Raw genomic sequence first — 101,736 nt, 5'->3', positions numbered from 1 at the left:
CATCGTCTGACTTCACGACTGCTGCGCAGCCGGACGCAGGCTACGCCAGCTGCTACGGATCGCGGATGACTGGAACGACTTCGGCGTCAGTACCTGGAGCTGCCGCAGGCTGCGATCCTTCAAGGCTCAATCCTCTTCGCTGTCATCCAGCCGCCAGTAACCCACAGCCTTGACGAACTGCTCATTCAGCCCGTGCTCATCGAGCAACACCCGACGAATCTGCCGCGACACCTTGCTCTCGGTCGCGACCCACGCGTACAGGCTGCCGGCCGGCACCTGGATCTGACGCACAGTGCTCAGCAAATGGTCCTTGCCACCTTCGCGCAGCACCCAGATCACGTTGACCTCGGCAGCGCTTTCCAGCACTTGCTGTTCCTTGCCGTTTTCCACTTCCACGATCACCAGGGCACGCCGATTGGCCGCCAGCCCTTCCAGGCGTCGGGCGATGGCGGGCAGGGCGGTTTCGTCGCCGATCAGCAAGTAGCTGTCGAAGATGTCCGGCACGATCATCGAGCCCCTTGGCCCGCCGATGTGCAGGAACTGTCCGGGTTGGGCCTGTTCGGCCCAGGTCGCGGCCGGGCCGTCGCCGTGCAGCACAAAGTCGATGTCCAGTTCCAGCGTGTCGGGGTCATGGCGGCGCGGGGTGTAGTCGCGCATTTCAGGCAACGGACCGTTGGCCTTGCCGGCGCCCAGCACCAGGGTTTCCAGCGTTGCCGCTTGCTCGGCGTTCTGCGGGAACAGCAACTTGACGTGGTCGTCCGTACCCAGGCTGACGAAGTCAGCCAGCTCAGGCCCGCCCAGGGTAATCCGGCGCATGCGCGGGGTCAGGTCGACCACCCGCAGCACTTCCAGGCGACGGCGTTTGATCTCGTGCATGACACGGTGAATGGTTGAGGCGATCACTTCAGTCATTCGGCTCTCTCCTGAACGGCCGGGCCGTCGACGATGGCCTTGGCGGTGTTGTTGAGCAGGTCGCGTACCCGCAGGATTTCGTCCGGGCTCCAGCGCCCATGGTGCATTTGCAGGGCGTGGCGCAGGTTATGCACGGCTTCATGGATTTCTGCCGGGCGATCATGTCCGCGTAGCGAACGTTTGCTGACGTCGATGCGCATCCGCACGCCATCCAGTGCAATGGCTTGCTCTTTCAGGAACAGACGTCCGGCATCGGTCACGCTGTAGCGTTTTTTCCCGCCTTCGGCATCCCCCGCAATCATTTCGCTTTCTTCAAGGAATGTCAGGGTCGGATAAATCACACCGGGGCTGGGGCTGTAGGCGCCGTCGAACATGCCTTCTATCTGGCGAATCAGGTCATAGCCGTGGCACGGCTGTTCGGCGATCAACGCCAACAGCAGCAATTTCAGGTCGCCGGGGGCGAATACCCGTGGCCCGCGTCCGCCGCGTTCGCGGCCGGGGCGCTTCTCGAAGCCATCACGGCCGTCGCCGTGTTCGCGGTGGGGGGAATGATGGTCTCTCATTTTTGCTTTCTCTCGCCGTGTTTAGATACAACGTAAGATATATCTTATGGCCTTCGCAAGGCCCCCCGACCAACGGCGGATCACCACGCCAAGCGAAACCGCCACTGAAAATGGCGCTTTCACCGTCCCCGGAATGGCTTTTAATGGAGGTGAAAAAGTTGAAATTAGTGTTAACTCTCTAAATATTCGATTTGCGCCTTTATTTATTGATTATGTAATATCTCTCCTACAGAAGTTGCTGTGTCTTTGTCGGCTGTTATTAGTCGATCGTTGGCTTCATGTAGTCCGTCTCTTACAGTCGAACAGTGAGTTTTTCTATAATTCAGTATTTTTCTTTCTATGGTTGTGGCACTTTGGCTACGAACTTAATGGAGCTTTCCTGCTTACTTTCCAGAAGAATTGCTTGATCATTCTTCGGCGTTGAAAGTTCGGGAGAACATAAAACTGCTCGTGACGGTTTTTTTGTTTTGTCGGAACTTTCAATGAACCGAAAATTTTATAAAGACAGGTACTGAATGATGTTCAAGAAATTCGCGATTGCTGCTCCACTGGCTGTACTGGCTCTGAGTTCTTCCGCCGTTTTTGCCGCGGGTGAAGCCCGTCACTCCATCAGTCTGGTTGCCCATGTGCCGACCAACGGCTTTTATGTAGTGCCGGTCGATCCGGATCTGGTCACCAAGGACCAGGACATGAGCTACCGGCCTTCCACCGGCACCATGGGTGAAGTCAACGGTTTCTTCGACATGCGCAACAACAACGGTTCGATACACGCCAGCCTTGAAAGCGTGCCGAAGCTGATCTCCGGCGCCACGTCGATCGACCTGCAAGTGGCACTCAACAGTGTAGTCCTGACCACGACGCCGCAAATGGTGGTCGGCGAGACCGAGTCGAACGTCAACTACCGCGCCCCACTCAACATCAAGGCTGTCGGCACTACTTTCGCGCCGGGTGATTACACCGGTGCCGTCACCATGATGTTCGACGCTGTAACTCCTGTTGCTCTTTGAAGTTGAAAGAGTCGTAAGCGCTTACTTGCTTGAGTAACGTGACCGGCCGGCAAGTTTCAACTTGTCGGTCGGGTTCAACTTCTTCGTAATTAGAGTACTCGTTCATGTTCCCGATGACGCCCATCGCGGCAGCGCTTGCGTTGCTGTTATGTAGCAGTGCATTTGCGGCGCCCACTTCAATTGATAATACGCCCAGAAGTTTGCTGGCTCAGGCCAAAGGCTTGCCGGCGGATTTCGAGGAGCACTTTTTCGATGTGCCGCTGGCGGTTCGGGTTGAGCTCGATCAACAGCCACTCGGCGAGGCGATGATTGTGTTGTCCCGCGATGACCAGACGACGTTGCTCGAATTCACCGATACCGGCGACAGCCGTTTCGGCGCCAGTGAGCGCCAGACCTGGGTCGACATCCTCAAACCCGGCGTGGCACTGGGTGCCTGCTCGGGGCAGTGCCCGGAGCAGATGCTGGCGGTGCACTACAACCTTGAAAACTCTTTGCTGTCGATCGTCACCGAAAATGCCGAGCGCGACAGCGAAGCCAGGCGTTTTTACGATCAACCTGAAGGTGGCAGCAGCGGCCTGATGTTGCGTAACCAAATCAATCTCAACGGCGGTCAGGATCAGGACCTGGGCGGACGTTTCGGCCTCGAGGCCAGCGGCAGCCTGGGCAACTGGAGCCAGACCTTCAACATGCAACTGGCCCGTCTTGGTGGCCCGGACAACAAGACATTCCACGCGGTACACGAACTCTTCACCCAGCGTGAACTGGAGGGCAGTTTTTTCCGCCTGGGCTATTTCACCCCCAATTCCGAAGGCCTTACCCGTCAGCCACGCTCGTTCGGGACCAGCCCCGACACTGCCGTGGGCGTGATGTATGGCAGTTCCGACAGCCTGGCAATCGACAGTCCGAAACCCAGTGTTTATCCCATCTATGTCACCGCCAACCGCCAGGCTTCGGTGGAGATCTTTCGTGATGGCTTGCTGATCAACACCCAGTCGGTGCCCGCCGGTTTGCAGACCCTGGACACCCGGCCATTGCCCGGTGGCATTTACGATGTGGAAGTGCGCCTGATCGAAGATGGCCAGATCACCTCGACCACCCAGGAGCTGGTGTACAAGCCCAGCAACTGGCGCAACCTCGACGAGCGTTGGCGCTACAACCTGTTCGCCGGCCAGGAAAGCAAACTGCTCAGCAACTGGGATCAGCAGGCCAGTGGCGATGCGACCTTCGGCGCCTCTGCGAACTACTTGCTGCACCCTCGGGTGGTGCTGGGACTGTCCGCGCGTCAGGAGCGTGAGAAGTTGCAATTCGGCAGCTCCGTCGACTGGTCTCTGGCCAACAGCACCAGCCTGTATGCCAACGTTTATCAAACCCAGGACCATGGCACCGGCCTGGATCTGCAGGGCCTGTACAACTATGGCGCCGGCAGCCTGGTAATCAGCCACAACCGTAGCTGGCTCGATACCACCGACACTTTCGACACGTTGCCCGACGGCACTCGCGTGCGCCAACGCAATGTATTCATCGGTGAGACCAGCAACTCATCCCTGGCGCTGAACCACCGGATCAGCCGCAAGAACTCGCTCAACGCGCGGGTTTCCCACAGCGAAGGCAACGTTGAAGGCGTGGGCGTAGACCTGGGCTGGACGCAGCGCACCGAGTTGTTTGGCAGCGACGCCAACTGGCGGCTGTCGTTGTTCGATCGCCCGGGCAGCTTCAGCAGTGGCGATGCACGCAATCGCGGGGTCGACCTGAGCCTCAACGTGGCGCTCGGCGGCAAGGGCCAACAGGTATCCGGCAGTATCGGCTCGCGCACCGCCCGCGATGGCAGCCGCGACACCAATGCCTCGCTCGGCTATCGCAAGGACTGGCAAGACCACGTCTTGCAGAGTGTCTCGGTGACCGCCCTGAGCGACACCTACGGCATGGGCCTGTCGAGCCTGGCTAACTTTCGCACCGATGCGGTCAACGGCGACGGTTTTCTCCAGCGCTCGTCTTTCAACAACAACTTCACTGGCGGCCTGAACCTCGACAGCACCCTGGTGGTGGGTGCCCAGCACATGGCGTTGACCAGCCAGCATCAAGGACGCGGCGCCGGGATGATCGTCGATGTCGAGTCCGACATCGACGGCATTGCCTTGCGCGCCGATGACCTGAGCGGCGGCAGCTCGGTGTTGCGCCCGGGCCGCAATTTCATACCGCTGACGGCCTACAGAAACAGCTCGGTGAGTTTCGACTTCGAAGGCAATCACGTTCCGGCAGCAAACATCGCACCGGCACGCACCCGTTATCACCTGAACAAGGGCGGCGTGGAATACCGCCAGATCCGGGTGATGAAAACCCTGACCGTGCTCGGGCGACTGCTCGATCCACAGGGCCAGCCACTCAAGGGCCATCACGTGATCAACCACGCCAGTCGCGGCGTGAGTGAAGTCGACGGCTTCTTCTCCATGGAAATGAACGCCGGCTCACCGACGCTCGAAGTGCGGCATGCCGACCGCTTGCTGTGTCAGTTCCGTCTCGATGTCGATAAGCATCGCCTTGAGAACAACGTGCTGATGATCGGGGATCTGCGGTGCAGCCCGGACACCCTGGCCGATGCCACCAACAACCAGCGCAAGGCTGGGTAAACGGCCCGGGCCGATTTTGCGGAGATTGCAATGATGAATAGAAAAATGGACCTGCCGAGACGGTGGTGCCCCGGTCTGTGGTTGGGGTTGCTGGCCACGTTGGCTGTTCCTGCAGCAAGCGCTGCAACCCAGGAAATCAGGGCGCTGTTTACGCCGGATTCGGCTAACCCGCATCGCAACGAATTCGTCAACAAGACACCATCCAGTGGCTACTGCGAGTTCTATCCCGACATCTGCCGCAACAGCAACACCTTCAGTATCAGGCTGATGACGCGTTTGACTTCGAGCAAACCGATGCAAGCCAATTCCGGTCCACGCAACAGTGCCATGTTCAAGGTGCCGGGAGACTGGCGCTCACTGACGGTCACCAATAAGGAGACGGGAGACAATCAAAGGGTCGAAGTGCGTATTGCCGGCGTTGGCTCCAATTATGTTTTGAGCGACACGGCAGCCAATTTGACGGGCGCTCCGAATGCTCGCGAGGGGCACGATGCATTATGGAAGGGGTCGGGCTGGCTGTATGCGACGCCTCCTTGCCAATCCACCGGCGTCGGATTTTTCGGCTCCAACACCTATGCGTTTTTCTGGAAAACACCCAATGCAACCCCCTGCGTGAAAGTCGCCAACTTCATGATCCCTGGCATGTCCTATGGCTACCTCGACTTTGCCTATGAATTGCGTACACCCAACCCTTTGGGAATGGGGTCCGGGATCTATACCGGAAATCTGACTTACCGCCTCGGCCCGGGAGGCGATTTTGATTTCGGTGACGTCATGACCCCGAACGATCCGGTACTGAACCTGGATTTCGTCCTGGACGTGCAACACACCCTTAAAGTGGATATCCCGCCTGGCGGTGAAAGAGTCACGCTGACCCCGGCCGGTGGCTGGCAAAGCTGGCTGCAGGCCGGGCGGCGGCCGGTGAGATTGTTCCGTGACCAGACCTTCAATATCTCGGCTTCTTCACGTTTCAAGATGCAGCTGGAGTGCGAGATCAGTGCATTTCCCTACGACTGCATGCTCGATGACCGGGTTTCGAAACGGTCGGTCGAGCTACGAGTCAGTGTCAGCCTGCCCAATGGTTTAACCGATATGGCCGGCCAACCGGTCAAGCAGCTTCGATTACGGCCCGGACCCGCCAATGCCCAGTATTTCAAGCCTGGTTTTTATGTGGATCGAGCGCCGGGCATCCTGCATTTCGAGGTCCCTCAACAACAGATGGAATTCATGCTGCAACCCGGCGTGGCGTCCACCTACAGAGGCAGTGTCACGGTGATCTGGGATTCGGAAGTCTGATGGGCGTCGTAGCGATGGCGCATGCCTGTGTTGTGTTCAATGTCATGAGGTTCAAGGTATGAAGCGTTTGTGGGCAACACTGATTCTGAGCGGGTTTTCCTTTGGCCTTCAGGCCGGTCCACAGATCAATGTCGGAACGGTCTATGACTATCTGGATGGCGACAAGAGCACCTATCTCAAGCGAGTGTTCAACAGTGGCGATGCCACTGCCTTCGTCAAGGTCAACATCCTGGAAATCATCTACGAGGCCGATGGCACCTCACGCGAAGTGCCGGTCAAGACCCAGGCGGATGCAAGCGGCCGCGATGGCCTGATGGCCAGCCCGGCGCGGTTGATCGTGCCGGCCAACGGCATGCAGGGCACGCGCCTGCTGCTCATGGGCAATCGCGACAGGGAACGTTATTTCCGGGTGCGTTTCGTGCCCGTGGTGCCGGAAAAGGAAGACGAGTTCGCCGTCTCCGGCGATGAACGCGAGGAGTACAAGAAGAACCTTTCGGCCGGCGTCAACGTCATGACCGGCTTCGGCACGGTGTTCTTCGTGCGCCCGAGCGACAGTCGTTTCGACACCGCGATAGAGGACGGACCCGAACGCTACCGTCTGCGTAATAACGGCAACACCGTGGTGGTGATCGATGAGTTTCGCAACTGCTCGTTGAAAAACGAAACCGAGTGCGAGCCGACCACCAAGCATCACGTCCTCGCCGGCAAGAGCTTCGAGTTCGAGAAGAAACCCGGCCGCGAATACCGCTTCAATCTGGTCGAGGGTAGTGAGAAAAAAACGCTGCGCATCGCCAGCCAGCAATGACCGACAGGTAGCCGACATGAACAGGAAAATTTCCAACACCTGGTGCGCTGGCATGCTGATGCTGACCAGCGCATCGACGTTCGCCGCCCGGGAAGAACACACCTTCGAAGTGTCCGTGGATATTCCGGCACTGGGCTTTTACGTGATCCCGGCTGAAACGAACTGGATACACCTCGAACAGCAATTGCCGTGGAATCCCGTTACCTCGACGCTGGGTGGCTTGCGCAAAAACTTCGACGTCAAACACGACACCAGCGCAATCGAGGCCCGTCTGGAGAGCGAGCCGTACTTATCCAATGGCCGGGACGAGCAGAATATTTATTTGCGTGTCAGTTTCAACGGCCAAGAGTTGAGCCACGAGGCACAACCCCGGCAAGTGGTGACCGAAGAACAGGCGCGCGCCGGTGGGCGCTTTGCGCTGGACATCCAGCCGAGAGTTCCCGCAGGCGGTTACAGACCCGGTAACTACTACGGCAATGTCCATCTGGTTTTCAACGCCGCAGCGCCCTGAGTCCACCCCCGTCTGAACAAACCTTCATAGGGCACGATCATGAATCTCAAGACTTGGCTCCAGGGATGGCTACGCGGTGGCCGCTCGTTGGCACTGTTGGTTTTCGTCACGCCCTCGGCAGCGGCGGTAACCCAGGAAATCAGGGCGCTGTTCATTCCTGATTCGGCCTATCCACAGCGCAATACGTTTACCAACACGACCCCGGTCAGTGGCTATTGCGAGCACTACCCTGGCGTGTGTCGGGACAACAACATCTTCAGCATTCGCCTGCCCATTCGTTTCGAGTCGGTCAAGGCCATGCAACCCAATGCCGATGCGCGAAACAGTGCGATGTTCAAGCTGCCGACTCAATGGCGCAGTTTGACGGTAACCAACGTCGACACGAAAGAGTCGGAGCAGGTCGAGGTACGTGTTGCCGGCTTCGGTTCCACTCACGTACTGAGCGACAACACGATGAATCTGACGGGGGCGCCGACCATACGAGAGGGGCATGATCTGTTGTGGGTTGGCGCCGGCTGGGTTTTTCCCGCACCGCCATGCCAGTACAGCGGGATGGCCTTGTATACCAGCAACACCTACAGTTTTTTCTGGAAAACGCCGACCGAGGGCGCTTGTGTCAAAGTTGCCAGTTTTCCGATCCCGGGAATGTCCTATAACTATCTGGATTTTGCCTACGAATTGCGCACACCCAACCCTATGAGCATGTCATCGGGCCTCTATACCGGCAGTCTGAGTTATAGCGTCGGCCAAGGTGGGGACTTCGACATGGGGGATGTCATGCTGCCGAACGACAATCAACTGACCCTGGATTTCGTGCTCGATGTTCAGCACATGCTCAAAGTCGAGATTCCGCCCGGTGGTGAAAAAGTCCGGCTGGTTCCCGACGGTGGCTGGCAAAGCTGGCTGCAGGCCGGGCGCAGACCGGTGCGGCTGTTTCGTGATCAGACGTTCCACATTTCAGCGTCGTCGCGGTTCAAGATCGAGCTGGACTGTGTGATCGACGGCTTCGACTGCACGATCAGGGATGCGGTTTCCAATCGTTCGGTCAAATTGAAGACTTATGTCAGCCTGCCCTCGGGAATGACCGGCATTGCCGGGAATCCGGTCAGGCACGAATTGTTGCGGGCCGGGCCGTCATACGCGAAACGTTTCCAGACCGGACACTATGTGCACCGAGGTCCCGGTGTATTGCACTTCGAGATTGCATCCCACGAGATGGCGCAGATGCTGCAACCCGGTGTAGCCAGCCGCTATGTCGGAAACGTCACGGTCATTTGGGATTCCGACGTTTGAAGGGCAGTGAACCTGACGGCAGGAACGGCTGTCAGGTTCACTGCCTGGCCTTACTGTCCGGCCTGGCGCAATGCAGCTCGGGTCAACTGTCTCGACAGTTCCTTTTCCGCCTTCCCCAGGTCGTCCAGAAGCTGATCGAATGTATCGTCGCTGATTGGTTCATCTGCGAAAACCACAGTGTCCGACACCGGCAGATCGTTCATGAGTACCTGCAGACGGTCGCGCAATTCGGCTTTTTCGACATCCAGAGTTGATTCGATCCATTCCCGCTGAGTGGCGCGAAGTGTTTCGAGTTGCTCCAACTTGTTCTGAAACCGCAGCGTGTTGCTCTCCATGCGTACTGGCCATGTGTTGCGCAGGTAGTCTTCCCAGAAGGCCTGCCTGAGCATCGTGTCGACCAGACCATCGCCTTCGCCCCTGGCCAGCACCGTGTCATGGGCTTGATCGATCATGGCGTCGGTGACGCCGGACACGGGCCTGAACAACATGCCACGGGACTGCCACGGCAGGTCCAACCGATCTGCCAGGCCGGTCTGGTAAGCCAGGTAGACTTCGACTTCGTCAGGGTTGCCGCCGCGGCTGTGGACATCTGCCCGGGCGATGTCGTTGACTTGCTCCAGCCGCGCCGCGCCTTTGGCCAGGGTGACCAGTTTTTTCTCCAGCTCTGACGCATCGGTGGAGTACGAATAGGCCTCGGACGCCAGCACATTGATACCCATGTTGTTGAACAGCTGAGCACCGGCATCGGCGCAATCGACCGGTGCGATTGCCATGGTGAACAGCTTTTCGCGTAACGGGGTGTCGATGAAGACGGCATCGAGCATGCGCCACACCCGTTGCAGCAATTGTTCCTTAGCCACGCCGCCAGCACGGAAGTCGGCGCTGTACTGGGTATCGAGCAATACCTGCAGGAATCGTTGGCCCTGGGGTTCGTCAGCCAGTTCCGACCAGATGTTCGCCCGCTCGACACCCCAGCCTGGCACCTCGTTCCAGTGCTCCACGGAGGCATTCGAATTGACCACCAACTCTTGCTGAGTGTTCGAAGGCCATACAGGTTCCGGTGGCAGCGCCAATGAGCGCCGGTATTCCTGATAGCGCAGTTGGTTCCGTGGCGAAAGATTGCCGACATCCAGCCGGGTTCGTGCAACCACCCAGGCTTGGGGCGAGCCGGCAACCACTTCGGGAATCTGGTCGATAGGGTTGTCACGCAGGTCCAGTACAAAGCCGCGAGGCCTGGGCTTGGCGAACACGCCCAGTGGCCAGGCAGTGATCACGGTGTCCTTCAACCCCAGCACTTTCAGGCGTGGCATGTGCCCGATGTCTATCAGCCTGCCCAATGGGTTCTCGTCGAGCCTGAGGATTTCCAGGCCGGTCAGGTGCTTGATCCGTTCAACGGCGGGAGCATCGAGCACGATCTCGTTTTCACTCAGGCGCAGGCGTTCGAGCTTGTGCATGGCACCGATGCTCGCAGGCAGTTTCGTCAGTTCGCAATCCCTGGCGCTGAGCTCGCGTAGATGAGGGAAATCCTTCAGCAAGCCATTTGGCTGGCTCGAAAAGCGTGTATTGTCGAGTTTCAGCACAGTGATCCGGTCCAGAAATGTTCTCAGTTCGGGGAGTTGTGACCACCAGGTATCCAGGTTGACACACAAGGACAGGTCGAGGGCGTAACTGTCCGGGTCGGTTCGGTTGCCAAGCCCGCTGTTTTTTCGTTCGAAGCAGTCGATCAGGCGCTCGGCAATGCGCTTGCCACCGCCATTCAAAAAGCCTTCGTTGTCTGGTCCCCAGCCTTCGGGCTGCTGGTACTCCCAGCGATTCAGAATCACGCGCAGTTCATCAAGATCGTTTTCATGTTGTTCGATCACCTGCAACGGTTGACCTTTTTCAATCAGGGCGTTGGCAAATGCATCGACTTCGTTTTCGCTGAAATGCGGGTGCAGGTCTTGAATACGCTCGTGCAGGGTGACACCGCCCCTGCTCAGGGCGCCGCCACGCACCAAAAGCATCGTTTCATGCTCGGCAACAGAGCGAACGGGCGGGGTGGCGAGCACGGTCCGGCGTTCGCTGGGCGGGGCCGATTTGGCCATGACCCATTGCCTGAAAAACTCACCGTCACCCGGCTTGTAACCCAGGCTGTTTTGTCCAGTCACCTGCGTGGCCTGCAGGACGGCTTCGAAAAAGTCCTCGGCTTCATGGATCAGCTGTTCGTCACCATCACGCACCTGATACTGCCCGGCATCGTCGCGAATCAGTACCCGCACCCGCGTTGCGTCATCGGGCCCGACGCTGCAACGTAGCTCACCATCGAAAGTGCCCTGGCGGATTTCCAGACGCAAGTCGCCGAAAGTATCGGTGTTAAAGCGCAAAGTGCCTAGCACCAGGCGCTCGGTGTCGGGAGTGATTGAGGCGCTCGGGTACAAACCCTGGGCCGCTCGCACCGTTTGCGTTTCGAACTGAAGCTCGCGCGCCTGGGTCCTCAGGCGCAGGGGCAGGCGGCTTTCTTGCGTTATCCGCTGACGTTCCGCCGCGCTGGCGCGGGCATGGATTTGTTCCGCGACGGTGACCGGTAGCTCGGGGAAATCGCCGAACAGCGGCGCGATCTCAGGGGATAACGCCGCGGGTGCAATGGCCGGTGAAGCCAGGCGTTGCAGGGTATCGGTCAGCAGAGGCGGCGGCGGTGTGTTCTCGACATGCATCCTGCGCAATACGGATTCGTCGGTGCCGCTGATCTGACGAATCTGCTCCAGTTGTTCATCGCTGAAGCCATCGGTGCTGTGACCCAGACGACGCATCAATGTCGAGCCTTCCCACTCTCGCGGGTTTTCCGTTTCGCCGACCCAGGCGCCGTGACCGTTGTGGCGCAGGCTCGGCGCATAGGCATTCGGTCGTTGTGGATGCTTGATCCGGTGCTGCCCGGTGACCGCATCCTGCGTCACTTCGAAGTGCTGTTCGTCCAGGCGCACGAAGCGGCGGCCTTGATCCTGGTAGATGCCCGACGCGTCGGGCCTGGCATTGGTTGCTGACGCCGGCCCCGGTTGTTCATAGGGTGCAAGGTCCGGGTTCCACAAACGCGCCCGGCCATCGGCCAATTGCACCGGTTTGAGCCCTTCGAAAAATGGCGAGAGTTTTGCCCCGGCGACATTACCCAGTGCCCCTGCCGCTGCAAACACACCCAATTGGACGACATTTTCCAGCACGCCGAGGATCTGCTCACCGGCCTCGGCCAAGCGGCCTTCGGCCAGATCGACGATGCCCTCGACCACTTCATCGGTCAGCTGATACGCGGTATACGCCAGCATCAATTCGCCAAGGCCCGGGACAAACGGCGTCACCACCATCAGAGCGGCATTGAGGATGTCCGAGAGCATTTTTTCCAGGTTGTCCCACCACGCCCAGCGCGCCATGCGGTCGGCGTATTCAGTGGAAATCGCGATTTCTCGGGAGTCGTTGAGGATTTTGTTCAGCTTCTGTCGATAGAAATAGTCCCAGAAACTGCCGTTGAACGATGTACCGCGATCGTCTCGGACATTCAACAGCCTGAACTGCAGATCAGGGTTTGCCACAGGGGTTTCACGCCAGGAAGGCAAGTTGGAACCTGGGGGCGCCGGTTGCCATTGCACTTTGCTCAAGCGCTCATTCAATCCGGAAAAAAAATGGCCGCGTTGTTGATGTCCCACGAACTGGCTGAAGAAGCGTTGATACGTTGCCTCAGGGGTGACATCGCGTAGTTGTCGAGTCAGCTCAGCCATGAATTCGAGCGACGACGGGTATTGTTTGAGTGGATGCAGCGGATCACCAGGCACATACACCATCACGGGCACCGGTACGGATGCGGCAGCAGCATCTGCGGTGATCAGGATGATCCCGGTCAGTTGTGCATCCATCATCACGAGGTTGTGATAACTGACGGGCTGGCCGTTCCAGCGCAGATCCGGCCGATCCCGGAGTATCGACTGGACCACGTCATAGGCTTGCTGGTCGATGTCGTTTTTCATCAAAGCCATTTGCGCGGCAACGTAGAGTGCGCTCTTCTGGCTGAGCTTGACACCGTGATGCAGAACGTCTTTGGTGACCGTGTTGGCCGGCAGCAAAAAGTCGTTCAAGTGTCGTTGATATCGGGCGCCGATATCCAGTTCACGACACAACGACTTGAACTGGTCGATGCTGATACTGCGCTTGAGCGATTTCACCGCAAAGTGCCCACGGGCGTCGGGGCGGGAGATGAATTCGGAGCCGTCGCCAAACACCTCGTCCTCGGAAAAATTGTGCAGGGCAGCATCGAGCAGCGAGACAGTCCGGCTGGTGGTGCCACCGGAAAAATCATGCACCCACCATGACGATTTGACCGGGGCATACAGGCGCAACCAGGTTTGTTCGACGTCGTCTTCAATGCCGTAGCGTTCTTTCAATGCCTGTTGCAGCAGAGGTTTGGCAAAGGCATGGACATCCTGCAAGTTGCTCAGGAACCGGTCGACTTCGTTTTGCGCCGACCAGTTGAGCTCAATGGCATCTTTCAGTTTTTGATGGGCCGATGACGGAGCTTTTTTGTACCAGTCGGGGAGTGTCACCTCGACATCTTTCAGCTCGCTGACGCGAGCAACTGACGCCTTGCGCAACCATTCGGGTATGGCTTTGCCGACCAGGTCGTAATGGATGCTTTTATCGGCAGGGGCGATGACAGGTGGGCTCGCCTGGTGAATCGTGCTCAGTGAATTGGGCATTGCTTGATCGTCCATTGATCAGGAGTGGAGCGATCAGGATAGGTACGCGGAAAGGGCGAAAAAAAGCGCAAAAATACGTTGGGAAAAACCTCGCCGGGGCCTCAACCCTTTTGAAATTGAAGACGGAAAAACAACTATGTACCGCCATGCTTGCATCTAGCGTGTGACGGTTGTCTCGGTTTTGAGGCATTGCGTGTGGGTGCCCGGTTGCAAATACGGCGTCAGGATCGGCGCCATGCCCTTGAGCACCTGCACCGGCAACGCCGAGGTGAAGGTGAAGCTCTCCGCCGAGCGGCCCGGCACGAACGCCGTCAGTGTGCCGAAATGGTGATCGCCGATGTAGAACACGAACGTGGCCGTGCGGTTGAGCGATTTGGAACTCAGGATCCGCCCGCCCGAACCGATGGCCTCGATGCGGTTGTCACCGGTGCCGGTCTTGCCGCCCATCGCCAGCGGGCTGCCGTCGGCCAGTTTGAAACTGCCGGCCACGCGTTTGGCCGTACCGGCGTCCACCACTTGCGAGAGGGCTTCGCGCATGGCCGTGGCGACCTCGGATGGCATCACCCGTTTGCCGACGTCCGGGTCATTGATCAGTTGGGTTTCATAGGGCGTGTTCGCGGCGAAATGCAGGCTGTCGATGCGCAGGGTCGGCATGCGCACGCCATCGTTGAGGATGGTGCCGATCAATTCGGCCAGGGCTGCGGGACGGTCGCCGGAGCTGCCGATGGCGGTGGCCAGCGACGGCACCAGATGGTCGAACGGATAGCCGACTTTCTGCCAGCGCTGGTGGATGTCGAGGAACGCTTCGATCTCCAGCATGGTGCGGATACGACTGTCGCGGGCGCCCTTGTGTCGGCTTTTGAACAGCCAGCTGTAGACCTCCTGGCGTTCGAAATGGCTGGCTTTGACGATGTCGCCCCACTTGGCGTCGGGGTGATTGAGCAGATAGCCCATCAGCCACAGGTCCAGGGGGTGAACCTTGGCGATGAAACCCTGGTCCGGCAAGTCGTAGGAGCCTGGACCGTAGGCCTCGTAGAGTCGCACAAGACGTTCGTCGGTGAGTTTTTCCGTGAGCTTGGCGCCCTTGAGGTGCGAGCGCACGAAGGCGTTGAAGCTTTCCTGGCTGGCCTGCGGCAGCAGGTAGCGGTGCACGGCGGCCATGCGGATCGGAGTCGGGCGCATGCTGTCGAGGAAGGTGTCGAGGCGGTCCTGGGTGTCCTTGTTCTTGTACTTCTTCCAGAACTTGAGCAGGAACGAAGTGCCCTCGCGGTCGGCGAATTCGGCCAGGTACTCCTGACGCCGCGGGTCGCGGTCATCCTTGAGCAATTCGGCACTGCTGTTGGGGCCGGAGTAAATGGTGTAGCGCACCAGGTCTCGCATCAGGCGAATGAACGGCAGGTTGATCGATTCGCGCAGGGCATCGCGCAGGGGCGGTATCCGGGCGTTGTCTTCCTTGCGGAAGTTGTTGAACACGTGCAGGCCACCACCGGTGAAAAACGCCTCGCCGGGGCTGGCGGAGTATTTGCGGTCCAGGGCGGCGCCGAGCATTTTTTTCAGGTCGCGGTCCTTGTTCTCGATCAGGTAATCGACCGCCCAGCGGCTCAGGCGGTCCTGATCCGGTACGTCGACCTTCTTCAGTTCCGGAACGGTCATGCCGGCGTATTTGTCGTGCAGCTCGGCGATGATTTGCAGGTAGGTGGTCAGCACGCGCATTTTCGCGGTGGAGCCCAGTTCCAGTTTGCTGCCTTCGTTGATGTCGAAGGGCTGGTCGGTGCTGTCGGTCTGTACCCGAACCCGCGAGCCGTCCGGTGTCAGTTCGAACAAGGTGAAGCTGTAGCGTACCTGGGTGGTGCTGGTGGGGGTCAACAAGCGTTCGCCCATCAGGCCGATTTCCGCTGCATAGGCCGGGTCGGCGAGTTTTTTCAGGTACGCGGTGGCCTCGCTTTGCAGCTCGCCTTGCAGGGTGCTGGTGGCGGAGAGATCAAGGCGGTCGAGGTCATACAGCGGGCGATTGAGCATGCCGGCCAGACGGCTGCGCGCCACACTGATGCCCTTGTTGGTTTCAATCGGTTGGATGGTCGGCTGGGTGGCCCAGTCGCGGTAGGTCACTTTGCTGGCAAGGGCGGCGGCGGCGAACTCGGCGTCGATCACATGGTTTTGCGCCAGCAGGCGAATATGGCTGTCGGTGAGGTCGGCCAGTTCATCATGACCCTTGGTCAGGTAATGCGACGGGCGGCGCTGGGCAATCATCAACGACAGCATCTCACGCAGGGCCAGGCCTTTTTCCGCCATGGTCTTTGGATCCGTCGCGGTGCTGGACAGCGCTTCGTTGGCCTGATTGAAATCGGAGCCGTACCAGACGCGCAACCCTTCAGCCATGCCATGCACTTCACCGTGACCCGGTACGGCCGACAGCGGCACGCTGTTGAGGTAGTCGCGAACCACGTTCTGCCGGGCTTCGAGGGTTTGTGGCCCGGCCTGATAGGCGCGCACGGTGGCGGAAATCATCTGGCGAATCTTTTCCGCGCCATTGACCGTCAAGCCATCGGGGGAATGCCGGTACTTCTCCAGTTGCGTGGCCAGGGTACTGCCACCGGCGGATTGGCCGGGCACGTGCAACATCTTGGCCAGCTGGGACCACGCCGCCATGCCGAACCGTGGCCAGTCCACCGCCGGGTTGGCCAGTGGTTGCCTGGGGTCGAGCAGGAAGCGGTTCTCGATGAACAGCAGGCTGTTGACCACCACCGGCGGGATCGAGGCAAAGGTCGAGTAAAGCTGCTGTGGATAGTTGTACCGGTACAGCGGCGCAGCACGACAATCGGTGATCGACAGCCCAGCCTGGATTTTCTCGGCATAGGGCACGAACAGGCCCTTGTCGCTGTACTTCAACAGCGCCGGGGAAAAGCGGGTTTGCGCCTCGACGACGAAATCGCGCTTGATCAGGCGCGGCAGGAATTCATCCAGCGAGCTGTAGCCCAGGCGCCGATCGAACGGACCGTCCCCCGGATAGCGAATCGCATCGCTGGGGCCGGGTTTGAGCTCATAGCTCAAGGATGCGGCGTATTTGCTGACCTCCCGGGCCTGGAACTTCGAGGTGCGCATCTCCCTCGCGGCGGCAAGCCCCACGACAACCGCGATGATCAACAGCAATAGCCAGAACGCTCCCCATCCGTGCCTGGAACGACGGGGTTTTTCAGGTATAGGCGCTTCATCCTCACATTCATTCGGAACCACGGTTTTACTCGAATCGGTTTGCCACAAAGCGCCCATAGTCGACTGATCCATTCACGCAGATTGATCGGACTTGAATGAAGCTTAGACGGTGGTTGGCGGGGGGGAAGAAAATGTGAAGGGCAAAATGATGCACGGACGCGCCGATAATCAGGCTGATTGAAGCACTTGTGGCGAGGGGGCTTGCCTGCTGTGGTCGAGAATCCGGTATTGGCAGTGTGTCTGACGTAGCGGTGTAGATCGGATCAAGGGGGCGGTTTCCAAGTCAAACAGGCACTTCGGCAATCCGACATCTCCCTCGCCCCGGCTGGCTTGGTGGGGGAACCTTGAAGTTGCCTGTAATGGCTGTAATAGAGCCATTTCGAAAGTGAGTACGGCTTTCGTAGGGGCATGACGACGCACCAATGCTGTGCAATACTCCGCGCCCTTTAAATGGCGAAAATTCCTACATAATCTAGGTGATGCCCCTCCGCAAGTCGGGTTTTTGCCGGGATTTATGGCTGAATTTTGTGGTTTATAGAGTGAATATCTCTGTCGTCAGCTTTTTATACTGCACGACCCGCTGATCTTGCAGGTTTTGTCCTGCAGGACGGTTCTGCTTACAAAGCAGGCCCGGTTACACGAAGCCATCGGCCTATCGGTCGGTGACTTCAACGCTCGGTGGCCATATCCAACAACAAGATGAGGTGCCCCTTATGCCCGTAGGCAATCACCAGCCCAACGGCGAGACCGCTCAGGGCGGTCCGCTTAAACGTGAACTCGGCGAGCGGCATATTCGCCTGATGGCACTCGGTGCCTGTATCGGCGTCGGTCTGTTCCTCGGTTCAGCCAAGGCCATCCAAATGGCCGGCCCCGCCATCATGCTGTCCTACATCATCGGCGGTCTGGCGATCCTGGTGATCATGCGTGCCCTTGGCGAAATGGCCGTGCACAACCCGGTCGCCGGCTCGTTCAGCCGTTACGCCCAAGACTACCTCGGCCCGCTGGCGGGCTTCCTGACCGGCTGGAACTACTGGTTCCTGTGGCTGGTGACCTGCGTCGCGGAAATCACTGCCGTTGCGGTGTACATGGGCATCTGGTTCCCCGATGTGCCGCGCTGGATCTGGGCGCTCGCGGCGCTGATCAGCATGGGCTCGATCAACCTGATCGCGGTCAAGGCCTTCGGTGAATTCGAGTTCTGGTTTGCCCTGATCAAGATCGTCACCATTGTTGCCATGGTGTTAGGCGGCATCGGCATCATCGCCTTCGGTTTCGGCAACGACGGCGTGGCCCTGGGCATCTCCAACCTGTGGAGCCACGGCGGCTTCATGCCCAACGGTGTAACTGGCGTGCTGATGTCGCTGCAGATGGTGATGTTTGCCTACCTGGGCGTGGAAATGATCGGCCTGACCGCCGGTGAAGCGAAGAACCCGCAGAAAACCATTCCCAATGCGATCGGCTCGGTGTTCTGGCGGATCCTGCTGTTCTACGTCGGCGCGTTGTTCGTGATCCTGTCGATCTACCCGTGGAACGAAATCGGTACCCAGGGCAGCCCGTTCGTGATGACCTTCGAACGTCTGGGCATCAAGACCGCGGCGGGTATCATCAACTTCGTGGTGATCACCGCTGCGTTGTCGTCCTGCAACGGCGGCATCTTCAGTACCGGGCGCATGCTCTACAGCCTGGCGCAGAACGGCCAGGCCCCGGCCGGGTTCGCCAAGACGTCGAGTAATGGTGTGCCGCGGCGTGCGTTGCTGCTGTCGATTGGTGCGTTGCTGCTGGGCGTATTGCTCAACTATCTGGTGCCGGAAAAGGTGTTTGTCTGGGTGACGTCCATCGCCACCTTCGGCGCGATCTGGACCTGGGTGATGATCCTGTTGGCCCAGCTCAAATTCCGCAAAGGCCTGAGCGCAAGCGAAGCGGCCGGCCTGAAATATCGTATGTGGCTGTTCCCGGTCAGCTCTTATCTGGCGCTGGCGTTCCTGGTGCTGGTGGTCGGCCTGATGGCGTACTTCCCGGACACCCGCGTGGCGCTGTATGTGGGGCCTGCGTTTTTGGTGCTGCTGACGGTGTTGTTCTATGTGTTCAAGTTGCAACCGACCAATGTGTCGCAGGGGGCGGTGCGTTCGGTTTCGTAAGTCGTAATGTCTGAAACTGTAGGAGCGAGCTTGCTCGCGATGGACTCGAAATCGCCGCGTTTAGCCAGTAAAGACGCGTAATCGTTAACGACCATCGCGAGCAAGCTCGCTCCTACATAGGGCGGTCCAGTGCGGGCACAGTTTTCAGTGCTCGATTCAAACGCTTGTTGAACTCAAGCCACGCTCCCAGCAACGCCATCAACCCGGCCCCCACCAGCGCCGTGAAAATCTGCATGGCAACAGCATCGTCGGCCAACGCGTTGACCATGTCCGCCAAAGGCGCCAGCAGTACGCCCAGACAGAAAATCTCCAGCGAGAAACGGCCCATGCGGCAACTTTGCTGTGCGAGCCAGTTTTGCGTCCATCCGCTGTCGGGAATCAGTTTCGCCGTGACGTAGGCCAGCGCGAGGAAATGCAGCAGGCGCACGGGGGACAGGTCGGTCTTGCTGATGGGGTACAGGAAGTTCTGCAGGCTCGCCGGCACCACGGCATCGTGTATGCCCGGCCAACGCCACAGCACGGTCAATACACCCGCGACCACGACATACAGCGCCGCACCGACAAACAACGGCTGGCGAATCAATGGACGCGTTTCGGGCAAGCGCGGGCGCTGGCTGTGAATCGCAGCGGCACCGCCGAGCACGAACAGCAACTGCCAGGCGACCGGGTTGAAATACCACACGCCGTCCTTGATGGCCGCCAGGTTCCAGCCGGCCAGCGGCACCATCAGATACAGCGCCAATGACATCGCGACCACCACCCAGGCCTTGCGCACCAGCAGCGGCAGCACCAGGGGCAAGCCAGCCAACAGCACGATGTATAGCGGCAACGGGTCCATCAGGTTCGGCTTGAAGCGCAACAGCAGTTCATCGATCAGGGCCTGTTGCGGGTTGCTGATGAAGTGATGCATGCCCATTTCCTCCACCAGATCCCGTGTTTCCACGTGGCTGTTGGCGAAAAACACAATGCCCATCAGCATCGCCAGCAGGAAGATATGCACCACGTAGAGCACCCACGCCCGGCGCAGGATTTTCACGCAGGCGATCAGAAAGCCCTCGCGCGCCAGGACTTTGCCGTACGCCAGGACGGACGCGAAACCTGCCAGAAACACGAAGACCTCGGCCGCATCGCTGAAACCGAAGTTGCGCAGGGTGATTTGCCCCAATGGGTTGTGGGGCACGTGATCCCAAAAGATGAAGATCAGTGCCAGGCCACGAAAGAAGTCGATCCGGTGATCGCGCGTTAACGTCATGACAGCAGGCTCGTAACAGCGGGAAAAATGGTATTGGCCGCGAGGGCAAAGGCCACGCGACCGATCGGCGGCGCGCAGGGTGGACTGATTCGCGGGCAATTGCAAAACCGGGATATTACCGGATGTCTCTGGCGTTGCTTCAAGGCTCAACCGCTGGTCTGAAAGGTTCAAAAACCTGCGATTTCTGACAGTAGACAGGCTCCAATATTCATGGGAAACCTAACGTTCTAAGACAGGGGCCTCACATGAGACAGTTGTGGAAAGGGTTGCCCAGCTACACGGTGATCGGGGTCGCCAACACCCTGATTCACTGGCAGATCTTTTTCCTGCTGAGCGTTGCAGCCAGCCTCAGCCAGGCACTCAGCAACCTGGCAGCCTTCTGCGTGGCTGCGTCGTTTTCCTTCTACATGAATGCGCAATTTACCTTCGCCGCCAGTGCCTCGGTCGGCGGTTATCTGCTGTTTGTATCGGGCATGGGGGCATTGAGCCTGGGGGTCGGCCATCTGGGCGACGTCTGGCGATTGCATGGTTTGCTCACCGTGGCCCTGTTTTCGGCGTTGAGCCTGGTGTTTGGTTTCCTGTATTCCAAATACGTGGTGTTCCGCGAGCGTGATCAATGAAACTCTCGCTCATTGTCCCGGTGTTCAACGAAGAGCAGTCCATCAACCTGTTTTATCAGGCGGTGCGACGGGAGTTGAAGCTCGGCGACGCCGAAATCGAGATCGTCTTCGTCAACGACGGCAGCTCCGACCGCACGGCCGAACAGGCTACGGCACTGGCTCAGGCTGATGAACAGGTGCTGCTGATCAATTTCTCGCGCAACTTCGGCAAGGAACCGGCCCTGTTTGCCGGCCTGGAACACGCCAGCGGCGATGCCGTTATTCCCATGGATGTCGATCTGCAGGACCCGATCAGTGTCATCCCGTTATTGGTCGAGCAATGGCAGAAGGGCGCCGACGTGGTGCTCGCCAAGCGCCGCAATCGGGACGTCGACGGCTACCTCAGGCGCCACAGTGCGTCGATTTTCTACCACGTGCTCAATCGCATCGCCTACACCCGGATCGAGGAAAACGTCGGGGACTTCCGGCTGATGGATCGCAAGGTGGTCGACGTGATCCGCTCCCTGCCCGAGCACCAGTTGTTCATGAAAGGCGTGCTGTCGTGGGCCGGGTTCAACACCGTGGTGGTGGAGTTCGAGCGGGCCGGGCGGGTAGCGGGGAGCAGCAAGTTCAATGGCTGGAAGCTGTGGAACCTGGCCCTGGAAGGCGTGACCTCGTTCAGCACCGTGCCGCTGCGTTTGTGGACTTACGTCGGTGGCGGCATTTCGATTTTCGCGGTGCTTTACGCGGTGTACATGGTGCTGGACAAGATTTTCTTCGGCAACAGCGTCCCCGGTTATCCGTCGTTGATGACCGCGATCCTGTTTCTCGGTGGCGTGCAACTGATCGGCATCGGTATCCTCGGCGAGTACATCGGTCGCATCTACATCGAGGCCAAGCACCGGCCGCGCTATGTGATCAAGGACATCGTCGGCGGCAAAGACCGGGGCGGGCGTTAGCATGGGCCGGTTCAGCGACTTCTTCGTTCGCGAGCTCAGCCGGCATCAGGTCTGGCGGTTTTTTCTGTTCGCCACCTTTGTGTATGTCCTGCCGTTGATCCTCGCCGATTATCCCTACATCGATGACAACTGGCGCTCGCTGTCAGCGGGCATGGCCTGGGCCGAACAGGGCCGACTCTTCACCCAGCTGTTCTACAACGCGCTGACCTTCAGCCATGCCGCGCCGAACATCTTTCCCTTGCCCTTGCTGATCGCCACGCTGGCCATGGCATCGGCACTGACCAGCCTGACGTTCCACTACTTCCGCCAGCCCAAAGTCGCTTGTTGCCTGGTGCTGTTGCCGCTCTGGTACAACCCGTTCTTCCTGCAGAACCTGTCCTATCAATACGACGGTCCCACCACGACCCTCAGCCTGGTGGCGGTGATCTACGCCATCACCTTTCGTCACCCGTGGCGCAGCGTGCAATGGCTGGTGCCCTCATTTTTGATTGCGCTGGCGCTGGGGTTGTATCAGATCAGCCTGAATGTGTTCCTGGGCCTGTGTTGCCTGGAATTGCTCAGGGCCGCCAACGATAAAACCGCCCCGGTGCCATGGCGCGACCTGCTGGGCTGGAAAGCCGCCCAGGTCATCCTCGGCGGGTTGATCTACAGCGTCAGTGCTGGTCCGTACATGGACTCCAATCGCACATCGTTGCTCGATTGGACGGGGCATCCTTCATTGCAGATCCAGATCAACATTGGCCGGGTCCTGGAAAAAGTCGTGCTGCTGTTCCATGGTGGATGGCTCTGGGTGTTCGGCGGGTTGCTGTTGCTCGCGATAGCCGGGGCAGTGCGGTTGGGACTGAACGTAGCGGCGCGCCATGACAGCGGAGCGAAGAACCTGTTGATCGGCCTGATGTGTTTGCTGACATTGCCTGTGGTGACGCTGCTGGTGTCCGGTGTCGCGCTGTTTTTCCGCGACTTCAACGAAGGCGCCCGCACCTTGATGGGCTTCGCCGTGCTGCTGGTATTGCTGTTCTACCTGGGGCATCTGGCGCTGGCGTCGATCCATGAACGCCTGCCACTGTTGATGATCATTCCGCTGCTGGCGATGCTGTCGCTTTCGTTCGCCTATGGCCGGGTGCTGACCGTGCAGAAAACCTTCGCGTCCACGGCGCTGGCCAGCCTTGATTACGACATTGCCAGCCGTCAGGCACTGCGTGAGGCCAAGCGGATCTACATGTCGGTGAGTTATTCCGACTACTGGTTGCTGGCGGCATCGGGTTCGTTCAAGCAGCTGCCGGTGCTGCACTACCTGCTCAATACCGACTTTTACATGCTGGCCGAGAATCTGCCGAAAGCGGGCATCACCAACGTGGTGGCGGAGCGGGAGCGGCGCAATGCGACGCGGGTGGGTTATCAGGGCTATGCGCCGCTGGTGGACAGCCAGTTCTACCGGATTTACCTGATCGGTGATTACGGTTTCATCGTGATGAAGGAACCGACCCCGAGCAAAACCCTGCGTTGGTGACGCGCGATTTTGATCGGGGGAGGCGAGGTCATGCAGCCGCTATGTCTTGGGGCTCGAAACTGTCGGCCCGGGCCATCTGCCACATCCGCGAGTAGAACTCGCCGTTCACTTCGCCGGTCAGCAACTCGCCCGGTTTGAGGAACACATGCAGCTGCGAGAACAACTTGATCTCGGTCGCCGACATGCGTCGCACCAGATGCTTGGCAGACAACTGCGACGGATGTTCGAGTCCGGCGGCGGCGAGCATTTCCGCCAGGGCCTTGAGGGTGTTGCGGTGGAAGTTGTAAACCCGCTGGGCCTTGTCCGGCACCACCAGCGCGCGCTGGCGCAGGGTGTCCTGGGTGGCGACGCCGGTCGGGCATTTGTTGGTGTGGCAGCTCTGCGACTGGATGCAGCCGAGGGTTATGCCCCCCAAAATTCAACTATTCATCTGAGAGTGAGTGAATGAGCGTAGTCCTAATAGTTGAGTAACTATTTGCAGCGGTGGCTAGGTAGCTGACGTTTTTGGCAAATGGATCGAGCGGTGATGGCATTCTGCATTCAACCTCGTCATTATCAGGCCATCATGCGCATCAGTCTCTCCTCTTCCCGAAGGGGCTTGCGTTGGGCCTTACCAAGGAAAGGAAAAGTGTCGTCATCATCAGGTAGCTCACCTCTCAGTGATGTAATAGATCAACTCTTAGATCAGTCACCCTTGGATGACTTCGTCAGATGTGCTTTGGATTTCCCCCCTCAGCCGCCTGGCCTCCCCCCGAAGATGGCGCTGCTACATGTACGCTTCCAGGAAGACGTTCCAAACACTCTTTCACTTGCCGATTTTTTGAGTAGCCAAGCGGTGAACTATGCCCTGAGCCGTCGGCGACGCGACGCCTACTTGGCGGCTCTGAGGTCAGGTACGAATGGTGACTTGTCATTGACTAGTCAAATCAGCAGAGCAGTGAAGAGCGCATTTATACAGTTTCGAAAGGAATATCCTTCAAGAGCTAGCGAGGTGGGAGAAGTCCTTGCGTATTGCGTTGCTGTTCATCACCTCAACGCTGCGCAGCTTGTTGCCAAGATGTCGCTGAAAACCTCGGCTAACATGCCAGTCCATGGCCTTGATGGCATCCATGCCTCCGTTACGGATGGCAGGCTGAATATTTATTTTCTAGAGTCAAAACTGGCCAAGACTGCCGCAAGCGGTACGGCAGATTACGCGGAGTCAGTTGCTGGCTTTGGTACCAGTCAAAAGCAATACATGCAGGAATATGGGCTTGTTAGAGATTTGGGGAATCTGGATGCGTTGGCAACTGCGGACAAGGAGCTTCTTATGGAGTATTTGGATGTATTTGCAAAGCCTAATACCCCAAGGCGTGAGCGATCTGTAGGCGTTGTCTGCTACTCTGAAACGAATCATTTCGCGAATACGATACCAGTTGATGATGATGGGCCGCTCGACAGGCATGAAAGTCACTTTGGAGCTCTATATGTAAATGATCACGGTCGGCATCACAAAAATGCAAGTGGTCAATTATTGAAGCACGGTGTTGATCAAAGAAAGTGCATGTTATATTTAGTAGCCGTGCCGGATGTAAATGAACTGAGGGAGCAGTTTTACGAGTCCTTGGGGATTCTTGCCGCTCCGGCGGACTCAGTACTCAATGATTCTTCAATATGTGAGGATCAAAAGGATGAGTAGTTTTGCATCTGAGCTGTCGGCGCGTTTGATTGTGAACTCCGAATTTAAAAAATCGCTTGGCGAGCTTCGCGCTTCCGGTGCAGCAAGTACATTGCCAGTTGACGTAGAAAATACAAACTCAGTGCCTGATCATGAAGCTTTGGGAAAGCTTTTGTATTGCGCATCCGTATTTGCTCAATCCCCAGTAGAAGTTCATTTGGGTCTAGCTCAGGCTATTGCGTTCAATGCCATGCTGGTGAGCCAAGACTCTACCATTTTGGAACGATGCTCAGCAATATTGGCCGAGTTAGGAAACTTTCCCGGAATTAAATACGCTGAACAAACTTTCAAATCTAGGTTGACAAGCCTTACTGGCATGATTCAGCGGAACGTGATTGAGTATCTCAATACAATTCATGTTCACGGCCAGAGTATCGCTTTAACCGACTACCAGAAGACAGTTTGGGATTCGTTGGATAGTGGGAATTCTCTTGCGATATCGGCGCCAACATCTGCTGGAAAATCATTTCTCGTTATCGAGCATCTGTGTCGTCGCGCCATTACGATGTCTAATTACGTTTTCGTATACATTGCCCCGACGCGAGCGTTGCTGGCAGAGGTTTTAGTAAAGATCAAAGAACGGCTCGCAACCTGTAGCGATATTCGCGTGACGGACATCCCGACATTTGAGCAGGTTTCAAGACAGATATTCGTTTTGACTCAGGAGCGATTTCAAGCATTACTTTCTACTATGTCTGCAAAGATCGATTTGATAGTGGTGGATGAGGCGCAGAACTTGTCGGATGGCGCGAGGGGCATGATTCTTCAAGACTGCATAGAACAGTGTTTTGAGCGATACTCCCGCACACACGTAGTGATGCTGGCCCCCGGAGCAGATGGGTTCAAAGCAGCACTAGAAAGCCTAGGTTTGCCACAGGTTACGGAGATCGCTACCACCGTCTCTCCCGTTCTTCAAAATCGTATCGTAGTGACTAAAGTCCGAGGCGTTAATCAGCTAGAGTTTAAGCTACTCTCTGCCAACAGTGCCGTATCAATTGGAACCATGGTATGTGAGGTTGGCTTAGAAAGCCCAGAGGCCCGATTAGCCGCCGTTGCGCTTGAGCTCGGCAGTAGCGGAGGCTCGTTGGTCTACGCTAAGACACCTACTGAGGCTGCGAAGCTGGCTGCTTCAATATCTCTTGGTGTTACAGATGCAAATGCAATTGGTAAAAATGATGATCTGATCGCGTTTATAAAAGATCATATTCACCAGGATTATCATTTAATTAATATGGTGCAGAACGGAGTTGCGTTTCACTACGGCCAGATGCCCGCTTTGCTTCGTGATGCGATAGAAACGGCGTTTCGTAAGGGAACTATTAAGTTTCTGGTATGTACTACAACTCTTTTTCAAGGGATCAATCTCCCTGCTCGCAACGTTTTTATTGATACGCCGGCTCGGGGGAGAGGTGATAAGCAAAACCTTGATCCAGCCCTTTTATGGAACTTTGCAGGCCGAGCAGGTCGCATGGCGAAAGACATTGTTGGCAATGTTTTTTTGGTGAATTATGACTCATGGAGCGAACAGCCCATGGATCATTTTTCAAAGTTTACGATCAAGTCTGCGCTAACTGAGGCCATCACTTATGGTGCTGCCGACGTCCTGCATGTACTTGAGAATAAATCACTTTCTAGTAAACCTCGTGATGAAGCTCATAGAAGTTCTGTTGCTTCAGCTGGGATGCTCATCAGCAAAGCCAGGCAGGGCGACATTCACGGATTCCTTAGTCGAGTGGCGCCTGAGTTGGATATTTTGGATTCGTATCGTCTTAGTGAAGCCTCACTCAAGGCGTCGGAGGAAATAGCCCTGCCGTCAACTGTCCTCAGCACTAACTGGACATTGGATTTATTTGCACTCAATGATCTGATGTCTTTTTTGAAGATGAGGGCGGCAGATGGAGCGTTAGATTCTTATATTCCAAAAAATCCATCAGAGCTTGGTAGTCGATCCATTTTGCATTATCGTGATATTTTTAATATCATGTTTAAATTAATAAAGGGATTTGGTGGTAACTTTGGTGGGTATGTTGCACGGATCGCAGTAAGGTGGATGGAAGGTAAGCCTTATCCGGTGATCATTAAGTATGAAATAAAGTCTAAGTCGGATCAGCTGCAGAGGAAGCGCGACATCGAAAGTATGTATGTGCGCACTATTGCTGGCTATAAGTCAAGAAAAATTGCGGATGTTAATCCTAGTAAAGTGATCAAAGATACTTTTGATACTATAGAAGATGTAGTGCGATTCCAGCTGGTTCAGATGGGCAAGGCCTATGTCGATATTCTGACCTATGTCCTCGTAGAGGGAGGACTTAGTCATCGAGTACCAGAGATATTTGATTTTGCTTTAGCGCTAGAGTTAGGTGTCAGCACTCCGACTGGACGAGCATTTCTTGAGTTAGGACTTTCGCGAATCGCAGCATCTGAGCTTCAGAGGCTGGTGCCGGATAGTAATCTTGATGTTACAAGGGCAAGGCAGCTGATAATGGAATTCGATCACACACCCTTTGCTCTAAGTCAAGTCATCGTGGATGAGATAACCAAAATTCGCGTGGCTATGTCTAATTAATCATCAGTATGAGATTACTTTTCTCTGAGCCAGGTTTCCACCGATGAGAACCTGGCCAAGGATCCTCTACTAAATTTCGCAGCCTGAGAATATTAAGTAGACTGGATTGAGATGTTCCGGGGGAGCCTCGAAGCTAATTATTGTTGCCCGTACCGATGCACCTTGGAACTGGCCAATCCAAGCCTCTGCGCCACTTCAGCCTGACTCAATCCTAAAGCCTTCAGCTCTCTCTCTCAGCATCGGCATTCTTGGTATTGCCAGGGCTTACTCGGAGTCCTCTTTTTCATGTTTTTGCCCACAAACTGACTTCGAAGAAACCCCCGCGCCTTATCTCCAGAAATCGTTTCGCTCGGTCGTGCCCCAAGGATTGGCGCAGGATGATCAGGAAAATGGAGGTCTCTGCTCGTATCACGCTGAGCTTCAGCGTGTCGAAGCCCAATTACACACCCTTTCACACCCAATTAACGCCATTAAGTCGGCTTACTCTTAGAGGGCGCCTCTATTAGCAAGTTGTCTCTACGAAAAGTCCTTGTGCCAAAGCCGTCCAACTGTTGATTTTGGCAGTCCCAAAATCTTGATCACCTCAGCTTGGCTGCGTCCTTCTTTTTTAAGCTCCTGGACTGCTTCCCATTTTTTCTCCGCTGCCACGGTTTGCGGATGAGGGAGCTTCTCGGGTTGAGCAGGGAGTGAGGCATCGAGCAGCTCGATAGCGTTCAATTCCTCCATGGTTAATAGAAGAACTTCTCTGGCGGTTTTCTGGTGTTTAGCGGCGTGAACGAGCGCTAGCAATGAAACAGGATGCAGCCTGAGGGCTTCGGCGAGTTCTTCACTGACTTCGAGGGTCGGTGATGTCCTGGCAGCTTCAAGCTGGCTTACGTGTGACGGTGTGACAGTCTTAGCAACGTCGTGCTGCGACAAACCCTGCCGAGTCCTCAGCAACTGTAATACCGCTGCAAACGCATGGCGAAGCAACATCCTGACTCTCCCCAAAGCAGGACGGTATGCCGCGATTGCGCAGGCCCATACAAATCTATATATTTACTTGGATGGGACTTTGCGTTGACGGGTTTTTGTTTCAGCAGCGCGATCCCGCTGAAGGACGTAGTCCTGTCTCAATGAATCGGGGCAAACGGATCTGGACACGACTCGTAGACTCTCAGCCGGAGCCGCTAACTCATACAAACAATAGCTATGTATTGCCAAAATGTTTGAGCTAGATCTCTGTCAACGTCGGTCGATTCGCCGCACCGCAAAACCAGGAAACCTGCACCATGTTTATTTCAGATGAGGCTTGTATGGTCGGCTTACCGGGCTTCCCCGGGCCTGGCCGCACGGCTTGGCGGATGGTCGAGCGACATTCGGAAGATTTTTGGTATCACGTTCGCTTTCGCAATTGTGAAGGAGCGAGGGCTCGGTTCAAAAAATTGATGCCATCAGACCCTTCGATGCTGAAACACCTACTCTCGCAGCGGAGCCCAGAGCACAAGATTGAGGTGGTTCAGGTTGTGACTCCCCCTTGCATGAATGGGAGTTCTTTAGAACGTATGGAAAAGTTGATCAGTGCGATCGTCGGCTACGACGGAAACGGTGAGTGCGTACTGCTTCATAAAGTCGATAGCGGAGCAATCTACAGCAGCTCTCCCGGTGTGACCGACGCAGGTTTGCTCAGCAATATTCGAATGATTTACGACGCCACGACTGCTGCCGGGAAGCATTTCCATAGCACCAACTATCAGACCCCAACAAGAGTGACGCTCTGATAGAGGCAAGTGAACCCTGCCACGACAACACCACCAGATGGTTAATCCATGAAGCTCCAAATCTACTCAGATCTGCACCTCGGTTTCGCTCGATTCGAGCCCGCGCCAAGCGACGCAGACGTAGTCATTCTCGCTGGTGACATTGATATCAAATCGCGCGGCGTGGTTTGGGCGAACGACACATTCCAGTGCCCGGTGATCTACGTTTGCGGAAATCATGAGTACTACGGCGGCCACATTGATCACACGCTGCGGAAGATGAAGGAGGTGGCAGCTCCTCACGTGCACGTACTCGAGAACGAAACGCTGATTCTTGATCACACCCGGTTTTTGGTGACAACGGCGTGGACAGATTACTCGTCTACTGGCGATGTCGTTGCCTCGAAACGCGCTGCATGGGAATGCATGAATGACTTCGCTGTGATCAGAGCCGATGAGGGTTATCGGCGTTTGTACCCGGATGACCTGATCGCTAAATCAAAGGCTGCTTTTGCCTGGCTAACGCAAGAATTGGAAAAGCCCTTTGACGGACAAACTGTTGTCGTTACCCACCATGCACCTTTGTTGGATTACGTAGGTGACACGCTTCGTGAAAACTTGATTGCAGCCTATGCGAACGATTGGCCCGAGCTTTTGGATAAGGCTGACCTTTGGATCTATGGGCATACCCACGTCGCCGCGGATTTCCACAAGAATGGGTGCCGTGTGGTTTCCAATCCTCGCGGCTATCCGAATCAACAAACCGGTTTCAATCCGGATGTTCTGATCGAGATTTGATGAATAGTCGTTCACCAACGAACCTCAGCGAACTGAATTTCGCTGCGTACGAATTCAGGAAAATTACATGGTCACGTTAGAAGAAATCTCGCGTCTGCTTTACGGCGCAGGTGAGGAAATGCCTGGCTGGCAAGGCACCCAGGACGAGCTAATTGCATTGGCCGCTAAAGCGTTCCCGGGAAAGGCATTTTGTGTAGTGCGGCAATGGATTTTGATCGACCTCACGGTTAACTCGGATGAGAAAGAAAAGCTAAGCGGGCTTGGTCTACTTCCAGCGACGCTTTTCGCTCACGAGATAGTCCTGGACAGCAAAGGACGCTTCCAGCCTCAAATGTGGGTTCGCAGCAATTTCGGTGTGTCTTTCACCGAAGGCTACATGTTTGAAACCAACAATACGGTCTACCTCCTTCTAGGGGCAGGGCAGAGAAAAGAGGCTAGCATTGGTGCTGCTTTTTCGATGAAGGCGGGGTAAGCGATGCTCGTCGACAATTTATACAGAGTCGTTTTGGAGCCTGGGTTGGATGTCTGAAATTATCGAAGTCGAATTTCATAGTAAGTATCTCAGTGACTTTCAAATGAGTCGCCTCGTACAAGCGAGTCTCCGAAAATACACAGTGGGCATTACGGCTTTTATCAGTGATGCAGTGATCATTGATGATAGGTGCCTTGGCGTGTCTTTCGATCACCTGCAGCAAGACGACGCGTATCGAACAGCCAATGGCGGAATTGTTCGCACGGAAAGAATTCAGAGAGCATGGAAAGAAGGGCGTTTTTGGCTTCTCGAGACGCGAGAAGGAAATTACCTCATTGGTAGCTTCAAACGTGGGGGTGGGCGACGGAGTTTTCTTGAGTTGCTTCGTTCCGGTGAACGTCTCCAATCTGAGGATTGAATGTTCTGGTGGAGTGGAACTGCATGGCAGCTGATGAACGCTGGACAGTTGCTCGGGCAACGAGAAATTTCGATGAGTTGCTTGAGAAGGTAATCATGACGCGTAAACCGATTTTCATCGATGGTGAGCAAAGGAGCGCTGTGTTGATCTCGATCGGAGAGTGGAACGCCATCCAGGACAACCTCAGACCTCGCGCTCCGTCCGACCTCTGAACAATCGCTTATTAGGCCTCCCACGAATTTAATCAGCAGCGCTCCGAGTTAGCCGTGTGGAGCGCTTCAAACTGCCTCTATCCTGTGATGCTCATTTTGCTGTCGGACGGATTCACCGCTCACCTTGGCTCAGTAACCGTACTCGTTCAGCAGTTTCTGCAAAAACTCTCGCCGCCGTTGGACGATGCTCAAAATAAGATAGTCGCGCTCGGTGTCTCTCGTCGACAAATGCCCAGCGTCCACAAGGCCATGGATGTAGCCCTCGGCCTTACCTCTTGCTTCGAGCAATGCATCGATGGACGTGCTTTTGTATATGTCTTCAGCGATGAGCTGCCACCGCTTTCTCTGGCGGTGCCCAATGGGGTCATCGGAAAATTTCGGTGCGTTGATCAGGTTGTTGAAATCGGCACGTGCGTTTGTTGTGTTCAAGCGAATTCTCGGAACGGTGGTAACTGAGCGGAGGCTATCATGCGCACACTAAGTCGCCTGCTGTTGGCTGGGTTTTGTAGGCGCTGGCGTGAAAAGACGATTTCACTGAGGGTGCTCGCTATCGGTTGCGTCTTTGAATATTGAGGTGCACGCAGGCAGTGCTATTCAGCGATTACATTTCTAGCCTGGAGTTCGATATGGGATACCTCAGCCTAGAGGACATCTACCCCGATGACGTAGAAAAATATGGCCATCTGCGGGTGGGAATGACTGATCTCCATGTAAAGGATAATCACGCCATTTATGGTGTGGTTACGCGTGGCGAATACCGCGAGCTGACCAGTAGGTTACTGCGTGACGAAGCGGTGCAAATGATCATCAGCGCTAAGCTCGCCGCATTGCCCAAGGACTACGATCCGTGGATTCGGCGGATCGAACGCAATCGCGCCTTGCGCGCTAGGTATGGGGACAAACTCGATCCCTGGGGGGACGACTGACGTTGCAAAGGATAAGGCGTTGAAGATATTCCTCGATTGCGAATTTACCCAGCTTAATCCGGACTCGAAGCTGATATCCCTAGCAATGGTTTCGGAGTCAGGCAAAGAGTTTTACGTTGAGCTGACGGATAGCTATACAGTCGAGGAATGCAGTGATTTCGTTATCCAGAACGTTTTACCGCAGCTCGATCCGCTGCGACATGGTCAGTCGCTTGTCGAAGCTCAAGCCTCGCTTCGAAGGTTCCTAGGCTGCTTCGGCGAGGAGCTTGAGGTGTGTTCAGATGCGCCACATTGGGACTGGGATTTTTTCTGTGATCTCGCTTGTGCAGGTCATCAACCATGGCCAGTTCAGGTTGTGAGTCAACCGACCAACCTTACAAGTCTTTTGAATCACGTGAATGCGGAAGCTCTTGAACAGGTAGAGCTGTCTGATCTGCCGCACCATGCGTTGCTAGACGCGCGAATGCTTGCAGAGCTCTTCAAGATCTTGGCCTCCCGGCTTGTTTTGTCACCATAGATGCGCAAGCCGATCAGCTTTGGACGGTGTGCTGCAGGTAATTCGAGTTTCACCAACGGTGGGGAAGTGGCAAAACTGGATTATTCCAAATTATGGCTCAGCCATAATTATTGCTCAGCCATAATTTTTCACTTCAAAAAGCCCCTCTAATCGGAGCAACACGTCGTCATCCAAATAGGCGAAATTCCCGCAGTTGCTGCGATGTCGAACAGCAGATAAGGTTGAGTCATGAATGATCCTCGCATCCCCATCATCACTTCTGAGAACTGCGTTCAGAGCGAGACCGCGCCAGTGCGTACTGAACCGATGGAAGCTCATCCCTTCGTATCCCGAACTCTCGAACTATTGGCTGCTGAGATGAATGCGTATCCGGAGCGCTTGCTGCCTGTGGATACGCGGTTGGTCACCCGCATAATTTCGCTAGTCGGTCAGGCTGATGTTGACCTGAATACGCCGCTCTGCGCAGAGGACGAATAAATCAGGGCAGCAAACCTCAACTTGCATACACGTAGCTCCCTGACTCTGAATTCAAATTGTGGTTTTCGGTGTATTGTTAGGTGACTAACTACCTAGAGAACGACCATGTCCAAGCTCGCAGAATTTCGCCAACTGGAAAAGCACCTTGCCGAACAGCTCCAAGCTCTCGAAGCCCTGAAAGGCGATGCTGGCCTCAAGAAAGAAATCGAATTTGAATCGAAACTGCGAGCTTTGCTCGCCGAGTACGGTTACAGCCTACCGAATGTGATCGCTCTGCTTGACCCTCAAGCTGGCCGTCGTGCTCCAGCCGTCGACTCCAAAGCCGGCCCCCGTAAGCCTCGCCAGGTAAAGGTCTACAAGAACCCACACACCGGCGAAGTCGTCGAAACCAAAGGCGGCAACCACAAGACGCTGAAGGAATGGAAAGGACAATACGGCTCCGCCACCGTCGAGTCTTGGCTGACCAAGTGAGTTTGGTTTGAGTACAAAAAGGGCCCAGCAAGGGCCCTTTTTATTAGTGCAGCGTTCAACAGATTTGCTACGCCGGTAGCGCTCTAAGCTTTAGCGCACTTCCTCCCGGCAGCCGGCCCGATCTTCCGAGATGCACGGCCGGTATTGATTTCAAAATGTGTCTATCAATTGGAATTTTCAGCGCCAATGTCAGGAATTACGTGGCGTTGCGTCTATTCATGAGCCGCGCTCATAGGCATATGTTGACTGAGCGGCGTAGTCGCTTTGCCTCGTCGCAGCTAGATTCGCGCTAAGCCAATTAAGCAGGATCAGCCGATGGCTATCGAATGCGTCAATACGATTGAAATACGTCTTTTCGAGACCGCTGAATCGACTTTCGAAGAAACCGCCAAGTCTTGCATCGGAACACTTCAAGATTCCGCTGGGTGTCTCGACTACACCCTGACTCGAAGCACGCGAGAGGCCGGTCTTTGGTGGCTCACCGGCTATTGGGACAGTGAATCCAAAATGACCCTATCGTACGAAAGCGTGCCCATGATGCAGTTGCTCAACTGCCTGGTCGAAGAGGGCGCAAGCCTGAATTTCTGGAGCTTTGTTCCCCAGACGGCCGTAACTCATGGCGATTAACGCGCAGATGCTGCACGGCATCGATCTGAATAGCTTGCTGACGTTTTTGCTGGTTTACCACGAGCACAGTGTCAGCCGCGCCGCTCTTCGTCTCGATATCAGCCAGCCAGCCGTCAGCAACACGCTGGCCAAACTACGGATCTACTTTCGTGATCCGCTGTTCATTCGAGACGCCGGAGCTCTGGTTCCAACGCGACGAGCTCGAACGATAGCTGACGAACTCACGCCAGCGTTCATGCACATCGAAGTTGCCCTAGGGCACTCCCAGTCGAAGAGCTGAACTGAATTCAACTTTCGTCGATTAAGTAACCGGAGCCATCAGTGCTGATACGTACCGTGATGGTGGCCTTGCGCCACCCCTATACTTTTGTCGTGATGGCATTACTCGTTTTGATTGTCGGCCCGTTAACGGCCTCGCGTACACCGACCGATATTTTTCCGGAAATTCGGATACCAGTGATTGCCGTGGCCTGGCAGTACACAGGGTTACCGCCAGACCAGATGGCAGGGCGAATCTCTACAGTTTTTCAACGCTTGCTAACCGCGTCGGTTAACGACATCGAGCACATAGAATCCAACACGTACCCGGGCGTGGGCGTCGTTAAGATCTTTTTCCAGCCGGGTGTAGATATTGCTGTTGCAAACGCGCAGATCACGGCCGCCTCGCAAGTCGCGTTGCGGCAGATGCCTGCTGGTATCCAGCCGCCTGTGATCCTCAACTACAACGCTGCCACTGTGCCGATCCTGCAACTGGCGCTTTCGGGTGAGGGCTTATCGGAGCAGCAACTCTTCGACCTGGGTATGAACACTGTTCGGACGCCCTTGATTACCGTGCCTGGTGTAGTGATGCCTCTGCCTTATGGTGGCAAACAACGCCAAGTTCAGATTGACGTCAACCCTGAAGCGCTGCAGGCCCGTGGACTTTCGGCTCAGGATGTTTCTGCTGCGCTGGCTGCCCACAATATCCTGGTGCCGATTGGCACACAAAAGATCGGCGAGTTGGAATACACCCTGCAGCTCAATGGTGCTCCGTCGGCGATCGACGATCTGGGGTTGCTGCCTGTCAAAGTTGTTGACGGCAGCACGATCTATCTCCGTGACGTCGCCGATGTCCATGATGGCAATGCTCCGCAGACCAATATTGTCCACGTCGACGGAAGCCGTTCGGTGTTGATGTCGGTGCTCAAGAATGGATCGGCATCAACGCTGGCCATCGTTGATGGCATTCGAGCACAGATCGAAGCCCTCAAGCCAGGTTGGCCCGAGGCGCTGAATGTTCAACCCATCAATGACCAGTCGCTGTTCGTGCGTGCGGCAATCAAGGGTGTAGTCCTGGAAGGCGCTATCGCTGCTGTGCTAACGAGCGTAATGATTCTGCTGTTCCTCGGTAGCTGGCGGTCGACCCTGATCATTGCGGTGTCGATCCCACTGGCGATCTTGGGTTCGTTGATCATCCTGGCTGCCTTGGGTGAAACCCTCAATCTGATGACACTCGGCGGTTTGGCGCTAGCCATCGGCATCCTGGTGGATGACGCAACGGTGACTATCGAGAACGTCAACTGGCACTTGGAGCAGGGCAAGGACGTCGAGACCTCGATATTGGACGGGGCACGCCAGATCGTTACGCCTGCTTTCGTGTCGCTGCTTTGCATCTGTATCGCGTTTGTTCCGATGTTCTTTCTCGAAGGCGTTTCGCGGTATCTGTTCGTACCGATGGCCGAAGCAGTGATCTTTGCCATGATCTGTTCCTTCATTCTGTCCAGGACGCTGGTACCGACCATGGCCAAGTACCTGCTGCAGCCGCATCAAGTACACCATGAGCCACAGCCGGTTGCACGCAACCCGCTGATACGCTTTCAAAGGGGGTTTGAGATCCGTTTCGACCGACTACGCCAGCGATATCAGCAAGTGCTCGAAAGCGCACTGCGCCGTCGCAAAGCGTTCCTCCTGGGTTTCATGGCGGTCGTGACACTGTCGTTCGGTTTGGTACCTTTTATTGGTAGCAACTTCTTCCCGACGGTGGATTCCGGACAAGTGCTGATGCATGTGCGGGTACCTGTGGGCACTCGGGTAGAGGAGACCGCCTCACGGTTCGCAGAGATAGAGGAGGCGATACGCAGCGTTATCCCTGCCGAGGAAATCACCACGTTGGTGGACAACATCGGCCTGCCACCGAGCAACATCAACCTGACCTACAACAATACCGGGGTCATGGGCTCCCAGGATGGCGATTTCCAGATCGCGTTGCGCACTGGCCATCAGCCCACGGCTGACTATGTGAAGAAGTTGCGTGAGGTTTTGCCTGAACGATTCCCGGACAGCACCTTTTCATTTCCTCCGGCGGACATCGTCAGTCAGATCCTCAACTTCGGTGCCCCTGCGCCTATCGACATTCAGATTCGGGGCAACAACGTAGAAGCGAACTTCGCCTATGCGCAGCAGTTGCTCAAGCGAATCCGCACGGTACCGGGGTTGGCCGATGCTCGCATCCTGCAATCAAACAAGGCGCCGGTATTCAATGTCGACCTGGATCGCACCCAGGCCCAGTTGCTGAACCTAACCACTCGCGATGTCACCAACAGCCTGGTCGTCAACCTGGCGGGAAGCAGCCAGGTAGCACCCACCTACTGGCTCAATCCTGCCAACGGTGTGAGCTACCCGATCGTGTTGCAGACACCACAGCCAAAACTGGACTCGTTAGCTGCCCTGGCCAATCTGCCTGTCGGCAACGGCAGCACGGCGAACGTCACCACGCTCGGTGCAGTGGCGGACTTCGAGCGAACGACCGGCAGCGGCATGGTCAGCCAGTACAACGTCCAATCGATGGTACAGATCCATGCGGCTACCCAAGACCGTGACCTTGGCGCCGTCGCCAAGGACATCCGGCAGATCATCGCGCAAATGGCCAATGAGGTGCCGCGCGGCAGCACGGTTAACCTGATGGGGCAGGTGCAGACCATGGAGCGCGCGTTTTCCGGTCTGCTGTACGGCCTGCTCGGCGCCGTCGTGCTGATCTACCTGTTGATCGTCGTCAATTTTCAATCCTGGGTTGACCCGGCGGTGATCGTTTCCGGATTGTCCGCTGCTCTTGCGGGAATCGTCTGGATGCTCTTTGCCACCGGTACCACCTTGTCTGTGCCTGCGTTGACCGGGGCGATCATGTGCATGGGCGTGGCTACTGCCAACAGTGTGCTGGTGATCAGTTTCGCTCGCGAACGCCTGCAGGAGCTGGGTGATGCGACCGCAGCAGCGCTGGAAGCCGGCATCGCACGCTTACGACCAGTGCTTATGACCGCGTTGGCAATGATCCTCGGCATGCTGCCCATGGCATTGGGCATGGGCGAGGGGGGTGAGCAGAACGCCCCACTGGGCCGCGCAGTGATCGGCGGTCTGCTGTTCGCAACCGTCGCGACTTTGTTATTTGTTCCAGTGCTTTTCAGCCTGGCTCACCGCAACGATTTCCGTACTGAACCCAAGCAGCACCTTGTTTCTGGAGCAATCTGATATGCCTGTGAAAGCCCTCGCGAACTTCAGCACATCCGGCCGCTTTCTGTTCATCCTCGGGGCGGTAGCGACTGCCGGCGTGATTATCATCGTTGGGATTGTTAGTCGCCACTCGCAAGCTGGCCAGTTGGAACAGATTGCGGAGCGTAAACGGATCGCTACGGTCGCACTGGTCATGCCCAGCCTTGTGACGCCAGCTTCCCTGCAGCTTCCTGGGCGTATCGAAGCTTGGTCACGCGCGCCACTGTATGCGCGAGTCAGTGGCTACCTTAAGGGTTGGGACAAGGACATAGGGTCGCCGGTCAAGGCTGGTCAGCTTTTGGCCGAGATTGATGCCCCGGATCTAGACCAGCAATTGCGCCAGGCCCGCGCAGAGTTGGCCACGTCCCGCAGTGAAATGGCATTGGCCAGCACCACGGCCAAACGCTGGGAGCAGTTGCGTGAGAGCGAAGCCGTATCGCTTCAGGAAGTTGAGGAGCGCCTCGGCGATTTCGCCACCAAGCGATCTCAGGTCAACGAAGCTCAGGCCAATGTAGACCGGCTGCAGGCGCTGCAGCGTTACACCCGAATCGTGGCGCCATTTGATGGAGTAGTGACTGCCCGCAACACGGACGTCGGCGCATTGATAAACGTCGGTATGACAGCAGGAAGCGAATTGTTCGTCGTCTCCGATGTGAGTCGGCTGCGCGTTTATGTCAGCGTCCCTCAGCGTCAACTTGCGTGGGTAAAAGTAGGTGGTCGCGCCAAGCTCAGCGTTCCCGAGCGTCCTGGAAAGACGTTCGATGCCACGGTGCAGTCGTTGGCCCAAGCGGTCGATGTGGGATCTGGGGCAATGCGCGTTCAACTCAGTGTGGAAAACGAGGGTAATGAACTGCTTCCAGGATCGTTCGCCACCGTGCAGTTTGAAGGGGTGCTTACACCCACCACGCTCAGTCTGCCACCTAGTGCACTGATCGTAAGTAAGAATGGCGTGCAGGTGGCGACGGTGGATGGAGTTGGAACAGTGCAGCTAAAGAAGGTCACGGTGGCTCGCGACTACGGCACTTACCTTGAACTCGCCGATGGAGTTAGCCAGTCCGACCAGGTCATTGCCAATCCGCCTGACGGATTAAGTTCGGGTGACCAGGTGCGAATTGCCCAGGTAGAGGCCACTGCAGCGAAGTAGATAAATGCACTACTCCCGGTAACGCAAAGCCTCCACCAAAAGAGCGAATGCAGGGGACACCTGGCGCCTGTTTGGATAATAAAGGTGGAAGCCAGGGAACCGAGGGCTCCAATCCTCAAGCACGTGGATCAAGCGTCCCTCTGCAATGTAAGGAGCGGCAATGTCCGTGGGCACGTAACTCAGACCAAAGCCGTCTAGTGCAGCGTCCAGTAGATGATAAACGCCGTTGTACGTGATTTGCCCTGAAACGCGAACCTTCAGAGTCTCGTTGTCTTTTTCGAATTCCCAGGCGTACAGACCACCATTTGTGGGTAGGCGCAGATTGTTGCATTGGTGCTGTACGAGATCACGAGGTGTCTGCGGCAGCGTGCGGGTAGCGAAATAAACGGGCGCCCCTACAACCGACATGCACAAGTCCGGGCCAATTCGAGTGGCAATCATGCCCTCGGCGACGTCTTCGCCGAGCCGGACGCCGGCATCGAAGCCTTGCGCTGCGATATCGACGAAGCTGTAGTCGCAGCAAACCTCCACTGAGATGTCGGGATACTCCGGTAAGAAACTTTTTAGCGCCGGACGCAGTACCAAGTCCAATGAATAGTCCATGGCGTTGATCCGGATCTTCCCGGTAGGAGTGTCTCGCAGATCACTGAGTAGCGCCAATTCGTACTCGATTTCCTCGAATCGTGGGCCAACCCTTTTGATCAGACGCTCGCCCGCTTCGGTGGGCGATACGCTGCGCGTGGTGCGGGTCAGCAGGCGCAGTCCCAATCGAGCTTCCAACGCCCGGACAGTATGGCTAAGGGCCGATTGTGATACGCCTAGTTTGGCTGCCGCCTTGGTGAAGCTGCGCTCCCGGGCTACCGCGAGAAAGGCAAGCAAGTCGTTAGCATTTTCCCGAAGCATTGATGAGCCCAGTTCATGAGGTTATGTGGATTCTACCTACTAATCACCTGTATCCGTAAAGGCTACATTCAAACGCTGCATCACCCACGCCAGGCTTCCCCCAATTCGAGGACATCCTATGTCTGCTGTTGGCTTTCCCGCACTCAGGGCACACAGACTGAAATATGCAACTTTGTTTCAAGTGATCGGCGTGGCGCTAATGCTTGTTGCATTCAGTGTTCGCGGTGAAGAGTTCTCATCAGTGACGGTCACCCCGGTGGGCTCTCAACCGTCCACTACAGGCCCTGCGGAATACTTCACAGGGAAGGCCCGAGTTGACTCACGGTTCCAGGGATCAAATGGTGCTCGCGTCAGCGGAGGTACCGTAACTTTTGAGCCTGGTGCTCGTACCGCATGGCACACCCATCCGTTGGGCCAGACGTTGATAGTCACTGCCGGTGTCGGCCTAGTGCAACAGGAGGGACAGGCAATTCATGTCATTCGCCCGGGCGACACGGTGTGGATTCCGCCTGGCGTCAAACACTGGCATGGCGCAACGCCCACAAATGGCATGAGTCATGTCGCAATCGCCGAGTTGCTCGAAGGCAGCGCGGTTCAATGGCTAGAGCAAGTGTCCGACGAAGACTACGCCAAGGCCTTTTGATTCACACCGCGCACCGCGTTCACCGCAGCGGCGACTGTTAAAGGTGGAACTTGATGACTGAGACTAAAGATTTAGACAAGCCCGAAGGTTCACCGGCTGCGGTGCTATCCGGCGTCACACCTTCACGACGTCACTTTCTGAAGTTTGGCGTTTCGGGAATCGCCGCAGCGACTGTGTCGACCTGGATCCCTGAAAGTGTGGTTGCTGCACAGTTGGCGCCACAAGTGATCGAAGACGAAGGCGCGCCCAAAGCGGGTGAGCAACGCATCCAACTGACGGTAAATGGGAAGTTACACAAGCTCAACGTCCCGGCTAACGCGATATTGCTGGACGTCTTGCGCGACCGCCTGCAACTGACCGGCACCAAGAAGGGTTGCGATCACGGCCAGTGCGGCGCGTGCACCTTATTGGTCAACGGTGTCGCGATCAACTCCTGCCTTTCAATCGCCATGCAGCACGATGGAGACAGCATCACTACCATTGAAGGCTTGTCCCAGGGAGACGACCTGCACCCAGTACAGGAAGCCTTCTGGGATCACGATGCATATCAGTGCGGCTACTGCACTTCAGGCCAGATCATGAGCGCCGTGGCGCTGCTCAATGATCCAAACATCGGCACTGACGATGCCAGCGTCAAGGAGGCCATGAGCGGCAATATCTGTCGCTGCGGTGCCTACAAGAACATTCTCGCGGCGATTCAGTCGGCACGCGGGAAGATGGGAGGGGCGGTCTGATGCGTACTTTCGACTATGCCCGCGCGCAATCGCCTGCTCAGGCCATCAGTAGCCATGCCGCACCGGGCCTGCCGTTCTATCTGGCAGGCGGTACTACGTTGCTGGATCTGGTGAAGCTTGATGTCATGCAACCCGACCGGTTGGTGGATATCAATCACCTCACTCTCAAGCAAATCGAGCCGCTTGCTGATGGCCGCGTGCGCATTGGTGCGCTGGTTAGCAATACCGAACTAGCGAGCCATCCGCTGATCCGCGATCGCTATGCCGTGTTGTCTCAGGCGATTCTGGCCGGTGCCTCTACGCAGCTGCGCAATAAGGCCAGCACCGGGGGTAATGTCATGCAGCGAGTGCGCTGCAACTACTTTCGCGACGGTGTATCGCCCTGCAACAAGCGCCAGCCTGGATCCGGCTGTGCGGCTATCGGTGGTCACAACCGCAGCGTCCACGCCGTGCTAGGTACCAGCGAGCAATGCATCGCGACGCACCCTTCGGACATGTGCGTGGCGATGGTCGCCATCGGTGCGCAGGTGACAGTGCAGGGCCCGAATGGGGAACGCGAGATACCCTTCGGCGATTTCCACATGTTGCCGGGTCAGACGCCCTGGATCGAACATGCGCTCCAGCCCCATGAGCTCATCACTCATGTGACTTTGGATGCACCGCTAGCGAATAGTCGCTCGGCCTACCTGAAACTGCGTGACCGGGACTCCTATCAATTCGCCCTGGCGTCGAGTGCCGTCGTTGTTGTGATGGACGGCCAGCGCATTACTGATGCACGGATTGCCTTGGGCGGGGTGGGCACCAAGCCTTGGCGAGCCCTCGAAGCCGAGCGTGCCCTGGTCGGCCAGAAAGCCGATATTGGGCTGTTTACGCAGGTGGGGGAGCGCGCCATGCAGGGCGCCCGCGCTTACGAGCATAACGCGTTCAAGATCCCGCTCGGCCAACAGGTCGTGACTCGCAACCTTCGCGATCTGACAGCATAGGAGCGCACTCTGATGAGCCAGTCCATAATCGGCACCCCGTATAAGCGTATCGACGGCCGCCTTAAAGTCACGGGCGCAGCACGCTATGCTGCAGACCATCCCTTTCCAGACATGGCTTATGCCTACGGCGTCTACAGCACGATCGCCAATGGCCGGGTCGTGGCCATCGATGACACACGGGCACGCGCGATGCCGGGCGTGGTCGCCGTTCTGCACCACGGAAACTTCCCCGCGCTGCACCGCACACCTGATGTAGCCATGACCTTCAAGGACATTCTCAGCGCCGCCAAGGTCGACGAGCGCCGATTGCCTTTCGAGGATGACAAGGTCGCCTATCCGGGCCAGTTTGTAGCGTTAGTTGTGGCTGATACCTTCGAGCAAGCCCGAGCGGCATCGCATCAGGTCAAGGTGGAATATGCCGAAAGTCCGGCCATCACCAACCTCAAAGATGCACTGCGGCAAAAGGGTGCGCGCGAGGGAGGGCGCGGGCACAGCCGAGGCGATCCGGATGCAGCCTGGCAGACGGCGGCCACGCGGCTGGATCAGACCTATACCACTCCGGTGGAAACCCACAGCCCGATGGAGATGCACGCCACTACGGCGTATTGGCGCGACGGCAAGCTGTATGTCTACGAGGGCACGCAGGGAGTCGTCAATCACCGCAACGTGCTGGGCAATGTCTTCGACCTGCCTCCAGACCGCGTTGAAGTGCATGCACCCTTCATCGGTTCCGGATTTGGCAGCAAACTGTGGCCGTGGCCTCACTCGATAGCAGCCTGCGCCGCCGCCAAGGTCGTGAAGCGTCCGGTGCAATTGATGCTGCCCCGGGCGCAGATGTTTACAACCGCAGGGCATCGTCCTGAAACCTTGCAGCGCATTCGCCTTGCCACTGATGGGGACGGCAAGTTGGTGTCTATTCGGCATGAATCATTCAATAGCACTTCGACCACCGATGCCTACACCGAAGCATGCGGCGGCGTCACACGTAGCCTTTATTCCTGTCCGAACGTGCTTGTGAATCACAAGAACAGTCCGCTTAATCGAGGCACTCCCACATCAATGCGTGCACCTGGTGCCGCACCTGGCCTGTTTGCTCTGGAGTCGGCGATCGACGAATTGGCGCTGCTGCGTGGTGTTGATCCGCTGGTGTTTCGCAAGCTGAATCTGGCCACGCGAGACGAAAGCCTCAACCTGGAATGGTCGAGTAATCATCTCCCCGAAGCGATTGATACCGCCGCCGAACGATTTGGCTGGCACGCACGCAACGCAGCGGTCGGTTCAATGCGTGACGGTGATGAGGTCATTGGCTATGGCATGGGCGCCTGCAACTGGGAAGCCTTCCAGGTTCCCACCGACGCCCGCGTGATCATCCGCTCGGATGGCAGCGCCCTAGTGCAATGCGGTCAGCAGGATATCGGCACCGGTACCTATACAGTGGTGGCGCAGGCTGTCGCTCAACTGACTGGCCTGCCATTCGAGCGTATTGAGGTTGAACTGGGCAGCTCTACGTTTCCGCCGGGCGCGTTGGCGGGTGGTTCGTGGGCCACCGCAAGTATCTTGCCGGCCATCGCAGGCGCCACCCGGGCTGCGCTCGCAAAGTTGCGGCAGTACGCTGTCATGGACGGTGGGCTACTGGTGGGTGGTGAGCCAGATAGCTTGACGGTGGAGGGTGGTCAATTAGTTAAGGATGGCCAGCGTGCAAGTTTTGCCGATGTACTTCGTCACAAGCGATTGGGCCGAGCCGAGGGGCACTTCCAGAGCGGAGCCAAGGGCGGAGACTTTTCCTATCGTTCCTTCGGCGCGCACTTTGTCGAGGTGCGTTGGGATCCAGGCATTTCGCGCCTGCGCGTAGCACGGGTAGTCAGTGCCATCGATGTGGGCAAGGTGGTTAACCCGCTGGCGGCGCGAAATCAGGTGGAAGGAGCGATCATCATGGGCGTGGGGATGGCGCTGTTTGAAGCGTCGGAGAATGACCCCAGCAGCGGTTTGCCGGTCAACAACAACTATGCCGAATACGTGGTGCCCGTGCATGGAGACTTGCCCGACATCGACGTGACTTTGCTCGACTATCCGGATTACAACCTCAGTGAGTTCGGTGCCCGAGGGATCGGGGAAATCGGCGTTACCGGCCTTGCAGCAGCGGTTGCCAATGCTGTCTACCACGCAACTGGAAAACGCATTCGCAGCTTGCCCATCACCAAGGAAAAGCTAATGACTATTTGAGGATCGATGCCATGAAACAGCTTGATCTTCAGGTCATTCAGCAGGCCCGAGCCTGGATCGCACAGGGTCAGCCTGTATGGCTTTGCACTGTCCTTGCCACCTTCGGCTCGGCGCCGCGCGGCCCTGGGGCGATGTTGGTCTGTCTGAGTTCTGGCGAGCATCGGGGCTCACTGTCTGGCGGGTGTGTCGAGGATGATTTTCTTGAGCGGGTCGCTAGTCAATTCTTCAGGCCGGTGAACCAAGTGGTTCGCTATGGCGAGGGAGGTCTGGCACCCAACTTGGCGTTGCCATGCGGTGGCGTTCTAGACGTGCTTGTGGAATATCTGGCTCCGACCAGCGATACCGACGCGCATCTTGCGGCCGTTGAGGCGGCTTTCGCTGGATCGGGCTTGATAACTCGTCAAGTGCTGCTGGGCACCGAGCACCGTCGCATCGACCCTGGCAGCATGGATGTAGCGAGAGTCGAAGTCGGCGTGGAACAGGTGGCAATTCGTATTGGCGCGGTGCAGCGTTTGCTGCTGGCCGGGCTTTCACCCGTCGCGGAGTTCTGCGCCAGCTTTGCCATTGCATTGGGCTATGAGGTGATTCTGTGCGAGCCACGGGAAGAACTAATTGCCGGCTTCACACTGTCGGGGGTTGAAGTACATGAGGTGCTGCCGGCGGTCTACATCGCCAATGGCGGATGCCATGCGTCAACAGCCGTGGTAGCTCTGACGCATGATCCGCGCCTGGACGACCTCACACTGCTTGAAGCGGTACGTACTCAGGCGTTCTACATTGGCGCGATGGGTTCGCAGCGCACAAGCAGTAAGCGTTTTGAACGCCTGGCGCGGATTGGTGGGCTCGATGACGCGAGCCTGCAAAGGATCCATGCACCCATCGGCCTGCGCTTGGGCAGCAAGACCCCTGCAGAAATCGCCATGGCGGTGATGGCCGATATCCTGCGGGTGTCCAACGGTATACAGCGTCACGCGCTCTAGCTTTGAGTATCAGACTTGCTTGCGTGAAGCGAATACGTCCTTGAGCACCGGCACCGCCGACATCGCCTTCGGCCAGCCAACGTAGAACGCCAAATGCGTCACCACCTCGGCGGCTTGGGCTTGGCTCAGGCCGTTGTCCATGGCTCGGTTGAGGTGGAACGGGAGCTGTGCCGCTTGGCCCTGGGCAATAAGAGCGGCGACAGTGACCAGGCTGCGGTCTCGGGCGTTGAGATTGCTTTGCCGCCAAAGGTCACCGAACAACACGTCATTGGTGTATCGAGCCAGCTCCGGCGCCACGCCTCCAACACCAGCCTCGACTGCGGCACGGCGTTTTACTTCACTCTCTGGATCAAGTGTCAGGGGAGCGCCCACTGGTGGCGAAATCTGATCGGCTGGAATATGTCGCTCGCTGAATATCTGCTTGGCGACGCCGGCTGCAGACATCGCGTTAGGCCAGCCAGAGTAGAACGCCAAGTGGGTAATCAATGCGCTGATCTCACTTGGCTTGAGGCCATTGTCGAGCCCCAGTTTGATGTGCCCTGTGAGTTGCGGGATCTGGCCGCTGGCGATCAGGGCAGGCAAGGTAATCAGGCTGCGATCTCGCGGTAACAGCTCTGCACGTTTCCACACTTCGCCGAACAGCAGCTCGGTGGTGTATTTGTATAGCTGCGGGGTGACTTCCAGTAGGTCGGGTGACGGCTTCGGATCGGGACGCGGCTGAGCTTGATCAGCGTCCACGGCGGTGGCGAAGAGGAGGGTGGCGAAGGTCGTAGCGGTGAGCAGTTTCATCGAACGTTCCTATTGGAGTGTCGAAATGCTCGCGGGCCTGGATCCGTTGCCCGCGAACCTGAGGGTACGGCTGGCGATCAGGTTGGCGCAGGCGCTGGCAACGAACCCATATCGATGACAAAGCGATAGCGCACGTCGGCGCGCTCCATCCGGTCAAAGGCTTCGTTGATCTGATCCATACGGATCATTTCGCACTCAGGCAGGATGTTCTTCTCGGCGCACAGGTCGAGCATTTCCTGGGTTTCTTGAATGCCGCCGATGGGCGAGCCAGCAATGCGGCGCCGGCCGAGTATCATCGGCACGGTGTTCTGCTCTTCCATCGGCCCGACTTGGCCAACCATCACCAGGGTCGCATCGACATCGAGCAGCGATACATAACCATCGAGCTGATGCTTGACTGGCACCGTATCGATGATCAGATCGAAACTTGAAGCCGCAGCGACCATGGCAGCGCTGTCGCTCGATGGCAGAAGGCGTGTGGCACCCAAGGCCAGGGCATCGGCTTCCTTGTCCCGCGTGCGGCTGATAACCGTCACCTCGGCCCCCATTCCCACTGCCAGCTTGACGGCCATATGGCCCAGGCCGCCGAGACCGATTACGCCAACACGACTGCCGGGAACGACGTTCCAGGTACGTAACGGGGAGTAAGTGGTGATACCCGCACACAGCAGCGGGGCGACCTTTGACAGGTCAAGACTTTCAGGGACGCGCAGCACAAATTCTTCACGTACCACCAGGTGCTTGGAGTAACCGCCGAAGGTGTTCTCACCGCTCAAACGATCCTTGCCGTTGTAGGTGTTGGTATTCCCCTCGCGGCACAGTTGTTCTTCGCCTTTGCGGCATTGGTCGCAGGTCATGCACGCATCGACCATGCAGCCGACGGCCACAGCGTCACCGACTTTGTAGCGGCTCACTTCATTTCCGATGGCGGTGACGCGGCCAACAATCTCGTGTCCGGGCATGGCAGGGTAGACCGTCCAGCCCCAATCGTTACGCGCGGTATGGAGGTCGGAGTGGCAGACGCCGCAGTAGAGCACTTCCATGGCAACGTCGTTGGGGCGCAGTTCGCGGCGATTGAACCGTAGGGGGGCGAGAGGGCTTTGTGGGGTTTGTGCGGCGTAACCGATGGTCTTCATTGCATACCTCGAACATTTGAAACGAATGAATAGACCAACCCATGGTAGGCAACTGAAATCCATTGATTAAGAGGCATAACCTGCATGGCGTCATGAGTTCAGCTCATCAATGGACGTTGCTCTGAGATATGCTCAACAACGATCACTATATGAATGAGGTTCATGAATGGCGCGCGAAGGATACGGCGACCTTTTGGCATTTGTGGCTGTCGCGCGGGAGCGCAGCTTCACACGCGCAGCCGCTCAGCTCGGCGTTTCACAGTCGGCTCTGAGTCATACCATCCGCGCGCTGGAAGCCCGACTTGGCGTGCGTTTGCTGACGCGAACCACCAGAAGTGTGGCGCCCACTGAAGCCGGAGAGCAGCTGTTCAATAAGCTGGCCCCGCGCTTCGATGAGATCGAGGCCGACCTTGCCGAAGTGGTCGAGCTGCGGGATTCGCCTCGCGGCACGCTTCGTATCTCGGCCACGGACTATGCCGCCAACGCGGTGCTGTGGCCGCGTCTGGCGGATTTCATGCCGCGCTATCCAGATATCAAGATTGAAATCATGACCGACTACGGGCTGACCGATATCGTTGCAGAGCGTTATGACATTGGCGTGCGCCTGGGGAACCAGGTTGCCCAGGACATGATTGCCGTTCGAATCGGCCCCGACTTACGCATGGCGATGGTCGCCTCGCCGGCGTATCTGAAAGTGCATTTAGCACCGCAGTTACCGGAAGATCTGGCAGCTCACAACTGCATCAACCTAAGGCTCCCCACTCATGGGGGTTGCTACCCATGGGAACTGGCTAACGGTGACCGCGAGTTACAGCTTCGGGTGCAAGGGCAACTGACCTTTAATGGCACATACCCGATGCTCGCGGCTGCGCTGGACGGGTGCGGTGTGGCTTATCTGCCTGAGGATCTGGTTAAAGAGTACGTTGCGGCCGGCCGCCTTTGTTGGGTGCTGGAGAAGTGGTTTCCGACCTTCCCGGGCTTGCACATCTACTACCCGAGCCGGCGGCAGTCTTCACGGGCACTTGCTCTTGTAGTGGATGCACTGCGCTACAAGGCGTAAATCATTCATGAGTTAGTCTCATGGCCGTATCCCTTTTTTGCACCTTAATCACCAATACAAATGGGTCTAGGATCAATTCATCTTTTAAACGCCTTTGAGGGTTAATGATGAATTACCGTTATCTGGGCCGCAGCGCCCTGAAAGTATCGCCTTTGTGCCTGGGTGCGATGATGTTCGGCGGCGAGACCGATGAAGCTACCAGTAAGCGCATCATCGACAAGGCGGGTGCCGCAGGCATCAATTTCATCGACACTGCTGATGCTTATCACGCTGGACGTTCCGAAGAGGTGGTGGGCCGCTCCATTGCGGCTCAGCGTGACAACTGGGTCGTGGCGACCAAGTTCGGCTATCCGTCGTCGGCCGATGCAGGCCCGAATCAACAAGGGCAGTCGCGCAAGTGGATTATGCAGAATGTCGAAGCCAGCCTGAAGCGCCTGGGCACCGACTATATCGACATCCTGTATTTCCATCGCACTTTGAGTGATGCGCCGATGGAAGAAGGCCTGCGCGCAATCGACGACCTGATTCGCCAAGGCAAGATCCGCTATTACGGGGTTTCCAATTTCCACGGTTGGAAAATCGCCGAGATGGTGCGCATTGCCGATGCGTTGGGGATCCAGCGGCCAACCGTCAGCCAACCTTTGTACAACATCGTCAATCGCATCGCCGAGGTAGAGCAACTGCCTGTCGCAGGCAATTACGGCATTGGGGTTGTCCCTTACAGCCCGCTCGCCCGTGGCGTTCTCAGCGGTAAGTACCCAGTGGATGCGCCACCACCGGCTGATACAAGAGCCGGGCGCGGTGACAAGCGTATCCAGCAGACAGAATGGCGTCCCGAGTCTTTGAAGCTCGCGCAGACCATCGCCCAGCATGCGACCGATCGCGGCACCACTTCAGTTGCCTTTGCCATCGCATGGGTACTGAAAAATCAGTTGATCAGCGCGGCGATCGCGGGCCCGCGCACCGAAGCTCATTGGGACAGCTACATAGAAGCTTTAGGGCTGGAGTTGGGGTCAGATGACGAGAAACTGGTCGACAGCCTGGTTGTGCCAGGGCATGCATCGACCCACGGTTTCACCGATCCGGGCTACCCGGTTGAAGGGCGCAAAGTGAGCTGAAACGAGAGAAGGCTAGGACAGGGCAAGCAGCGTAGTGGCTGCCCTGTCCTGTTTTTAACGCTCCGTAGCAGTCTGATCACCTTGGATTTCGATGTCCTTTCCAGGTTTAGATTTAACCACCCAGAACGCACACACCATACTGGCCGCTCCGAATACTGCGATCACTGTCGCCATTGGCTTCGGGGTACCGTCTGCCAGTACGCCGACCAAGCCCGACCCGAGTATCCCTGTTCCGTACTGCAACGCCCCAATCAGTGCAGAAACCGCTCCAGCCATATGGGGGAAACTGTCCAGCGCACCGACGATCGAGTTGGCGACGATTAAGCCCGCTGCTGCGACGAACACGAACAGCGGCGCGACCAATCCCGTCAGCCCGCCAATACCACTCCATACGTCGATCACCAGCCAGAGGCTCGACAAGGCAGCCATCAGCGCTCCCAATCGCATCAGCTGATCAGTACCTACTTGCCTGACGAGCCTGGCGTTGAGCTGATTAGCGAGCATGATCCCCACGATGCCCACACCGAACAGGATCCCGTAGGTCTGCGGGGATAGGTGGTAATAGTCTATGTAAGCGAAAGGCGTTCCCGCGATGTAGGCATACATTCCCCCATAGAAGAATCCACCTGCCGAGGCATAACCCAGGACGCGGCGATCGGTCAGCAGTTTGCCGTATCGGTAAAAGGCACCACTGAGCGGGGCGTGATTGCGGCGTTCGACAGGAAGGGTTTCCGGAAGCGTATACAGGGCAACAAGTGTGGCCACGCCAAATACCGCCAACGCCCAGAAAATCAAATGCCATGAGCCTAATTTGAGAATTACCCCGCCAATGCTCGGGCCCAGTAGCGGGGCCACGGCCATGACCGTCATCAGGGTCGACAGCATTTGTGCAGCCCGGTGCCCTTCATAAAGATCGCGGATCATTGCACGGGCCAGCACGACACTGGCACATGCGCCTACCGCCTGTACCGCACGCCAGCCAATCATCATTGGCGCCGTCGTCGATAGAGCGCAGCCGGCGGAACCCGCGATAAACAGCAGCAACCCCAACGCGACTGGCATCCGCCGTCCGTATCGGTCGCCGACCGGCCCCCATAATAACTGGCCTAGGCTAAAGCCGATCAGGTAGCCGGAAATCGTAAGCTCAAGCTGGCCCGCGTTAGCGTGCAGCGACTTAGCCATGGCGGGCATGGCAGGCAGGTAGAGATCGGTTGAGATGGAAGCAAAGGCCATCAAGGCACTGAGGGTCGCCAGAATCCATAGGCTTTGTTTGTCGGACGGCTGAGTTGTCTCCATGTGGCGTTCTGTCGGTGGCATGGTCAGCGATACTCTTGAAATCGGGTTGAATAAAACAAGACCACCGACGCCCATCTACGGGCGCCGCGGTTGGCCAGGGCGGTGGAAGTTAGCGGTTAACGTTCTTCTGCAAATGAGCAGGGTAGCGATCACCCACGACCTTGATCTGCTCAAGTGCCGTAGCGATGGAAACAAGATCGGCCTTGTTCAGGAGGAGGTCGGCTGCACCGATGTTCTCTTCCAGTCGATTCAACTTGGTGGTACCTGGAATAGGTACGACCCAAGGCTTTTGCGCCAACAGCCAAGCCAAGGCAACCTGCGCTCGTGTTGCGCCTTTACCGTCGGCGATCTGACCGAGCACCTCGACCAATTTCGCATTGGCCTTGCGGTTTTCTTCGGTGAAGCGCGGAACCACATTGCGGAAGTCGTCGTCCGCGAATTTGGTGTCGGCATCGATGGCTCCGGTCAGGAAGCCTTTGCCCAGCGGGCTGAATGGAACGAAGCCGATTCCGAGTTCTTCCAGTACCGGCAAGATCTGCTCTTCAGGCTCGCGCCACCATAACGAATACTCACTTTGTAGGGCGGCAACAGGAAGCACGGCGTGCGCGCGGCGGATTGCATCTGGCCCCGCTTCTGACATCCCGAAGTGCAGAACTTTGCCTTCCTCGACCAGTAGCTTCACGGCACCCACAACGTCTTCAATCGGCACCTGAGGATCAATGCGGTGCTGGTAGAGCAGCTCGATGCGGTCAGTTTTGAGCCGCTTCAGCGAGGCCTCGACCACCGCTTTTATGGTGTCGGGGCGACTATCGAGACCTTCACCCGGAACTCCATTTTTGAAGCCAAACTTGGTCGCGATGACGACTTGATCCCGGATCGGGGCCAATGCTTCGCCTAACAGTTCCTCGTTGGTGTAAGGCCCATAAGCCTCTGCACTGTCGAAGAAGTTGACGCCCTTGTCGAAAGCATTACGGATCAGAGAAATTGCTGCGTTACGCTCCAGGGCGGGGCCATACGCGAAGCTCAGGCCCATGCAGCCCAAGCCAATGGAGGACACTTCCAAACCGCTTTTGCCTAGCTGACGTTTCTGCATGTTTCGTCTCCTTCGCAAAGTTGTGGCTGACAGGTACACTTTAAATTCCTGTGCCTAATTCAACAATTGGCGCACCGCTTCATGGGGAGTTGAGGAGAATTCACTAATGATCCGTGCCGGCCTTCCGGAATTAACTGCTTTTGTAGCCATCGCAGAACAACGCAGTTTCAGCGGCGCTGCCAAGATGCTGGGTGTTTCGGCCTCGGCACTGAGCCATTCAATGCGCGGGCTTGAATCGCGCCTTGAACTTCGCTTGTTCAATCGGACAACCCGCTCAGTCGCCTTGACCGAGGCGGGGGAGCAACTTTTCTTGCGAGTGCAGCCACTGTTGGGCGAACTCGAATGTGCGGTCAACGACGTCACGTCAGAGCGCAATACCCCCTCAGGCCTGATACGACTGAGTGCATCCGAATCGTCATTCAAACTTTTGATCCGCCACGTCATGCCCCAATTTCTCCAGGACAATCCGCAGATCCATATCGAGTGTGTGGCTGAAAGCCGCTTGGTCGATATCGTCGCCGATGGGTTCGATGCGGGCATTCGGCTATTTGACGATGTTCCGCGCGACATGATCGCGGTGCGCTTCGGCCCCGATGTGCGATTTGCTGCAGTGGCTTCGCCCGAGTACCTCAGTCGGCATCCGGCGCCCATGGCACCACACGACCTCAAGGCTCATCGATGCATCCGATTTCGCTTTGCCAGCGGCACGCTGTTTCGTTGGGATCTCGATCATCTGGGCAGATCAGCCAGCATCGATGTCGACGGGCCCATGACCATGGATAATATCAACCTGATGATAGAGTCTGCTTTGGCGGGCATTGGTATTGCGTGGGTACCTGAGCATCAGGCCGAGGAACATTTGCAGGCCGGGCGCCTAGTCCATCTGCTGCCTGACTGGGGCCCTTACTATTCCGGCGCATGTCTCTACTACCCAGCTAATCGGCACCCGCCTATGGCCTTGCGGATGTTCGCGGAAGCGGTGCGCGAGTGGGCACGCCAGCAAGAATGAAACCACTCCTGCTGGCCTGTGGCGCTATTGGTCATCGCCATACAAATATTGAGCGGTAACGCCGCCGTCCATAAGGATATCGCTGCCGGTGATGAACGTCCCTTCAGGGCCCATAAGCAGAGCAGCGACCGCACCCACTTCATCGGGCGTACCTCCGCGCTTGGCTGCGGACGATTCGATCATGCGGCGGTACCCATCCCCACGCGGGCCATTGAGTTCATCCCGGGCCAAAGGAGTGAAGATAATGCCAGGGCTGATCGTGTTAACACGCGCCCCACGCTTTCCCCATCGAACGGCTTGCGCAGCCACACGCAGAGAGTTGCCACGTTTGGATATCTGATAGGCGTTCAGGGGATCGGTTACTAGCTCGGGCTGTAGCATCGGTAAAGCAAGAAGATCTTCAGTCGGGGTTAACGCCAAGGCTTTGTTCTGTTCGGCGGTGAGCGCCGGCAAGCGGTGACCTGACTGCGAGGCGATGACGATTGCCGAACCACCTTTTGCGATTACATCTCCAAACAGCTCCAGCACTAAAGCGGTGCCATACAGGTCGACCAGGAGAATGGTGGCAGGTGCAGCCTGAGATGGAGAAATACCTGCTGCGTGGATGACTCCGGTAATGTCACCAATGCTTGCAGCAAGGGCGACGAGTGCCTGGACAGACTCGCGGGACGAGATATCAACCTTGGACGTGGTGACTTCAAAACCTGCATCGCTCAAAACTTTCGCGGCTGCATCAGCAGTTTCTTGCCGCAGATCGGCAAGCAATACATGTTTGCCAGCGCTGACGCGCCGAGCGATGGCTTGGCCAATTGAACCAGCACCGATTACTACAGTTACATCTGTCATTTTCATTTTCCTACAATGGTGTGATTCCACTCTACGGTGAGAGGCGCTTGATGATTAGTCCTTCAAAAACGCGCGGCCTTGTGAGTTCAATTCAGTAATTCGTCGAGAAAAATTCAGTGACCGAGTACCGAAAACATGAATGGGTGAATAACCCTCATAAGGCTGTGTAGCAGGCCCCTGATTGTTGAATCATGTATCAAGGCCTAGGATTAACAATAGCTGATTGAGCGTCGACTGAAGCTGACCTACCAGACCCGAGAAGAATCCGAAAATGAGTGTCAGCGACTCAACCTCAAGAAGGTCAATAGCGTCCTTTCTGAACGAGAATCCATACCTGTTCTTTCGGCATTCATAAATTCAAAACAGTTACTCTGCGCTTGGCCCTCGAGTGACCAGCAGATCAGCGGGGGCTTAGCGGTGCGGAGCTGCATACTGCTATCTCACATGGATGCTCGGTGTTCAGTCGATGCAAACAGACTCTACTTCAGCTCTGATCTTGAGCCCGCTTGCCGAGCCCCCTTCGACAAGAGTCGGTGATTCAGAGCTTGTTCGAGCAGCTGAAACACTGACGAAACATTCCGGCCATATGATTCGCGTCACCGAAACCTAGGAGGGTTGGAGATGAATCGGCCATCAAGAAGCATGCGCAAATTGCTCGATGCTGTTGCCACCAACAATGAGGCAGCGGCGCTTGATGTGATGCGTGCTGCTGAACAGCTCCAGGATGAGGTGTTGCGTCAACGATTGCTCAACCTGATTCATCGGCTCAACCAGGATGCCAATGACTTGCGAATGGCGCGGGACGATATCCAAGGTGGAGCCATCAAGCTTGCGTGACCCGCATCCATCACTGTTAAGCTCGTCCACCTACGCCACGATAGAGTGGCGCGATGAACAGCTTTATCTCAGTCCTGGTAGTGCTGGACGGGGACGCCTTAAGCTGCTGGTGACACCAGCTCTACTTGAAGCAGTGAGGCCTCAATTTAACCACAACTGATTTACCTACTCGACTCGCATCATCCACGGTGAAGAGGACGACCAGATCACTCAGGTGTCATGAGCACTGCTAGCGTCATGTTGATGAATTCTTCGTTCTTGCTGATTGTGTCCAAAGCACCACGAACGTTGCCTCCAACCTCACCCGAGCCGCGTTGCTCGACCCAAAGCGTAAGCTCCATGATCGCGGCTTCGAGTGCCAACTGATTCTGATTGATCTTGAAGAGTAGGGAAGGGAGTAGGTCTGCGTTCGACATTGTGATTCCTCCGTGGAAGAGGTCAGCGTAGCAGGAGGGCTAACTGAGATCGAATAACGGCGCGCACAACGCTCTGTGATCTATCTTCTGTGTTCGCCGTTCAATGTCGAACAGACCGTGACTGCCTCCGCCCTTACCTTGAATACGCCGTGCTTGCTAGCTGAGCCTCCCACCACAAGATCGACCACCCGGCATCACTTGCTGCCATCGTCCAGTCTGGTGGTCTCAATCACCTTGAATCTTGAGTGCATGATGCGTTGCGTGCTGAAAGTGATGTTTTAGAAATGCCGGCAACACGTACCGACTTTAACTTCGGCATTGGCTTCATGCTAAGCACAGGAATGATCCTTCAACCTTGGGATCAATCTAGATTCCGCGCCGAGTTGGTCAACGCACGAGAGCATTGCAACAGCGCCGGCGCCAGTTGCCGCTCGGCATCCGCGCGGCTCCAGCGACTGGTGGGTGCTACCACATGCACCGCCGCTACCGGCCGGCCGTTAGCCCCCAGCACCGGTGCACCGATGGTCATATCGCCGAGGAAAAGTTCCTGGGCATTGACTGCATAACCTTGCTCCCGCACCACCTGCAGAGACTCCAGAATCTTGTCGACCTGCGTCAGCGTATGGCTGGTATGGGCGACTCGCTGGCTATTCTCGATTAACACCAACGCTTCATCCTGCGGTAGCGCACTTAAGTAGGCCCTGCCGGACGCGGTGCAATACATCGGCACGCGCGAGCCAATCGGCATATGCACCGGCACAAAACCCGAGCTGACGAAGCGTGCAATGTAGGTCATGTCGTAGCCCGCAGGCTCCGTAAGGCAGGAGGTCTCTCCGGTCAGTCGCGTCAGTTCGGAAAGGAACGGGTTGGCCACTTCGATCAGCGAATGGGCATCCAGGTAACTGAACCCCAACTCCAGCACCCGTGGTGTCAGTTGGTAATGACGTGTGCGGGAGTGTTTCCGTAGGTAACCAAGGCTCTCCAGGGTAAACACCATGCGCTGGGCCGAGCTTTTCGTCATGCCAGCGGCGTCAGCTACCTCTGCAAGGCTCATGCTACGGCGCTGCGCACTGAAAGCCTTGAGCACCGACAGACCTTTTTCCAGGGATTGGTTGTGCAAACTGTTGCGTTCTTCGGACATGGCGAACTCGCTGTCAGATCGATCGATTATGGGGAGATTTTTACACCATAAAGCAAAAACAGGTCATTAAATATCGCATATCGATACGATTGACTCATTTTACGCATTTAATGAATCGATATTCACTCAAGTCGAATCGGAATGGCATGAGGCTTGCGGTTGTTCTCTTGCCGCTAGCGGTACTGACGATCCGTTTTCCTTCTGGAGTAACCCGATGAACAGTCTTTCACCATTGTTTCGCCGCCTCGCCTTCGGTCTATGCGCCACCCTGTGCGTGACCGCCGTGCACGCCGCCAGTGCGACCACGTACAAAGTTGGTGCAACAGCCAGCGGCTCGCCGTTTACCTTCCTCGATATCAAGAGCAATAGCATCCAGGGGGTGATGGTCGATGTCGCCGAAGCGGTGGGCAGGGCCGGGGGCTTCACCAGCCAGATCGAACAGACCAACTTCGCCGCGCTTATTCCCTCCCTGACTTCCGATAAGCTCGACTTCATTTCCGCTGGCATGCTGAAAACCGAAGAGCGTACAAAAGTCGTCGACTTCAGTAACCCGGTCTACGCCTACGGAGAAGGCCTGATCATCAGTGCCGATGACAATGCCGCCTACCCCGACCTGAGTCCGCTCAAAGATCAGGTAGTGGGTGTGCAGGCCGGCACCATCTTTTACGACCAGCTCAAAAAGCTCGGCATCTTCAAGGAAATCCGCACCTACGACTCCATTGGCGAGATGGTTCGTGACCTGTCCCTGGGGCGCATCAAGGCCGCTGTCGGTGACCAGCCGGTGGTGGCTTATCAGATCCGCCAGAATCTGTTCAAAGGCGTGAAACTGGCCGCCGACTACAAACCCACCAATGTCGGCGAGGTTTGCCTGGTGGTGCGCAAGGGTGACACCGAAACCCTCGAGCGTCTGAATCAGGCCATCGCCAGCATTAAAGCCGACGGAACCCTGGCCAGTATCCTCAAGAAGTGGGGGCTTGATACCCAGGTGAACCTATGAGCCCTACTGAATTCCTGCAAAGCGCGGTGGATTTTTTACCCATCCTGCTTCAGGGCGCCTGGGTGACCATCCAGATCACCGTACTGTCGTTCCTGCTCAGCAGCGCCATCGGCCTGGTACTGGCGTTGCTCAAGTTGTCCCCGATCCGCGCGCTGTCGGTGGCGGCGAGCACGGTGATCAATGTGATTCGCGGCCTGCCGATCATCGTGCAGCTGTTTTACATTTACTTCGTGTTGCCGGACATGGGTGTGCATCTCACTGCCTTCCAGGCAGGGGTGATAGGCATGGGTATCGCCTATTCCGCCTATCAGGCCGAGAACTTTCGCACCGGTATCATCGCCGTGGAGCAAGGACAGCGCGAAGCCGCCGAAGCCTTGGGAATGCGCTCGGTACTGATGATGCGCCGTGTGATTCTGCCCCAAGCCTTCCGTATCGCTCTGCCGCCCTATGGCAACACCTTAGTAATGATGCTCAAGGACTCGTCACTGGTGTCCACCATTACCGTTGCCGAGATGACCCGCCAGGGTCAACTGATTGCCTCATCCACCTTTCAGAACATGACTGTTTACACCCTAGTAGCTCTGCTCTACCTGCTGATGAGCCTGCCGTTGGTGTATGGCCTGCGTCGTATGGAACAGCATCTGAGCCGGAGGAAAAAAGCATGATCGAGATTCGTCAGCTGCAGAAACATTATGGCAATCACCGCGTACTGCACGGAGTAGATCTGGACGTGGCCAAGGGTGAAGTGGTGTGTCTGATCGGCCCTTCTGGTTCAGGCAAATCTACTCTGCTGCGCTGCATCAATGCACTGGAAACCTACGACGGCGGCGCCATCACCGCGTTCGGCGAAACCGTGCAACGGAGCAGTAAAACCGTGCACGCGCTACGAAGTCGCATGGGTATGGTGTTCCAGCGTTTCAACCTGTTCCCCCATCGCACAGTGTTGGAAAATGTCATGGAAGGGCCGGTATACGTCAAAGGTGAGTCACCCACTCAAGCACGTGAAGAAGCCCTGGCCTTACTGGAGAAAGTTGGCCTGTCGGCAAAGGCGGAATCCTATCCGGAACAACTCTCCGGCGGCCAGCAACAGCGGGTGGCCATCGCGCGCGCCTTGGCTATGAAGCCCGAAGCCATGCTGTTCGACGAACCTACCTCGGCCCTCGACCCTGAGCTGGTGGGCGATGTGCTGGAAGTAATGCGTACGCTGGCGGATGAAGGCATGACCATGATCGTGGTCACCCATGAAATGGGCTTTGCTCGCGAAGTTGCCGACCGTGTGTGCTTCCTCCATGGCGGCTACATAGTTGAAAGCGGCCCGGCGGAGCAAGTCCTGGGCAATCCGCAGCAACCGCGAACTCAAGACTTTTTGCGCCGGGTACTGCATCCCACCGCCAGCACTCGGAGCCTGTCATGAAGTCTCTATGGGCAGCGACTGCACCGCCAGCTGTACCGACGCCTGCGTTGAGCGAATCGTTGAAGGTGGATGTGGCGATAGTGGGAGCGGGGTATACCGGCTTGTCGACGGCCCTGCACCTGGCTGAGAAGGGTGTAAGCGTCTGTGTACTGGAGGCCAATGAACCTGGCTGGGGCGCTTCGGGCCGTAATGGTGGGCAGGTCAACCCGACGTTGAAATACGATCCGGATCAACTGGTGCAGATTTACGGCACTGAGCGCGCTGAACCCTTGATCGATACTGTGTCGAGCTCTGCTGACCTGGTGTTCAATTTGATCGAGCGGTATGAGATTGATTGCGCGCCAGTGCGAAAGGGATGGATGCAGGTTTCCTACTCGGACAAAGGCGTGGCCGGCTTGCATGCCCGTGCGGATCAGTGGGCCCGGCGTGGTGTACCAGTGCAGTGTCTGGAGGCGAGGGCAATGGCTACGCGCATGGGCAGTGAAGCTTTTGCCGGCGGTTGGCTGGATAGCCGAGCCGGAGCGATTCAGCCTTTGGCTTACGCACGCGGATTAGTGCGCGCGGCGCTGGTGGCAGGTGCGCGGATTCATGGCCAGAGTGCCGTGACTGAGTTGCAGCGCCAAGGCTCTGGGTGGCAATTGCAGACCGCTTGCGGCGCACACGTAACGGCGGATCAGGTGGTACTGGCAACCAACGGGTACAGCAGCAACCTGTGGCCTGGTATGGCGCAGAGCATACTGGCTGCCAATAGTTTTATCGTCGCTACCAAACCATTGAGTGGGTCTGTTGCCGAAAGTATCTTGCCAGGGCAGGAAACGGTTTCTACGGCGCAACGATTACTACTGTATTTCCGTAAGGATGCCCACGGTCGTCTGTTGATGGGCGGACGCGGGTTGTTCAACGATCCTACTGGGCCGACGGACTTTGCTCACCTAGAGCGCTCGCTGGCATTGCTGTTTCCGCAGTTGGGGCCACTGGAGTTTGAGTATCACTGGGCTGGACGGATCGCGATCACTCGAGATTTCATGCCGCATGTTCATGAGCCGGCACCGGGGTTGACCTTGGCGCTTGGGTGTAATGGGCGGGGAATCGCTTTGTGTACCAGCCTTGGGCAGCAGTTGGCTGGGCGCTTGTGTGATAGCCGCGCGGCGTTTGCGTATCCGGTATCGCCATTGCAGCGGCTACCATTACATGGATTGCAGAGGTTCTATATTGGCGCGGGGGTGGCTTGGTATAGCTTATTGGATCGGTTAAACGTGAGCTGAGGGATCCTCTATAGCAGATGTCGGGCTCAAGCGAAGCTGCGCCTAAACTTCATGATCGCGGCTTCGAGAGCTAACTGATTCTGATTGATCTTGAAGAGTAGGGAAGGGAGTAAGTCTGCATTCGACATCGTGATTCCTCCGTGAACGAAATGCTCTCGGGACACTCGGCATAGGTCAGCATCGAAGTGGGGTATGCTCAACCTCTCTAGGTACTCTCGCAACATTGCATTGAGAGTTGAGGGCCTCTTTTATAGGTAACTCACATCACTCAATGCTCATGGGCATGTGAATGGATGGTCAGGGCACCAGGTACCTTGGTGCGTTCGAGCCCCCCACGTTCCAGCCACCGGAGGGTCTGCTCATAGGCGCGCTGCAGCAAAGACTCTGTCTGGTCAAAGTTGAACACCGAGACATCCACAGGGCACAAGGGCGGGACGATGTGGAGGCTGGTGAGAGTGCGGAAGTGTTCGATGTCGCTCACCAGTTGGCGCATGCTCATCAGATTGACGGTGTGCAGGGCTAGGGCGACCAGGCCTCGGGGCGGTTGTGTTAGGGCGCAACTCACGCCGGTGGGGATTACCACGACGTTGGTGGCTCCCAAGGCTACGGCAGTCGAGATAGGTGTATTGCTTGCCACGCCGCCGTCAACCAGGAACTGATCGGCGATTTGTACGCAGGGGAACACCAGCGGAATGGCAGCGCTGGCCAGTAACGCCTGCTCGAGTTCGCCACTGGACAGAACGGTCTCGGCACCACTGAGCAGGTTGGTGGTGACGATGTGCAGGGGCAACGCTGCATCCTCAATGCGGTGGATGGGCAATGCCTGATCCAGCAGTCGGGTCAAGGCCGCCGGCTGCAACAGAAAACCACGACGTTTGATCAGTCCTCTACAGGTATCGAGCCAGGAGAGGGGAAAGATGTCCGTTTTACGCAGGCCGCGCCAGAAACCGGCGAGTGCCTCAACGCCTTCGACATCGGGCCTTGCGGCGAAATAGGCACCGTTGATGGCGCCCACCGAAGCGCCAACCACCATATCGCATCGAACATTGGCCTCAACCAGGGCCCGCAACATGCCCACCTGCACCGCACCCAAACTGCCGCCGCCAGCGAATACGATTGCGGTTTTGGTCGCCATGGTCGAAGTCTCGGTGCAGAAATGTACCGATTTAGTGTAGCTGGTGGGGCGGCGTTACTTACGGGGGCTCGCCACATGCTCGAGCCGTCGCAAGCTTGTAGTTCCGGACGATGCCGCATACCAATGGAACCGGGATGAATGCGTAACGGAGCGCGCTTCTACTGCCAGACTGCGCCCATAGGTTTCAACATCTATGACAACGAAGAGAAGCTACGTCTGAAGACTAGCTACTAGACCCGAGAGGAAGCGGAGGCTGAATGTCAGCGACTGAATCTGGGGCGCCTTCAAAACGTACTTTCGGAACGGGAATCCATGACTGCGCTATAGGCAGTATTGATTACCGTAACCTTGACTAGGGAGGAGGCTCGCGAGATGGAAAGGCTGAAGGAGCGAAGTGGCGCATACCAGTTCGTAGGAACCATGAAGAGTGACTCGCTAGACTGATGCCATTGCTCCGCAGTTGTGTCTGCCGTGGCTGCTTCAAGGTATCCGTCCGGCTAAGTCATCTACCCAGCTCCGCAAAGCCAAGACATGGTGTGCGCTTAAGCGTATATCTGATTAAGCCAGTAGATTCGCAACTCGCCTTCGCACGGCTATAGTGCCGACCAAAACCCAAACTCATTGCGAGGTGGCAGCCAAAACAATGGCCTAGTAGTGAGCAACGGTGCCAATACAGAGCTCCATCAGGGGGAACGGAATGAAAGGAATGCTCTATTGCACTAAATGTGGGACGGCAAACGCCACTGACTCCAATTTCTGCTACAAGTGCGGCCAGTCGATCAGTAAGGAGCACGTTAGGGAGGGTAGTGGTGACGAATGGATCCTGCCTAAAGAGCAAGCAACTGCTGTAGAACAGCAGGATTCCGATGACCACCCGGCGCCAACAAAAGTGGCACAGCCCAAGTTATCCAATTTCATCGCAAAACACTGGCGTGGAGAATACTCACTTGGGGTGTCCTACTGGCTATTCGGCTTAGTGGTTACGCTTTTGTTGACCGCTATAAGCAGCCTCAGCGATGTTCTAAATGTGGGCGATCAGATGCAAGGTGCAGCGATTCTTACTTTGTACATCTTTGTCTTGGCAGTCTCGGTATGGCAAATAGTTGGGATCACCCGATCGGCATCTGCTCACACTTCTCGAGGCGGAAAGCAAATTTGGGCGACCGCAGCCAATTTGATGATTTTTATCGGTGCGATCCGCTTGCTGCACAGCTTCGCTGTAGATGGCATTCCGCTGATCCGAGAAAGTATCGATATGGTGCGTGGCGTTGATGACATCCCCGCGTATTCGCTTCGTTTCATGCGCAACAATACTGAATTGGAGCTGGCTGGAGGTATTCCCTTTGGTACTACGGATGCCGTCCGGGCCTTACTTGACTCTGCCCCGACTGTCCGTGTGATTCACCTCAATAGCGTAGGTGGTCGCATCGCCGAAGCAAATAAGCTAGCAAGCTTGATTTCACAACGTAAGCTAATTACCTATACCCCCACCAGCTGCTCCAGCGCCTGCGCACTCGCCTTCCTTGCTGGCCAGGAGCGATATATCGGAGAGCAAGGTCGTATTGGCTTTCACAGTGCCTCTCTGGGCGGATCCACCGGAAGCAATGAACTAAACGTCAACGCCAGCTTCAGGGACGCGCTCCATCGCGTCGGCGCCTCACAGCAGTTTGTGGCAAAGGCCACCACTACTAACCCTCAGGACATGTGGTTCCCTACCAAGGATGAACTGAAGCAGCAGAAAATCATCACCTCGGTGGTGGATTCACGCTACTTCGGTCTATCAGGTATCACTGAATGGCGTGATATCCATTCGATCGAAGAGACATTGTTGAAGGTACCCTTTTATGCGGCGCTATCGACATACGACGTGGACAACTACATAAAGCTGAGGAAGCTCATGATCGACGGAGTGCAGAGCGGGCATTCAGTGATTGAGATTCGAGCGAATATTCAGAAGTTGATTGCCGATTCGATGATGCCAAACTACCTGCAGCGTGCACCCGATCAGGCCCTTATCCGATACTGGCGCTCTCAGATCGCCGAGATGAAATTCTATGGCAGGACAAATCCTGGCTATTGCGTAAGTTTCATGGGGCTAGATAACAAAACATCCGTATTGGAAATAGCTGCCAAGCTACCGAAAGACCTGGCTGACGAAGATCTCGCCGCCTTGACAGAGGTCGTCAAGCAAACGGCAACGAATCCGGTCAAGGGAACATCGTTCAAGAGTTATGAGAAAGACTTCAAGGGAGTGATGCTTACGATGATGGCCAATAATCGGCGTTCAGTCGAAGTCATCGCGAGCCCGGAAAAGTTCTTGAATGAACCAACCACTCTTTGTAACGGCATGATCCTGATGTATGACACGATTTTGTCGTTGCCTGATACGAAGAAAGCGGCGGGGATGTTGCGGAGCATGGCTCAGGAAGCAAAGCTTTAATTGTCTAGGCAGAAGCTTTAGGCGTGAGCTAGAAAGCTACAGGCTTATTCCTAGGTCTGGGCCAGTGGCAACCATCGGTGCTCGTCCTCAAATCTTCACATGATGTGCCTTGGGCGAGTCACTCCGCAGTTGTGACTGCCATGAATGATTCAAGGAAGCGCATAGCGGCGGTCTCAATTCACCTCGGCCTTACCAAGCTGTCCGCTATCCCAGGCTTCAGTGAGCACGTCTATTCGATCCGCGATTTGAGGTTTTTTGATAGGACTAGGCAGCGCGTGTTGCCGACAAATTCCTCAATCAAATACAGCGAGTCGCCAACATCAAGCTCCAACTCCTGCAGCGCCTCATCGGGAATTCGAATCGCTCCGTCACCGTCCCATTCTTCGATAATGATTTTCATAGGTGGCTTCCTCACGGGTGGTCTCCATTGCCTTTGGATCGGCAGGCCATTCAATGCCCTTAGAAGCTCGGCGACACCTTTTACAAATCCGGATAATCATCAAGCTTAAGGCTAGGAGCGCCTCCGTCCTCCGGTTCGCGCTTAGGCGTATGTATCACTCCAGCTTCGGCGTCTGCACGCATCTGCTCGAGCTCTTTGTGAAATGCCTTGTCCTGAACCGTGGGTTTGCTGGTGTACGGTTTTCGGTCTGGCACAGGCTGGGCCGCATAGGTCGTTACCGCGTCTGGATCGTGCTGCAGCTTTTCTTGAACTTGCGATTCCAGCAGTGCACGGAGCGCGTCTTTGTCGGGACGGTTCAGCAATTTGTTACTCCTATTCGGAAGCCAGGCACTAGCTACTCGATTGGTACATTGAGCAATTAGTAAGGGCAGGGCCGCTCATATTTGTGGTTGCATCGCAGATTGGCAGTTACCCGGATTCCAGGTTAAAAATCCTGGTAAGCCTACCAAGTCTTGGAGGCAATCGTCTGTGATGAAAATGATGTCATAGCTACAGTCTTGGATGCAGCTTTCGAGATGACTAAACAGGCCAAACATTCTCCTGCCGTTTTGCATGCATGCTCAGAGCCCAGCGAGCAATCGCTCAAGCTGTTCTCGCTCCCTGGCGCTCGATAGCTCGACAGGATCAGCTCCTTCGCGCTGCCAGCGTTCAAGCGTACCGACTCGTCCATCAGGCGACCTGCAGTACTCGCAGTAGTCCAGGGTGTCACAGTCATTGAATAGGGTGAGTACCCAGCCATCTGTACTCACGGGCATGAGGCCATGATAGATCTCGCTCCAAGACTGGATGGAGCCTCGCGTCATGATGCGTTCGCCGAGCGCGACGTCCGTCAGTACTTGGCAGACCTCGAGGGCGGTGAGAGGGGAGGTTGTGTTCAAATCATTCTACGCTCGAGTCATCGCTTGCCCGGCTAAGCGGTGGTGTGCAGTGAATGGAGAGATCGCTCCTTCGGGCCAATAGGCCCGGCTCCCTTAATCAGCCGAGTATCTCCTTGATGATAGATGCAACGTTGTTGGCATCGTCGATTCCTCGGTGAAATGTACCCTGCCAAACTAGGCCCATGGCCTCTACCGTTTGCTTAAGACCCTTCTGTTGGATGTCGTATAGGCCTTTATGCCATTTCCTCACGTTGAAGTGCTGCAGGCCGGCGAGCAGAGAGGGGCACGCAGCAAACCCAGCGTCTCGTTCAAGCTGCCTTGCATCATAGTCACCCCACGATGCCCAAGCAGCGTTTGGATAAGGGGGCGATCATCGGCTTGAATCCATTTCTGAACCTACCATGCACGAGTTGCATCAAGTTCTTTCTGATCGATAGTCTGTAACGGTGTACTGTGATTGCTGATTGTTTGGACGGATATGTCTATGTATCAGGTGCTTGGTATTCAAAAATGTCTCGGTTACTTCGCCCTTCTGTGCTTTATCGTGTTCGGAGCTCTGAGCTTTTGGCGCTTGCCTGAGGTGTTTAGTGATTTCGCGGCTTTTTGGTCTGTGGCCAAAGTGGCGATGGTTGTTTCGACGGTTTTCCTACTTAGCGTAGGCCAGACGCCTTTGTTTCCCTGGATCTGCAAGCTACCCCTAGTGAGAAATTTTTTCCCTCCCATTGATGGCGACTGGCAGGTGACCATCAGGTCGAACTGGAACCTGGTCAGGCAGTTAACTGGGCAGCCGTCTGGCGATACGCTGTTTACCAAGCAGGGTAAAATAACCATTACTTCCCGTCTGTTCAGCGTGCGGATGAAGTTTCAGTCTGATGATAAGTATTCAAAGTCGAGCACTACGATCGTAGGTGTACGGCGCGATCCAGAGCATGGAACCATTGAGCTGAACTACTCCTACCATAACGTGACCCGCAATCCGGAGTTAACGGATAGCGGCTGTCATTATGGCTCTGCGCGAGTGGAAGTTCACGATGAGAAGGGGGGCGTGATTCTTGATGGGGAATACTGGACAAATCGAAATTGGAACAAGGGCTTGAACACAGCGGGTATGATTTTTTTTGAAAGGCTGAAGTGAATTTGTCGCCACCTTTGCGCGGCCTCAGCGCTGTCGTCAGGGACAAATCGGAAAATCAACTCATCGTCTTCGAATGCCTTCCGAATCAGTTTTCGGTATTCAGCACGCTCGAATGGCGCGTGTTTCACGGAGTGGAAATTCCCATAGATTGAGCAGAATTACCTGCCGTTTCGCGGGTCTCGACACTGCGCCTGAAGCGTTGGCCTCAGGTGACGCTTCCAACCCATTTCCTTTTCACTTTGTGCTCAAAAAACTGATGATGGCTTTGCAGTTGGTGCACTGCATATTGTGTGTTTTTGTGTTTATTATACGTATATTGCACTACATGTAGGGTTGTGCCAGTATTGGATCCAGCTGTGCCCGCTGCGTTGAAGGTTTGCGTTTATTCAAAAAACTTTGCTGGTTTTTGTGTCAGCACTGAAGGGGCTGGTTCTTGGGGGAGTGGTACACACTCGCAAGAATTCGCCTGAAGACAGGTACGTTGCTCACAAGCCATCGATCGGAGATGTCTCATGCTCAACCTGAGTCCCTTGCTGTACACAACCAAAGACCGGCCTGATGAGTTCGGAACCTTTGCTGATCACCCGACGTTCCTGAAGTCCATGGATCTCACGACTGATGAGAAACAAAAGATCGACGCTGCTCGAAAGGACATTCGTCAGTCGCTGCGTGATGGCTTGTCTCAAGCTTTACGGGAAAAGGGTTACGAAGGTGAGACGTGCGACCCCAAGTTCTACATTCAAGGCTCCTGGGCCTACAAGACGCTGAACCGCCCGTGTCAGACACCGCCGCAACAGTCCGACGTCGATGACGGGGTGTACCTCCCCCTGAGCATCATGAAGGAGGAAGAGAAACCTCACCTGGCGATCGGTGACTTTTTCGATGCGGTGCACGAAGTGCTCAAGCCGCTGTGTGACGCAAACGGTTGGACTTTAGAGCGCAAGCCCAACTGCATGCGGGTCGTGATCGCAACTTACGCGCACATCGACCTGCCGCTTTACGCGATCCCCGATGTTCAATACAAGCTCCTGAAGGCGGGTATGGAGGAGCGGGGCATTCCAACCATGGACGGTATCATTGCCAATGCCGCCACTCAGAGTTGGAAAAAGCTCCCGTCCGACAAGATATTGCTCGCTTGTGATCGTGGGTGGATTAAGTCTGATCCCCTGCAGATGAAGGAGTGGTTTGAGCTGGAGGTACAGGACAAGGGCGAGCAGTTGCGCCGTGTGATCCGCTACATCAAGGGATTCCGTGATCAGCAGTGGGATGAGAGAGGGCCTAGCTCGATCCTGTTGATGGCAGCGGCATGCCCACTCTTCGAATTCGAGAGCAAGCGTGATGATGAAGCACTGCTCAACGTCGTGAGAGGCATCCCAAAGGCCCTGCGAGAGGGTGTTCTGAGCCCGATCGATTCTAAGGTTTACCTCACTGCCGCGCTGACCGAGGATGAAATCGATTCGGCGGCGGAGAAGTTTGAAACGTTCGCGAGGTATTTGGACGCTGCGATCAACGCGAGTGATGAGGCAAAGTCGTCAGCATGTCGCTGGATGCGGGAGATGTTGGGTGATCGCTTCCCCAACCGGCCAGACTTGATAGATGTCACGTCTAAGGCTGCGCTGCCAGCAGCGATGGCGGCTATTGAGCCTCAGCCCGGGGAGATGGAGATCCTGGATCGTTCTAAGTCGGGGTGATGGTCATTGGTGATTCCTCAGCTTCTGCAAGCACTCAAGCCCCTCGGTTGGCGCCGCCAAGAGTCCCAGGGGCTTTCGGAGTTCCTGGCACTAGAAGGCGCCCTGCAAACCCGCTTTGGTTCGGTGCCGTGCGAGGTATTCATTGATCGCGAGCTTCGTTCGTTCCCAGCGATTGTTCTTCAGCAACCCTTCCCCGAGCGATTGCTTCCCTTTGCACCGCATGTTGGGCCCGATGGTTCTCTCTGCTATTTGGCGCAGGGAACGGTAGTGTTTGACATCTACAAACCTGTAAGTCAAACGATCGCGGCATTGAGGCGGGCGGCGACCGTACTTGACCAAATCATGGCGAAGGAGCGCGTGGACGATTTGGAGGAAGAGTTTTTCGCCTTCTGGCCAGGCGTATATGCCTTCACTGACATAGAGAGACCTGAGTCGGGCGAAGTGGCTGTATTGAGTCTGGATAAAGGACAGGGGCTTGTTTTCACCGATGATATGGCGCGAGCGAAATCAAAGTTCGCCCTTCGAGCAAATTGCGTCGATACGCTCTTTGGTTTCTCGGCGAAAATAACGACAAAAACTCCTCCCCGTCCTTTGCTGGGTGCTTGGCCGCCAAAAACAGTCGGTGAGCTTCTGGATTGGCAATCGAAGCTGGATCCTCAATGTCGTCGTAAGATTCTGGCTTGGATCGTAAAAGCCTACCGTGCGGGTAAGCATGGCGTCGTCGTTGTTATTGATGCACCCACGATGCAGTACGGATTCTTCGTGGACGATCTCCAGACGTACAAGCGCACATCCAAAGCGGATCAGCGCACTCCAATCTTTGGAGCACCGATAGAGTTGATGCAGGTGGTCAGGATGGACGATCAATACTTAGTAGGGCGTAACATTCCTGGGCAGACAACGCTCGCGGGCAAGAGGATTGCCTTGGTTGGTTGCGGAACGATTGGCGGCTTCCTGGGTGACTTACTGGTTAAGGCGGGGGCGGGCACAGGAGGTGGAGAGCTGCAACTGATCGACAATCAGTATCTATCTCCTGGGAATATCGGGCGTCACCGCCTAGGCATCAATCGCTTGGAGATCAACAAAGCAATAGGGTTGGTCGCAGAGCTGAAGGTCACAATGCCTTCGGCAAACGTCAAGGCACTTCCCCACGACGCCTTTTCGGTCAACCTTGCAGGGGTTGACCTGATCATTGATGCAACCGGGGAGCAGGGCTTCGGGAGCTGGCTGGCGGGTTTTCAAGCCGGCGGTAGCCTTTCCAATGGTGAGCTGCAGACTACGCTGCTTCATGTCTGGATTGAAGGTGCTGGAGAGGCTGTGCGGACGCTTCTTAAGCAGCATCGGACTGAGGGCTGTTACCGCTGCTTATGCGATTACGAAGCGGAGCAGCAGTTCCTCTCAGTAGTCGGAGGTGTACGACCGATCCTCGCAGGAGGTGGCTGCGAGGGACAGTACGTGGCGTACTCGGCGTCAGTATCTGTCCAGGCGGCAGCATTAGGTTTGGATACCGCATTGGCTTGGGTCGGGAGTACGCCGTGGCCTTCGTTGTCCACTCGTGTTCTCAGTCGGGTGCATGATCCCTCTACAGGGGATGTCACCATCCTTGCGCGACCAGGATGTCCCGCATGCAATTCTTAAATACCTGGAAGGATCCCGGCAGCGAACGACTCGTGTACTTCTCTGCGCGGGTGATCGAAGTCTTTGAGCGCTACATCCAGGGCGAGAACGATGCGGAGGCGGGCGGCATATTGTTGGGGCATGTTCGTGGTATCCATCTGGAAGTTCTCGAGGCCACGGCGCCCACCCGAAAGGATCGTCGACTCAAGTATTTTTTCGAGCGATTGGTCGAGGGCCATAAAGGCATTGCTGAGCGCCGATGGCGTGAGAGCAATGGGTTGGTCAGGTATCTCGGGGAATGGCATACGCACCCTGAAGATCATCCCACGCCGTCTGGCCTGGATATCAGTGAGTGGCAAAAGCTTGCGTCTGCTCGAAGAGATGGGCGGTCTATGTTGGCCGTCATTGTTGGGAGACGAGACTTACGTGTTGAGTACTCGTCATCGAATGGCGCTAGGCTCCGCTTGTACCCTTCCCCCAGTGGGCAGTAGATGATAAGTGATAACTTGAATTTGAACTCGGAATTGATGTTCTAACCGTTACCATCGCTTACGACATCAACGCTAATATCATTCGTAAATAGTTGCCGTGATACCTGTGTGCGTCAGTCGCTGGATTGCCTGCTTACATACCTTTGTAGGCTTCGCTTATTCGAGACATCTCCGCCGATCGCTCAGCATGCTGAAACAGTAGCCAGATAGGGAGTCGCATCTTCGGGCACCTGGGCCCGGCTCAGACTCTCAGTTGAGCATTTCCTTGACGATGGACGACACATTCCTAGCGTCATCGATCCCTCGATGATAGGTACCCAGCCAAACCAACCCCTTCGACTCTACCGTTTGCTTAAGTTATTTAGATCGATCGTCATATAAGTCGGCATGCCATTTCCTAGCATTGAAATGCGGCAGGCCTTCGAGCATGGAAGGGCACCCTGCAAAACCAGCATCGCGCTCAAGCTGTTTCGCATCATTGTCACCCCATGACGCTCAGGCTGGGTTGGCATAACGCGAAGCAAACGTTCGTAGCTCCTCGGCAACCTGTTGATAGGTTAGAAAAGACGGTCTGTGGAAACGTGGCCGCTGAAAGTGCGACCAGATCTGACTCAATGCTGTGCCTGGTGCTGGTTTCCGTTGGGTGACCGGAGCCAAGTTAAGCCTTCGTGAGCGAGCGGGAACCCCATCTAGGCCTAGCCATCCGGTTGTGTCATTGTGCCGCTATTGCCTGATCAGCCGTTGCAGATTTTTTTCAGTGTGCAGAAGGCTTGGGAGTTATACATGGATATACCAATCCCCTTTAATTTTGTCGGTAAAATTGCTTCCTGGGTTTGGCAACGGGTTACCAAGGTCTTATTGCAGAAGTGCTACATTGACTCTCATGAACGGTGGAGTTCCAACCACAGGCTAGGGTCACGTTGGGAGTCATTGGGAGAGCATTTGGAATACTCATTGAGGCTAGCACAGCCAACCGACCCTAAGCCGCAGATTGGAAAGGTTGCTTTGAGGTCAACTGGTGAGACTCTATTAAATGTTGATGTTTTCTTCGAGGCATACGGGGTTGGTGTCAAGTATCAGGAAAAAATATCGTTATGTAACATCGACCAAACACCAATGGTTTCCAATTTGACCAATATCCCACTTCAGCAATTTCTAAGCTCGCCTGGAGCGTGTATTAATTTTTCCGTCGAAGAAATTCGGTTTCGCCAGTGCATAGTAAAACTGGCTTCGGGTGAGGAATTAAAGCCGTTTGACTCGTTGCGCTCATTTCTGACTCATAACTGGATATTAAACGATGATTGGTCTTATCGCTGGGGCTACTGGTGGAATTGTAACGCTATAAAATTTGCAAAAAATGAACTGAGTGTTTACTGGCGTTGGTGCTTCGGACTGCCGAGAGTAAGAGTTTATTCTCCACTTGCGACAGCCTCATACCGTAAACCATTCACGCAATCCGTGCTCCAGGGTATAGGTTGGATTATGGGCTTAAGTCCTTTGGTGACTGCTCAGTTCTGGCTGGCCATCTGGTCTGGACTGTTCGTCATGGATGAAGACGACAGGCTGTGCTTCAGGTGGAAATCGAAGCTCAGGGGGAAAACGAAGGAATAAAGCCTGTCATGGACATGGACAATTGACAGCCCGCTCGGGTGCGGGGAAGGGGGGGAGTCTGCGCATGCAATGGGTGATACGAGGCTACTCCTTTCCACTCCTCAGCGGTACGACGCTCTTTCATGCGTGAGCGAGCCTCATAAAAGACAGGACAACCGTTGGCTGAGGGTATGATTCTATGATCCCTCTGTATTCGACTATAAAGCCCAGACCGGAGCTCTGACTGCCGGAAAGCTCAAGTGACCACTGCTGTCGCTCCTTAGTCGGGCTGTACCTAACGCACGCGTGTCTGAGACATTCCAGCCGATCGCTGAGCATGCTGAGACAGTAGTCATATAGGAGATCGATTCTTCGGGCACCTGGGCCCGGCTCATGCTTTCAGGCGAGCATTTCTTTGATGATGGAAGCCACATTTCTGGCATCGTCTATACCCCGGTGATAGGTACCCTGCCAAACCAAGCCCAGCGACTCAACTGTTTGCTTAAGTGATTTGGGTCGATCGTCATATAAGCGCGCATGCCATTTCCTGGCATTGAAATGTGGCACGCCCTCGAGCAGGGAAGGGCAGTTAGCAAAGCCAGCATCGCGCTGAAGCTGTCTTGCATCATAGTCACCCCATGACGCCCAAGCCGCATCCGGATAGGCCGCAGCAAACCTTCGTAGATCTTCTCCAACTTCTTGATAGGTTAGAGCAACGTCCACGTCCGCCTGTTGTATGGATGTGAGCCTTTTGCAGAAGTCGGTGAGGATAGGATTGATCTGCGGTCGAACGAAACGCTGGAATTCATCGACGATCTCAAGCGTTTCCAGATCGATTACCACTAGGCCAATCTCAATCGTTTCCATCTGAGCTGGGAGAACTGCAAGCGGTCTTGGTGATTCCGACTCACCTACCTCATCACAGGTTGCCTCAAGGTCTACGCAATAAAGGTAGCGGTATGGCGCGAGGAGGTTGTTGATGGCTTGGAGATGAAGAAGCCTTGCTTCAATGCTCATGGCATGGCTGACCTAGTTTTGATCTGTTCAGGTTACACCGAGCCATCTGCCCGATACTGCATTGGAGGCAGGAGCAAAAAACTACAGACCAGTGGGCAATACTCCTAAATTCGGATGGCTGCAGATGCCGACTCTTGAGTGCGGTTTAGGTATCTTCTGCGATACGTGGGAACGCAGGGTTTCAAGGCGGTCATGCGATGCAGCTGTCCTTATCGACCGAATCTGGCGCTAGCATGGAAGCCTATGGTTGGAGGGGAGCTTCGTAGCCGACGTAGAAGGTATGAATATCAGCAATGACGCATGCCTCGGGTTATTATTACTGAATACGGTTGATCAGCGGGGGCGGAATCGTCCTCGAGCAGCGAAAATTCAAGGTAGAAACCAATATGTCGATAAACTTCCCTGTTCAGGTAACGGAGGCCGAGAAGGCTCTAGGCGAAGAGTACCTTGGCGTAGAGGAAGAAAAAGAGTCTGAAGATAGTGAAATGCTGTCTGAATCGCTTAATCCTTTTGATCCATCCAAAATTAAAGTTTCAACAGAGAAAAAAACAATTCATTTGTTAATGAGTCGAATTGCTCATGGTGAAGTCGATCTCGCTCCTGAATTTCAACGAAGGGCACGCTTATGGCCGATTAAGCGCAAAAGTCAGTTGATTGAATCTTTGCTTTTAAGAATACCTTTGCCGGTATTCTACGTCGCGGCGAATTTTGATGATGATTGGGTAGTTGTCGATGGTTTGCAGCGGATAACAACTATTTATGACTACCTTTCGGGAGAGTTTTCTCTCAAGGGAATGGAATACCTTCAACAACTCGAGGGTATGAAATTCAGTGAGCTTGATAGGTCTATGCAGCGCAGGATCTCGGAGACGGAGTTGATTTATAACGTCATTCAGCCCGGAACGCCGGATGAAGTGATGATGAATATTTTTAGGCGCATTAATACTGGCGGAATGCCGTTAAATGGCCAGGAAATTCGAAATGCTATAAATAAGGGCGCGGCAAGAGGATTTCTTGAGTCGCTTGCAAATAGTCCGGAATTTGCTGAGGCTACTGATCGAAGTGTCAAGGATTATCGTATGGATGCCCAAGAAATGGTACTCCGTTTCATGGCGTTCAGGTGTTTGGATTGGAGTGATTACAAATCTCTGGATTCTTTCTTGAATATAGCTATGAAAAAACTTTCGAGCATGACCGCAGGAGAGCTTGATGATCTGGCTACACTCTTTAAGAAAGCGATGGTTCGCTCAAGGCTTGTTTTTGGTGATGAGGCGTTTAGGAAACCTCGAATTCGCAAACGGAACCCGATAAGCAAGCCGCTGTTCGAAGGATGGAGTGTGCTTCTGTCATTATCTAGTGATGATGAATTTTCCGATATTCTCGCTAGAAAGGACAGTATCATACAAGCATTCAAATCTTCATTTGATACCGACCAAGAGTTTGTGAATTCCGTAACTTACTCAACTGGACTCAACTCTCGTGTTTATAAGCGGTTTGAGACTTTGTCTAGGATATTGCGTAATAAATGAGGGGGTGTTTATGATTTCAGAGATTGGGTTAATTAACTTCAAATGCTTCGGTAGGCAGAAGATACGCCTTGCGCCATTGACGCTCTTAACTGGGCTCAATGGTATGGGTAAAAGCAGTGTGATACAAAGTTTACTCGTTATCAGGCAGTCCTATGATGATGGTCTTTTAGGAGAGGGAAGGCTGGCAACTGCAGGAAGTTTAGTAGATCTTGGCTCCCCTCAAGATGTGCTTTATGAAAATGCAAAAAGCGAAAATATCGCAATAACGCTAAAATCATTTGAAGATAAAAGGAGTCTGGTTTTAAGGATGTCTGTTAGCGGGGAGGGTAATTCAGTTCGCGCAGATAAATATGAAGTTCGGAATATTGAGGCTTTCGGTTCAATAGTTTCATCTGAAATTTTTGGACGATTTTTAGATATGACGCTTCACGAGCGCTCGCAAAGCCTGATTTCCGAATTCCAATATCTACAAGCTGAGCGTAATGGGCCGAGAAAATATCTTCCAACAAAGCCCGATCATAAAGGGAAGTTTTCGCTGGGTGCAAAAGGTCAGTATGTTCTCCATTTTTTGTCGGTGTTTGGGCAAGCATTAAGTATAGCTGAGTCTGACCCGCGCTGGACGGAAGCTGATGGTAATCGTCTCATCGATCAAGTCACGGTATGGCTCGATAAAATAAGCCCAGGAGTCAATTTAAGCGTGGAAACAGTGTCCGAAGCCGATTTGGTTGTCGGAGGTTTCAGCTTTGGGGAGGATGGATCCCTTAGGTCTCGGCGTTTCAGGGCGACTAACGTGGGCTTTGGTATCAGTTATGTGTTGCCAGTTCTGGTGGCAATACTGGCAGCTCCTTCTGGTGGAATAGTAATACTTGAGAATCCTGAGGCGCACTTGCACCCTGCTGGTCAAGCTAAGCTTGGCGAGCTTTGCGCAAGAGCCGCTGCTGCAGGGGTACAAGTGATAATTGAAAGTCACTCTGATCATCTAATGGATGGGTTAAGAATAGCCGTTCGAGAAGATATTCTGTCGAACGAAGACTTATTGTTTCATTATTTTCGCCGTGAGGCAGGCGTCGCTCGGGTGATAACTCCGGATGTTAGTTCGGATGGTAAGCTTAGCGAATGGCCAGAAGGTTTTTTTGATCAGCATAGGAAAAATGCAGTTAGACTTCTCGCGCCAAAAGGATAGGCAATGAGCGATTTTGTTTTTAATGGTAGTTCTGTTGCTGAAGCTTTTAATGATTCCGATAACCTTACACATTTGCTAGTTGAAATGTTTAAAGGAATGGCGGCTCTCGAAGCTCAGCTTGCTCGTGCGCCTTCCTTCAGATGTGGTGAGTCACCTTGGAATATAATAATTTCTATCGCCGGCCAAGAAGTTAACTTGGGTGTGTTTATAGCTGAGCTTGGAGGGGGCGAGTATCGGGATGAGTCTGAGTACTTTCTCTCGCTTTCTGCAATGAGCCCTGAGTGGGAAGGGCTTGATGACGAAATGATAGAGCGTTATTTGAATATTACCGATATTTCTCCAGTTCAGGGGGCGGAGGGGAGTTTTGAAGTGATATCTAACGCGCTAAATGATGCTTGTCTTTGTGCGTTGGCTGATTTTATTTTAGTAAGTCTCTGTCGTAACGAAATGTTGAACTGTTCTCAGCTTAGTTTTCAAGCGGGCGGACTTGATTATCATTTTGATCACATAAGTCAGTTCCATCATGCAGCGGAAATAAGTGGCCGTAATTATCAAGTGGCATTTGGAGCGCTCAATGCTAGAAATTTTTGGAGTGAGAAGGAGCGGGTTTTCCCACAATTGCTCTTTGGAGCGGATGTTCATGCACAAATTTTTACTTTTGATACCACTGCGCTTGGACTGTTGTTTACCAGATTGGCGAGCTTAAATAGGGCTGCGATAGAGTGGGAGCAATCTACAACTGGGTTTCCTAATCATATTGTCAAGCCAAAAGGCGAGTCGAGACTGACAATGGATAGGTATACAGCTAATCGAACGTATAGAGGCTATGATGGCCAATCGCGTGTTTATGAAGAACATTTGTGGGTTGATTCCGGTAATAGGGTTCACATATATCGTCACGAAGCGACGCGAGCCATCGAGATAGGATATGTAGGCGTGCATTTACCGACTCATCGTTATTAAGTCAGAATAGATAAATATTGCGTTGGATAATAAGCCCGCCTTGTCAAGGTTAAGGGAGGGCTTCATCCTAGAAGGTTGATGAGGAGTGATCTGCTTAACCGAGCCTGAGTCAGCTCTAATCCATGAATAGCTTTATGCAGGTAGTACCGTTGAGGCATTTCCTCACGTTGAATGCTGCACGGCAGTTAGGAAGCGGTATGCAGCGGTTACGGCGGAGGTACTTAGTATCGGGGTTTAGAGCATCCAGGGTATCCATCCAGCTCTTCCAGCAAACCATCACTGTCGTGTGAAGGTCGACAGAGAGCAGAGAGCAGAGAGCAGAGAGTAGAGAGTAGAGAGTAGAGAGTAGATGCTCGAGCTGGTCACGCTTCCAGGCAATCAATAGGTCGACAGGGTGAGCTCCGTTGCGCTACGTGGAGGTATGAGGTGTCCTAAAGGCTAGGAGAGTCAAAGCTATCTTAGAAAGTCGTGATTTCGGGCCCTTAGGCCCGGCTTCAGGCGGTTTACTTGGAAATAGTAGTGGAGTCGTCGGAAGGCAGCCCGACCGAGGTGTCGATTGACGTCAGCATGGACAGAATACCGGTGCATCTTAGATTTACGCGCGGAAGCGATTGTACAGCTTTGCGTGCTGCCGCCTCATCACCTACGAGCAGCACCTGTTGTTGCGCTCTTGTGATCGCAGTGTAAATCAAGCTTCGATCCAAATATCGATTTCCAGTAATCGAGACAATCACTCGTGGCCATTGCGACCCCTGTGCTTTATGCACAGTGAGGGCGTAAGCCAAGTCCAAATCGCTGAGAAGATCCTCTATTACTGGTCGGCGAATACCGTCGTCCCAGTCAACCCATGCGATCGCGTAGCCGATGGTACGACCCTCATCGTCGCGAAGCGCGAGAGGAATGTGTTCAATTTGAGTGACCCGCCCAAGCGATCCATTTTGGAGGCCTATGTTCCACAGGTTGCGCACGCATACAACGGGGTCACCCAAGCGGAATTTGGTTTCAACCAGGCAATCGAATTCTTTGCTCCATACCATGAGCTTCGGTGCGTTTGGTGCGACGCTACACTGGCTAAGCTTGTTCAATGCGTGAACGCCTTCGTCCCCCTTCTTCCAGGGACTCAGAATCTGCGTGATGTCAGGGGCTTGCAGATATAACCTCAATACCTCGGAGGCTATTGTTTGCTTTTGGAATTCTTCGTTTTTGTAGATGGGTTCTTGGTTGCTGTGAGTAGGTATAAAGGGGGAAAGCTTATGCACAGGCAAAAAGGCTAGCGCCTGCGATTCGTCGGCGGACATTTCTGGCCATACACCGGCGCGGATTGAAGCCGCAGCGCGAGCGATAACGTCACCGTGGCGCTTCACAACTTTTAGTTCGGTGTTCGGAACCTGAGGTGCGTTGACCAGTGCATGTAAAACGAGGCCGGGCCCCACCGGCATGAGCTGATGTGGATCACCCACCATGAGTATTCGTGCATGCTCGGGAAGCAGGTGTGCGATACGGTACATTGTGATGATGTCCACCATGCTTGCTTCATCCAGAACCAGAACGCAGGGATCCTTCAGGTCGTCCACTTTGGTACGTAGCAGCAGGCTCGCGATTGTCGCTGCGGATCTGTCAGTTGCATCACGCATACGCTTTGCAGCGAGGCCTGCAACAGCGGCCTGGAAGATCCGCAAATGCATCTGGTCATAGACGCGGTAAAGCGCTTTCAACACGATAGTCTTGCCTGTCCCTGCGCCACCCGTAATCAGCGCAAAGGAATTGTTGGCAGCCATGTGGACAGCGTGGCGTTGCTCGTCGGTGACTCGCAGTTGCTCCTCAATTTCGAATCTGTTGATTATCTCGTCGATGGCAGCAGTGTCTATCTGCTGCTGTTGCTGGGGGGGATGTTGATCACGATCAAGGCGAGTTGAAAGTGCCTGGGAGACATCAGACTCCATCACGTACGCGCCGAGCTGGTGAAGCTGATCATCATCGCCAATCAGATAGCTTCCGTTATTGAGACCAGATTCTAATGCCTTGATTGCCAGCGGGCGCCATTGAAACTCGGGTGTCTGGTCACCCAGGATTGAGGCGAGCCGCGCCATCACCATCTGCCGGGTAGCGGCGGTGTGTCCATCAGCGAAGAGGCGATAGAGTGCTTCCTCGATTGCTCCCTGCAGCCGGCGCGGGTCGTCATCAGCCACTCCAAATTGAACTCTGGCGAACCTATCGGTGGTCTTCCAACTCGCCAGAAACGAGAGCAACCGGTAAGGGTCTTCTTCTATCAGATTCGACGTCTCGGCACCGAAATGTTCGATGACTTTTTTGCCGAGAGCAGCATTGAATCCGTGCTTGTACAGCCAGTGGAGAGTGGGAGTCTCTCGATAAGAGCACCAAGCCTCGACCAAAGTCTCAGCGCTTTCAGGGCTTACTCCTTGTACGGTCGCGAGTGCGTCGGTATCACCTCGATCGAGAATCTCTGAGAGCGTTTCTCCGAATGTCTCCCAGAGCCGCGTGGCTTTCGCATTGCCAATGCCAGTGAAACGTTCTCCCTCGGCAAGCAGCGTAATCATGTGACGCCCTATAGGCAGCGTCATCTGCAGATCTTCAGCGTCGATCTGTTGCTCGACGACCCTGAAGCCGTTAATTGTTCGGGTGTGGGGATTGGCTTCGCCGCTGACGTGCCACCATTGGCCCACCTCAACCGAGATGTCCCGTAGAAGTCTGCTTCGAGCGACAACCACGAATTGGTTCTGGGTTGGTGATGGGGTTCCGCGTTCATCGATCTCGATGCCGAAGAAGATGCATCCGCCATGCCCGAGAGGATTGTCGCTGCGAATGGAGAGCACGCGGATGAGTCGCTGGTTCTGATGCCGGCAGGGAATTTGATGACCGGTTGTTTGCTCGCCGGATGATTGTCCGTTCATCGCGGCATACGTCCGGTTGATGCTAGTGCCTGGTGCAGGGATTCGTACTTAGACAGCCTGCGTCGTAGTTCGGTGATCTCGGCTTTTTGATTGGCGTTCTCTGACTGCAACCGGTGTAGCAGCTCAGACTCTCGGCCCTCGATAGCAGTATGTTCCGTTTTGTTCTGATCGGTCGCGCTCATTTCACTTCTACATGTTCCTGCTGCTCCTTTTACTTCCGCGTGGGCAAGGGGAGAGAGCGGGGGAAGTACAGCTCGAGCGCGCAGTTGCTCTTCAAGGGTGTGCAAGGAGTTCTTGATGCGTGGATTCTGGTTCAGGGCTGACTTGGCAAAGCCGCATTCACGGGCGATCTCAGTTCTTGAAAGCACGCCCCGGGCGATAATCTTTCGGAAGTCTGTGTCGCTCTTGCTTGCGACCCAACCGATGAAAATAGCGAGATTTTGTTCTGCAAGCTGCTTGCCGTTCGCCATGTTCGTCTCCGGAAAACTGAAAGCGGTGAACTGAAAGCTAGTGCAAATTTGCACAGATGAAGTCGCTACCCCTCATCTTTATCATTATCAGCGCTGACCAATATCCGAAGCGCTGTGACATGCTGCTTCTCCAGCAGAATGTTATTGGTGGTTTTTTGCCTCAGTCGCTCTCTCTCGAGGCTCATACCACAGTCCGCCAAAAGCTTTGGATTCAGCAGCCTGCATACAGCCTCTCTCAATGTCGGTGAAATCTCAGGTTTTGCCTGAGCCGGAGGGGCGGATATTGCGACACCACCAAATCCAACGCGGAGGAAATCATCAACAGGTACTCCTGGGATACTGCGCAGCCCTTCCATGATGCGCGTCCGATCTGCGATAGCTTGGTCACGCTCCTCTTCAAGCATCGCGACGTAGGCTCGCAACGTTTCATTAGGAATTAGCATCTTCGGCTTATTCGCTTTTCGATCTCGCCTCAAAATCTGGGATGATTGTCTGAGCTCAAGGAGCTTTTTGAGAACAGGTGAGTTCCTAATGGACTGAGCCTTGGGGCCATCCCAGTCATGATCTGTACAGTAGCGCTCGACGGATCCCGCATTGATTTTCAGGCCTTGCTCTTCAAGGTAGTCGCAAGCCTTTTTTATTCGCTCGAGAGATTGTTGCTGCCTGGGGTTCGTCGAGCTCTGCATCAACTCTTGGCAGACCTTAGCCACCGCTTCACTCTGGCTCATCCAAAGAGCTCCTCTTCATCGTCATTCTTTACGCTACCTTGGAAGTCTTGAGGCATAATGAGCGACGCCAAGCGACTCATTTCTCCCGGCTTGTTCAACGCCTCCCTATTAGCACTGTTTTCCAGCAATCTAAATGCACTCTCCAGATTTGGATATCTGTCCAAAGGAAGAGTCCCGTTTAAAACCTCGTCCAGTTCCTGAGTACTCACTTGCTGGAGTATTAGCGCGGATAACATATTTGCTGCTTCATGCGCCTGCTCGGTCGTTAATGTCAGTAAGAATGGCTTCATCCCGTTCGCCACCATCATCTTGGATAGAATGGTATTTTTCTCCAGTTCGGCCTCCCGATTGGTGAAACCAGTGGTGAATATGCTCATCTGAGTAATTTGGTCGAGAAGCGCAAACTCATGAGCTTGCTCGAGTGTCAGCTTAAGCTCGTGAGCTGGACTGGAGGTCAAAATAGGTACTGGCAGCGCGGCGTCGGTTGTAATGATCCGCTTCTTCGTAGCCAGGTAATCGTCCATAAGTACGATGGAATGCTCTGCGTATCTGTATCTAGCTGCCCATTCATTTATATCAATGTCCAACTCGCGATTGAGCAGATCTATTCGATCACGAATTTCTCGTGCTTTACGGGTGTTGCCCTCATCCTCGGCATCGAGGCATGCATCGTTTAGTGCGGCTATTTCGAGTCCTTTTCTTCGGATGGTGAACGCCAAGTTATTAACCGCTGTCACTTGGCCGAGGAGGTGAGCAGGCCCGGTCAGCCAGAAGCGACATAAACCACAGCGCTTGCCGCCGGGTACTGGGCCATACTTGTCTTGTGAAATGCTTTCGAGTGCGCCGCCATTGCTGCAGGAAGTCCCAGGGCAGATACCATCAGAGGTTATGGTCATAATGCCATCTCTCTCTCTGAGCGCTGTAAGCCCTGCGCTGCCCCCAGCCCCCTCCTGCCCAAGGAGAAATGGTGCGAACTCGTCAAGTGACTCGAGAAATACCTCCGACCCTATAAAATCGATATCACTTTTCATTCGCTCATAGGCATCCTCCATAAATTGACGAAGTTTCGCTGGAGAATATTTCAAGTAGTGAAGCAGCATAACTAAAGTGTGATGGCCGGTTACAAATTGCTGTACCACTTCGAGTGGCACTCCCGCCTCTATAAGATTCGTGACACCACTTACCCGTAATGAATGTAAGTCTACCGCCCATTTGGGACTGCCCTTACTGGGAAAGGTAACAAGTTTTAGCGATTGGCCATACTTTCGCTTAATATTTTTTTGGGTCTGTTCTAGAACCGCTGTGTAAAATCGTGCTAAGCGGGAATATTCTATTGGACGATTTTGGTCTGCCGAGTTTGGGTCGCGGAAAAGTGGGCAGATGGTCGGGCGATGAACTCCAATTGGGCGTTCACGTTCTCTCGAGTCCTGTTGATAATGGGCATAAGAAAGAGGCTCACGAAGTGGGGGGAGATAATTATTTTGCCACTCACTTTGATGTTGCAATAAGCTGGCAAGGGATTGGGAGACGTATGGGATAGCGTATCCAATTATCTTGCTATCATAAGATGCTGTTTTGTTGGTGTTCACCCATAAAGCCAGCCAAGTATCTGCCCTCAAGCTATCATGTTCGAGTTTTAAGGCACCTTCTCTACGACCGGGGATTGCGAATTCACAAGCATTTAGTACAAGGTTTTGCCCGTTATACACGAATTCGTCAAGCTGCCCTGAGTCCAGCCATCGGGCTTGGTGGCTTCTGATTGGCGTGTCTACCAAAGTGTAAAGACAAATAGGAAGCCCAGGGTCGAAAACTTTTACGCTAAGCCCAGTACGCTGATCCCTCACTTGTACCATTGATCTGAAATAAGTTTTTGGAAACGCAAAATCATCCTCAATCAGTACCGACTTGATTTCATTGATAATGTATGGGGGTAAAGAGTCTCTGTATGTTTTAGATGCTGTCGCCTCACTACCAAATCTATCAGAATCGTTCAGAGGATCCGGAAAATTATTATCCGTCTCCATGTCGTTGGCAATGAGATAGTCACGAAGCCAATCAAAAAATTTACGCATCGTGGCAATGTTGTCGTTTCTTCTCCTCTTGCTTGTGATAGTGTCAATCAAATACTGTCGGTATGTTTTATTGTTTATTCGCGTTACATCGCTAATGTGAGTCCGTCGATCAACAAGCCATGGCTTTAGGGGGGGCGAATCTAGCGTGCATAGAAAATCACCAAAAGTATTTATCCGATCTACAATGCTAGAGATTCTAGCAGTATCTCTAGACTGAATAAAAAGCGCGAATAATTCTGCCCAAATGCAAAGTTCTGGTCGTTTTGTCGCAAGCCATCGAAACTTCCCATCGACGCGCCTGTCCTCGTCAGCTACATCATTTCTCTTCGGTCTCTTCAGCTCAACACTATGTTCTGGGTTCATGTTATTCATTGTCTGTAGCAGCCACAAAGCTACAGATCGAGCCTTTCCACGAAACGTCGAAAAAGCAGAGTTTCTTGTTTCAGGAGGGTATTGAACCGCTATTTTAGCGATACAAATTTCTTCGAACCTCCTGATGAGTCCTTCAGAAAAGTCTTGATGAGTACGAACATCAGCTGTAGCAAAGAAGGTACAGGTGTGATGGAAGCCTTTATCCGTCCCTTTCCGTTTGGGAGTGGCATAGGTGGACAAAATTAGCGAGCTTCTTTTACCCCCAAAGGTAGGGTTGGTTAAGGTTTCAATTATATATTTGCCGCGCCAGTCGGTAATTGATTGTGGGAAAAGAAGCCAGTTTTTCGCCCAAAACATAGTGAGTAGCTCAAACTGACGGTCATAAGTTTTTAGTAAGTTTTCACCAGTCATTTCTGAAGCGAGAGTGTTTATAAATGATTCAGCGCTGTTGGATTTGTCAAGTAGCTCGTGATAATCCCTTGAAAGTATATTGTTTGGATATAGTGCGGTTTTTATGAGTTCGCTCCTGGTGGTAGGCATAATTGATAATGCAATTTTTTTTGTTCTTCCACGCTGAGCGATTGAATCAACGAAACAAGCTCTCGTCCACGTGCATTTGTTTTTAGTGATTTCTGAAGCGCCGAAGTTTTTAGGTGTACTGGCCCGGTGTGAGAAGTAAAGGTTTTTGTCTCGAATGCGACAATATTATTCCCTTGTTCGTTTTCACGAATAAATTTGGATTTCCAGAAATTTTCTATCCTTATTCGTTCAAATTGAGAAATAACCTCGTGCATCTCACTGAACGTTATGTCTTCGAGGATTTCGCATTCCGATGAGCTAACGTTCAATGCAATCACACGACCAGATGCTGGTGCTTTGTAATTCTCAATCGTCATGGCTCGATTCCTTTTCTAATGCTTGCTGCGCCTCGGCGCAAAATAGCGGGATCTCTTCCGTGATTCGAGTGTGCGCCTTTTTTAGATCTTCACGCACTACTGCCATGCTCAGCGAGTAATAAACCTCCGTAGATTGCAAACTCACGTGCCTCATCATTATTTTTGTCGTTTCGATTGGAAGCCTCAGGTAGGAAGCACAGAAATGACCATAAAAATGTCGAGCTCCATGAGGATTTATCCCTTGGTCTGACGGCAGGAGCCCAATACGTTTTGCTGCCCTATAGAATGACTTAATTATATTTGATAGTTTTAAAGGCTGTCCGAAGTTGACGCCTTCTTTTTCGTTAACAAAATAGTAGGGGTGTGTATCCTCAACATATCTTCGAACGGTTTTCATATATCGTTTGTGGAGATGAGCAAAAAGCTTATCGACTCCGGGGACAATCCATTCGATTTCTGACTCTTTGCGTTTAGGGGCGCTGTATTCCATGCCCTTCCACCCTGAACGCAAAGGATGGGTAACCCCCAGGTTGTTGCGTGGGGCGAGTCTGTATCGCTCATTCAGAAAAAATGCCCGAGTGCCGTGACGTTTTCCTAGAAATGTATCATCCCAGTTGTAAGGAGCTTCAATAGGATCTGCTAATACTACCCTAGCGCTACCGTTGGACAATACTTGTACGTCTGTGACGAATAAGTGCAAGGGTTCGGACTCTCTCGTGGCTCCAAAGAACATCAGTATGAAAAACAATTTGTCACGGGTTGATGGTGTTGCGTTAATAAGTGCCCAAACTTTTTCGGGCGGAAAATAATCGTAGGTATGAGTGCGACTTGGCGATCTACTTCTAATTTTGAAAGATGATGCGTGAGCGATGCCTTTTCCTATAGAAGTTGCGGGTATTAAGTGGGATAGCGGATCCCATTTTTCTCTAATGGCTAATATTCTGTAATAAGTTGCACGATCCTGAAAGCTCATATCCTTGATTAACGTTTTCTCACGGGTGTTGATCGGAAAATGATTAAAGTTGTCTGCGCAAAACAAACTGAACGTGCTTATCCGCACCACGTCATTTCTAGCGGTTTTGCGCCCTACGGGAGGCCAATTAAGAAGTTCATTGCCGTGCTCGCGAGCTTCTAGAAATCTGCTCAATATCCAGCTAACGTTTTCGGTAGATAAAGGGCGCCTGTTTTCACATAGAATATAGAAGTCATAGAACAAGCCAACTCCTTGGATGGCTTGGTATAAGGCAGGAGGACTGTTTTCCTCACTAATCATTAGATCGCGCGCCCAAGCGAGACATAACAGGCTTATTTCGCCGTTTTCGAGAATAAGTATCGGAACACTGCTGCCTTTCGCCCCTTCGGCGATAGGTATCTCAATTATGGAGTGGACGGTACGACGCATAATGAGGCCCACCAGTATATTGTTTGGGGGTCATAACGGTTTAGTAATCAATCGGACGGGTGTCAAATGATAGGAAGATTTGGCGACGAGCGGTTTTAGGCTTGCAGACAATCAAGATGAGTAGTCTGCTTTCTCTGAGTAAAGCTAAATAGTTCAAGTAGTAAAGGGGTTAAAACGATGGCGAACATGAAGCCGCGCGCCGAGTTGGCCCAGTCGGCACCGATGGCCAGTACGCTGGCGATGTCGAAGGCGCTGACGATCTTGCCGCTGGCGCCGAGTTTGATCTTGTCCCGCAGGTTCAGGCCCACCAGGGTGTTGTGCACGAACAACAGGCCTTCGCGCATCGGCACTCCGATGTGGTCGGTGAACTCCACAGGCGCGGCGCCGGTGCCGCCTTCCTTGCCGTCGACGACGATGAAGTCCGGGAGGATGCCCGTCTCCAGCATGGCCTTGGCGATGCCCATGAACTCCCACGGATGGCCGAGGCAGAACTTGAAACCCACCGGTTTGCCGCCGGACAATTCACGCAGTTGAGCGATGAAATGCATCATTTCGATCGGCGTGGAAAACGCGGTGTGGCGCGACGGTGACACGCAGTCTTCGCCCATCGGGATGCCGCGGGTTTCGGCGATTTCTTTAGTGACCTTGTGCTTGGGCAGGATGCCGCCGTGGCCGGGCTTGGCGCCCTGGCTCATCTTGATTTCGATCATCCGCACCTGTGGCGTGCGGGCTTGCGTGGCGAAGCGCTCCGGGTCGAAACGACCGTCGCTGGTGCGGCAGCCGAAGTAGCCGCTGCCCAGCTCCCAGGTCAGGTCGCCACCGTTTTCCCGGTGATAGGGGCTGATGCTGCCTTCGCCGGTGTCATGGGCGAAGTTGCCGAGCCTGGCGCCCTGGTTCAGCGCGCGGATGGCGTTGGCGCTGAGGGAACCGAAACTCATGGCCGAGATATTGAACACCGACGCCGAATACGGCTGGGTGCACTGCGGGCCGCCGACCGTGACGCGGAAACTGCTCGGGTCGCTCAACGGCGCCGGGCGCATGGAGTGGCCGATGAATTCGAAACCCGACTGGTACACGTCAATCAGTGTGCCGAAGGGTTTGTCGGCGGTTTCATTCTTGGCCCGGGAATAGACCAGCGAGCGCTGGGCCCGGGAGAAGGGCAGGGCGTCGCTGTCGGATTCGAGCAGGTACTGGCGGATTTCCGGGCGGATGCCCTCGACCAGGTAGCGGATATTGCCGAGGATCGGGTAATTACGCCGCACCGCGTGTGGGCTTTGCAGCAGATCGAACAGGCCGATCAGGCTGAGGACAGCGGTGACGGCGGTAATAGGCCAGAGCCAGTCATAGTCAAGAAAAGGCAGGCTGGCGAGGGTGAATATCACGCAGGCGGCAAAGAAGGCGTAGCGGCTCAGGAGTGACAGGCTCATACGGTTTCCTTGGGTTCGGACTCAATAAATTTGGCTAAACACAAAACACTGTGGGAGCGGGCTTGCTCGCGAAGACGCAGTCATTTCCAGCATTTTTGTTGACTGACACACCGCTTTCGCGAGCAAGCCCGCTCCCACATACAAGCAAAGCGCTCCACAGGACGTTCAGGCATTTTGTGCCTGGAGAAAAATCGAAAACAGCTCGGACTGGGATTTGATCCCCAGCTTGCTGTACATGTGTTTCTTGTGGACTTTCACGGTTTCGACCGAGATTTCCAGCTTACGGGCGATTTCTTTACTGGAGTAACCGCTGAGCATCAAACGCCCGACATCCAGCTCCCGGGCTGTCAACTGCGCGCCTTTGAGTTGCTGCACCGAGGCTTCCAGCTGTACCCGCCAGTCGGCTTGCGGCGGGGTGGGGGCCAGGGCCACGACTTCGTTGATTTCATAGGGTAGACGCTGGCGTAACAATCCGAGTACCCATGGCTGGATCAACGACAGCAAGGCGATCTGCTGGCCGCCGAAGCGCTGCTTGCTGCCCAGGGACAGGCACAGTGTGCGGTCGCCTTCGAGCTGACAATTGAACTGGATTTCGTCGGCCACCACATTCAGACGAAAGTAGCGCTGGTAATACTCGGTCAGCTCGAAGTGCTCCGGGGCCACTTCCGACAAGCGATACAGCCCGGTGCGCGACTGCTCGCGGCAGGCGATGTAGAAGGGATCGAGCAGGTACAGGCCGCGCAGGTAATCCTGGAACAACTGGTCGGGGCTGCCGTCAACGCCTGGGCATTCGGCGAATACCTGCGGGTGCTGATCGGCACTGAAAAGCAGCGCCACCCAGCTGTCGAAGGGTACGTACTGGTCCAGCAGGCGTACAAGCTGGGTCCAGAAATTGGGCTTGTCCAGGGCGTCGATCAGTTGCCCCACCGAGCGGTGCCAGGCGATGTCGTCCAACGAGAGTGTCATGCATCTACCCCTATCGTGTTACCCCAGCGGCGTAATTCCCCGCCCGGTTGCTTGCTGCGCATACTGGCGCACAGACACCGACCGGGCAATCTTTCTGCCGCCCGGCCCATGACAAGGAATACCCATGAAGGTCGAACTCGCCCAATTGGCAGGCCGTGACAACGACACGGCCTACAACCTCGAACGCACCCTGGCGGCGATGGCTGCGTGCGCTGCCGAGACGCAGCTGATCCTGTTCCCCGAAGGCCACTTGATGGGCTTCCCTTCGGCCGAGTCCGTGGCCGAGGTGGCCGAGGCACTGGATGGCCCGTCCGTCAGCGCGGTGGTCGCCGCTGCCCGCCAGCGCAATATCTCCGTGGCCATCGGCATGGCCGAGAACGACAACGGCCGCTTCTACAACACCACGCTGCTGATCACCCCTGAAGGCATCGCGCTGAAGTACCGCAAGACTCACCTGTGGGCCTCGGATCGTGGTGTCTACGAGGCAGGCGATCGCTACGTCACCTGCCTGTGGAACGGCGTACGCGTGGGCCTGCTGATTTGCTACGACATCGAATTCCCCGAAAGCGCACGCGCCCTGGCGCAACTGGGAGCCGAACTGTTGATTGTCACCAACGGCAACATGGACCCGTACGGCCCGACCCACCGCACCGCGATCATGGCCCGCGCCCAGGAAAACCAGGCGTTTGCGCTGATGGTCAACCGGGTGGAAGAGGGTGACGGTGGCTTGCTGTTTGCCGGCGGCAGCGCATTGGTCGATCCGCTGGGCACCCTGTTGTTCGAAGCCGGACGCGAGGAAGGGCAGTTTGCGGTCGAACTGGACCTGAACCAGCTGACGGCGGCGCGCCAGGATTACCGCTATCTGGATGATCAGCGGCTGAGGTTGCCGGGGGAAGTGGTTGAGCGGGCCTGCGGGTTGCGCGAGCTGCTGATTCCTGCGCGCTGATCCGGGTTCTGTGTTGGCTGGACTGACGCCTTCGCGGGCAAGCCCGCTCCCACATTGGTTTTGTGAATGCCCGAGATCAAATGTGGGAGCGGGCTTGCTCGCGAAGAGGCCAGCACAAACAACACACATGCTCGACCCTTGACCGAATAACAACAACGCAACACCCGTAATTTGCGCCGAACTCGGCTCTGCCATAAATCCAATAAAATCCGGAGTAGTCGCTCATGGCTCGTTTGCAACGCACCCTGTCACTGGGGTCGGTGGTGCTGTTTGGCATCGCCTACATGACGCCGATCATTGTGCTCGGCACCTTTGGCATCCTCGCTCAATCCACCGCCGGCATGGTGCCGGCCGCGTACCTCGCGGCGCTGGTGGCGATGTTCTTCACCGCCATGAGCTACGGGCGCATGGCCTCGGCGTTTCCGGTGGCCGGCTCGGCCTACAGCTATGTGCGCAAGGCCATCAGCCCGAAACTCGGGTTCATCGCCGGTTGGGCGGTGCTGCTCGATTACCTGTTCCTGCCCATGGCGATCTGGCTGATCGGCGCGGCCTACCTCAACTCCGCTTTCCCGGCGGTGCCGCAGTGGGTTTGGGTACTGGCGTTCATCGGCATCACCAGCGCGATCAACATCGTCGGCCTGAAACTGGCCAATGGCATCAACGCCTTGCTGATGCTGGTGCAGTTCCTGGTGCTGATCGCCTTTGTCGCGCTGTGCGTGCATTACGTCGGCGGTGATGCGGGCACGCCGTTGTGGTCGATCAAGCCGTTCTTCAATGGCGACATGCAAATGCCGCTGATCATGAGCGGCGCGGCCATCGCCTGCTACTCGTTCCTGGGCTTCGACGCGGTCAGCACCCTGACCGAAGAAACCCGCGATCCGCGCCGCACCATTCCCCGGGCGATCATGCTGATCACCCTGATCGGCGGGCTGATTTTTGTCGGTGTGTCGTACTTCGTGCAGATCGCTCATCCGTCGTTCCAGTTCGACAGCGTCGACTCGGCGGCCTATGAAATTGCCCGCAACATCGGTGGCGACCTGTTCGTGTCGATCTTCCTGATCGGCCTGATCGTCGGCCAGTTCGCCTCGGGGCTGTCGGCCCAGGCCAGCGGATCTCGGCTGCTATACGCCATGGGCCGCGACGGCGTGTTGCCGAAAGGTTTTTTCGGCACCTTGCACGAACGCTTCGGCACGCCGATCAACAGCATCCTGCTGTGCGCCGTGGTGGCGTTGCTGGCACTGAAACTGGACGTCACCACCTCGACCTCGTTCATCAACTTCGGCGCATTCCTGGCCTTCAGCCTGGTCAACCTGTCGGTGATCTTCCACTACTGGATCGGAGGCGAGAAAAAAGGCCCGCGCGAATTCTTGCTGTTCCTGCTGTTCCCGTTCATCGGCCTGGCGGCGGATTTGTGGCTGATGGTCAGCCTCGATCACCTGGCGGTGTATCTGGGGTTGAGCTGGCTGGCGATCGGCGTAGTGTACCTGGCGGTGTTGACCGGCGGCTTCCGTCGGCAGCCGCCGGAGATGGACTTCCAGGAAGCGCTCTGAGACGCCATCAGGCTGCCGGTCAGGTCTGGCGTAGCGGGAGTTGTACGCGAAACGTCGTCCCGCTCCCCGGCTCGCTGCTCACCGAAATATCGCCACCGTGTTTTTTCACAATGCCATAGGACAGGGACAGGCCCAGCCCTGTCCCTTGGCCCACCGGTTTAGTGGTGAAAAACGGATCGAAGATTTTTTGCAGGGTGTCGGGCGCGATGCCTGATCCTGTATCGGCGATTTCGATCCACGCCGTCTCGCCCTCTGTCCCGGTGCGAAGGGTGATGGTGCCGCGTTCGGGGCCCATGGCCTGCGCGGCGTTGACCACGAGGTTCATGATGACCTGGTTGATTTGCGACGGCAGGCACTCGATTTCCGGTAGCGCCTGGTAGTCCTTGACCACATCGGCCTTGTACTTGAGTTCGCTGGCGACGATGTTCAGTGTCGACTCGATGCCCTGTTGTAGATTGGCCCATTGCCATTCCTGATTGTTGTCGATCCGGGAGAAGTCTTTCAGGTCCCTGACGATCTGCCCGACCCGGCTGATTCCCTCCTTCGACTCCTTGATCAACAGCGGCACGTCCTCGCGCAGATATTCAAGTTCGATCTGCTCGCGCATGTGTTCCAGTTGCAGCGCTGTCTGGCTGCCCGCCAGGACCTGTTCAGCACTGTGATAGGCGTCGAGCATGGTCAGCAATTGCTGAAAGTAACCGTCCAGGGTGCCAAGGTTGGAGGAGATGAACCCGATTGGATTGTTGATCTCATGCGCGACTCCGGCCGCCAGTTGGCCCAGCGAAGCGAGCTTTTCCGATTGCACCAACTGGCTTTCCAGTTGCTTGCGCTCGTCGATTTCCCGCTGCAAAGCCTCGCTGGCCTGCTTGAGCTGGGCGGTGCGCTGATCCACCAGGTGTTCCAGGTGATGCATCTGCAGCGAGGCCCGTTCGGTCATTTCCCATTTGGTCAGCAAGGTGTTGGCCATCTGCTGGACTTCGATGTTGTCGAACGGTTTCTTCAGGATCAGCAGCCGGTCATGGGCATTCAGACGATTGAGCAGATCGTCCCAGGAATAATCGGAATAGGCGGTGCAGACCACTACCTGTAGTTGCGGATCCTGCTGCCACAGGTGTTCGATGGTTTTTGCCCCGTCCCAGCCGTCGGGCATTCGCATATCGACAAACGCCAGCGCGTAGGGGCGTTGTTCCTGCAGCGCGCGGTTGAGTTTGCCCAGGCCTTCTTCGCCACCATAGGCCGAATCCAGTTCGAACATCGGGCGCTCGGGTTGGGCCTGTTCGCCAAACAGTGCGGCCTCCATCTCGTCGAGTTCTGCCGAGTGAGCCTGGGGCGGGGCGAGAATCTTGCGAAAGTCGTCGTGGATCGACGGCATGTCGTCGATCAACAGAATGCGACGGTTCGAGAGCTCACTCATGCGTTCTCCGTTACGGTGATCAGCGGTATCTGCAAGGTAAACAACGCGCCCAGGCCCGGGCCGTCACTGTGGGCGGTGAGGTGGCCATTCATCTCGATGGCCGCCAGCGCGCAGCTGTGCAGGCCGAAACCATGTCCTTCCTTGCGGGTGGTGAAACCGTGGGCAAAGATCCGCGTCATGTTTTCCGGGGCGATACCTTCGCCATCGTCCCTGACGCTGATTTCCAGGAAAGTGTTGTCGACGATTCGCACACCGAGGGTCATTTCCCTTGAGCGGTTGTTGAGGTCGGACATTGCGTACTTGGCATTGCTGATCAGGTTGATCAGGATCAGCAGCAAGCGGTGCTTGTCCCCCATCACCTGAGGCACCTCGCTGTATTCCTTTATCACCGTGACGTGATGCCGGGTCAGCGCGCCGGCATTCATGCGCAGGGCGTCTTCGAGCAGTTCGCCGATGTACAGCGGTTCGGTGATGCTGTTGGCCCCGGCATAGGATTGCTGGGTGGCAACGATGTCCTTGATGTGGTCGACGCTCTTGCTCATCTGCCCCAGTTCGTCGGCCATCTCCTGCTGTTCCTGGGCGATGGCGCCGACCAGTTGATTGAGATAACCGGGCAGTAGTTTGCCCTTGTCGTCCTCGGTCAGGAAATGGCCAAGGTCGTCCGGATGGCCGTTGATCAGTTGCATTGCCTTGCCCAGTCCGAGGGTCTTGCTGCTGCGAAGCTTTCGCGCAATCAGGTCGGCAGAGATGTTCACGCTATTGAGCACGTTGCCGACGTTGTGCAGCACGTTGGTGGCGATTTCGGCCATGCCGGCCTGGCGTGCGGTGGCGAGCAGTTCGCTCTGGGCATTCCTGAGCTCGCGGGTACGTTCCTCGACCCGCTGTTCGAGCACGTCGTTGGCGGTTTGCAGAGCGCTGTTGACCCGGTTGATCTCGGCGAAGCTGCGGATCAGGCGAAATGCCAGCCACATCAGCAGCAACACCAGCAGGCCGGAAAACACCAACAGGTAGAAATGGTACTTTTTGTCGACTTTCTCGGCCCGTTGCTGATCCTGGTTGAGCATGTTGGTGATGTCGTCCAGACGATCCGCCACGGGAACCGCCTCGATGTCTTCGAGCAAAGCATTGACAAGCGGCTGCTCGCGCAGGATCAGGGCGACGTGATTGCTGAGGATCCGGATCGGGGTATGAAATTCCCCAGGCAAGCGTTGTGCGTTCACCGCCAGTTTGCTCAGCCCCACCTGAATGTCGGCGGCTTTGTCGGTGGAGGTGACCTGGGCGAACTCCAGGGCACTGAGCAACAGGTCATAGGTATCGCTGGCGATGTTTTGCACTTGCAGCTTGTCGAGGTCAGGCAGGTCGGCCAGTTGCGCCTGGATGTCGTCCTCGGCGGTGGGCAGGAAGGCCAGCGAGTTGCGCAGCAAGGCGTTGTGCGACTTGAACTGCTCCACCAGGCGGGTCTTTTCCTGCATCGCCTGCAGAAAAGCCTCGTGGGCATCGTTCCATTGCCGTGAGTCGTTGCGCCCATGACCTGACTCCATGGTGTCGAAGCGCTCCCATAACCGATTCATCTCGTTCATGGGCGAAACCAGAGGGTCGTAGTTATGCGAAATCGCCACCCGGGATTTGAGGATCTCGTTTTCCCACTGCGCGTCTTGCTGTTTGATCAGGCGGATCAGATCCCGGGATTCCGAGTAGGTCACGGTCTGTTCCGAGTTGGATTTGAAGTATAGAAATATCAGGATCGAGACCAGGAGCACGGCGACGAGTCCGAGTAACAGCAGGCTGAAGCGGCGTGACAGCTTTATCATGGCTTACCCTTCCATTCGCCGGTCAGGGTCTTGAGAAACTTCACAATCAGCGCTTTGTCTTCAGCGCTCGGCATGCGCCCCAACTGATACTGGAACATGACATCCACGGCTCTTTCGAGGGTGGGCGCCGAGCCGTCGTGAAAGTAGGGGGCGGTCAGCGCGACGTTGCGCAGGCTCGGGACCTTGAACACCGAGCGGTCCGCTTCGTCACCGGTAACGTTGAACCGTCCCTGGTCGGTGGCGGTCGGGTTGCCGCGATCGGCGATGTAATCACCGAACACCCCGAACTTCTGGAACATGTTGCCACCGATGTTCACGCCCTGATGACAGGCGATGCAGCCGTAGTCCTTGAAGCGCTGATAGCCGTATTTTTCCTCCAGGGTCAGGATGTCCGTATCCCCCAGCAGGTATTGATCGAAACGGGATCCGGGCGTCAGCAGGGTGCGCTCGTAGGCGGCCAGGGCGCTCTGTATATTGGCCTTGGTCACTGCATTCGGGTACGCCGCGCTGAAGCCTGCGCGGTAGTCTGCATCCTCGTTGATCCGCTGGATGATGGTGTTCCAGTCGCTGCCCATTTCGTGGGGACTGGTAATGACGACGTTGCTTTGCGCCTCGAGCGTTTCGACGCGGCCGTCCCAGAATTGACGAAAGTTGAGGCTGGCGTTGAACACCGTCGGCGTGTTGATCGATACCGGTTGTCCATCGAAGCCGAGGGAAAGTGCGCGGGTGTCAGCTCCGCTCTTGTCCAGTTGATGACAACTGGCGCAGGACAGGGTGTTGTTGACCGACAGGCGCGGATCACTGAAGAGCCTGCGACCGAGTTCGACCTGAGCGGGGTTCTGTTTCGGTATCTCGGGCAAAGGTTTAAGCGGTTCGTCCAGCGGCGCGGCACCGGCGATTGCACTGAGCCCGTAAAGCAGGATCGCAAGGGAGTGGGGGACAAGGGACATGGGCCATCGTCTCGCTGATTTACCTGCGGACTGTCGTTTCTGCCTGTTCATGAGTCGTCTCGCCGTTCTGCCCAGCCTACGGCTAGCAGCTGCGCAAACGCGTCTGCCGGCAGGGCTTTGCTAAAGTAGTAACCTTGGCCTTCCTCACATTGATGGGCCTTGAGAAACGCCAGTTGCTCCTCGGTCTCGACGCCTTCGGCGATGACATTCAGATCGAGGCTCCTGCCCAGACTGATGATCGCGCTGACCAGGGCGGCATCGTTGGTGTCATTGCTCAAGCCACGAATGAACGACTGATCGATTTTCAGCACATCGATGGGGAACCGGCGTAGATAGCTCAAGCTGGAATAACCGGTGCCGAAGTCATCGATGGCCAGCCGCACTCCCAGCGTCTTCAGCCGGTTCAGCGCGGTCATGGTCGCCTCGACGTTCTGCATCAGTACACTTTCGGTGATCTCCAGTTCCAGCAGGCAGGGGGGCATTCCCGTCTGTTCGAGTATCTGTTTGACGCCTTCGACGAAATCACGTTGACGAAAGTCGATGGCCGATGTGTTGACTGACATGCGGATCGCCGGCAGTCCGGCCGCTTGCCAGAGTCGTGTCTGGCGACAGGCTTGGGCCAATACCCACTTGCTCAGTGGCACGATCAGGCCGCTGTCTTCGGCCACGGGGATGAATTCGCAAGGGTAGACCCAGCCATTTCCGGTTTTTTGCCAGCGCACCAGCGCCTCGGCACCGACCACCCGTCCGCTGAGCAGCTCGATTTTCGGTTGGTAGTGCAGGACGAATTCGTGCCTTTGCAAGGCCTGACGAATACCCGATTCAATACTCTGCTGCTCCCGGGCCCGCTGGTTCATGGCTTCGATGAAGAAACCGATGTCGTTCGGACCGCTTTCCTTGATGTGGCGCATGGCGGATTCGGCTTTTTTGATCAGGTCAATGGCCTCGAACCCGTCATCGGGGTAAACGCTGATGCCCAGGCTGGCGGTGATGCTGATCTCCTGGCCGGCGATCGACTGTGGGCTGCGCACGGCACTCAGCAGTTTTTCGGCGATGCCGCGGGTCTGCTGGGGGTGGTTGATGTCGCTGAGGATCACCACGAATTCGTCGGCGCCATAGCGAAAGACCGAGTCGGACTCTCGCACGTACTTGAGCAGTTGTTGCCCGACCCGTTTGAGCATTTCGTCCCCGGCCGGGTGGCCCAGAGCGTTGTTGATGCGCTTGAACCGGTCGAGCCCGAGAAACATCACCACCAGATGCTTGTCATGGCGTCGGCAAGTGGCCAGCGACTGGCTCAGGCGATCACCCAGCAATGTGCTGTTGGGCAACCCTGTAAGGGCGTCGTACTGCAGCAAGTGCGATACCTTGAGCAGTTCGTGTACCCGCGCCTCGATGGTCTGCTCAAGGCTCAACAACTTCAGCGCCGCGTCCTGTGCCAGCTGCCATTTCCAGGTCAGGGCATTGGCCATCTGGCGGATTTCCAGGGTATCGAAAGGTTTTTTCAGAATCAGCAACTGGTCACCGAACTCCAGTCGTTCGGCCATGGCTTCCCAGCTGTAGTCGGTATAGGCGGTGCACAAGGCAATTTGCAGGTTCGGGTCGGCATTCCACAGGTGTTCAATGGTTTCCAGGCCGTCCCAGCCGGGCGGCATACGCATGTCGATAAATACCAGGGCATAGGGGCGGCTATCGGCCAATGCACGTTCGACCAGCTCCAGGGCTTCCTTGCCCTGAAAGGCGGAGTCGATCTGGAAGGTGAGACGCAGTGACTGCCGAGTCTCGAACAGTGAGTGTTCGAGACTGTCCAGATCCACCTCGTCGCTGGTGCTCGGGGTGAGGATCTTGCGAAAATCGGCATGGATCGCCGGTGCATCGTCGATGATGAGAATGCGTCGGTTGGTCTGGGGGGAAAGTGTTTTCATCCCTCATCCTCCCTGGGGGACGGAGGAGCGATGCTCCCGTCCTTGAGCAATCGGGCCGCTTGTTCAGGATTCACGGCCTCGCTGAAGTAGAGGCCTTGTGCGCTTGATAGCGGGGCGGCTGACTCTGGCGTTTGGGGCCGGTCCGACGGCTGGACGCCTTCGGTAATGATGCCGATACCCAGGTCCCGGGCGAAGTTGACGATTGCCCGCAGGCTGTTGGCGCCAGCCGCATCCTGGGTCGCGCCGTCGATAAAGGATTGGTTGAGCTTCAGGTGATTGACCCGGTAGGTTTTCAGGTAATCGAATGATGAATATTCGGTACCGAAATCATCGATGGCGATCTTTACCCCCAGCTCCCGCAGCCGTGGCAGTACATCGTTTTGGGTCCACTTGGTTTGCGCCAGAGTCGCTTCGGTCACGTCGAAACGCAGGTCCCAGGGGGCGAGTTCCCATCTCGCAGTGGTGCGCAGCACGTCGTAAATGAGTTCCGGACCACTTTTTAGCTGCGCCAGGGACAGTTTGATCGCCATCACGGGAGGCGCCATTCCCTCGTTGCGCCACAGGCTCATCTGCCGGCAGGCCTGGTTCAGCACCCAGCGTCCGAGAGGGATGATGGCACCGGTCTTTTCCGCTGCGGGCACGAAAGCCGACGCCTGCAGTTCGCCGCGTTGGGGATGGCACCAGCGCACTTGCGCTTCCATGCCCAGGATCCTGCCGCTGTGCATATCCACTTCCGGAACGTAATGCAGAGCCAGTTCATCGCGCTCGATGGCCGTCATCAAGTCATTGGCGATGGTCATGCGCTCGGCCACCTCCTGAGTGATCTCCTGCGAGTGGAAGTGATATTGGTTGCGGCCCATTTCCTTGGAACGGTACAGCGCCATGTCCGCCTGGCTCAGCAGGCTGTCGGCGTCGAGGCAGGCGACGCCATAGCTGCTGATGCCGATGCTGACTGAAATATGCAGGGCATTGCCGGCGAGGTTGTACGGCGTCAGCAGCGCATCGCGGATATTGGCTGCCATGGCGGCGGACTGGGTCGGGTCGCTGACATCCAGTTGCAGGATCGCGAACTCGTCCCCGCCCAGGCGTGCCACCACATCGTTTTCCCGCACGCCGGATTTGATGCGCCGGGCCACTTCCTGTAACAGCAGATCACCCACCGGGTGGCCGAGGGTGTCGTTGATCCGCTTGAAGTGATCCAGGTCCAGATAAAATACCGCGAATGCCTCTGCGCCGCGACGTGCGGCAGCAAAGGCCTGATGCAGGCGTTCGATCAGGGTGGCGCGGTTGGCCAGGCCGGTGAGCCCGTCCGTGCGGGCGAGCAGGGCCATTTTTTCTTCGGCCACCCGGCGTTCGGTAATGTCGAGAATGATCCCCTCGACTTCCAGCAGGCGACCGTCATGGTCGCGTACGGGAATGTAGCGGTTCTCCACCCAGCGCCATGCGCCCTGGCCGGTGCGCAGGCGAAATTCAATCGAGGCGCCCAGCGCATGGCGGTCCAGCACCCGGGCCATGGCCGCATCGACACTGGCCTGGTCTTCCGGGTGGATCAACTGCTGAGCCCAGTTGGCCGAGCTCACCAGATCGGCGGCGACGTGCCCGTAGCGGGTGATGTTATGGGAAATGTACATCAGCGGAAACGACGGCTCGCCACGCAACCGGTAAAGGATGGTCGGGCTGTTCTGCACGATGATATTGGCGTCGGACAGTTCCCGGGTACGTTCCTGGACCGCTTGTTCCAGCAGGTTCATCTTGAGCGCGGCATCTTCGGTCATCTGCCATTTGACCGTGAGTGCGCTGGCCATCTGGCGTATCTCGATGGCGTCGAAGGGTTTCTTCAGAATCAGCAGGCGGTCGTTGAGCGCCAGCCGTTGGTCGATGTCCTCCCAGGAGTAGTCGGAGTAGGCGGTGCACAGCGCCACCTGCAGTTTGGGATCGACCTGCCATAACCGTTCGATGGTCTCCAGGCCATCCCAGCCAGGCGGCATGCGCATGTCGATGAAAGCCATGGCGTAGGGGCGATCGTTCGCCAGGGCGGCTTCGAGTTTGTCCAGGGCTTCGCGGCCCTGGAACGCCGAGTCCAGTTCAAAGTGTTGGGTCTGCGTGGGGGACTGGGTGCCGAACAGGAGGTTTTCGGTTTGTCCCAGGCTGTCGTCCTCGGCAATGCCGGGGCTTAGAATTTTGGCGAAATCGGCATGAATCGACGCGGTGTCGTCGACAATGAGTATGCGGCGATTGATTTGCGGCGGCCGGATATTCATTGATCGGCACCCGCCGGGGTACACGCGTTCAACATCGGGAGCATCCTTTTCCCCTCCACACGTCTGCGCACAGGCCGGTTGTATCGTCCAGTGTGCTGAGCATAGTTGCCAGTCCGTCATTTTGCCTGTCGGGTTCAAGCGGTGATTTGCGTCCATGGCGGAAAAATCATCTAGCCTGTCACTCAAGCAAGGGCAAGAAAGGACGTAGGCCCGTGCCAACTGACACATTCACGGTTCACCTGAGGCCATGCCATGGAAGAGCAGTCTGCCCCGACTTTGCCCCGTCGACCCAAGGTGTTGCTGGTCGATGACGAGGAATCGATCCTCAGCAGTTTGCGCCGCCTGTTGCGCGGCCAACCCTACGATGTGCTGCTGGCCGGCAGTGGCGCGCAGGCGCTGGAAATCATGGCGCAGCAGCCGGTAGATCTGGTGATGAGCGATGCACGCATGCCCAATATGGACGGTGCCACATTGCTGGCGCATGTCCATCAGCTCTATCCGCAGACCACGCGGATCATGCTGACCGGGCACGTCGACCCGTCGGCGATCATCAAGGCCATCAACGAGGGGCAGATTCACCGCTACATCAGCAAACCCTGGAATGACGACGAACTGCTCCTGACCCTGCGCCAGGCCCTGGACCACCAGCATTCGGAGCGTGAGCGCCAGCGCCTGGAACAATTGACCCGTGTGCAGAACGACCAACTCAAGTTGCTCAACAGCACGCTGGAAAAACACGTCGCCGCCCGCACCGCCGAATTGCAGCAGACCGCCGACATGCTCGACCTGGCTTACGAGGAGCTCAAGCACAGCTATGTCACCGGCACTGAAGTGTTCTCGCTGCTGGCCAACCTGCGCCTGCCACCGGCCAAGCAGACCAATCGGCAGGTCATCGAACTGGTGCGCGGCTACTGCATGGAACACGGGCTGGACGAAGCCGCCAACCGCGACCTGACCATGGCGGCCGCTCTGTACAACATCGGCAAGCTGAGCTGGTCCGACAGCATGATGGTCACCCCTTCGGATCTGCTCAGGCACACTGACTGCGACCGCTATCGTGGTTATCCGAAGCAGAGCGAATCGCTGCTGATGTCCCTGGACCCGATGAAGGATGCGGCGCGGTTGATCCTGCACCATCAGGAACGCTGGGACGGCAGCGGCTTCCCCGACCGGCTCAAGGGCAACGCCATTCCGTTCGGCTCGCGATTGCTGAAGCTGGCGGTCGATTTCGTCGAGTTGCAGCGAGGATTGATTCTCGAACGACAGATGAACAGCGACGAAGCGCTGCTCTACCTGCGCCAGTACGCCGGACGGCTTTACGATCCTGACCTGCTCGAAGATTTCATAAAGGTATGCATCACATTCCTGAGCGATATCACCTTGGCCGACCCGCAGGTCAAGGTCCTGACCACCCGGGAACTGACGGCCGGGATGGTGCTGGCGCGCAATCTCAACGCCGATAACGGCATGCTCCTGCTCAATGCCGGCAAGGTGTTGAGCGACCCGCTGGTGGAAAAACTGATCGCCTTCGAAGCGATGGAAAGCGGCAAGTACAGGATTTTCGTGAAGGTCCCGCAGGATACGCCGCAGGTGCTTCAAGCCAAGGCATGACGACGGACGGTCGGACATGGGATCCTTGTGATTTCCATCAGGGTCCATGGCCGACACATGACATCTGCATCCGCTGTTTCACCGCGCATTATCCATATCGCCGCCGCCCTGTTGATCGGCCCTGACGGCCGCACGTTGCTGGTGCGCAAGCGCGGCACCACGGCGTTCATGCAGCCGGGCGGCAAGATCGAGGCCCATGAGTTGCCGGTTCATGCGCTGGCCCGGGAGTTGGAAGAAGAGCTGGGGCTGGAGATCGATCCGGCGCAGGCCGTCTACCTCGGTCACTTCTCGGCTCCGGCCGCCAACGAGCCGGGCTTTGTCGTACACGCCGAGATTTTTCAGCTGCACATCGATGTCGACGTGACGCCCGCGGCAGAGATCGAAGAAGTGATCTGGATCGACCCGGCCACCGACGGCGGTGTCAGCCTGGCGCCATTGACACGGGACCTGATCCTGCCGTTTTATCGAGCATCGCTGACCGCGATCGCCTGATCATCACGCAAAGGACTTCGCCCATGATCCCGCTTCAAGACCTGCTTGTTTTTGCTGCTGCCGCGTTGCTGATGGTACTGACGCCGGGGCCGAACATGATCTACCTTATCTCCCGTTCGATCTGCCAGGGTCGCAAGGCCGGGGTGATTTCGTTGCTTGGGGTGGTTGCTGGATTCTTCGTGCACCTGTTTGCCGCCGCCGCCGGTTTGACCGCGGTGTTCCTGGCGGTGCCGATGGCCTATGAGGTGTTGAAGTGGGCCGGTGCGTTGTACCTGTTGTGGCTGGCCTGGCAGGCGGTCAAGCCCGGTGCGCGCTCGCCGTTCGAGGCGCAGCAGTTGCCCCCGGATTCGTCGCGCAAGCTGATCACCATGGGCTTTTTGACCAGCGCCCTGAACCCGAAAATCGCGGTGTTCTATCTGTCGGTGTTTCCGCAGTTCATCACACCGGAGCACGGTTCGGTGTTCAGCCAGAGCATCATCCTCGGCCTGACCCAGATCAGCGTGAGTTTCTGCGTCAACCTGTTGATCGCCATGTTTGCCGCGGGCATCGCCTCGTGGTTCGTCAACAACCCGACCTGGCTGGCGATGCAGCGCTATTTCATGGGCTTCGTATTGTCGGCGCTGGCGCTGCGGCTGATGCTTGAGCAAAAACGGATGGTTTGAGCATGTGGATCGAACGACTGGATGCCAGCCATGCCCTGGACTACCGGGCGCTGATGCTCGAAGCCTACGATCTGCATCCGCAGGCCTTCACCTCGAGCGTGCGCGAGCGGGCGGCGATGCCGCTGGGCTGGTGGGAGTCGCGCCTGACCGGCAAGCTGGACGTGGTGCTCGGAGCGTTCGAAGAAGGGCGCTTGGCCGGCATCGTCGGCCTCGCGTTCGAGCCTCGGGAAAAGGCCCGGCACAAGGTGACGCTGTTTGGCATGTATGTATCACCGACGGTCCGCCAGCGCGGGCTCGGTTATCAACTGGTCCGGGCTGCACTGGCCGAGGCGCAGAGCCATGGGGGTTTGCGCCTGATCCAGTTGACCGTCACCGCCGGCAACGATGCCGCGTTCAACCTCTACCAGCGCTGCGGTTTCGTCCAGTTCGGGCTGGAACCGATGGCCGTGCGGGTGGGGGAAGATTACTTCGACAAGATCCACATGTGGCGCGAGCTCTGAAGTCACCGCAGATCCCCTGTGGGAGCGGGCTTGCTCGCGAAAGCGGCATAACATTCAAGATTGATGTTGCCTGACACACCGCTTTCGCGAGCAAGCCCGCTCCCACATTTGATCGGTGTTGATCAAGCAACCTTTATCGAACCGCGCTAACCCCATCCAGCGTCGAAAACGACGTGTCCTTGGCCGTCAGCAAGAAGTCGCGCATGTACGGCGCATCGAGCATGTCGGCGCGGATCGCCGCATACAGCGTGGCGAACAAACCTTTCTCACCCAGCCGCGTTCAACCTCTACCAGCGCTGCGGTTTCGTCCAGTTCGGGCTGGAACCGATGGCCGTGCGGGTGGGGGAAGAT

At 55.8% G+C, this 101,736-nt stretch carries 83 protein-coding genes and 8 pseudogenes; 53 read left to right on the top strand and 38 right to left on the bottom strand.

What is annotated here, in order from left to right:
• Positions 1-126 precede the first annotated feature (126 nt).
• A complete protein-coding gene (locus AC07W4_RS01020) occupies positions 127-912 on the bottom strand; it encodes a siderophore-interacting protein (RefSeq protein ID WP_495031196.1) in 786 nt (261 codons plus the stop codon).
• Positions 909-1,475, bottom strand: coding sequence for a PadR family transcriptional regulator (locus AC07W4_RS01015; protein ID WP_495031195.1), 567 nt, complete (start codon positions 1,473-1,475; stop codon positions 909-911). The genes AC07W4_RS01020 and AC07W4_RS01015 overlap by 4 nt, the downstream gene beginning before the upstream one ends.
• A gap of 515 nt (positions 1,476-1,990) precedes the next feature.
• On the opposite strand from AC07W4_RS01015, the gene AC07W4_RS01010 reads away from it, so the two are divergent.
• The 6 genes from AC07W4_RS01010 to AC07W4_RS00985 all read left to right on the top strand — a co-directional run bounded on the left by AC07W4_RS01010 (position 1,991) and on the right by AC07W4_RS00985 (position 9,014).
• A complete protein-coding gene (locus AC07W4_RS01010; protein ID WP_495031194.1) occupies positions 1,991-2,482 on the top strand; it encodes a CS1 type fimbrial major subunit in 492 nt (163 codons plus the stop codon).
• A gap of 104 nt (positions 2,483-2,586) precedes the next feature.
• A complete protein-coding gene (locus AC07W4_RS01005; protein ID WP_495031193.1) occupies positions 2,587-5,109 on the top strand; it encodes a CS1-pili formation C-terminal domain-containing protein in 2,523 nt (840 codons plus the stop codon).
• Positions 5,110-5,139: 30 nt separating this feature from the next.
• The gene (locus AC07W4_RS01000) at positions 5,140-6,405 is read left to right on the top strand and encodes a hypothetical protein (protein WP_495031192.1); all 1,266 of its coding nucleotides are present in this window, start codon (positions 5,140-5,142) and stop codon (positions 6,403-6,405) included.
• Positions 6,406-6,463: 58 nt separating this feature from the next.
• On the top strand, positions 6,464-7,210 hold the full coding sequence (locus AC07W4_RS00995) for a molecular chaperone (protein WP_495031191.1): 747 nt from the start codon (positions 6,464-6,466) through the stop codon (positions 7,208-7,210).
• Between the two features lie 16 nt (positions 7,211-7,226).
• Entirely contained in the window at positions 7,227-7,721 is a 495-nt protein-coding gene (locus AC07W4_RS00990) for a CS1 type fimbrial major subunit (protein WP_495031190.1), read from the top strand.
• Positions 7,722-7,760: 39 nt separating this feature from the next.
• Positions 7,761-9,014, top strand: a complete 1,254-nt coding sequence (locus AC07W4_RS00985) for a hypothetical protein (RefSeq protein WP_495031189.1) — start codon at positions 7,761-7,763, stop codon at positions 9,012-9,014.
• Between the two features lie 50 nt (positions 9,015-9,064).
• On the opposite strand, the gene AC07W4_RS00980 is transcribed toward AC07W4_RS00985, so the two are convergent.
• Positions 9,065-13,732 carry an NEL-type E3 ubiquitin ligase domain-containing protein gene (locus tag AC07W4_RS00980; RefSeq protein ID WP_495031188.1) on the bottom strand — a complete coding sequence of 1,556 codons (4,668 nt, stop codon included), beginning with the start codon at positions 13,730-13,732 and terminating at the stop codon, positions 9,065-9,067.
• Positions 13,733-13,888: 156 nt separating this feature from the next.
• On the bottom strand, positions 13,889-17,002 hold the full coding sequence (locus AC07W4_RS00975; protein WP_495031187.1) for a transglycosylase domain-containing protein: 3,114 nt from the start codon (positions 17,000-17,002) through the stop codon (positions 13,889-13,891).
• A gap of 656 nt (positions 17,003-17,658) precedes the next feature.
• Between AC07W4_RS00975 and AC07W4_RS00970 the strand changes: the two genes are divergently transcribed.
• Complete coding sequence (locus AC07W4_RS00970) at positions 17,659-19,080, top strand: amino acid permease (protein WP_495031186.1); 1,422 nt, start codon at positions 17,659-17,661, stop codon at positions 19,078-19,080.
• A gap of 112 nt (positions 19,081-19,192) precedes the next feature.
• Here the strand turns inward: AC07W4_RS00970 and AC07W4_RS00965 are convergent, their stop codons facing one another.
• The gene (locus AC07W4_RS00965) at positions 19,193-20,332 is read right to left on the bottom strand and encodes an OpgC family protein (protein ID WP_495031185.1); all 1,140 of its coding nucleotides are present in this window, start codon (positions 20,330-20,332) and stop codon (positions 19,193-19,195) included.
• A 245-nt stretch (positions 20,333-20,577) separates the two neighbouring features.
• Between AC07W4_RS00965 and AC07W4_RS00960 the strand changes: the two genes are divergently transcribed.
• The 3 genes from AC07W4_RS00960 to AC07W4_RS00950 are packed head-to-tail and all read left to right on the top strand — an operon-like array spanning position 20,578 to position 23,400.
• Positions 20,578-20,952 carry a GtrA family protein gene (locus AC07W4_RS00960; RefSeq protein ID WP_495031184.1) on the top strand — a complete coding sequence of 125 codons (375 nt, stop codon included), beginning with the start codon at positions 20,578-20,580 and terminating at the stop codon, positions 20,950-20,952.
• Positions 20,949-21,890 (top strand): glycosyltransferase family 2 protein, encoded by a 942-nt coding sequence (locus AC07W4_RS00955; RefSeq protein WP_495031183.1) that lies wholly within the window; start codon positions 20,949-20,951, stop codon positions 21,888-21,890. Before AC07W4_RS00960 ends, AC07W4_RS00955 begins: the two co-directional genes overlap by 4 nt.
• 1 nt (position 21,891) lies before the next feature.
• Positions 21,892-23,400 carry a glucosyltransferase domain-containing protein gene (locus tag AC07W4_RS00950; protein ID WP_495031182.1) on the top strand — a complete coding sequence of 503 codons (1,509 nt, stop codon included), beginning with the start codon at positions 21,892-21,894 and terminating at the stop codon, positions 23,398-23,400.
• A gap of 28 nt (positions 23,401-23,428) precedes the next feature.
• Here the strand turns inward: AC07W4_RS00950 and AC07W4_RS00945 are convergent.
• Positions 23,429-23,800, bottom strand: a pseudogene (locus AC07W4_RS00945) (glutamate synthase-related protein); the annotation flags it as partial.
• 228 nt (positions 23,801-24,028) lie between these two features.
• Here AC07W4_RS00945 and AC07W4_RS00940 point away from each other — a divergent pair.
• Both AC07W4_RS00940 and AC07W4_RS00935 read left to right on the top strand, forming a co-directional pair.
• The gene (locus AC07W4_RS00940; protein WP_495031299.1) at positions 24,029-25,078 is read left to right on the top strand and encodes a HamA C-terminal domain-containing protein; all 1,050 of its coding nucleotides are present in this window, start codon (positions 24,029-24,031) and stop codon (positions 25,076-25,078) included.
• On the top strand, positions 25,071-27,683 hold the full coding sequence (locus AC07W4_RS00935; protein WP_495031181.1) for a DEAD/DEAH box helicase: 2,613 nt from the start codon (positions 25,071-25,073) through the stop codon (positions 27,681-27,683). The genes AC07W4_RS00940 and AC07W4_RS00935 overlap by 8 nt, the downstream gene beginning before the upstream one ends.
• A gap of 137 nt (positions 27,684-27,820) precedes the next feature.
• On the opposite strand, the gene AC07W4_RS00930 is transcribed toward AC07W4_RS00935, so the two are convergent.
• Both AC07W4_RS00930 and AC07W4_RS00925 read right to left on the bottom strand, forming a co-directional pair.
• Positions 27,821-27,892 carry a winged helix-turn-helix domain-containing protein gene (locus AC07W4_RS00930; RefSeq protein ID WP_495031298.1) on the bottom strand — a complete coding sequence of 24 codons (72 nt, stop codon included), beginning with the start codon at positions 27,890-27,892 and terminating at the stop codon, positions 27,821-27,823.
• 307 nt (positions 27,893-28,199) lie between these two features.
• A complete protein-coding gene (locus AC07W4_RS00925) occupies positions 28,200-28,658 on the bottom strand; it encodes a helix-turn-helix domain-containing protein (protein WP_495031180.1) in 459 nt (152 codons plus the stop codon).
• 296 nt (positions 28,659-28,954) lie between these two features.
• Here AC07W4_RS00925 and AC07W4_RS00920 point away from each other — a divergent pair, with 296 nt between their 5' ends.
• From AC07W4_RS00920 to AC07W4_RS00905, 4 genes are all read left to right on the top strand, one after another.
• A complete protein-coding gene (locus AC07W4_RS00920; RefSeq protein WP_495031179.1) occupies positions 28,955-29,443 on the top strand; it encodes a hypothetical protein in 489 nt (162 codons plus the stop codon).
• Between the two features lie 48 nt (positions 29,444-29,491).
• Positions 29,492-30,220, top strand: coding sequence for a metallophosphoesterase (locus tag AC07W4_RS00915; protein WP_495031178.1), 729 nt, complete (start codon positions 29,492-29,494; stop codon positions 30,218-30,220).
• Positions 30,221-30,287: 67 nt separating this feature from the next.
• Entirely contained in the window at positions 30,288-30,692 is a 405-nt protein-coding gene (locus tag AC07W4_RS00910) for a DUF6957 family protein (protein ID WP_495031177.1), read from the top strand.
• Between the two features lie 441 nt (positions 30,693-31,133).
• Entirely contained in the window at positions 31,134-31,322 is a 189-nt protein-coding gene (locus AC07W4_RS00905) for a hypothetical protein (RefSeq protein WP_495031176.1), read from the top strand.
• 129 nt (positions 31,323-31,451) lie between these two features.
• Here the strand turns inward: AC07W4_RS00905 and AC07W4_RS00900 are convergent, their stop codons facing one another.
• Positions 31,452-31,751 (bottom strand): hypothetical protein, encoded by a 300-nt coding sequence (locus AC07W4_RS00900; protein ID WP_495031175.1) that lies wholly within the window; start codon positions 31,749-31,751, stop codon positions 31,452-31,454.
• 197 nt (positions 31,752-31,948) lie between these two features.
• On the opposite strand from AC07W4_RS00900, the gene AC07W4_RS00895 reads away from it, so the two are divergent.
• The 8 genes from AC07W4_RS00895 (at position 31,949) to AC07W4_RS00860 (ending at position 39,009) form a co-directional block, all read left to right on the top strand.
• Positions 31,949-32,248, top strand: a complete 300-nt coding sequence (locus AC07W4_RS00895) for a hypothetical protein (protein ID WP_495031174.1) — start codon at positions 31,949-31,951, stop codon at positions 32,246-32,248.
• A 19-nt stretch (positions 32,249-32,267) separates the two neighbouring features.
• Positions 32,268-32,765, top strand: a complete 498-nt coding sequence (locus AC07W4_RS00890; RefSeq protein WP_495031173.1) for a 3'-5' exonuclease family protein — start codon at positions 32,268-32,270, stop codon at positions 32,763-32,765.
• Between the two features lie 228 nt (positions 32,766-32,993).
• Positions 32,994-33,242 (top strand): type II toxin-antitoxin system PrlF family antitoxin, encoded by a 249-nt coding sequence (locus tag AC07W4_RS00885; protein ID WP_495031172.1) that lies wholly within the window; start codon positions 32,994-32,996, stop codon positions 33,240-33,242.
• Positions 33,243-33,347: 105 nt separating this feature from the next.
• Positions 33,348-33,713, top strand: coding sequence for a histone-like nucleoid-structuring protein, MvaT/MvaU family (locus AC07W4_RS00880; RefSeq protein WP_495031171.1), 366 nt, complete (start codon positions 33,348-33,350; stop codon positions 33,711-33,713).
• A 315-nt stretch (positions 33,714-34,028) separates the two neighbouring features.
• Positions 34,029-34,340, top strand: a complete 312-nt coding sequence (locus AC07W4_RS00875; RefSeq protein ID WP_493133858.1) for an antibiotic biosynthesis monooxygenase family protein — start codon at positions 34,029-34,031, stop codon at positions 34,338-34,340.
• Entirely contained in the window at positions 34,330-34,620 is a 291-nt protein-coding gene (locus AC07W4_RS00870) for a LysR family transcriptional regulator (RefSeq protein WP_495031170.1), read from the top strand. Before AC07W4_RS00875 ends, AC07W4_RS00870 begins: the two co-directional genes overlap by 11 nt.
• 44 nt (positions 34,621-34,664) lie before the next feature.
• Positions 34,665-37,844, top strand: a complete 3,180-nt coding sequence (locus AC07W4_RS00865; RefSeq protein WP_495031297.1) for an efflux RND transporter permease subunit — start codon at positions 34,665-34,667, stop codon at positions 37,842-37,844.
• Between the two features lies 1 nt (position 37,845).
• Positions 37,846-39,009, top strand: a complete 1,164-nt coding sequence (locus AC07W4_RS00860; protein ID WP_495031169.1) for an efflux RND transporter periplasmic adaptor subunit — start codon at positions 37,846-37,848, stop codon at positions 39,007-39,009.
• A 9-nt stretch (positions 39,010-39,018) separates the two neighbouring features.
• On the opposite strand, the gene AC07W4_RS00855 is transcribed toward AC07W4_RS00860, so the two are convergent.
• Positions 39,019-39,912 (bottom strand): LysR family transcriptional regulator, encoded by an 894-nt coding sequence (locus AC07W4_RS00855; protein WP_495031168.1) that lies wholly within the window; start codon positions 39,910-39,912, stop codon positions 39,019-39,021.
• 199 nt (positions 39,913-40,111) lie between these two features.
• Here AC07W4_RS00855 and AC07W4_RS00850 point away from each other — a divergent pair, with 199 nt between their 5' ends.
• From AC07W4_RS00850 to AC07W4_RS00830, 5 genes are read left to right on the top strand one after another with little or no spacing between them, the layout of a single operon-like run.
• Positions 40,112-40,555 (top strand): (R)-mandelonitrile lyase, encoded by a 444-nt coding sequence (locus tag AC07W4_RS00850; RefSeq protein WP_495031296.1) that lies wholly within the window; start codon positions 40,112-40,114, stop codon positions 40,553-40,555.
• Positions 40,556-40,608: 53 nt separating this feature from the next.
• On the top strand, positions 40,609-41,289 hold the full coding sequence (locus tag AC07W4_RS00845) for a (2Fe-2S)-binding protein (RefSeq protein WP_493156460.1): 681 nt from the start codon (positions 40,609-40,611) through the stop codon (positions 41,287-41,289).
• Positions 41,289-42,272 carry an FAD binding domain-containing protein gene (locus tag AC07W4_RS00840; RefSeq protein WP_495031167.1) on the top strand — a complete coding sequence of 328 codons (984 nt, stop codon included), beginning with the start codon at positions 41,289-41,291 and terminating at the stop codon, positions 42,270-42,272. The genes AC07W4_RS00845 and AC07W4_RS00840 overlap by 1 nt, the downstream gene beginning before the upstream one ends.
• Before the next feature lie 12 nt (positions 42,273-42,284).
• Positions 42,285-44,495, top strand: coding sequence for a xanthine dehydrogenase family protein molybdopterin-binding subunit (locus AC07W4_RS00835; protein ID WP_493174716.1), 2,211 nt, complete (start codon positions 42,285-42,287; stop codon positions 44,493-44,495).
• Positions 44,496-44,506: 11 nt separating this feature from the next.
• Positions 44,507-45,475, top strand: coding sequence for an XdhC family protein (locus AC07W4_RS00830; protein ID WP_493133872.1), 969 nt, complete (start codon positions 44,507-44,509; stop codon positions 45,473-45,475).
• Between the two features lie 9 nt (positions 45,476-45,484).
• Here AC07W4_RS00830 and AC07W4_RS00825 read toward each other — a convergent pair whose 3' ends face one another.
• Positions 45,485-46,264 carry a carboxymuconolactone decarboxylase family protein gene (locus AC07W4_RS00825; protein ID WP_495031166.1) on the bottom strand — a complete coding sequence of 260 codons (780 nt, stop codon included), beginning with the start codon at positions 46,262-46,264 and terminating at the stop codon, positions 45,485-45,487.
• A 77-nt stretch (positions 46,265-46,341) separates the two neighbouring features.
• On the bottom strand, positions 46,342-47,400 hold the full coding sequence (locus tag AC07W4_RS00820; RefSeq protein ID WP_493174717.1) for an NAD(P)-dependent alcohol dehydrogenase: 1,059 nt from the start codon (positions 47,398-47,400) through the stop codon (positions 46,342-46,344).
• A gap of 166 nt (positions 47,401-47,566) precedes the next feature.
• Here AC07W4_RS00820 and AC07W4_RS00815 point away from each other — a divergent pair, with 166 nt between their 5' ends.
• Both AC07W4_RS00815 and AC07W4_RS00810 read left to right on the top strand, forming a co-directional pair.
• The gene (locus AC07W4_RS00815) at positions 47,567-48,460 is read left to right on the top strand and encodes a LysR family transcriptional regulator (protein WP_493174718.1); all 894 of its coding nucleotides are present in this window, start codon (positions 47,567-47,569) and stop codon (positions 48,458-48,460) included.
• Between the two features lie 107 nt (positions 48,461-48,567).
• Positions 48,568-49,578 (top strand): aldo/keto reductase, encoded by a 1,011-nt coding sequence (locus AC07W4_RS00810; RefSeq protein ID WP_495031295.1) that lies wholly within the window; start codon positions 48,568-48,570, stop codon positions 49,576-49,578.
• 54 nt (positions 49,579-49,632) lie between these two features.
• Here AC07W4_RS00810 and AC07W4_RS00805 read toward each other — a convergent pair whose 3' ends face one another.
• Positions 49,633-50,949, bottom strand: a complete 1,317-nt coding sequence (locus tag AC07W4_RS00805) for a Bcr/CflA family multidrug efflux MFS transporter (protein ID WP_493174719.1) — start codon at positions 50,947-50,949, stop codon at positions 49,633-49,635.
• A gap of 34 nt (positions 50,950-50,983) precedes the next feature.
• Complete coding sequence (locus AC07W4_RS00800; protein WP_495031165.1) at positions 50,984-51,967, bottom strand: aldo/keto reductase; 984 nt, start codon at positions 51,965-51,967, stop codon at positions 50,984-50,986.
• A gap of 106 nt (positions 51,968-52,073) precedes the next feature.
• Between AC07W4_RS00800 and AC07W4_RS00795 the strand changes: the two genes are divergently transcribed.
• The gene (locus AC07W4_RS00795) at positions 52,074-52,976 is read left to right on the top strand and encodes a LysR family transcriptional regulator (protein WP_495031164.1); all 903 of its coding nucleotides are present in this window, start codon (positions 52,074-52,076) and stop codon (positions 52,974-52,976) included.
• A 24-nt stretch (positions 52,977-53,000) separates the two neighbouring features.
• Here AC07W4_RS00795 and AC07W4_RS00790 read toward each other — a convergent pair whose 3' ends face one another.
• On the bottom strand, positions 53,001-53,822 hold the full coding sequence (locus AC07W4_RS00790) for an SDR family oxidoreductase (protein WP_493133886.1): 822 nt from the start codon (positions 53,820-53,822) through the stop codon (positions 53,001-53,003).
• A 621-nt stretch (positions 53,823-54,443) separates the two neighbouring features.
• Between AC07W4_RS00790 and AC07W4_RS00785 the strand changes: the two genes are divergently transcribed.
• Positions 54,444-54,659: a hypothetical protein gene (locus AC07W4_RS00785; RefSeq protein WP_008001700.1), complete on the top strand. Its 216-nt coding sequence runs from the start codon at positions 54,444-54,446 to the stop codon at positions 54,657-54,659.
• Positions 54,660-54,865: 206 nt separating this feature from the next.
• Here AC07W4_RS00785 and AC07W4_RS00780 read toward each other — a convergent pair whose 3' ends face one another.
• Both AC07W4_RS00780 and AC07W4_RS00775 read right to left on the bottom strand, forming a co-directional pair.
• Positions 54,866-55,075, bottom strand: coding sequence for a hypothetical protein (locus AC07W4_RS00780; protein ID WP_495031163.1), 210 nt, complete (start codon positions 55,073-55,075; stop codon positions 54,866-54,868).
• Between the two features lie 361 nt (positions 55,076-55,436).
• A complete protein-coding gene (locus AC07W4_RS00775; RefSeq protein ID WP_495031162.1) occupies positions 55,437-56,216 on the bottom strand; it encodes an IclR family transcriptional regulator in 780 nt (259 codons plus the stop codon).
• Positions 56,217-56,430: 214 nt separating this feature from the next.
• Here AC07W4_RS00775 and AC07W4_RS00770 point away from each other — a divergent pair, with 214 nt between their 5' ends.
• The 4 genes from AC07W4_RS00770 to AC07W4_RS00755 are packed head-to-tail and all read left to right on the top strand — an operon-like array spanning position 56,431 to position 59,892.
• The gene (locus tag AC07W4_RS00770; protein WP_489388622.1) at positions 56,431-57,213 is read left to right on the top strand and encodes an ABC transporter substrate-binding protein; all 783 of its coding nucleotides are present in this window, start codon (positions 56,431-56,433) and stop codon (positions 57,211-57,213) included.
• Positions 57,210-57,878, top strand: a complete 669-nt coding sequence (locus AC07W4_RS00765; protein WP_495031161.1) for an amino acid ABC transporter permease — start codon at positions 57,210-57,212, stop codon at positions 57,876-57,878. The genes AC07W4_RS00770 and AC07W4_RS00765 overlap by 4 nt, the downstream gene beginning before the upstream one ends.
• Positions 57,875-58,627 (top strand): amino acid ABC transporter ATP-binding protein, encoded by a 753-nt coding sequence (locus AC07W4_RS00760; protein WP_495031160.1) that lies wholly within the window; start codon positions 57,875-57,877, stop codon positions 58,625-58,627. The genes AC07W4_RS00765 and AC07W4_RS00760 overlap by 4 nt, the downstream gene beginning before the upstream one ends.
• The gene (locus AC07W4_RS00755) at positions 58,624-59,892 is read left to right on the top strand and encodes an NAD(P)/FAD-dependent oxidoreductase (RefSeq protein WP_495031159.1); all 1,269 of its coding nucleotides are present in this window, start codon (positions 58,624-58,626) and stop codon (positions 59,890-59,892) included. Before AC07W4_RS00760 ends, AC07W4_RS00755 begins: the two co-directional genes overlap by 4 nt.
• A 268-nt stretch (positions 59,893-60,160) precedes the next feature.
• On the opposite strand, the gene AC07W4_RS00750 is transcribed toward AC07W4_RS00755, so the two are convergent.
• The gene (locus AC07W4_RS00750; protein ID WP_495031158.1) at positions 60,161-61,027 is read right to left on the bottom strand and encodes a patatin-like phospholipase family protein; all 867 of its coding nucleotides are present in this window, start codon (positions 61,025-61,027) and stop codon (positions 60,161-60,163) included.
• Between the two features lie 697 nt (positions 61,028-61,724).
• Between AC07W4_RS00750 and AC07W4_RS00745 the strand changes: the two genes are divergently transcribed.
• Positions 61,725-63,467, top strand: coding sequence for a zinc-ribbon domain-containing protein (locus tag AC07W4_RS00745; RefSeq protein WP_495031157.1), 1,743 nt, complete (start codon positions 61,725-61,727; stop codon positions 63,465-63,467).
• A gap of 173 nt (positions 63,468-63,640) precedes the next feature.
• Here AC07W4_RS00745 and AC07W4_RS00740 read toward each other — a convergent pair.
• The 3 genes and pseudogenes from AC07W4_RS00740 to AC07W4_RS00730 form a co-directional block, all read right to left on the bottom strand.
• A pseudogene (locus AC07W4_RS00740) lies at positions 63,641-63,882 on the bottom strand (AbrB/MazE/SpoVT family DNA-binding domain-containing protein).
• A 65-nt stretch (positions 63,883-63,947) separates the two neighbouring features.
• Positions 63,948-64,229, bottom strand: a complete 282-nt coding sequence (locus AC07W4_RS00735) for a hypothetical protein (protein WP_495031156.1) — start codon at positions 64,227-64,229, stop codon at positions 63,948-63,950.
• Positions 64,230-64,487: 258 nt separating this feature from the next.
• Positions 64,488-64,805: a DUF7693 family protein gene (locus tag AC07W4_RS00730; protein ID WP_495031155.1), complete on the bottom strand. Its 318-nt coding sequence runs from the start codon at positions 64,803-64,805 to the stop codon at positions 64,488-64,490.
• A 484-nt stretch (positions 64,806-65,289) separates the two neighbouring features.
• Between AC07W4_RS00730 and AC07W4_RS00725 the strand changes: the two genes are divergently transcribed.
• The 5 genes from AC07W4_RS00725 to AC07W4_RS00705 all read left to right on the top strand — a co-directional run bounded on the left by AC07W4_RS00725 (position 65,290) and on the right by AC07W4_RS00705 (position 71,350).
• Complete coding sequence (locus AC07W4_RS00725; RefSeq protein WP_495031154.1) at positions 65,290-65,940, top strand: Cap15 family cyclic dinucleotide receptor domain-containing protein; 651 nt, start codon at positions 65,290-65,292, stop codon at positions 65,938-65,940.
• 512 nt (positions 65,941-66,452) lie between these two features.
• A complete protein-coding gene (locus AC07W4_RS00720) occupies positions 66,453-67,631 on the top strand; it encodes a CBASS cGAMP synthase (protein ID WP_495031153.1) in 1,179 nt (392 codons plus the stop codon).
• A gap of 9 nt (positions 67,632-67,640) precedes the next feature.
• On the top strand, positions 67,641-69,269 hold the full coding sequence (locus tag AC07W4_RS00715; RefSeq protein WP_495031294.1) for a ThiF family adenylyltransferase: 1,629 nt from the start codon (positions 67,641-67,643) through the stop codon (positions 69,267-69,269).
• A complete protein-coding gene (locus AC07W4_RS00710; protein ID WP_495031152.1) occupies positions 69,248-69,739 on the top strand; it encodes a Mov34/MPN/PAD-1 family protein in 492 nt (163 codons plus the stop codon). The genes AC07W4_RS00715 and AC07W4_RS00710 overlap by 22 nt, the downstream gene beginning before the upstream one ends.
• 783 nt (positions 69,740-70,522) lie before the next feature.
• On the top strand, positions 70,523-71,350 hold the full coding sequence (locus AC07W4_RS00705) for a hypothetical protein (RefSeq protein ID WP_495031151.1): 828 nt from the start codon (positions 70,523-70,525) through the stop codon (positions 71,348-71,350).
• Between the two features lie 378 nt (positions 71,351-71,728).
• Here the strand turns inward: AC07W4_RS00705 and AC07W4_RS00700 are convergent, their stop codons facing one another.
• Positions 71,729-72,346, bottom strand: coding sequence for a 3'-5' exonuclease (locus AC07W4_RS00700; RefSeq protein ID WP_495031150.1), 618 nt, complete (start codon positions 72,344-72,346; stop codon positions 71,729-71,731).
• A gap of 386 nt (positions 72,347-72,732) precedes the next feature.
• Between AC07W4_RS00700 and AC07W4_RS00695 the strand changes: the two genes are divergently transcribed.
• From AC07W4_RS00695 to AC07W4_RS00685, 3 genes are read left to right on the top strand one after another with little or no spacing between them, the layout of a single operon-like run.
• Positions 72,733-73,875: a DUF262 domain-containing protein gene (locus tag AC07W4_RS00695; RefSeq protein WP_495031149.1), complete on the top strand. Its 1,143-nt coding sequence runs from the start codon at positions 72,733-72,735 to the stop codon at positions 73,873-73,875.
• Between the two features lie 10 nt (positions 73,876-73,885).
• Positions 73,886-75,058, top strand: coding sequence for a DUF3696 domain-containing protein (locus AC07W4_RS00690; RefSeq protein WP_495031148.1), 1,173 nt, complete (start codon positions 73,886-73,888; stop codon positions 75,056-75,058).
• Between the two features lie 3 nt (positions 75,059-75,061).
• On the top strand, positions 75,062-76,021 hold the full coding sequence (locus tag AC07W4_RS00685; RefSeq protein ID WP_495031147.1) for a hypothetical protein: 960 nt from the start codon (positions 75,062-75,064) through the stop codon (positions 76,019-76,021).
• A gap of 503 nt (positions 76,022-76,524) precedes the next feature.
• Here AC07W4_RS00685 and AC07W4_RS00680 read toward each other — a convergent pair.
• The 8 genes and pseudogenes from AC07W4_RS00680 to AC07W4_RS00645 all read right to left on the bottom strand — a co-directional run bounded on the left by AC07W4_RS00680 (position 76,525) and on the right by AC07W4_RS00645 (position 87,266).
• Positions 76,525-78,933, bottom strand: coding sequence for an ATP-dependent DNA helicase (locus tag AC07W4_RS00680; RefSeq protein ID WP_495031146.1), 2,409 nt, complete (start codon positions 78,931-78,933; stop codon positions 76,525-76,527).
• Positions 78,930-79,403 (bottom strand): VPA1267 family protein, encoded by a 474-nt coding sequence (locus tag AC07W4_RS00675; protein WP_495031145.1) that lies wholly within the window; start codon positions 79,401-79,403, stop codon positions 78,930-78,932. The genes AC07W4_RS00680 and AC07W4_RS00675 overlap by 4 nt, the downstream gene beginning before the upstream one ends.
• 65 nt (positions 79,404-79,468) lie before the next feature.
• Complete coding sequence (locus AC07W4_RS00670; protein WP_495031144.1) at positions 79,469-80,131, bottom strand: hypothetical protein; 663 nt, start codon at positions 80,129-80,131, stop codon at positions 79,469-79,471.
• Positions 80,128-82,986: a VPA1269 family protein gene (locus tag AC07W4_RS00665; protein WP_495031143.1), complete on the bottom strand. Its 2,859-nt coding sequence runs from the start codon at positions 82,984-82,986 to the stop codon at positions 80,128-80,130. The genes AC07W4_RS00670 and AC07W4_RS00665 overlap by 4 nt, the downstream gene beginning before the upstream one ends.
• Positions 82,987-83,087: 101 nt before the next feature.
• Positions 83,088-83,471 (bottom strand): hypothetical protein, encoded by a 384-nt coding sequence (locus tag AC07W4_RS00660; RefSeq protein WP_495031142.1) that lies wholly within the window; start codon positions 83,469-83,471, stop codon positions 83,088-83,090.
• A complete protein-coding gene (locus tag AC07W4_RS00655) occupies positions 83,461-84,873 on the bottom strand; it encodes a hypothetical protein (protein WP_495031141.1) in 1,413 nt (470 codons plus the stop codon). The genes AC07W4_RS00660 and AC07W4_RS00655 overlap by 11 nt, the downstream gene beginning before the upstream one ends.
• 176 nt (positions 84,874-85,049) lie before the next feature.
• A pseudogene (locus AC07W4_RS00650) lies at positions 85,050-86,300 on the bottom strand (FMN-binding glutamate synthase family protein); the annotation flags it as partial.
• Between the two features lie 165 nt (positions 86,301-86,465).
• On the bottom strand, positions 86,466-87,266 hold the full coding sequence (locus tag AC07W4_RS00645; RefSeq protein ID WP_495031140.1) for a helix-turn-helix transcriptional regulator: 801 nt from the start codon (positions 87,264-87,266) through the stop codon (positions 86,466-86,468).
• Positions 87,267-87,390: 124 nt separating this feature from the next.
• Between AC07W4_RS00645 and AC07W4_RS00640 the strand changes: the two genes are divergently transcribed.
• Entirely contained in the window at positions 87,391-88,212 is an 822-nt protein-coding gene (locus tag AC07W4_RS00640; protein ID WP_495031139.1) for a carbon-nitrogen hydrolase family protein, read from the top strand.
• A 224-nt stretch (positions 88,213-88,436) separates the two neighbouring features.
• Positions 88,437-89,762 (top strand): APC family permease, encoded by a 1,326-nt coding sequence (locus tag AC07W4_RS00635; RefSeq protein ID WP_495031138.1) that lies wholly within the window; start codon positions 88,437-88,439, stop codon positions 89,760-89,762.
• A gap of 19 nt (positions 89,763-89,781) precedes the next feature.
• On the opposite strand, the pseudogene AC07W4_RS00630 reads toward AC07W4_RS00635, so the two are convergent.
• The 7 genes and pseudogenes from AC07W4_RS00630 to AC07W4_RS00600 form a co-directional block, all read right to left on the bottom strand.
• Positions 89,782-90,099: pseudogene (locus tag AC07W4_RS00630) on the bottom strand (sensor histidine kinase); the annotation flags it as partial.
• A 396-nt stretch (positions 90,100-90,495) separates the two neighbouring features.
• Positions 90,496-90,582, bottom strand: a pseudogene (locus AC07W4_RS00625) (hypothetical protein); the annotation flags it as partial.
• Between the two features lie 204 nt (positions 90,583-90,786).
• Positions 90,787-91,017: pseudogene (locus AC07W4_RS00620) on the bottom strand (response regulator); the annotation flags it as partial.
• A gap of 155 nt (positions 91,018-91,172) precedes the next feature.
• The gene (locus AC07W4_RS00615) at positions 91,173-92,987 is read right to left on the bottom strand and encodes a DAHL domain-containing sensor histidine kinase (protein WP_495031137.1); all 1,815 of its coding nucleotides are present in this window, start codon (positions 92,985-92,987) and stop codon (positions 91,173-91,175) included.
• On the bottom strand, positions 92,984-93,937 hold the full coding sequence (locus AC07W4_RS00610; RefSeq protein WP_495031136.1) for a cytochrome-c peroxidase: 954 nt from the start codon (positions 93,935-93,937) through the stop codon (positions 92,984-92,986). Before AC07W4_RS00610 ends, AC07W4_RS00615 begins: the two co-directional genes overlap by 4 nt.
• A gap of 47 nt (positions 93,938-93,984) precedes the next feature.
• Entirely contained in the window at positions 93,985-95,859 is a 1,875-nt protein-coding gene (locus AC07W4_RS00605; RefSeq protein WP_495031135.1) for a putative bifunctional diguanylate cyclase/phosphodiesterase, read from the bottom strand.
• On the bottom strand, positions 95,856-98,120 hold the full coding sequence (locus AC07W4_RS00600) for a GGDEF/EAL domain-containing response regulator (protein ID WP_495031134.1): 2,265 nt from the start codon (positions 98,118-98,120) through the stop codon (positions 95,856-95,858). The genes AC07W4_RS00605 and AC07W4_RS00600 overlap by 4 nt, the downstream gene beginning before the upstream one ends.
• A gap of 252 nt (positions 98,121-98,372) precedes the next feature.
• Here AC07W4_RS00600 and nosR point away from each other — a divergent pair, with 252 nt between their 5' ends.
• The 4 genes from nosR to AC07W4_RS00580 are packed head-to-tail and all read left to right on the top strand — an operon-like array spanning position 98,373 to position 101,385.
• A complete protein-coding gene (nosR, locus tag AC07W4_RS00595) occupies positions 98,373-99,731 on the top strand; it encodes a response regulator c-di-GMP phosphodiesterase, NosR family (RefSeq protein ID WP_495031133.1) in 1,359 nt (452 codons plus the stop codon).
• Positions 99,732-99,788: 57 nt separating this feature from the next.
• The gene (locus AC07W4_RS00590; RefSeq protein ID WP_008046859.1) at positions 99,789-100,223 is read left to right on the top strand and encodes an NUDIX hydrolase; all 435 of its coding nucleotides are present in this window, start codon (positions 99,789-99,791) and stop codon (positions 100,221-100,223) included.
• 23 nt (positions 100,224-100,246) lie between these two features.
• Entirely contained in the window at positions 100,247-100,885 is a 639-nt protein-coding gene (locus tag AC07W4_RS00585; protein ID WP_495031132.1) for a LysE family translocator, read from the top strand.
• A gap of 2 nt (positions 100,886-100,887) precedes the next feature.
• Positions 100,888-101,385 (top strand): GNAT family N-acetyltransferase, encoded by a 498-nt coding sequence (locus tag AC07W4_RS00580; RefSeq protein WP_495031131.1) that lies wholly within the window; start codon positions 100,888-100,890, stop codon positions 101,383-101,385.
• 133 nt (positions 101,386-101,518) lie between these two features.
• On the opposite strand, the pseudogene AC07W4_RS00575 reads toward AC07W4_RS00580, so the two are convergent.
• Positions 101,519-101,662: pseudogene (locus tag AC07W4_RS00575) on the bottom strand (LysR family transcriptional regulator); the annotation flags it as partial.
• Here AC07W4_RS00575 and AC07W4_RS00570 point away from each other — a divergent pair.
• A pseudogene (locus tag AC07W4_RS00570) lies at positions 101,659-101,736 on the top strand (GNAT family N-acetyltransferase); the annotation flags it as partial. The pseudogenes AC07W4_RS00575 and AC07W4_RS00570 sit on opposite strands and share 4 nt — an antisense overlap.

The sequence above is a fragment of the Pseudomonas sp. GW821-FHT02A08 genome (assembly GCF_059422045.1).
This window is presented reverse-complemented; position numbering and strand designations above follow the sequence as displayed.

Excerpts from the sequence above, each read along its gene's own strand:
- AC07W4_RS01020 (WP_495031196.1), bottom strand. The coding sequence starts at position 912 with ATGACTGAAGTGATCGCCTCAACCATTCACCGTGTCATGCACGAGATC.
- AC07W4_RS01015 (WP_495031195.1), bottom strand. The coding sequence starts at position 1,475 with ATGAGAGACCATCATTCCCCCCACCGCGAACACGGCGACGGCCGTGAT.
- AC07W4_RS01010 (WP_495031194.1), top strand. The coding sequence starts at position 1,991 with ATGATGTTCAAGAAATTCGCGATTGCTGCTCCACTGGCTGTACTGGCT.
- AC07W4_RS01005 (WP_495031193.1), top strand. The coding sequence starts at position 2,587 with ATGTTCCCGATGACGCCCATCGCGGCAGCGCTTGCGTTGCTGTTATGT.
- AC07W4_RS01000 (WP_495031192.1), top strand. The coding sequence starts at position 5,140 with ATGATGAATAGAAAAATGGACCTGCCGAGACGGTGGTGCCCCGGTCTG.
- AC07W4_RS00995 (WP_495031191.1), top strand. The coding sequence starts at position 6,464 with ATGAAGCGTTTGTGGGCAACACTGATTCTGAGCGGGTTTTCCTTTGGC.
- AC07W4_RS00990 (WP_495031190.1), top strand. The coding sequence starts at position 7,227 with ATGAACAGGAAAATTTCCAACACCTGGTGCGCTGGCATGCTGATGCTG.
- AC07W4_RS00985 (WP_495031189.1), top strand. The coding sequence starts at position 7,761 with ATGAATCTCAAGACTTGGCTCCAGGGATGGCTACGCGGTGGCCGCTCG.
- AC07W4_RS00980 (WP_495031188.1), bottom strand. The coding sequence starts at position 13,732 with ATGCCCAATTCACTGAGCACGATTCACCAGGCGAGCCCACCTGTCATC.
- AC07W4_RS00975 (WP_495031187.1), bottom strand. The coding sequence starts at position 17,002 with ATGGGCGCTTTGTGGCAAACCGATTCGAGTAAAACCGTGGTTCCGAAT.
- AC07W4_RS00970 (WP_495031186.1), top strand. The coding sequence starts at position 17,659 with ATGCCCGTAGGCAATCACCAGCCCAACGGCGAGACCGCTCAGGGCGGT.
- AC07W4_RS00965 (WP_495031185.1), bottom strand. The coding sequence starts at position 20,332 with ATGACGTTAACGCGCGATCACCGGATCGACTTCTTTCGTGGCCTGGCA.
- AC07W4_RS00960 (WP_495031184.1), top strand. The coding sequence starts at position 20,578 with ATGAGACAGTTGTGGAAAGGGTTGCCCAGCTACACGGTGATCGGGGTC.
- AC07W4_RS00955 (WP_495031183.1), top strand. The coding sequence starts at position 20,949 with ATGAAACTCTCGCTCATTGTCCCGGTGTTCAACGAAGAGCAGTCCATC.
- AC07W4_RS00950 (WP_495031182.1), top strand. The coding sequence starts at position 21,892 with ATGGGCCGGTTCAGCGACTTCTTCGTTCGCGAGCTCAGCCGGCATCAG.
- AC07W4_RS00935 (WP_495031181.1), top strand. The coding sequence starts at position 25,071 with ATGAGTAGTTTTGCATCTGAGCTGTCGGCGCGTTTGATTGTGAACTCC.
- AC07W4_RS00925 (WP_495031180.1), bottom strand. The coding sequence starts at position 28,658 with ATGTTGCTTCGCCATGCGTTTGCAGCGGTATTACAGTTGCTGAGGACT.
- AC07W4_RS00920 (WP_495031179.1), top strand. The coding sequence starts at position 28,955 with ATGTTTATTTCAGATGAGGCTTGTATGGTCGGCTTACCGGGCTTCCCC.
- AC07W4_RS00915 (WP_495031178.1), top strand. The coding sequence starts at position 29,492 with ATGAAGCTCCAAATCTACTCAGATCTGCACCTCGGTTTCGCTCGATTC.
- AC07W4_RS00910 (WP_495031177.1), top strand. The coding sequence starts at position 30,288 with ATGGTCACGTTAGAAGAAATCTCGCGTCTGCTTTACGGCGCAGGTGAG.
- AC07W4_RS00905 (WP_495031176.1), top strand. The coding sequence starts at position 31,134 with ATGGCAGCTGATGAACGCTGGACAGTTGCTCGGGCAACGAGAAATTTC.
- AC07W4_RS00895 (WP_495031174.1), top strand. The coding sequence starts at position 31,949 with ATGGGATACCTCAGCCTAGAGGACATCTACCCCGATGACGTAGAAAAA.
- AC07W4_RS00885 (WP_495031172.1), top strand. The coding sequence starts at position 32,994 with ATGAATGATCCTCGCATCCCCATCATCACTTCTGAGAACTGCGTTCAG.
- AC07W4_RS00880 (WP_495031171.1), top strand. The coding sequence starts at position 33,348 with ATGTCCAAGCTCGCAGAATTTCGCCAACTGGAAAAGCACCTTGCCGAA.
- AC07W4_RS00875 (WP_493133858.1), top strand. The coding sequence starts at position 34,029 with ATGGCTATCGAATGCGTCAATACGATTGAAATACGTCTTTTCGAGACC.
- AC07W4_RS00870 (WP_495031170.1), top strand. The coding sequence starts at position 34,330 with ATGGCGATTAACGCGCAGATGCTGCACGGCATCGATCTGAATAGCTTG.
- AC07W4_RS00860 (WP_495031169.1), top strand. The coding sequence starts at position 37,846 with ATGCCTGTGAAAGCCCTCGCGAACTTCAGCACATCCGGCCGCTTTCTG.
- AC07W4_RS00855 (WP_495031168.1), bottom strand. The coding sequence starts at position 39,912 with ATGCTTCGGGAAAATGCTAACGACTTGCTTGCCTTTCTCGCGGTAGCC.
- AC07W4_RS00850 (WP_495031296.1), top strand. The coding sequence starts at position 40,112 with ATGCTTGTTGCATTCAGTGTTCGCGGTGAAGAGTTCTCATCAGTGACG.
- AC07W4_RS00845 (WP_493156460.1), top strand. The coding sequence starts at position 40,609 with ATGACTGAGACTAAAGATTTAGACAAGCCCGAAGGTTCACCGGCTGCG.
- AC07W4_RS00840 (WP_495031167.1), top strand. The coding sequence starts at position 41,289 with ATGCGTACTTTCGACTATGCCCGCGCGCAATCGCCTGCTCAGGCCATC.
- AC07W4_RS00835 (WP_493174716.1), top strand. The coding sequence starts at position 42,285 with ATGAGCCAGTCCATAATCGGCACCCCGTATAAGCGTATCGACGGCCGC.
- AC07W4_RS00830 (WP_493133872.1), top strand. The coding sequence starts at position 44,507 with ATGAAACAGCTTGATCTTCAGGTCATTCAGCAGGCCCGAGCCTGGATC.
- AC07W4_RS00825 (WP_495031166.1), bottom strand. The coding sequence starts at position 46,264 with ATGAAACTGCTCACCGCTACGACCTTCGCCACCCTCCTCTTCGCCACC.
- AC07W4_RS00820 (WP_493174717.1), bottom strand. The coding sequence starts at position 47,400 with ATGAAGACCATCGGTTACGCCGCACAAACCCCACAAAGCCCTCTCGCC.
- AC07W4_RS00815 (WP_493174718.1), top strand. The coding sequence starts at position 47,567 with ATGGCGCGCGAAGGATACGGCGACCTTTTGGCATTTGTGGCTGTCGCG.
- AC07W4_RS00810 (WP_495031295.1), top strand. The coding sequence starts at position 48,568 with ATGAATTACCGTTATCTGGGCCGCAGCGCCCTGAAAGTATCGCCTTTG.
- AC07W4_RS00805 (WP_493174719.1), bottom strand. The coding sequence starts at position 50,949 with ATGGGCGTCGGTGGTCTTGTTTTATTCAACCCGATTTCAAGAGTATCG.
- AC07W4_RS00800 (WP_495031165.1), bottom strand. The coding sequence starts at position 51,967 with ATGCAGAAACGTCAGCTAGGCAAAAGCGGTTTGGAAGTGTCCTCCATT.
- AC07W4_RS00795 (WP_495031164.1), top strand. The coding sequence starts at position 52,074 with ATGATCCGTGCCGGCCTTCCGGAATTAACTGCTTTTGTAGCCATCGCA.
- AC07W4_RS00790 (WP_493133886.1), bottom strand. The coding sequence starts at position 53,822 with ATGACAGATGTAACTGTAGTAATCGGTGCTGGTTCAATTGGCCAAGCC.
- AC07W4_RS00785 (WP_008001700.1), top strand. The coding sequence starts at position 54,444 with ATGAATCGGCCATCAAGAAGCATGCGCAAATTGCTCGATGCTGTTGCC.
- AC07W4_RS00780 (WP_495031163.1), bottom strand. The coding sequence starts at position 55,075 with ATGTCGAACGCAGACCTACTCCCTTCCCTACTCTTCAAGATCAATCAG.
- AC07W4_RS00775 (WP_495031162.1), bottom strand. The coding sequence starts at position 56,216 with ATGTCCGAAGAACGCAACAGTTTGCACAACCAATCCCTGGAAAAAGGT.
- AC07W4_RS00770 (WP_489388622.1), top strand. The coding sequence starts at position 56,431 with ATGAACAGTCTTTCACCATTGTTTCGCCGCCTCGCCTTCGGTCTATGC.
- AC07W4_RS00765 (WP_495031161.1), top strand. The coding sequence starts at position 57,210 with ATGAGCCCTACTGAATTCCTGCAAAGCGCGGTGGATTTTTTACCCATC.
- AC07W4_RS00760 (WP_495031160.1), top strand. The coding sequence starts at position 57,875 with ATGATCGAGATTCGTCAGCTGCAGAAACATTATGGCAATCACCGCGTA.
- AC07W4_RS00755 (WP_495031159.1), top strand. The coding sequence starts at position 58,624 with ATGAAGTCTCTATGGGCAGCGACTGCACCGCCAGCTGTACCGACGCCT.
- AC07W4_RS00750 (WP_495031158.1), bottom strand. The coding sequence starts at position 61,027 with ATGGCGACCAAAACCGCAATCGTATTCGCTGGCGGCGGCAGTTTGGGT.
- AC07W4_RS00745 (WP_495031157.1), top strand. The coding sequence starts at position 61,725 with ATGAAAGGAATGCTCTATTGCACTAAATGTGGGACGGCAAACGCCACT.
- AC07W4_RS00725 (WP_495031154.1), top strand. The coding sequence starts at position 65,290 with ATGTATCAGGTGCTTGGTATTCAAAAATGTCTCGGTTACTTCGCCCTT.
- AC07W4_RS00720 (WP_495031153.1), top strand. The coding sequence starts at position 66,453 with ATGCTCAACCTGAGTCCCTTGCTGTACACAACCAAAGACCGGCCTGAT.
- AC07W4_RS00710 (WP_495031152.1), top strand. The coding sequence starts at position 69,248 with ATGTCCCGCATGCAATTCTTAAATACCTGGAAGGATCCCGGCAGCGAA.
- AC07W4_RS00705 (WP_495031151.1), top strand. The coding sequence starts at position 70,523 with ATGGATATACCAATCCCCTTTAATTTTGTCGGTAAAATTGCTTCCTGG.
- AC07W4_RS00700 (WP_495031150.1), bottom strand. The coding sequence starts at position 72,346 with ATGAGCATTGAAGCAAGGCTTCTTCATCTCCAAGCCATCAACAACCTC.
- AC07W4_RS00695 (WP_495031149.1), top strand. The coding sequence starts at position 72,733 with ATGTCGATAAACTTCCCTGTTCAGGTAACGGAGGCCGAGAAGGCTCTA.
- AC07W4_RS00690 (WP_495031148.1), top strand. The coding sequence starts at position 73,886 with ATGATTTCAGAGATTGGGTTAATTAACTTCAAATGCTTCGGTAGGCAG.
- AC07W4_RS00685 (WP_495031147.1), top strand. The coding sequence starts at position 75,062 with ATGAGCGATTTTGTTTTTAATGGTAGTTCTGTTGCTGAAGCTTTTAAT.
- AC07W4_RS00680 (WP_495031146.1), bottom strand. The coding sequence starts at position 78,933 with ATGAACGGACAATCATCCGGCGAGCAAACAACCGGTCATCAAATTCCC.
- AC07W4_RS00675 (WP_495031145.1), bottom strand. The coding sequence starts at position 79,403 with ATGGCGAACGGCAAGCAGCTTGCAGAACAAAATCTCGCTATTTTCATC.
- AC07W4_RS00670 (WP_495031144.1), bottom strand. The coding sequence starts at position 80,131 with ATGAGCCAGAGTGAAGCGGTGGCTAAGGTCTGCCAAGAGTTGATGCAG.
- AC07W4_RS00665 (WP_495031143.1), bottom strand. The coding sequence starts at position 82,986 with ATGACTGGTGAAAACTTACTAAAAACTTATGACCGTCAGTTTGAGCTA.
- AC07W4_RS00660 (WP_495031142.1), bottom strand. The coding sequence starts at position 83,471 with ATGACGATTGAGAATTACAAAGCACCAGCATCTGGTCGTGTGATTGCA.
- AC07W4_RS00655 (WP_495031141.1), bottom strand. The coding sequence starts at position 84,873 with ATGCGTCGTACCGTCCACTCCATAATTGAGATACCTATCGCCGAAGGG.
- AC07W4_RS00645 (WP_495031140.1), bottom strand. The coding sequence starts at position 87,266 with ATGACACTCTCGTTGGACGACATCGCCTGGCACCGCTCGGTGGGGCAA.
- AC07W4_RS00640 (WP_495031139.1), top strand. The coding sequence starts at position 87,391 with ATGAAGGTCGAACTCGCCCAATTGGCAGGCCGTGACAACGACACGGCC.
- AC07W4_RS00635 (WP_495031138.1), top strand. The coding sequence starts at position 88,437 with ATGGCTCGTTTGCAACGCACCCTGTCACTGGGGTCGGTGGTGCTGTTT.
- AC07W4_RS00615 (WP_495031137.1), bottom strand. The coding sequence starts at position 92,987 with ATGATAAAGCTGTCACGCCGCTTCAGCCTGCTGTTACTCGGACTCGTC.
- AC07W4_RS00610 (WP_495031136.1), bottom strand. The coding sequence starts at position 93,937 with ATGTCCCTTGTCCCCCACTCCCTTGCGATCCTGCTTTACGGGCTCAGT.
- AC07W4_RS00605 (WP_495031135.1), bottom strand. The coding sequence starts at position 95,859 with ATGAAAACACTTTCCCCCCAGACCAACCGACGCATTCTCATCATCGAC.
- AC07W4_RS00600 (WP_495031134.1), bottom strand. The coding sequence starts at position 98,120 with ATGAATATCCGGCCGCCGCAAATCAATCGCCGCATACTCATTGTCGAC.
- nosR (WP_495031133.1), top strand. The coding sequence starts at position 98,373 with ATGGAAGAGCAGTCTGCCCCGACTTTGCCCCGTCGACCCAAGGTGTTG.
- AC07W4_RS00590 (WP_008046859.1), top strand. The coding sequence starts at position 99,789 with ATGACATCTGCATCCGCTGTTTCACCGCGCATTATCCATATCGCCGCC.
- AC07W4_RS00585 (WP_495031132.1), top strand. The coding sequence starts at position 100,247 with ATGATCCCGCTTCAAGACCTGCTTGTTTTTGCTGCTGCCGCGTTGCTG.
- AC07W4_RS00580 (WP_495031131.1), top strand. The coding sequence starts at position 100,888 with ATGTGGATCGAACGACTGGATGCCAGCCATGCCCTGGACTACCGGGCG.